Below are 87,157 nucleotides of genomic sequence, written 5' to 3'. Positions count from 1 at the left end.
CCCGCCGCTCGGGTGTTGGCCAATCACGACGGTTCTCACCGACCAGTGGCTGTCGTCGGACGCGACCCCCGCGTCTCCAGCGAGATGCTGGAAGCTGCCGTGGTCGCCGGTCTGACTTCGGCCGGCGCCGATGTGCGGCTGGTCGGAGTGCTGCCCACCCCGGCGGTGGCCTACCTGACGCAGCTGTATGCCGCTGACCTCGGAGTGGTGCTGTCAGCCAGCCACAACCCGATGCCCGACAACGGCGTCAAGCTGTTCGCCCGAGGCGGGCAGAAGCTTCCCGACGACCTCGAGGCCGAGATCGAGGCCGAGATCGAGGCCGGCTGGCGCAAGCCCCGCCCGACCGGATCGGCGATCGGCCGGGTCACGGCGTCCGAGCACGGGGCAGCGCAGTACGTCGCGCATCTGCTGGCCGCGGCGCCGGCCTCGCTGGCCGGCATCAAGGTGGTCGTGGACTGCGCCCACGGGGCGGCGTCCTCGGTGGCCGGCGACCTGTTACGCCGGGCCGGCGCCGAGGTGATCGTGGTGGCCGGCGAGCCGGACGGGGAGAACATCAACGACGGCGTCGGCTCCACCCACATCGACTCGCTGGCCGCGATCGTGCTGCAGCACCAGGCTGACCTCGGCATCGCCCTCGACGGTGACGCCGACCGCTGCCTGGCAGTCGACGCGGCCGGCGCCGTGGTCGACGGCGATCAGATCCTGGCGATCTGCGCTCGCTCGTTGAAGGACCAGCAGTTGCTGGCCCAGGACACCGTGGTGGCCACCGTGATGAGCAATCTCGGCTTTCACCACGCGATGCGCGAGGCCGGCATCAAGGTGCTGACCACCGCGGTGGGCGACCGCTACGTCCTGGAGAGCCTGCTGAGCAACGGCCTGAGCCTGGGCGGCGAGCAGTCCGGCCACGTGATCTTCACCGACGCCGCGACCACCGGCGACGGCCTGCTCACCGCGCTGCGGCTGATGTCGTGCATGGCCGCCAGCCGGCAGCCGCTGAGCGAGCTGGCCGCGATCGTGCAGCGGCTGCCGCAGGTGATGATCAACGTCCGGGTCGCCGACCGCGAGACGGTCGCGGCCTCACCCGATGTCCGGGCGGCGGTGTCGGCCGCCGAAGCCGAGCTCGGCGAGGACGGTCGGATCCTGCTGCGGCCCTCGGGCACCGAGCAGCTGGTCCGGGTCATGGTCGAAGCCGCCAGCCAGGAGCGCGCCGAGCAGATCGCGCGCCGGGTGTCCGAGGTCGTCGGCGCCGTCTAGCTGTTAGCCGCGCCACCTCCTCGGCGATCTGGAACCGAGCCCGCGGGCGCGGGCGTTGGACCCAGAGATGACTGACTCGACCACCAAGCCAGATAACCAGTCCAAACCAGACACCAAGCCCGAGCAGCTGTCGCTGTCGCTCACCCAGGTGCTGGCCAGCGTGCTCGCCGCGGTGAGCGCCTCGATGGCCGCCTCGGTGTTCGGGGTGGCCGGCACCGTGATCGGCGCGGCCCTGGGCAGCGCGATCACCGTGGTGGGCAGCGCTGTCTATGCCCGGTCCCTCAAGCGCTCTCGTGACGCCGTCCGGCTGACTCTCGGGGTGGCGGCGGCCAGGCGCCAGGGCGTCCGCGGGCCGGAGCCGGCGACTCCCCCAGGGGACCCCGACATTCAGCCGGACGAGCGAGACATCCGGCCGGACGAGCGAGACATCCGGCCGGACGAGCGGCGTCCGCCGGTCGGGCGCGGCCCGGGGCGCCGGCTGCGGGTGGCGCTCACCCCGCAACGGCTGGCCGCAGGCGTCGCCGCGTTGTTCGTGCTGACACTGGGCCTGATCACCGGCTTCGAGTTGCTGACCGGAAAGCCGGTGGCAGCCAGCATGGACGGCAAGCAGGGCTCCGGGTTGAGCGTCCTGGGCGGCGTCGAGGGCTCGGCCGAGGTCAGCACTCCGTCGCCGGTCAGCCCGTCGCCCACCAGCCCCACGTCGGGCGCCAGCTCACCGGGCACCGCGGCGCCGACTCCCACCGTGACGGTGACCTTCACCCCGCCCGCCGACTCATCCCCGGCGCCCCTGACCACCCCGCCGACCACCCCGTCCGCGACCCCGTCGCCCACCGCGTCCGCGACGCCCACCGCGCCGGCCGGCAGCGGTTCGGCCGTCCCGTCGCCGGCTGCCAGCGCGCCCGGGGCCGTCGGAACATCCGGCGGCGGTTGACCCGCTCGGCTTCACATCTCCCGTACGCTCTAGCGCATGTGCGGCATCGTTGGTTACGTCGGTCCCAGGTCTGCCCTCGAGGTGGTGATGCAGGGGCTGCGCAGGCTGGAGTACCGCGGTTACGACTCCGCCGGTGTGGCGGTGATCAGCGAGTCCGGTGAGCTGAGAACGGCCAAGAAAGCCGGCCGGATCGAGAACCTGGACGCCGAGTTGGCCTTGGCCGCCGGCCAGTCCGATGACGCCGACGGCCCGATGGCCGGGCACACCGGAGTCGGGCACACCCGCTGGGCGACCCATGGGGCGCCCAATGACCAGAACGCCCACCCGCACTCCGACGCCACCCACCGGATCGCCGTGGTGCACAACGGGATCATCGAGAACTTCAGCGAGCTGCGCTCAGGGCTGGAGTTCGCCGGGGTGGAGCTGGTCTCCGAGACCGACTCCGAGACCGTCGCGCACCTGGTGGCCGCCGAGCTGGACGCCGGCGCGCCAGGCCTGGCCGAGGCCGTCCGACGGGTCTGCTGCCGGTTGCAGGGCGCCTTCACGCTGGTGCTGCTGGACCGGGACCACCCCGAGACAGTGGTCGGCGCCCGGCGCAACTCCCCGCTGGTGCTCGGGCTCGGCGAAGGCGAGAACTTTCTAGGCTCGGACGTGGCGGCCTTCATCAGCTACACCAAGGAGGCCGTGGAGCTCGGCCAGGACCAGCTGGTGGAGATCTCCCGCGAGGGTTACCGGATCATCGACTTCGACGGCGTGGGAGTCGAGGGCAAGCCGTTCACCATCGACTGGGACCTCGCCGCCGCCGAGAAGGGCGGCTACGACTACTTCATGCTCAAGGAGATCCAGGAGCAGCCGACCGCCGTCGCCGACACCTTGCGCGCGCACTACCTGGACGGCCGGATCGCCCTGGACGAGCAGCGCCTGGACAGCTCGGTGCTGCGTGAGGTCGACAAGGTCTTCGTGGTCGCCTGCGGCTCGGCCTACCACGCCGGCCTGATCGCCAAGCACGCCATCGAGCACTGGACCCGGATCCCGGTCGAGGTCGAGATGGCCTCGGAGTTCCGCTATCGGGACCCGGTGCTGGACCAGCAGACCCTGGTGGTGGCGATCAGCCAGTCCGGCGAGACCGCCGACACCCTGGAGGCGGTCCGCCACGCCAAGGAGCAGCGTGCCACCGTGCTGGCCATCTGCAACACCAACGGCGCGCAGATCCCGCGCGAGGCCGACGCGGTGCTCTACACCCATGCCGGCCCCGAGATCGGGGTGGCGGCCACCAAGACCTTCAGCGCCCAGGTGACCGCGGTGCTGATCCTCGGGCTGGCGCTGGCCGAGGCCCGGGGCACCAAGTACGGCGACGAGATCGCGGCCGAGTACGAGGCGCTGCAGGCGATGCCGGCGCTCATCACTGAGACCCTGACGGTGATCGAGCCGGTCCGGGTGCTGGCCCGTGAGATCGCCGACTCCAAGGCGGTGCTGTTCCTGGGCCGTCACGTCGGCTACCCGGTGGCCCTGGAGGGCGCGCTGAAGCTCAAGGAACTGGCCTACATGCACGCCGAGGGCTTTCCGGCCGGCGAGTTGAAGCACGGCCCGATCGCCCTGATCGAACCAGGCCTGCCGGTGGTGGTGGTGATGCCGTCTCCGGTCGGCCGGCCGTTGCTGCACCAGAAGATGCTGTCCAACATCGCCGAGATCTCCGCCCGCGGCGCCCGCACCATCGTGCTCGCCGAGCAGGGCGACCTGATGGCTGCCAAGCACGCCGCGCACCTGATCGAGCTGCCCGTCGCGCCCACCCTGCTGTCGCCGTTGCTGACGACGATCCCGCTGCAGGTCCTGGCGGCTGAGATCGCCCAAAGTCGAGGATTTGACGTCGACAAGCCGCGTAACCTCGCGAAGTCGGTCACCGTCGAATAGGTTCGCAGTCGTGAGCCCAGCTGCGCAGACCTCAGTCGACGTCCTTATCGTCGGAGCGGGCCCCGTCGGCCTCTTCGGCGCCTACTACGCCGGAGTCCGGGGGCTGTCGACCGCCATCCTGGATTCGCTGCCCGAGCCGGGCGGCCAGATCACCGCGATGTACCCGGAGAAGGCGATCTTCGACGTCGCCGGCTTCCCGGCCATCCGGGGGCGGGAACTGGTGTCGAACCTGGTCGCCCAGGCCGCGCCGTTCAACCCTGAGTACCTGCTCGGTGAGCAGGCCATCGGCCTGGAGCGCGGTGAGGACTTCGTCGTCACCACCTCCTCCGGCCGACGGGTGCGCTCGCGCTCGATCATCGTCACCGGCGGGATCGGCACCTTCACCCCCCGGCCGCTGCCCACCGGCGAGGACATGCTGGGCCGCGGGGTGGTGCACTTCGTGCCCGACCCCGATGAGTACATCGGCCTGGACGTGGTGATCGTCGGCGGCGGCGACTCGGCGGTGGACTGGGCGCTGCTGCTGGAGCCGATCGCCAAGTCGGTGGCCCTGGTGCACCGGCGAGCCGCCTTCCGGGCGCATCCGCACTCGGTCGAGGTCATGCAGGCCACGTCCGTCCGGGTGATCACCGACGCCCAGGTCACCGCGGTGCTCGGAGACCCGGTGAGCGAGGTGCAGGTCAGCGTCGACGGCCAGCTCAGCTCGCTGCCCTGTGACCGGCTGGTCGCCGCGCTCGGGTTCATCGCCAACCTGGGGCCGCTGCTGGAGTGGGGCCTGGAGATCCAGCAGAAGCGGCACGTCGTGGTGGACACCACCATGGCGTCCTCGGTGCCCGGGGTGTACGCCGCCGGCGACATCTGCGAGTACCCGGGCAAGGTGCGCCTGATAGCGACAGGATTCGGCGAGGTGGCCACCGCGGTCAACAACGCCGTCCGCTACATGGATCCGACGGCCTCGGTCTTCCCGGGCCACCTGTCCGACTACGCTCCGCCCGGCACGCTGGGTGCGCCGGGCACCCCGACCACCGTGCCCGGGTGATCATCGGGGTCGGCATCGACGTGGTGCCGGTCGCGCGGTTCGACTCGGCCAGCGTGCGCACCAAGCGGCTGATCGAGCGGCTGTTCACCCCGGCCGAGCGGTTCACCGCGCACGGAGTGGCCCGGACCGCGGAATCGCTGGCCGCCCGCTTCGCCGCGAAGGAGGCGGTCGCCAAGGCGATGGGCTCACCCGGCGGCATGTCCTGGCACGACGCCGAGGTGGTGGTCGAGGACAACGGACGGCCTCGCCTGGTCATCGCAGGCACCGTCGCCCGCAAGGCCGAGGAGCTCGGAATCCGCAGCTGGCACCTGTCGCTGTCCCATGACGGTGGGATCGCCTCGGCCGTCGTCATCGCGGAGGGCTGATGCAGGGGGTGTGGCCGGTCGAGCAGATCCGGACCGCCGAGCGGCAGGTGCTGGCCGGCCTGCCGGACGGAGCGCTGATGGCCCGGGCGGCCAGGGCCCTCACCGTCGAGGCTGTCTCGATGCTCGGTTTCAGCTACGGCGCCCGGGTGGTGCTGCTGGTCGGCCCCGGCTACAACGGCGGCGACGCGCTGTACGCGGGCGCGGAGCTGAGCCGGCGCGGAGTGGCGGTGCAGGCGGTGCTGGCTGACCCGGGCAAGGCGCACCCCGGCGGGTTGGCAGCTCTGCGTGGCGCGGGCGGGCGTCAGGTGGCGCTGGCCGAGGTCGGGCCCGCCGACCTGATCGTGGACGGCCTGCTGGGCATCGGCGCCCGCGGCCCGGTGCGCGAGGCCTTCCTCCCGCTGGTGCGCTGGAGCCTGGACTCGGCAGCCCCCGTGCTGTCCGTCGACCTCCCTTCCGGAGTGGACCCCGACACCGGCGCCGTCGCCGGGCCGGCGGTTCGAGCGGCGACCACCGTCTGCATGGGCGCGCTGAAAGCCGGCCTGCTGGTCGGCCAGGGCCGGTCGCACACCGGCCGGCTTCGCCTGGTCGACCTCGGTTTGGGCGGGCAGCTGCCTGAGCCGCGACTGCGCCGTCTGGAACGCCAGGACCTCCTCCTGCCGGCCACGGGCCCGCTGGATGACAAGTACACCCGCGGAGTGGTCGGGGTGGCGGCCGGCTCGCGGGCCTATCCCGGCGCGGCCCAGCTGTGCGTCGGCGCGGCGCGCCTCGGCGGCGTGGGGGCGGTGCGCTACGCCGGCCACGCGGCCGCCGAGGTGGTCAGGCGCTGGCCCGAGGTGGTCGTCTCCGACAGCGTCTCCCACGCCGGCCGGGTGCAGGCCTGGGTGCTCGGACCGGGGCTGGGCGACACCGCCGAGGCCGTCGAGTCGCTGGAGCAGGTGCTGGCCAGCGACGTCGCGGCGGTGGTCGACGCCGACGGGCTGAACCTGCTGGTCCAGCGCCGGGACCTGCTTGCCCGACGCTCGGGTGCCACCGTGCTGACCCCGCACGACCGCGAGTTCGAGCGGCTGTTCGGCGAGATCGGCGAGGACCGGATCGAGGCCGCCCGGCGGGCTGCGCGCGAGGCCGGCGCGACGGTGCTGCTCAAGGGTTTCGCCACCATCGTGGCCGAGCCCTCCGGGCTCTGCTATCTGAACCCGGTCGGGGCTCCCGCGCTGGCCACCGCCGGCAGCGGCGACGTCCTGGCCGGACTGATCGGCTCGCTGCTGGCGGCCGGCCTGGCGCCCGGTCTGGCAGCGGCCACCGGCGCCTACCTGCACGCGGCCGCCGGTGCGCGCGCCGCGGCGGCCGGGCCGGTGGTGGCCGGAGACCTGATCGGCGCGCTGCGCCAAGAGATCGGCGCGCTGCGCCAGGAGATCGGCGCGTTGCGCGAGGAGATCGGCGAGCTGCGGGACAGGCCGGCGGACTCGGCCGCGACTGAGGGTCACAGCTGAGCGTCACAGCGTCCCGGCCGCGTCGGCATTTGACAGACTGAGGCCATGCTGCGCACCGAGGCCGTCGTCGACCTGGCCGCCATCGCCGCCAATGTGGCCACCCTGAAGTCCAACACCGCCGCCGAGGTGATGGCGGTGGTCAAGGCCGACGGGTACGGCCACGGCATGATCGCCTCGGCGCGGGCCGCGTTGGTCGGCGGCGCCAGCTGGCTGGGAGTGGCGATGCTGGACGAGGCATTGGCGCTGCGCGCGGCCGGCATCGCCGAACCGGTGCTTGCCTGGTTGTGGACCCCTCGTGAGACCCAGGCGCTGCGCGACGCGCTGGCCGCCGGAGTGGACATCTCGGTGTCCTCGCAGCAGGCCCTGGACCTGGTGGTGATGACCGCCGCCGAGCTGGGCAGCGCCGCCCGGGTGCACCTCAAGATCGACACCGGCCTGTCCCGTAACGGCGTCACCGCCGCGGACTGGCCACAGCTGCTGGACGCCACCGCCAAGGCCGCGGCCACCGGCGTGATCGAGACCATCGGCATCTGGAGCCACTTCGCCTACGCCGACTCGCCCGGCCACCCGACCATCGCCCGCCAGATCGAGCGGTTCGGCGCCGCGCTGGACACCGCTCGCGGCTACGGGGTGACGCCCCAGGTGCGCCATCTGGCCAACTCGGCCGGCACGGTGACGCTGCCGCAGTGCCACTTCGACCTGGTGCGGCCGGGGGTGGCGGTCTACGGGCTGTCACCGGTTCCGGAGAAGGGCGACTTCGGGTTGACGCCGGCGATGACACTGCGCACCTCAATCGCCAACGTCAAGCGGGTTCCAGCAGGCGAGGGGGTCAGCTACGGCCATCAGCACGTCACCGAGCGCGAGACGACGCTGGCGCTGATTCCGATGGGTTACGCCGACGGCGTGCCGCGGGCCGCCACCAACATCGGCCCGGTCGCGATCGGCGGCAACCGCCACACCGTCAGCGGCCGGGTCTGCATGGACCAGTTCGTGGTCGACCTCGGTGACGAGGAGGCCAACGCCGGCGACGAGGTGGTGCTGTTCGGCCCCGGCGACGACGGGGAGCCGACCGCGCAGGACTGGGCCGACGCGCTGGACACCATCCATTACGAGATCGTCACCCGGATCGGCGCACGGGTCCCGCGCAGCTACATCGGCGGGGCGCTCTGATGCGGGTGAGCAGGATTCCGGCGATCGTCGGTGGCGGCCTCGGCGTGCTCACCGCCGTCGCGGCGGCTGCCGTGGCCCAGCAACGCCGGACTGCGGCTCGCGAGCGCAGCCGGATCGAGGTCGGCTCAGCCGAGCTGCTCTGCGCTCCCGGAGTCCGGGACGAGGGCCTGGTGCTCACCGACGACGGGGTGGAGCTGCACTACGAAGAGGTCGGCGGCGGCGCGGGGGACGCCGGCCTGACGGTGCTGTTCGTGCACGGCTACACCCTCAACCTGGGCTCGTTCGTCTTTCAGCGGCGGGCGCTGACCGAGGCGTTCGGCGACAGCGTCCGGCAGGTGTTCTACGACCAGCGCTCACACGGCCGCTCGGCGCGTGCGCCGTCGCAGTCCTGCACCATCGAGCAGCTCGGGCATGACCTGCACAGCGTGATCGACCAGCTCATCCCGGCCGGCCCGATCGTCCTGGTCGGCCACTCGATGGGCGGCATGACGGTCATGGCGCTGGCCCACCAGCATCCCGAGCTCTTCAGGGCCACCGAGTCCGGGCCCGCCCGGGTCCAGGCGGTGGTGCTGGTCAACACCTCCTCCGGCGAGCTGAAGAACCTGACGCTGGGACTGCCCAGCGTGCTGGCCCGGCTCAACGCCCCGGTGCTGCCGATCGTGCTGCGCCGGGCCGCCAAGAACGCCGCGCTGGTCGAACAGGCCCGGACGATGGGCCGCGATCTGGCGTGGGCGATGACCAAGCGGCTGAGCTTCGCGGCCAAGGACGTCGACCCGGCCGTGGTGGCGTACTGCACCACGATGATCTCGGCGACCCCGGTCGACGTGGTCGCCGACTTCTACCCCACCTTGATGGCGCACGACGGCCGGCTTGGCCTGCGCAATCTCAAGGGCTCCCCGGTGCTGGTGATCGGCTCCGACTCCGACGCGATGACGCCGCTGGAGCATTCCCAGGCGATCGCCCGCGAGTTGCCCGAGGCGCGGCTGATCGTCACCGAGAACTCCGGTCACCTGCTGATGCTCGAGCATCCCGAGCTGGTCAACCAACCGCTGCTCGACATCGTGGAGACGGCGCTGGCCGGCGTGCCCGGCGTCGACCAGGCGGTCAGCGCCTGATGGTCTCGCTGCCGGCAGTGTCGTTGCCGAGCCCGGCGGACACCTTCGACTTCGGCCGCCGGCTGGCGCGACTGCTGCGCCCGGGCGACCTGCTGGTGCTGACCGGGCCGCTGGGCGCCGGCAAGACGGCGCTGGCGCAGGGCATCGGCGCCGGGCTGGAGGTGCCCGGCCGGGTGGTGTCACCGACCTTCGTGATCGCCCGGGTGCATCTGGGCGGCCGGATCCCGCTGGTGCACGTCGACGCCTACCGGCTCGGCTCGCTGGCCGAGGTGGACGATCTGGACCTCGACGTCGAGCTGGCCGACTCGGTGACGGTGGTCGAGTGGGGCGCCGGCCTGGTCGAGCAGCTCACCGAGGCCCGGCTGCGGATCGAGATCAGCCGGCAGCCGGACTCCGAAGCGCGGGAGGTGCGGTTGATTCCCGAAGGCGGGGACTGGGCCGCCCGGCTGGCCACGCTGCAGGCCAGCGGCGAGCCGACCGCGCACTAGGCCGGCCTGCTCGCGCACTAGGGTGGTGCGGGTGTTGGCCCTGGTTCTGGACACCTCGTCCGCGGCGGTGACCGCCGGCCTCGTGCGGTTCGGCGAGCCGGACGAGCTCGGCGCTGCCCCGGCGGTGCTGGCCCAGCGGGTGACGGTGGACGCCCGGGCGCACGCCGAGCTGCTCACTCCGGCGCTCAAGGACTGCCTGGCCGAAGCCGGCGTGCCGATCGGGGAGCTGGCAGCGGTCGTCGCCGGTCTGGGCCCTGGCCCGTTCACCGGCCTGCGGGTCGGCCTGATGACCGCCGCCGCCCTGGCCGACGCCACCGGCCTGCCCAGTTACGGCGTCTGCTCGCTGGACGCGATCGCCGCCGCCCATCCTGAGCAGCCGAGCCTGCTGGTGGCCGGGGACGCCCGCCGCAAGGAGGTCTACTGGGCGCGGTACCGGCACGGCGCCCGGATCGGTGAGCCGGCCGTCTGCAAGCCCGCCGAGCTGGCCGGCGAGCGGGAGGGCGGGCCTGCCGCGATGGCCGGGGCCGGCGCCCGCCTGTACGCCGATCTGCTGGGGTTGCCGCTACTGGACGCCGACTACCCGACCATCGGCGGGTTGGCGGCTTGCGCGGCCGATCGGGTGCTGAGCCGGGCGCCCAGCGAGGTGTTGACACCGCTGTACCTGCGCCGCCCCGACGCGGTGGCGCCGGCCGCCCGTAAGCCGGTGCGCACATGAGCGAGGATCGCAGCGAGCGCCAGCGAGCGAGGACCGCAGCGAATGGGTGCGATGAGCGCTCGCGCGAAGAGCAGGTGAGAGCATGAGCGAGCCGGTGACCGCGGGGCAGTCCTTGGCCGAGCGGCCGGACGTCCGGTTGCGGCCGATGCGCTCGGCCGACCTGGACGTCCTGATGCTGTTCGAGCAGCAGATGTTCGGCCCGGAGGCCTGGTCGCGGCAGAGCTATCTGGAGGAGCTGGCCGACACCGAGCTGCGTTACTACATCGTCGCCGAGAAGGTGGACGCCCAGACCGGCGAGGGTGAGCTGCTGGGCACCGGGGGGTTGATGACGATCGGTGAGACCGCGCAGATCCTCACCGTCGGGGTGCTGCCGAGCGCCCGGCGCAACGGGGTGGGCCGGCTGCTGGTCCGGGCGCTGCTCGCCGAGGCGCGCCGTCGCCGCGCCGAGGAGGTGCTGCTGGAGGTCCGTGAGGACAACCAGGCCGCGCGGCGGCTGTACGCAGGCGAGGGCTTCACCGTGCTCGGCCTCCGGCGCGGCTACTACGAGCAGGGCAGGGTCGACGCGGTCACCATGCGCCACCCGATTCAGCGTTCCCCGCTGCGCCAGCGCGATGAGGGGCCGGTGCGATGAGCGCCGACCAGCCGCTGGTGCTCGGCATAGAGACCTCCTGTGACGAGACCGGTGTCGGCATCGTCCGCGGAACCGAGCTGCTGGCTGACGCGGTCGCCTCCAGCGTCGCCGAGCACGCCCGCTTCGGCGGGGTGGTGCCCGAGGTCGCCAGCCGGGCACATCTGCAGGCGATGGTTCCCACCGTGCACCGGGCCTGCGCCGAGGCAGGGGTGGCGCTCAGCGACATCGACGCCATCGCCGTCACCGCCGGTCCAGGGTTGGCCGGCGCGCTGCTGGTCGGAGTGGCGGCGGCCAAGGCCTACGCGCTGGCCCTGGACAAGCCGCTGTACGCGGTGAACCACCTGTCGGCGCACGTCGCGGTGGACCTGTTGGACAACGGCCCGCTGGATCAGGCATGCATCGCGCTGCTGGTCTCCGGCGGGCACTCCTCGATCCTGCGGGTGCCCCGAGTCGGGGGGCAGGAGCTGACTGAGCTCGGCGCCACCCTCGATGACGCGGCCGGCGAGGCGTTCGACAAGGTCGCCCGGCTGCTCGGCCTGGGCTTTCCCGGCGGGCCGCTGATCGACCGGGCCGCCCGGGACGGTGACCGGGACGCCATCGCGTTCCCCCGGGGCATGACCGGGGCGCGCGATGACCCGATGGCATTCTCGTTCTCCGGCTTGAAGACCGCCGTGGCGCGTTGGGTCGAGGCACGAGAACGCGCCGGTGAGCCGGTGCCGGTGGCCGACGTGGCGGCAAGTTTTCAGGAGGCGGTGGTGGACGTGCTGAGCGCCAAGGCGGTGCGCGCGGCCACCGAGTCCGGCATCGAGCACCTGTTGCTAGGGGGCGGGGTGGCGGCCAATTCACGGTTGCGGGAGCTGACCGCCCAGCGCTGCGAGCGCGCCGGGCTGCGGTTGCGGGTGCCCCGGCCCGGGCTCTGCACCGACAACGGCGCGATGGTGGCGGCCCTGGGCGCGCAGCTGGTCGCTCACGGCGCCACCCCGAGCCGGCTCGACATTCCCGCCGACTCGTCCATGCCGATCACCGACGTGCTGTCCTGATGGCGCAGCACCCCCGCAAGGCTGCCCCCGAGCCCCGATGACTGTCACCATGTGGGAGGTCCGGGCCGCCGACGGGCAGGTGGAGCAGCTGCTGGCCTGGCTGCTGCCCCGGCTCGGCGGCAGCGCTCAGGTCTATCGCAGCGCCGGCGGTGAGCCGCGGGTGGTGGTGCTGGACCCGACCGGTGAGGTGGGCGACCGGCTGGCCGGCGTGCCGTCGAGCCTGATCGCCCGGCCGCCGCACGCGTGGCAGTTCGATGAGGTCGGCAACGGTTCAGGGGGGTCGGCGCATCTAGCAGGGTGAGGAGGTGGGCATGGATTCGGACGAGCGCTTCACCTCCTTCGTCCGGGAACACACCCAGGCGCTGCTCAAGACCGCCTACCTGCTGACTCGCAACCCGGGCGAGGCCGAGGAGCTGGTGCAGGACACCCTGGTCTGGCTCTACCCGCGCTGGCAGCAGGTGGAGGCCGCCGGCAACCAGCTGGCCTACGTCCGCAAGGCGGCGGTGAACCGGTTCCTGGCGGGCCGGCGCCGGCTGTCCTCGACCGAGGTGCTCTTCGACGCGGCCAGGGAGCGGGCCGCGGACCGGCCGGGGGTCCCAGACCGCACGGCAGAGGTGGACGAGCGGATCGCCCTGTGGTCGCAGTTGGGCGAGCTGTCTGAGCGCCAGCGGGCGGCGCTGGTGCTGCGGTTCTTCCACGACCTGCCCGATGACGAGGTCGCCGAGGTCCTGGACTGCCGGGTGGGCACGGTGCGCAGCCTGATCAGCCGGGCGCTGAGCGCCTTGCGCGCCTCCGGGGATTTCGCTGACGACGCGGTCAGCGCGCGGTATCTGAGGAACGTGACATGAACGCGACAAGCGTGGAGCAATGCCATGACTGACAAGACGTTGACAGACGAGCTGCGCTCGGTGCTGATGTTCCATGCGCTGGAGGCTCCTGAGCCGCACGCGACCCTCGACCGGATCCTGGCCGAGACGGTGGGCCCGGTGACGGCGCTCGGCTTGCCCGACGAGCCGCCGGTCGCGAGCACGGCGCCGAACCGGCGCCGTCGGCTGTCCATCCACCAGCTGGCGGTCGCCGCTGTCATCGCGGTGCTGCTGCTGTCCGTCGCCGGCGTCAACTCCCTCCGCAACCGCGACGCGACCTCGTCAGGCGCCCAGGCGAGTCGGGACCAGGTCGGTCAGGACCGCGCCAGCCAGGTCAGCGAGGGCCAAGCCGGCCAGGGCCAAGCCGGCCAGGGCCAAGCCGGCCAGGACCAAGCCGGCCAGCAGCCGCCCAGCGCCGCGGCCGGGTCGCTGGTCCCCTCGCTGCCCTCGGACACCGCGGCCGCCCAGTCCAGGCCGGCGCAGCCGCCGGCATACGCCGGCAAGGGATTGAACTGCTCCACGATCCCGGGCGGCAAGCTGATGATCGGGCAGTCGGACCACTTTCTGCTGTCGACCGACGTGGAGGGCTACCTCTACGAGTACCTGTGCGTCGGGCCCAACGGTCAGCGGTCGGGCAGCGAGGTGCAGATGTTCCAACTGAGCAGAGGCGCCTGGCGGTACGTGCGGACCCTGGCGCATCCCAGCGATGGCGAGCACTTGGACGCCATGAGCGCCGGAAGGTCGGCGTACATCCAGTTCTCGGTCCACCGGGGTGACGTGCCCGGCGAGATCCGCGCGACGGTGGAGGAGCTGTCGGACCCCCAGACCGGCCGGAGCCAGAGCCAGAGCCCGAGCTGGACCGTGGCCGAGCCGTGCCTGCGCGAGGACCTGGCCGTGACGGTGACCCCGGCGCCCCAGGCCGCCGCGCCGTCCTGGCTGCTGTCGGTGCGCAATCAGGGCCGGACTGATCCGGTCACCGGCAAGCGCACCGAGAGGGCGTGTGCGCTGGAGGGCTTCGCGCAGGTGCGCGCGCAGCGTGACGGCGCCACGCTGGCCACGGCGGCGCCCACTCTGAACGGGCCGGCCGGCGGGGTCCGCAAGCAGAGCACCCCGCCGATCATCGTTCTCAGCCCGGACGCCACCGCCTCGGCGGTCATCGAGCAGAGCACCCAGGCCTCCGGCGCCTGCCTGCGCTCGGACCGGCTGGCCGTGACGCTGCCCAATGGGGTGTCCCTGGGCCAGGTGCAGGCTCAGCTGCCCGGTTGCGCGCTGGTCGTCCATCCGCTGGTCGGCAATGCCACCGGCTCGGGCTGAGCGCCAGTCACCGCGGGACGGGCTCGGCCAGGATCGCCAGGTGCTGCTCGCCCACCCGTGCCAGCAGCACCGTGATCGAGTTCGGCCCGGACGGTTTGAGCTGGCGGCGCAGCGCCGCCGGGTCGATGTCGACGCCGCGTTTCTTGATCTCGACCACGCCGACGCCGCGCCGGGCCAGTTCGGCCCGCAACCGCTTGAGCGAGTACGGCAGAACCTCGAGCACCCGAAAGCCCCTGGCCAGCCCGGCCGCGGGGGTGCCGGCCACCGCGTCTGCCGACAGGTAGGCCAGCTGCTCCTCGATCCGGCGCCCGCCGGGCAGCAGCGCGGCCAGTTGCCGCACCAGCCCGGCCCTGATCACCGCGCCGTCAGGCTCGTAGAGGTAACTGCCCACCGGCCCGACCCGCGGCTCCGCGGGGTCGGCGTCGGTCAATTGCAGGCCGGCCGGCAGCACCGTGGCCCGGCGCCGGACGCCGGCGGCGGTGAAGCCCGCCGACCACAGCACCGCCTCCTTCACCCCGCCGCCGAAGGACACCCATTCAGCCTCCAGTTCCGGCGGGATCAGGCCATGCCCGATTCCCGGCCCGAGCTTGGCCGCCGCGTGCCGGGCGCCGCTGAGGACTTCGAGGACGAACGCGAAGCTGGGGGAGTACGCGGCGGGATCGAAGGTGCGCCCGCGTGCCCCGCGCCGGGCCGGGTCCAGGAACACCGACTCGGCGCGTGGCCAGTCGGACTGCTCGGCCGACCCGACGATGATCCGCACGGCCTGCCCGGCGGTGTTGGCGCCAGCCAGCGTGGCGGTGGGCCGGTCCCGCTCGACACCCTCGACCCGCAGCCCGGCCCGGGCGAAGGCCAGGGCGTCGGCGCCGATGCCACAGCACAGGTCCAGCACCGAACTCAGCCCCGCACCGGCGAACCGGGCGGCGCGGTGGTCGGCGACCTCGACCCGAGTGGCCTGCTCCAGGCCGTCGCCGGTGAACAGCATGGTCGTGGCGAGGTCGCCGAACTTCACCCGAGCGGCGGCTCGCAAACCGGCCTGGGTCAGCGCCGCGCTGGCCAGTTCCGGCGGCAGCAGCCGGCGCGCGGCGGCGGCCCGGCGCACCGGGTCGGTCTCGCGCACCGACTCGACCAGCGCGATCGCCCGCTCCAGCTCAGCCCTGCCGGCTGGGCCCAGAGACTCACCGGCCTGGCTGCTGGAGTCGGGAGGCACCCGGCAAGTGTGTCCTATCGCCGGCGGACGGCTGTGGGGTGAGGGATGACCCACCCGGTGTTGAGCGCTGGCACTCTCAGAGCTAGAGTGCTAGTCAAGGCACGGCTGACCCCCGCGACGGCAGCCCTGGCCGACATCTGAACACAGACATCTCCATTACCCGTAAGACCCCAGGAGGGGAGCTGAGCGTGACCGCCACCAAGGTCAACATCAAGCCGCTTGAGGACCGCATCGTCGTCCAGGCTCTGGAAGCCGAGACCACCACCGCTTCCGGCATCGTCATTCCCGACACCGCCAAGGAGAAGCCCCAGGAGGGCACCGTCCTCGCGGTCGGCCCCGGCCGCATCGATGACAAGGGCAACCGCATTCCGATCGACGTCTCCGAAGGCGATGTCGTGCTGTACTCCAAGTACGGCGGCACCGAGATCAAGTACGCCGGCCAGGAGTACCTGGTGCTCTCGGCGCGCGACGTTCTCGCTGTCATCGTCAAGTAACACCTGACACCTTCTGAGATGCCCCGGAGCGCGCTGCGCTCCGGGGCGTTCTCGGCTTAGCGATCCCGCGCAGCCCAGCCCGCGCTTGGCGGCGCCGGTGGGCCGCCCCAGGATCCACCTCGCTGCCTCACCGCACGCGAGACCCACAGCACAGAGAGGAACCATTCATGGCGAAGCTCCTCAGCTTCAACGAGGACGCCCGGCGTGCGCTAGAGCGCGGCGTCGACAAACTGGCCAACACCGTCAAGGTCACGCTCGGCCCCCGAGGCCGCAACGTGGTGCTGGACAAGTCCTACGGCGCGCCGCTGATCACCAACGACGGCGTCACCATCGCCCGTGAGATCGAGCTGACCGACCCGTTTGAGAACCTGGGCGCGCAGCTGGTCAAGTCAGTGGCCACCAAGACCAATGACGTCGCCGGCGACGGCACCACCACCGCCACCGTGCTGGCCCAGGCCCTGGTCAACTCAGGTCTGCGCAACATCGCCGCCGGCGCCAGCCCGGGTGGGCTCAAGCGCGGCATCGACGCGGCGGTCGAGGCGGTCTGCACGGCGCTGGACGCCGCTGCCATCCCGGTCGAGGGCGAGCAGGGCATCGCTCACGTCGGCACCATCTCCGCTCAGGACGCCCAGATCGGCGCCCTGATCGGCCAGGCCATGACCAAGGTCGGCAACGACGGTGTGATCACCGTCGAGGAGTCCAACACCCTGGCCACCGAGCTTGAGTTCACCGAGGGCATGCAGTTCGACAAGGGCTACATCTCGCCCTACTTCGTGACCGACCCCGAAGGTCTTCTCGCCTCCTTCGACGACCCGTACCTGCTCATCACCACCCAGAAGATCTCCTCGATCGCCGACCTGCTGCCGGTGCTGGAGAAGGTCATCCAGGCGAACAAGCCGCTGCTGATCCTGGCTGAGGACGTCGACGGCGAGGCGCTGTCCACCCTGGTGGTCAACGCGATCCGCAAGACCTTCTCGGTCGTCGCCGTCAAGGCGCCGTTCTTCGGTGACCGCCGCAAGGCCTTCCTGCAGGACCTGGCCATCGTCACCGGCGCCCAGGTCATCTCACCGGAGGTCGGGCTCAAGCTCGACCAGATCGGCCTGGAAGACCTCGGCTCAGCCGGCCGGGTGGTGGTCACCAAGGATCTGACCACGATCACCCACGGTGCAGGCAGCCAGGCCGACATCGACGCCCGGATCGCTCAGATCAAGGCCGAGATCGAGTCCACCGACTCCGACTGGGACCGCGAGAAGCTGCAGGAGCGGTTGGCCAAGCTGGCCGGCGGCGTCGGCGTCATCAAGGTCGGCGCCTCCACCGAGGTCGAGCTCAAGGAGAAGAAGCACCGCATCGAGGACGCGATCGCCGCGACCCGCGCCGCGGTGGAGCAGGGCATCATCGCCGGCGGCGGCGCCGCGCTGGTGCACGCGCTGCCGGCTCTGGACGCGCTGGACCTGACTGGCGACGAGGCCACCGGAGTCAACATCGTCCGGGACGCCCTGGTCGAACCGCTGCGCTGGATCGCCAACAACGCCGGCCTTGAGGGCTACGTGGTGGTCAGCAAGGTCCGTGAGCTGAAGGAGAACTTCGGCCTCAACGCCGCGACCGGCGACTACGAGAACCTGCTGGAAGCCGGCATCGTGGACCCCGTCAAGGTCACCAAGGCGGCGCTGGCCAACGCGGCCTCGGTCGCCGGGCTGGTGCTGTCGACCGAAGCCTCCATTGTGGAGAAGCCGTCCGAGCCGGAGCCAGAGGCCGGGCACTCCCACGGCGGTCACTCGCACAGCCACTAGTTCCACACGGCGCCAGTCCGGCGGCGCTCGGCTCTAGCCGGGCAGCCGGAGGTCGCGTCACCGAAGGTCACACCTTGACCGAGGCCACTCCCCGCTCGCATCGTCTGGATGCGAGCGGGGAGTCGGCTTTTCGGGGCCGACTCTCAGCTGGCGTAACTGGCCTGAAGCCGGATCAGCTGGGCGCGTTCCTCGGTGGACTTGCCGCCCCAGACGCCGTAGGGCTCCCGGGTTTGCAGAGCCCAGTTCAGGCACGCCTGGGCCACCGGGCACGCAGCGCACACCTGCTTGGCGGCCCGTTCCCGGCGGGCGCGGGATGGCCCGCGCTCGTTCTCGGGGTGGAAAAACGTCGAGGAGTCAAGGCCTCGGCAGGCGCCTTTCATCTGCCAGTCCCAATCATCCGCACGCGGCGCTGGTAAGCGGGACACATCCGCCATCGTTACCTCCCGAGCCGAATCTGCACTGGCATTAGGTGCCAAGTGCTCGATTAACGACCAGGTCGGGCAAAAGGTGACGCAGAGTAGGCAAGTGGTTGCAGAAAAGTTGAATTGGACGCTGTTATAGACGAAATCGCCCATCTCGGGCGCGTTCACCGAGCCGTAAGCGGGGCTAGGTGGCAGCTAGAAGCCCAGTTGCCTCAGGGTCAGCGGTGTGGGTGGCAGCCGGGAAGCCCAGTTGTCCAGGGTCAGCGGTGTGGGTGGCAGCCGGGAAGCCCAGTTGCCCAGGGGTCAGCCCCCAAGGAGCGACGACGGGCCGCCAGCCCGACGAGCGCTGGCTCAGCTGCGGTGGGCCAGCGCGTCGGTGAACCCGCGCGCGTAGTCCCAGCTGACGTAGGCGTCGGTCAACGGCCGGGCGGCCGGCTCGTGCACGCCGGTGCGGCCGTTGCCCAGCAGGCTGCGCAGGTTGGCCGCCATCAGCGCCCACGAGAAGTAGTGCTGCTCGCCGCAGTCCGCGCAGTCGACCACGATGCCGTGAATCTCATGGGGGCTCAGGGCCGCTTCGAACTCAGTCAGCTCAGCCAGATCGGCGGCGATCTCTTGCAGATCGGTGTCGGTCAGCGGTTCGACCGGGTCTAGATCGTCCAACAGGTTGGACGGATCGTTGGGGTCCCCCAGGAACGGATCTAACGGTCCGCTGTGCGGATCGGAGAACGAATCTCGAGAGGTCACCCGTCAACGGTAACGCTCGTTGGCCGCTCCGTTCCAATTCTGGCCAATTCTTCTTCCGGATTTTTCCCATCCGACCCGCTCAGGCCCGACCCGTCAGCCCTGTGCGGGGACGGGCCGGGCCTGAGCGCCCGGGCGCGACGTGGCGCCTACAGGTCGGCGATCGCGGCCAGCGGCGGTGTCCGCGCCGCCCGGGCGGCAGGCCACAGCGCGGCCAGGACGCCGACCACCGCGGCCAACGCCAGCATCAGCAACGCCTGGCCGACCGGCACCGAGATGTGGTTCAGGCCCTGTTCACGCAGGGTGTGGACGAACAGCGAGCCGAACGTCAGCCCCAGCGCCACCCCGACGATCGCCCCGAACACCGCGATCAGCATCGACTCCAGGTAGATGGTGCGCCGCAGTTGCGGGCGCAGCACGCCGACCGCCCGCAGCATGCCGATCTCGCGGCGGCGCTCCACCACCGACAGCGCCAGGGTGTTGATGATGCCCAGCACCGCGATCACGATGGCCAGCGCCAGCAGCCCGTACAGCACCGCCAGCAGCGCGTTGATCTGGCTGGCGCCCTCGCCCTTGAACTGCTCGCGGTCCTGCACCTGCACCACCACCAGCGGGTCGGTGGCCCGTTCCAGGCCGGCGCGCATCGCCGCGAGGTCGGCGCCCGGCGCCGCCTTGACCAGCACCACCTCGTCCATCACCATCCGGCTCGGGGTCAACTCGCGGTACAGCGCGCCGGAGGCGAGCCAGTTGCCCAGGAGCTGGCTGTCCTCGTAGATGCCGCCGATCCGGGCGGTGACGGTGTTCTGGTCGGCGGTCCGCATCGCCACGGCGCTTCCCACGCCCCAGCCGTTGTCCTCGGCCCACTTCTGAGACACCAGCAGGTCGCGCCCGCTCAGATCGGCGCTGCCCTTCAGCATCCGGACCCGCAGAACCCGCTCCAGCGGGCCGTCCACGCCGGTGCCGTACTCGGTGCGGCCGTCGATCTTCACCTGCGCGAAATGCAGTCGCACCGTGGCGGCCACCCCGCTGACCTTGGCCACCGCGGGGGCGGCTGCCACCGGCACGCCGATCGCGTCCGGCCCGGTGAGGATGTAGTCGGCGGTGACGTCGTTGTCGACCAGGCCGTTGATGCTCTTCTTGGCCGAGGCGCCGAACACCGCGATGGTGGTCACCAGCATCAGGCCCAGGGTCAGGGCGAAGGCGGTCGCCGCGGTCCGCCGGGGATTGCGCACCGCGTTGGTCCGGGCCAGCCGGCCGACCGTGCCGAAGACCGGCCCCAGGCCGGCGCCGATCACGGCGATCACCGGTCTGGACAGCGCCGGCGCCCCGAGCAGCACTCCGAGGATCAGGCCGAGCGCGCCCAGCCCGATCAGGCCCGCCGCCCTGCCGCCGGGCTCGGCGACGGCGCCGGCCACCAGGCCCAGCACTCCGAGCAGCCCGGCCCCCGCCCCGATCGCGGTGCGCCGGCGCAGCGAGGTCCCGGTCGAGGCGAACTCCTCGCGCATCGCCGCCACCGGAGCGATCTTGGCGGCGCGCCGCGCGGGGGAGTAGGCGCTGAACATCGTCACGCCGATGCCGATGGCCAGCGCGATGAGCACGGTGCGCGGCTGCAGCTGCAGCGGACCGCTGGGCAGCCCGACGTCGAAGCTGTTGAGCAGCGCCCGCAGGCCGTAGGCCAGGCCCACGCCGCCGGCGATGCCGAGCACGCTGCCGACCAGCCCGACCAGGCTGGCCTCCAGCAGCACCGAGCGGCTCACCTGGCGTCGGCTGGCGCCGATCGCCCGCAACAGCGCCAGCTCGCGCAGCCGCTGCGCCACCAGCATCGAGAACGTGTTGTAGATGATGAAGGTGCCGACCAGCAGCGCGATCGCGCCGAAGGCGAGCAGGAAGTAGTTGATGAACTGCAGGGCGTTGCTGATGTCGGCCTTGACGTCGCGGCGGACCTCGTCGCCGGTCTTGGCCTTGAGCTGCGGCAGCGCCTGGGCGACCCGGTCGCGCAGCTCCCCCTGCGAGACCCCGTCGCCTGCCACGTCGACGTAGCCGACGTGCTTGCCGTCGGTGAACAGCCGCAACGCCTGCGCTTGAGTGAACAGGGCGCCGATGTAGCCGCCGGTCTCGGTCTCGGTCTCATAGATGCCGGTCAGCGTCACGTCAAGGATGCCTTGGGAGGGAACCAGCACCTTGGTGCGCGAGCCGATGTCCAGCTTGCCCAGCCTGGCGGCGCCGGGGTTGAGGGCGATCTGGCCGGACCGGGCCGGCGGCGCTCCGGCCTTGAACCTGAACTGCTCGCCGATCTGCTGGTCCGGCGGCAGGTAGGACAGTCCCAGGCTCGGCGCGCCGCCGCCCTTGACGGCCTTGCCGTCCGAGCCGAGCAACACGATCTGACCGGTGATGCCGGGCTGGACGGCCTGAACGCCGGGCACCGCTCGCAGCCGGTCCAGATCGGCCAGCGGAACGCCGCTGCCATTGTCGTCCTGTCCCGAGACGCGGACGTCCACGCCGGTGGCGACGTCTTCGAAGATGCCGTCGAAGGTGCGCTGCAGGGTGTCGGTGAACACGAAGGAGCCGGCCACGAAGGCGGTGCCGAGCACCACCGAGAGCACGGTGAGGGCGAGCCGGACCTTGTGCGCGGCCAGGTTGCGCAGCGACACCTTGCGCATCGCCGAGCCGGGCTTGGCTGCTGGGACGGCGCGTGGGGCGCCGCTGGGGCCGGACGCGCCGGGCTTGGCCAGGGTGCTTGACGGGGTCGCCATCTCAGACCTGCTCGAGGTTCTTCATGCGGTCCAGCACCGAGTCGGCGGTGGGCGCGCGCATCTCGTCGACGATCTGGCCGTCGGCCAGAAAGACCACCCGGTCGGCGTAGCTGGCCGCCCGCGGGTCATGGGTGACGATCACGACGGTCTGGCCGAGCCGGCTGACCGAGCTGCGCAGGATGCCCATCACCTCGCCGGAGGACCGGGAGTCGAGGTTGCCGGTCGGCTCGTCGCCGAAGATGATCTCCGGACGGCCGGCCAGCGCCCGGGCGCAGGCCACCCGTTGCTGCTGGCCGCCGGACAGCTCCGAGGGCCGGTGGCCGAGCCGGTCGCCCAGGCCCAGGGTGTCGATGACCGAGGTCAGCCAGGCCTGGTCCTCGGCGTCGCGGCGCCTGCCGGCGATGTCCATCGGCAGCGTGATGTTCTCCAGCGCGGTCAACGTCGGCACCAGGTTGAAGGCCTGGAAGACGAAGCCGACCCGGTCCCGCCGGAGCTGGGTCATCTTCTTGTCCGACAGGCCGGTCAGCTCGGTGTCGCCGATCCGCACCGAGCCCGAGCTGGCCGTGTCCAATCCGGCCAGGCAGTGCATCAGGGTGGACTTGCCCGAGCCCGAGGGGCCCATGATCGCGGTGAACTCACCGCGGGCGAAATCCGCCGAGACGGCGTTCAGCGCGCGAACCTGGGTGTCGCCGCTGCCGTAGATCTTGCTGAGCTCGATTGCCTGGGCGGCGATGCCGCGCTGCTGGCCGCCGGCGTTCGGGACGCTGGCGGCTGGGGTGCTGACGGCTGGGGTGCTGACGGGCGAGTTCATGACAGGCCTTTCGATGATGTCCGGCCGCCGTGCTTGCGGGTCGGATGTTGCCGTGACGCAAGGTGCACACTTCCGGATGCGCCGGGGCTGAGGCAGTGGGGGAAACCCTGAATCAGCCCTGAGGTTTTGCTCACCTGCCGGCTGCTGAACCCGGGGTCGGAGCTCAACCGCCCCTAGGATGGGTTACCGGCATCGAGGAGTTCGCGTGAACACCAACCACTCGCCAGACCCTGAGACCAACGCACTCGCCGAGCACGGCGCTGTTCCCGAATACAGCCTGCCCGATCAGGCCGGGGGCGTGCCAGCGAAATTCGCCAACCTGGGCCTGACCTTCGATGACGTGCTGCTGTTGCCCGGCCCGACCGACGTGATCCCGAGCGAGGTCGACACCTCGGCGCGGCTGTCGCGCAACATCACGTTGCAGCTGCCGTTGGTGTCGGCTGCGATGGACACCGTCACCGAGTCTCGGCTGGCGATCGCGATGGCCCGCCAGGGCGGCATCGGCATCTTGCATCGCAACCTCTCGATCGAGGAGCAGGCCCAGCAGGCGGACCTGGTCAAGCGGTCCGAGGCCGGCATGGTCACCCACCCGGTGACCACCTCGCCGACGGCGACACTGGCCGAGGTCGACGCCCTGTGCGGGCGCTACCGCATCTCGGGCCTGCCGGTGGTCGACCGCGACGGCCTGCTGGTGGGCATCATCACCAACCGGGACCTGCGCTTTGAGACCGACTTCTCGCGCCAGGTCCGTGAGGTCATGACTCCGATGCCGCTGGTGACCGCCCAGGTCGGCGTGCACAAGGACGTGGCGCTGGGCCTGCTGGCCAAGCACAAGATCGAGAAGCTGCCGCTGATCGACGCCGCCGGCCGGCTGCAGGGCCTGATCACCGTCAAGGACTTCACCAAGAGCGAGCAATTTCCGCTGGCCACCAAGGACGCCTCCGGGCGGCTGCGGGTCGGTGCGGCGGTCGGGTTCTTCGACGACGCCTGGAAGCGGGCCATGGCCCTGGTCGAGGCGGGGGTGGACGTCCTGATCGTCGACACCGCCAATGGGCATGCCTCGGGCGTCACCGAGATGATCCGGCGGCTGAAGCAGGAGCCCTCGGCCGACCACGTCGACATCGTCGGTGGCAACGTCGCGACCCGGGCCGGCGCGCAGGCGCTGGTGGACGCCGGGGCCGACGGGGTCAAGGTCGGTGTCGGCCCCGGCTCTATCTGCACCACCCGGGTGGTCGCCGGAGTCGGCGTTCCGCAGGTGAGCGCGATCTACGAGGCGGCGCTGGCCTGTAAGCCCGCGGGGGTGCCGGTGATCGGCGACGGCGGGCTGCAGTACTCCGGTGACATCGCCAAGGCCCTGGCCGCCGGCGCCGACACGGTGATGCTCGGCTCGCTGCTGGCCGGCTGCGAGGAGTCGCCCGGCGAGCTGGTGTTCATCAACGGCAAGCAGTTCAAGTCCTACCGGGGAATGGGGTCCCTCGGCGCCATGCAGACCCGGGGGCGGGGCAAGTCCTACTCCAAGGACCGGTACTTCCAGGGCGACGTGACCGACAACGACAAGCTGATCCCCGAGGGCATCGAGGGCCAGGTGCCCTACCGCGGCCCGCTCGCGGCGGTGGCCTACCAGCTCGTCGGCGGGCTGCGGCAGTCGATGTTCTACGTGGGCGCGCACACGATCGAGGAGTTGCAGCGCAACGCGCAGTTCGTTCGCATCACCGCCGCCGGGCTGAAGGAATCGCACCCGCACGACATCCGGATGACGGTCGAGGCGCCGAACTACAGCTCGCGCTGACGGCCAGCGCCGGCTGGCCCGCGGGTTCGTGCCGGGCCGGCTCGACGCCGGGGGCCAAGCCGCTCAGCGGCGCCGCATGCCTGCCTGCCCGGCCACGTGAGGTCAGCTGACGCAGGAGGCGTTCCCACGGTCGGCCCGGTCGCTGCCGGGGCGTGAAGTGAGCAGAATTCGCTCACTGGGCGGGCTGCTCGCGCCGGTACATTCGGGCTATGACCGGCTGGCCCGCCGATTTCCGGTGGAGGGGACGAACGACCCGCCGAGGACTGGAGCTGTCGACGGCGGACGCCTTCAGGGAGAGGGAAGCTAGATGAGTGACCGTGGCGAAGCTGGCGGCGGCCGCATGGCCTCCACCGCGACCGGCGCGCCGGCCAGCGCGACGAAGGCAGGTTTCCCCCTTGTCTTCGCGGTGTTGGCGGCCGGCGTGGTCATGTCGAACCTCGACGTGTTCATCGTCAACGTGGCATTGCCAGATATCGGGGCGCACTTCGACGGGGCCTCACTGGCCTCGCTGTCCTGGATTCTCAATGGTTACGCGGTGGTGTTCGGCGCCGGGTTGGTGCCGGCCGGCCGGCTCGCCGACCGGACCAGCCCGCGCAACGCCTACCTGCTCGGCGTCACCGTGTTCACCCTCGCCTCCGTGCTGTGCGCTCTGGCGCCGTCGGTGTGGACGCTGATCGCGGCCCGGTTGCTGCAGGCGGTCGGCGCGGCGACTCTGCTGCCCGCCTCGCTCGGACTCCTGCTTGCCGCGGCGCCGCCGGAGCGCCGGGTGCCCGCAGTGCGGCTGTGGAGCGCGATCAGCGGCCTGGCCGCCGCTCTGGGCCCGGTCGTCGGTGGCCTGCTCACCCAGCTGGACTGGCGCTGGGTGTTCCTGATCAACGTCCCCATCGGGATCGGCGCGGTGCTGGTGGGGCTGCGCGCGCTGCCGAACGCCGCGCCCCGCCCTGCCGCTGACCGGCTGGACCTGACCGGCGCGGCGCTGCTCACCCTCGGCGTCGCGGTGCTGTCGGTCGGGGTGGTGCGGAGCTCGGACTGGGGCTGGACCTCGGGCCGCACGCTCGGGTCGCTGGCGGCGGCGCTCGTGCTGCTGGCGTGGTTGGCCTACCGTTCGGCCCGCCATCCCTCGCCGATCCTGCCGCTGCCGTTGTTGCGGATTCCGGCGGTCGGCAGTTCGACCTCGGCCAACTTCTTGTTCGCGGTGGCGTTCGCGGCGATGCTGTTGGCGGCGGTGTTGTGGTGCCAGCAGGTCTGGCATTGGACGCCGCTGCGGACCGGCCTGGCGATCGCTCCCGGCCCGCTGATGGTGCCGGTGCTCGCGGTCGCCCTTGGCCCGGTCGCCCGCCGCATCGGCGCCGGCCGGGTGGCCATGGGCGGCTGCGTGTTCTTTCTGGCGGGCCTGCTGTGGTGGACGGCCCGGTTGTCCGTCGAGCCGGCGTACCTGACCACGATGCTGCCCGGCATCCTGCTGACCGGCGTCGGGGTCGGGCTCACCCTGCCGACCTTGATCAGCGCAGCGGTCGCGCCGCTGCCGCCGCAGAGCTTCTCCACGGGGTCGGCGGTGGTGACCATGGCCCGGCAGTTGGGTTCGGTCCTCGGGGTGGCCATGCTGGTCGCAGTGCTGGGCGGCGCCCGCCAGCTCTCGGCAGCCGCCGACTTCGACCGCGCCTGGCTGATGATTGCCGCAGTGACCGTGCTGGCCGGCGGCAGTTGCCTGCTCATCCCTCACCGCGGGGACTGACGGGCGATCCCGGCGTGCCCGGCCGAGGCTTGGCTGATCGCCGACGCTTTGGCTGGTCGGCGGCTTTGCTGGTCGGCGGCTTTGGCTGGTCGGCGGCTTTGGCTGGTCGGCGACAATGCGGCGATGGACTTTTCGATGCCCGAGCTGGACTCCGCGACCGCGGCGCTGCTGCCGGCCGAGACGGCCGGACCGCCCTGGCGCTGCCGGTGCGACGCCGTCGTATGGCTGAGCCGGCGGCGACGCGCCGGGCTTGCCTGCCTCGGCGCGCTGATCGCCTACCGGGTGACGCCGGTCGGGCAGTAACGCGAGGTGCAGGCGCTGATCGCCCTGCCCCGTCTGCCGAAATCGATTCGTGAGCTGGTGCCGGCGCTGAGCGTCGCGTTCATCGCGGTCGACTCGCCGGCCAGCATCGCTGGCGGCGGCGGAACTGGGCGCTGCCGAAGGAGCCCGCGCGTTTCACCGGCGACCCTGGCCAGCACGCGATGAGGGCCACCGGTCCCGGTTGGTCGGTCACCGCCCAGGCGCGGCCGCTCGGGCCGCGGCTGCCGGCGCGGTTCACCGGCCGCCTGATCCAGCCCTGGCCGGATGGCGCGGCTCGCCAGGCTGCCTGCTTCGGCCGGGCGCGCCTGCGGCTGGCCGCCGTCCGGGTGGGCGTCGAGGGACGGCCGGCGCGCTGGCTGCGGCCGGGCAGCCACCTGGGGTTCCTTGTCACCGACGCCGACTTCACCCTGGCACCGCCGCGCCGCTGACTCGCTGACTCGCTGGGGAGGCCTCAGCGACTGGCTGTGAATGCGGCGTTGCCCGCGGTCCCACCGAGCGGGGGTGCGAAGCCGGGAACTCCCGCGACATAGCAGGTGCAAGGAGTCAACGAGCGCGCTCAGCCCTGCCCGGGTCATCCGGGTCATCCGGGTCAGTAGCCAGCGGGGCGGTGCATCCCGACCTGGCGCGCATCCTCAGCTGACCATTCAGCCTCGTCACGGCCGGATGCTGCGTTGCGGTCGTTGCTCCGGGTCGATCCAGGCCGGCGGGGTGAACCAGGGCAGGTAAGTCGCGCATGGTGATGCGCCAGCCGCCGGTGTCGACGCGGTCGTAGTGGTAGTTGCAGAGCAGGGTGAGGTTGTCCATTGATCGTTAAGCTGCCCCCTAGTGACGGCAGTGCGAGCAGCCGCGATCTACGCCCGGATCTCTAGCGACCAGGATGGTCGCGGGTTTGGCGTGCAGCGCCAGGTCGAGGACTGCCGCAAGCTTGCCAGCGAGCGCGGCTGGGTCGTGGCTGAGGAGTACGTGGACAACGATGTGTCTGCCTACTCGGGCAAAACTCGGCCCGCGTACCGGCGGCTGCTGGCTGATCTGGCTGCGGGTGAGCGGGACGCGGTGCTCGTCTACAACCTCGACCGGCTGCACCGACAGCCGGCCGAGCTTGAGGACTTCGTGACGCTGTGCGAGAAGGCCGGCGTCACGAACGTGGCGACAGTGACCGCCGACATCGACCTGGGCAATGACGACGGATTGTTCATGGCGCGGATGTTCGCGGCGTTCGCGGCGAAGGAGTCCGGCCGGCGCTCGGCTCGGGTGCGGCGCAAGATGCAGGCCAACGCCGCCGCCGGTCTGCCGCATGGCGGGTCGCTTCGCCCGTTCGGGTATGACGAAACCCGGATGGTTGTGATTGACAGCGAGGCCGCGATCGTCGGCCAGTTGGCTGACCGGTTCCTGGCCGGGGAGTCGCTACGGTCACTGGCTGCCTGGCTGGAGGAAAGCGAGGTGTCCACGGTGGCCGGCAAACCGTGGCGCACCACCACCCTGAAATCGGTGCTGTCCTCTGGCCGGATCGCCGGCCTACGTGAGCACCAAGGCGTCATCGTGGGGCCGGCGGCGTGGCCGGGCATCATCAGCGAGGAGCAGCACCGGCGCATCCGGGCGTTGATGCAGCAGAAGGCGGTGTCAGGCCGCCGGTCAGCTCGACGGTATGCCTTGTCGGGTTTGCTGCGGTGCGGTAAGTGCGGCAACCGCTCTATTCCGCCGCCCGGGGCGATCGCCGCCGTTACGTGTGCTTGTCCGGGCCGGATCACGGCGGCTGCGGCAGGTTGACGGTGGTCGCTGAGCCGGTCGAGGAGCTGATCGCCAAGGCGGTGCTGTTCCGGCTCGATACCCCCGAGCTTGCCAACGCGCTGGCCGGACGGACCGCGCAGGACGAGGCTCTGGCCGAGGTAGCTACCCAGCTCGGCCAGGACAGGGAGCAGCTGGACGAACTCGCAGACGCCTACGCCGCCCGGTCGATCACCATGCGGGAATGGCTGGCCGCCCGCAAGCCCATCGAGGACCGGATCACCCGCGCAGAACGACGGTTGGCCCGCGCGAACGATACCGACGCGTTGCCGTCGCTGATCGGCAACGGCCAGGCGCTAGGCCGAGCGTGGGACTCGCTCAACCTCGACCGTCAGACGGCGATCATCACCGCTCTGTTGGACCACGCCGTAATCGGCCCCGGCCAGCCCGGCGCCCGCACCTTGGACCCGACACGGGTGCGACCGGTTTGGAAGCTGTAAGCCGCCACCACGGTCAGCGGTCACGGCGGCGCGAGGCGCGCTCGCTCCGCTTGCAGCGCGCCTCCCATCCGCCGCCACCCGCACACCCGGGCCGACGCCCAGCAGCGCCCCAACGCGGCCGACCAGCACCGGATCAGCCACCTTCACCGGCACACCCTGTGCCAGGCAGGATGCCCGAGTCCATTCCTCCACCTCCTCCGCGGTGAAGGTCTGACCGTCGGGCATGTCAGGCCCACTGCGCCCAGATCGCCGGGCCGCCCTGCCAGTCCGGAACGTCGGCAGATGACCACCGGAGGATCGGATTCGACCCGACGCGCGTGGATGCCTCGTCGATCACCGCGTCCGGGCTGCGGCCGGTGATCCGCTGCACGCGAGGCTGGAAACCCTGCGCCAAGTCATAGCGGTGCAGCCCGTCGATCCGGGTCTCATCGGCGAAGGACTTCGCCACGTACTTGGACAGGTAGGCGGCTGCATTGCGGGCTTCACCCAGTGAGCCGGACCCGACCGGCAGGTCACCGATCACCTTGATATGGACGAAGCCGTGCGGCCACGCGGCTGCGATCAGCGACCGTGGGATGAACCGCCCGACCGCGAAATGCAGATGCAGCCCGTGGTCGGTCTTGTGCCACTCCGGCACCCACGCATACGCGACCGGCTTACTGTCCAGCTCGGCCCGCAACGTCCGGAAGAACGCACCGACATGGGCCCGGACCTCGCGCTGGTCATGACAGCCTGCGCCTCGGTAGGTCAGGGTGCCCAGCCGGTTGAGCCGGTTGGCCGCGCAATACCGTCGCAGCTTCCCCTTCGCGCGACGGGCAGCCTCTATCCGTGCCCGCTCAGGATTCCGCGCCTGCCCCTTGACCCCGCCACCACGCGGATATGGCCGGGACGGGACGAACGCGCCGCCGGCCTCCCGCGCGTCGGGGTAGAAGGACAGTGACCAATGCGCCGGGACTGGACGGTTCAGTAGGTCGGCGACGGGATCGCTGGAGGTGGTAGGTGACGGGGACACATCGGCTCCGGGGACACGCAGGGACAGAAGCTCGATGACTTCTGCCCCACCTCGACGCGGAGCCTTCTAGTTCGTCTGTGTTCAACCCCAGGCAGCTACCCGCTGCCCCGTTGTGGGCCGGGTCCGTCGAGCGACCCGTCATCTATTCGTAGTCACCGCGGCTCATCGAAAACCGGGCTCGCTGGAAAGAATGACACGGCTGTAAGTTCGCGTCAAGAAGCCGGTGTCATAGGCGTACGCAGCGTGGTTAGGAAGGTGGGCGGTGTCCGTGGCAGAGCTGGTCCATCAAGCTGCCCAGCGGCACGCCGAGCCCGTGGGCGACTCGGTGCCAAGTGTCCAGCGAACCTCGCGTCGTGCCGTGCTCCAGGTTGATCAGCACCGTGCGGGACAGCCCGGTCAGCTCCGCGAGCTTGTCGTAGGTGAGCCGCTTCTCAGCCCGCAGCCGGGACAGTTCGTGCCGCAGCGCCTCGTGGTTAGGCTCGGATCGGCGGGGCACTTATCCAGAGTGCAGTCAACGAGCCTTGACCGCAGTACAGGTTCGTTGACTGTTCTGAGGAGGACCGTAACGGCTCACCCGGAAGGCCGAGCGCCATGCCACGTCCCCACGCCACCTTCTGCGACCTACCGCCCGGCCTTGACCACGGACCGTTCTGCGTCTCCCGGCCAGTCGCCCGGAAGCCGTCGCTATCAACGAAGTCGGCAAGTCGATCGACCTCACTGTTGACCTCGCCGTTCGGCGCGCAGGCCGCGACAGCAACCGGCTCGTGCGGGTCATCGGCGAACCACCAACCGTCGCCGCGCGGTTCGTCGCACTCCTACCATCCGGCACCGCTCGCCAACTCGCCGCCGCCCTCATCGTCGCCGCAGACCAAGCCGACGAACTCGACCGGGACGTCTCAGCCCCACCAATGCCCTGACACGCGGGCTGTGAGCCTCAGACCGGTTGGATCACCTGCCCGAGTTATGTTGCTACATCAAGTGAAGTCATGACGCCGGCGTATCGCCGCTTCCGAGGAGTGAAACGTGGCCAACGATCAAAAGCGCTATCAGGTGTTCGTCAGCTCCACATACCTCGATCTCAAGCTTGAACGGAAGGCAGTGATAGCCGCACTTCTCGAATGCGATGCTTTTCCGGCAAGGATGGAACTCTTTCCAGCGGCTGACGACGACGCATGGACCCTCATCAAGCGCGTCATTGATGATTCAGACTATTACTTGCTCGTGATTGGCGGTAAGTATGGATCATTGGACCCAGTGGATGACGTGGGCTACACAGAGAAAGAATATGACTATGCCGTCAAGCAAGGGAAACCCGTTATGGCATTTCTTCATGCCAAGCCTGAGCAGATACCGATGGTGTTATCGGAATCGACTGAAGCTATGCAGGCAAAACTGTCTGCCTTTAGAGAGAAAGTACGTTCGAGTAAGCATGTAAAATTCTGGGACGGACCTGACTCACTCGCTGGCCAAGTTGCTCTTTCATTCAACCGGTTCATACGTTCTTACCCCGCAGTCGGCTGGGTCCGCGCGGATACTCTGACGAATGCGCAGTCCCTGCAGGCCCTTGCGGATGCGCACGCACGCATTGAGGACTTACAGCAGCAACTTGGCGCTGTGAGGACTGGACCCCCTCCAGGAACGGAAGGCTTAGCGCAAGGTAGCGAAGAATTCACACTTCCATTCCTAGTACGTGGTTCATATAAGAACGCAAACGGCGGCCAGACGTCAGCAGCCGAATGGGTTTTTCTCTCAGTCGAATGGAATGAGGTCTTCGCTGCCATCGGTCCCAGCCTCTTGCAGGAGTGCGAGGAATCAGCGTTACGGGACGCCCTTCAATCTCAGGTGGGTCTTTTAAAATACATGGAACTGCGTGACGGTTTTCAGCAATCCATTATGAACAAACACACAGCCGTATCAGCCAATACCATCAGAATTACTAGCCGCGAAGTCGATGATGAAGACTTCGGAACGGTGCTAGTACAGCTGATGGCACTCGGATTAATCGAAAAGAGTTCTCGAAAGCGGAGCGTAAATGATACGCGCTCATACTGGAGTCTGACGCCATTCGGGCAAACCCGAGTGATCCAGCTCCGCGCACTGAAGACATCTCAGACAAATCTTGGATCAGCTGCTGGGCTGGAGGAAGCCTCGGCTGACGTCAATGATCAACCTGTAGATGAGGGCTGAGGATCGCTTAAGGGGTAGCGAGGTTGCCAGATCGGTGACGCCGCCGTGCTGCCAGGCTGTGATGGGGTGTTCTCGGACGCATCAATGAAAGAGAGTCGTGGTCACCGGATCGATGTCCTCGCCAGGCAGCACGGACTCCACGACATCACCGACCCGTATCACACTCTCGTTAGCTGATATTGGCGATCCTTTTTTCGGGTCCATGCGGAACGTTTCGACCTGCATTTCATATTCTGCGGGCCGAGGAGGCTGCAATAGCTGGCGCCATGACATACCTAAGCCAAGGTTCTCATTCCCAGGCTCAGCATCTCGCACTTTTACTCGCTTTGAACGAAAGGTTCGGGCAATGCAGAACCTCTCACTCACTTCTTCCGCGCGCACGACCATTTTGATAGGGAGGACTTTTCCGAGCGGCTCCCCGGTATCCGGGTCCTCTACGGTCAGCGGCTCGCCGCGGATATAGAAGTGCGACCCTCGCTTTACTCCGTCGTTCTCTCCGCGATTGATGATCAGCTCATGGTCACTATTAATTTGTGCGACCTTGCCCCGGATTCGCTCAGCCACTTGACGGTCCTCCATGTCCAGGCAGACGGGAACTGCGGCTCAGATACTTGTTCCACTCCTCGGTTCGCACGTCCGCCGCGAGGTCACTCCAGTTTTCTATTGCGGTCGCCGTTGCTTCAATTTCGGCTCGGAGTTCGTTCCCGACGGAGGTAAACCAATCAGACGCACGATCACGCGAAATTTCTTCCTGCCGACAGGTGGCCCCATACTGCTCAACTCTGATCACCAAGCCCCTCAACCGCTGCACTTGATCGAATAAGTGCCGAGTCGCTGGTCGGGCTTGGACGCGGTAAACACTCTGCGAGAGGTCGAGCCGCACTACATTTCCAAGGAGAGCGCCGGCGACCGCTGAAATAACGGACAGGCCAACCGTCCATGCCGTGTTCGGCTTCTCGACGCCCAGAACAACCGCACACACAACGATGACCCCGACGAGGGCGACCGCTACGAGGTTGTGCGTCTTCGCGCTGTCGCGGAGGCTCCCCTGGCTCACGGGCGGATTCTTCCACAGACTCCTAGGAGGGTGGCGCTGACGTCCCACAGGGCCGGTGCGTGCCCGGCGGTGGCCGCACTAGGAATTTTCCGGCGTTGCTCGCACTGCACGACCTAGTCGGCAAGAGCGAGCAGCAGCAGCTCGGCCAATCGCGGGACTTGCTCAACCTCGACCACCAGGTCGCGATCATCCCGGCCATGCTCGACCACGCTGGAGCCCAGAACTAACCACTTCCCATTAATCAGCTCTCAGAGGTTGTATCAGCGACTTGTGAGGTTGTCGAGGTCGGTCGCGCCGCATAGTGAGTCGACGGCGTTCGAGTCCCCTTCATGGCCGGATGTTGCGCTGCGGTCGTTGCTCCGGGTCGATCCAGGCCGGCGGGGTGAACCAGGGCAAGCCGTCGCGCATGGTGATGCGCCAGCCGCCGGTGTCGATGCGGTCGTGGTGGTGGTCGCACAGCAGACAGAGGTTGTCCAGATCCGTCGCGCCGCCTGCCGCCCATGGCGTGATGTGGTGTTTCTCGGTCCACTCGGGTGGGTCGGCACACCCGGGGAAGGCGCAACCCTTATCCCGGGCGATCAGGGCGAGGGTCTGCTTGTCGGTCGCCACTCGTCGGGTGGTGCCGTAATTGAGAATACCGCCCTTGCTGTTGTGCACGATCCAGGAGATGGCTGCTTCGTCGGCGATCCGGAGCGCCTGATCGACGGTCAGTTTCTGCTGGTAGCTGGTGCTGGCGAGCCCGGTGCCGGTCTGAAACTGCTCAGCCGTCATGGTGATCAGCACAGTCGCCGGAACGCCGCCGGAGGTCGGCAGATCTCCGGCGCGCAGCGCCAGCTTCAGCACGGCACGAAAGGCGTCATGCATCCGCTGGCCCGCGGTTCGTTGGTCGCGCTCGCCTGCCTCGGAGGGCTTCGGCGAGGCCAGCGAGTGCAGCACCGTCATCGCCAGGGCCGCGGTCTCGGTGTCGAGGTCGGCGGTGAGTCGGTGCATTCCGTCGCCGTTGGGATGGCAGCTGAGAAACCGCCGTCGCTGCTGGGTCCGCTCCTCGGCAAGGCTGCCGTCCGGGTCGAGGGTGTCCAGCAACTGCCGGGCGATTCCGGTCAGGGTGCCCGCGTCGAAGCGGTGCGCTTGCTCGACGAGAAATGCTTCGGCATCCGCCTGCTGCTCGACGGGCAAACGTGCGTCGCGCAGCCTGGCCATTGCCGCGATGATCACGTCAACTTGCCGAGCAGTGATCGAGCCGTCGGCGCGGGCGGCGGCGGTGACAGGCAGCAGCGGCGCGAGTCGTTCGCCGGTCAGGCTAGTCCGCGGGCCGAGCTGGTGGGCCTGGCGCACCCGGGTTCCACTTTCGGCGGGCGACAGGTTCAGCAGGCCTGACAGCAGCTGCTTCGACCCGCGCAGCACGTACCGGCCAGGCAGGTTGCGTGCTTCGACCTCGGCGACCAGCAGGTGGTCGAGCGCCTCGAGCTGGCGGCGAGCCCGCTCCGCGAGCCGCAGCACCACAAGTAGGTCATCGTCAGCGAGGCCCGAGAATGAGCACCCGGCAAGCTGAGCTACCGCAGCAGGCAGCGCTGTGGCCAGCGCCGCCGCTTCGCTCGTGCTCACCGCTGCTGTCATACATCAGACACTAGGGTAAGGGTCTGACAATACTGAGCCGCCGAGGGCAGGAACAACCCTATCGGCTAAGGGGATTACTAGTCACACCAACCACTTGCGACCACCGAGCCACAGCGACACCGAGCCACAGCGACACCGAGCCACAGCGACACCGAGCCACAGCGACACCGAGCCACAGCGACACCGAGCCACAGCGACACCGAGCCACAGCGACACCGAGCCACAGCGACACCGAGCCGCAGCGACACCGAGCCACAGCAACACCGAGCCACAGCGACACCGAGCCACAGCGACACCGAGCCACAGCGACACCCGAGCAGCCGCCGGCAGCCGAAAGCCGCCGGCGGCGCCGCCCCGCTAGTCCGCCGGCCGCCAGAGCTCCAACTTGGGGATCCCGGGCGGCTCGAAACCCAGCACCTGTCCGTAGAAGGACAGCTCCGCCTCGTGCGCGTGGATCTGGGTCTCGGCCCGCCGGAAGCCGTGCGACTCACCGGGATAGGCCAGATAGGCGTGCGGGATTCCCTTGGCGACCAGAGCGTCGCGGAACATCTCCGACTGCGCCGGTGGCACCACCGGGTCATCCAGGCCCTGCAACAGCAGCACCGGGCAGGACAGCCCGTCCACGTTGGACAGCGGGGCGCGGGACTCATACAGCGGCAGCGTCTCGGGCAACGGGCCGATCAGCCCGTCGAGATAACGGGATTCGAAGTCATGAGTCGACTCGGCGAACTTCACCAGCTCCGCGACGCCGAAGTAGGACACCCCGCAAGCGAACACCTCGGTGCCGGTCAGCGCGGACAGCACCGTCCAGCCGCCTGCCGAGCCGCCCTCGATCGCCAGCCGATCGCCGTCAGCCATGCCGGCCTCGACCAGCCCGCGCACGGCGGCCACGGTGTCCTCGACGTCGACGATGCCCCACTGGCCGCGCAACCGGTCGCGGTAAGCCCTGCCATAACCGCTCGAGCCGCCGTAGTTGACGTCGACGACGCCCATCCCGCGGCTGGTCAGGTAGCAGATGACCGGGCTCACCGTGGGCGAGACGTGTGAGGTCGGGCCGCCGTGGACGAACGCGACGTAGGGCGGCAGCTCACCCTCGGGTCCGCTGAAATCGGGGTTGGTGGGCGGGTAGACGAAGGCGTGCACGTCGCGCCCGCCCGGCCCGGTGAAGGTCATCGGCATCGCTTGGGGCAGGTAGGCTGCCGGCGGCAGCTCGTCGCTGTTGAGCCGCAGGTCGGTCAGCTCGCCGGTGGCCATATCGAGTGATCGCAGGCCGGCGCCGGTCCGGGCGCCGGCACAGGTCAGCACCACCCGGCCGTCGGAGACGCCGTTGAGGACCAGGGTGCTCAGGTCGCCGAGGTCGAGGTCGGTCAGCTCACCGGTGCCCGGGTCCAGCAGCGCCAGCCGGTCCGTGCCCAGGGTGCGCACGGTCAGCAGCCGGCCGTCGCCCAGCGGTGCGTACCAGCGGCGGCCCAGCTGCCAGAGCGCGCCGCCGAAGTCCTCCGAACGCGGGCAGAGCGGTTGAGCGGAGGCGCCTTCGGCCAGCGAGATCCGATAGAGGTTCCACCAGCCGGATCGGTCGCTGATGACGAACAGGCTGTCATCGTCGGCCCATTCCGGCTGCAGCACCGACTCGGTGGTCGAGCCGGCCAGGGTCCGCCACGGCCCGCACACCCCGTCCGCGGTCAGCTCCGCCACTCGCAGCTCAGTGCCGTCCCAGGGCATCTGCGGATGCTCCCAGGCGATCCAGGCGAGCTTGGCGCCGTCCGGTGACAACCTGGCGTGGGTCAGAAAGTGGGAGCCGGACACCAACGACCGGATGCGTGAGGGGTCCTCGGCGGCGGAGCCGTCCAAGGGCACCGCGCAGATGTCACGGTTGATGGCGCCGTCGGGCTGGTGGCTCTCGCGGACGCACCAGACCTCGGCGCCGTCGGCTGACAGCTGGGGTTCGGCGTAACGCAGCGTGGCCGGCGCCCAGCCGGTCGGCGTCAGCGGCTCCGGCACGCTCGCGCCGGAGGCCAACCGGTACAGGCGCTGGTCGGAGAACTCCGTGAACAGCAGGCTGCCGTCAGGACCGGCCGCCCACGAGGCGCCGCCGTACTCGTGCACCCGGGTGCGGGCGTTCCACGGCGCGGGCAGGATGTCCACGGGCTCGCCCTTGTCATCGAACCTGCGCACGGACTGGCGGCCGGCTTCGGCCGACCGCGATTCGGTCCACCACAGCTCGCCGCCCACGTAACGGCCGCCGGAGGCGGGGTGCTCGGTGCGAACCAGGTCGGCGGCGCTGATCGGTGAGGTCCACGAGCCGTAAGGCGCTGTCTGCATAGCCAGATCATGCCTGGCTCGGGCGTGCTTGCCGAATTCTCCTGGACGAGACTCGGTGGAGCAGGCTCAGGCGCCGGCGAAGTCGTGCTGACGCCAGGCCTCGTACGCCGCGACCGCCGCGGCGTTGGACAGGTTCAGCGAGCGCCGTCCGGCCAGCATCGGAATGCGCACCTCGGCGCTGATCCGCCGGTCGGCCAGCACCGCAGGCGGCAGCCCGGACGGCTCGGTTCCGAACAGCAGGATGTCACCGGGCTGGTAGCTGACATCGGTGAAACGGGTGCCGGCCCGGGTGGTGAAGGCGTAGACCCGGCTGCCGGCGGAGGCGGCTGAGGCGGCTGAGCTGATAGAGCCGGCGGAGGCGGCTGAGGCGGCTGAGCTGATAGAGCCTGCTGAGGCGGCTGAGGCGGCTGAGGCGGTCGAGGCCGTCGGGTCGGCCCAAGCCTCCCAAGCCGCTTGCAGATCGCGGTGCACGATGACCGAGGCGAGGTCGTGGTAGTCCAGTCCGGCCCGGCGCAGCTTGGCGTCGGACAGGTCGAAACCCAGCGGCCCGATCAGGTGCAGCTCGCTGCCGGTCGCGGCCACCAGCCGAATGGCGTTGCCGGTGTTGGGTGGGATCTTCGGTTCCAGAAAGGCGATCCGGAACATCAGGACTCCGGTCCGGCTGCTGCCGCCGAGCCCGCCGAGTCCGCCGGACCCACCGGCGGCGCCCACGACGGTCGCGGAATGAGGCAGAACGGGTGCCCGGCCGGGTCTGCGTACACCCGCCAAGCCGAGTCCGGTGCGCTCAACCGGCGAGCGCCCAGGGCCAGCGTCAGCGGCTCGGCCTCGTCGAGGTCGTCCACCATGACATCGACATGCAGCTGCTGGGGACGCGCCGGATCGGGCCAGTCCGGCGGCCGGTAGTCGGCCACCGCCTGAAAGGCCAGGCCGGACGAGCGATCGCTGGCGGCGACCACCACCCAGTCCGGCTGCTGCCAGCTGATCGGCCAGCCCAGCAGCTCGGCGTAGAACCGCGCCAGGACACCGGGATCGGGACAGTCCAGAACGATGTGGTGCAGCCGTCCGATCATGATGAGCGCCCTCCCTGAGACCCCCGCCGCCGTGCCCGCACCGGCCAGCCAAGGGCATAGGGCAGACTTTGGCACATGCCTGAAACCGTTGAGATCGGACTGGGCCGTGACGCCCGCCGCGGGTACCACCTGGACGAGGTCGCGCTGGTGCCGACCCGGCGGACCCGGGGGTCCTCGGTGGTCTCGACCGCCTGGCAGATCGACGCGCACACCTTCGAGCTGCCGCTGGTGGCCGCGCCCTCGGACGCGGTGGTGTCACCGTCGACGGCGGCCGAGATCGAACGCCTCGGTGGCCTGGCCGTGCTCAACGGCGAGGGTTTGTGGGCGCGCTATGAGGACCCGGCGCAGGCGCTGGCCAGCATCGCCGACTCCTCCGGCTGCAGCACCAGCATGCTGCAGCAGCTCTACGCCCAGCCGGTCTCGCCTGAGTTGCTGGCTCGCCGCACCAGCGACCTGCAGGCCGCCGGCGTCCGGGTGGCGGTCCGGCTGTCGCCGCAGCACACGGTGGCGCTGTCACCGGCGGTGCTCAAGGCCGGGGTCGACCTGCTCGTCATCCAGGGCACCGTGATCTCGGCTGAGCACGTCGCCTCCGACGACGCCGCGGCCGACGCGCTGAACCTCAAGACCTTCATCGCCGACCTCGACATCCCGGTGCTGGTGGGCGGCGTGACGAATTATCAGACCGCGTTGCACCTGATGCGCACCGGCGCGGCCGGGGTGATCGTCGGCTACGGGGCCCACTCGGGCTCGACGACCCACTCCGCGCTGGGCATCGACGTCCCGATGGCCACCGCGATCGCCGACGCGGCCGCGGCTCGCCGGGCCTACCTGGACGAGACCGGCGGCCGCTACGTCCACCTGATCGCCTACGGCGACATCACCACCGGCGGAGACATCGCCAAGGCGCTGGTCTGCGGAGCCGACGCGGTGATGCTCGGCGAGGCGCTGGCAGGCGCGGCTGAAGCTCCGGGCGGCGGGCGCTACTGGGACCCCACCGCCTCCCATCCTCGGGTGCCGCGCTCGACCCTGGTGGATCTCGGCGTCGACCCGCAGGACCGTCCGTCGCTGGCTGAGCTGCTGCTCGGCCCGACCGCGGACCCCAGCGGTGAGCGCAACCTGTTCGGATCGCTGCGCCGGGTGATGGCCAAGTGCGGCTACTCCTCGGTGAAGGAGTTCCAGAAGGCCGAGCTGATCGTCACCGGCCTGCGCTGATCCTCACTGGATAACCTGCGTTGATCCTCAGTCGATAACAGGGCGGACAAGTCCCCGGCGTCTGACTTGATGGCCGCAGAGCGCGCGCGCACACTGGACTCGTGCTCTTGGCTGTGGTGCTGATCGGGTTGCTGGCTCTGCCGTACGTGCTGAGCGCGGTGATCGCTCTGGTGCGTCGGCAGTGCGAGCGGATCGCCGAGCAGCGCCAGCCGGCGGTCCCGCCGACGGCGCCGATCGAGAAGGTCACCGCCGACCTACGCCGGCTGCGCGCCCAGTTGGAGGCGCGGGAGAACGGGCCTGGCCTCACCGGCAAGGGCATGCGGATGGGCGCCGTTCGGACCGCCTACGTCCAGGTGCTCGGCGTGGCCTGCCAGCAGCTGGATGTGCCGCCGCCGCGTTCGGAGCCGCACTGGCACACCCCGCTGGCCGAGATCTACCGCGTCGAGGCGCAGCTGCGCGAGCGTGGCCTCGACGTCCGGCCGGTCAGCATGGCCGGGTCACACGCCGCCTGAGGCAGCCCTCCCTGTCTCGCCGATCGCCGTCCGGCGGTTCGGCGGTCCGGCGGTCCGGCGGTGGGTCGGCCCGGTGGTCTCGGCCTCCAGGCAACGTTTCGGTCCTGCCGCCGCATCTGTCCTTTGTGCCCCTTCGTTACATTCGGTGCCGGAAACCCCTGGCGGCGCCTACGGGTGCGGACCGGTCCAGGGCCGGAGAGGAGCCGTCGTGCGATTGCTTGCCGTGACGATCGCCGCCGCGCTGGCGCTGACCGCCTGCGCGCCCGACCCGTCCGGGGTGGCCCCCGGCGCCGGGTCCCAAGGCGTCATCGACCCGGCGCCGGCCGCGAGCGGCGCGGGCCCGAGCGCGGGCGCGGGCAGCGGCTGGATAAGTTGGGGCCCAGGCCCGGACAGCGGCCGGCCGGGACCGACCTCGGCGCCGTCACCGGTCGATTCACGCTGCCCGGCCGGGCTGAGTGAGAGCGGTCAGCACGACAACAGCCAGGCAAAGCCGGCGCCCAGTGGTATCGAGGTGGACTGGGTGCTGCGGTGCACGGTGGTGGGGATGGGCGGTGACCAGTCGCGGAGCCTGCTGATCGAGCGCTCGGACAGCGACCCGGCCGCGTTGCTGGCCGCGCTGCGGGCGCCGGACGAGCCTCGCAGCAGCGGCCCATGCCCGGCCATCGCGATGGTGGTTCCGTATTTCGCGCTGGTGCAACGCGACGGCAAGCCGCTCGTGGCCCGGATGCCGCTCACCGCGTGCGGACTGCCGCAGACCGCGGCGATGCAGGCGTTGGACAGGATGCGGTTCGAGCTGATCGCCAAGAAGGCGCTGCCGTGACCGGCAGTGCCGTGACCGGTGTCGCGAAGGCGGCGCACCGGATGGGAGCGCCGGGTGAGACCGGGCTCGTCCTGGCCGAGCACGATGGCCGGCTGCCGAGCGTGGTGTGGTGCGGCGTCCTCGGCCCGAGCGGCGCCGGGGACGGCTTCGCAGCCGAGATCGCGACGCTGAACCCGGTCGGGACCTCGCTGCTGCCGGAGAACTCCACCGGCTGGCACGGCCGTCCCGGCCTGTCCGGGCACCGCGGTGGGCGGGAGCCGGGGGCCTGGTCCACCGCCTTCCGGCCGGTGTCGGTCACGGTCGAGGCCGACGGCGCGCGGATCGAGGCGGTCGACGAGCCGGCGGGCCTGACACTGCGCACCGAGGTCGAGGCGGTGGCCGGCGGGCTGATCCGCGCCCGGCACACCGTGACCAACACGGGCCGGTCCGACTACGTCGTGGAGCACCTGGACGTGGTGCTTCCGGTGCCCGACCGCGCCGTCGACTCCCTGGACTTCACCGGACGGTGGGCCCGCGAGCGCACGCCGCAGCGCCGGCCGGTCACCGACGGGCTGTGGCTGCGGGAGAACCGTCGCGGCAAGACCGGTTTCGACGCCGCCACGGTGTCGATCGCCGGCACTCCCGGCTTCGGGTTCGGCCACGGCGAGGTGTGGGGCGTGCACGTGGCGTGGAGCGGCAACCACCTGCACCGGCTCGAGCGGGTGCCGCTGGGCAAGCTGTCGCCCACGGTGACCTCGATCGGCGGCGGCGAGCTGCTGCTGCCGGGAGAGGTGACGCTGGCGCCGGGGGAGAGCTACTCCAGCCCGTGGGTCTACGTCGGCGCGTCCGGACATGGCCTGGACGGGCTCGCGGCGCGCTTTCACGGCTACCTGCGCTCGACGCCGGCTCACCCGGCCACACCGCGGCCGGTGACCTTGAACGTGTGGGAGGCGGTGTACTTCGACCACGATCTGGCCAGGTTGCGGGAACTGGCCGACCGGGCGGCCCGGCTCGGCGTCGAACGCTACGTCCTGGACGACGGTTGGTTCGGCGGCCGCCGGCACGACCGCGCCGGCCTCGGCGACTGGACCGTCTCAGCCGACGTCTGGCCCGACGGCCTCGGCCCGATCGCCGAGCACGTGCACGGCCTGGGGATGCAGTTCGGGCTCTGGTTCGAGCCGGAGATGGTCAACCCGCACTCCGAGCTGTACCGCGAGCACCCGGACTGGATCCTGGCCACCGGCCAGCGCATCCCTCCGGAGGAACGGAGCCAGCAGATCCTCGACCTCACCCAGCCAGGCGCCTACGCGCATGTGCTGGAGCAGATGACGACGGTGCTGTCGGGGTGCGAGGTGGATTACGTCAAGTGGGATCACAACCGCGACGCCGTGGACGCCGGCTCCGCTGCCGTGGCAGGGCGCCCGGCGATCCACGCGCAGACGCTGGCCTTCTACCGGCTGCTCGATGAGCTGCGCGCCCGGTTCCCCCGCCTGGAATGGGAGTCCTGCGCCTCGGGCGGCGGCCGGATCGACCTCGAGGTCCTGCGGCGCGCCGAGCGGGTGTGGACCTCGGACCAGAACGACGCCCTGGCCCGGCAGGCCATCCAACGCTGGACGACGCAGCTGGTCGCGCCGGAGTACCTGGGCGCGCACGTCAGCGCGCCGCAATCGCACCAGACCCGCCGGCTGCTGCCGTTAGACTTTCGGGCCGGCACCGCGCTGTTCGGCCACTTCGGCGTCGAATGGGACATCACATCGGCGAGCGAGGCCGACCTCGCCACCCTCGCGAGGTGGATCGAGCTGTACAAATCCCAGCGCGAGCTGTTGCACGGTGGCCGGATGGTCCGGCTCGACTCGGCGGTGCGCGACGCCTGGGTCCACGGGGTGATCGCACCCGACAGGTCTGCTGCGGTGGTGGCGTACGCGCAGCTGGACGAGTTGACGCACGAGCCGCCGAGGTGGCGGGTGCCGGGACTGGACCCGGCGCGCCGGTACGCGGTGACTCGGATCGACCCGGCCGCCTGGCCGCGCTACGAGGCGCCCGCGACCGGCCCGCTGAGCGGGGCCGTGCTGTCGGAGCTGGGGCTGCCCGGGCCACCGCCGGCGCCGCTGTCGGTGATCGTGCTGCGCCTGCAAGCCGTCGACTGAAGTTCGGCCGTCGACTGAAGTTCGGCCGTCGACTGAAGCCCGGCCCGGCGAAGTGAGCTACAGCCAGCCGGCGCGTCTGAACGTCAGATAGAGCGCGCCGGCCAGCAGCGCGATGACGACCACGCTGGAGACGAAGCCGGAGTGGTCGCCGAAGCCGGGGTAGGGCACGTTCTGGCCGTAGAAGCCGGTGACCGCGGTGGGAATGGCGATCAGCGCGGTGTAGGACGTCAGCTTCTTCATGATCGTGTTGAGCCGGGCGTCCTGCAGGGAGAGGTTGGTCTCGAAGACCGAGCTGACCATGTCTCGCAGCGACTCGGTCCACTCGGCGGCCCGCAGCACGTGGTCGTAGAGGTCCTCCAGGTAGGGCCGCAGCTCCGGCGGGACGTCGGCGTCGCGCCGCGCCAGGGTGTTGACCACCTCGCGCATCGGCAGCACCGCCCGGCGGGTCCGGACGAGTGACTTGCGCAGCGCGAAGGTCCGCCGTTGCAGCTGGTGCTCGCCCTTGGGCTGCTCGAACAGCAGGTCCTCCAGGTCCTCGATCTCGTCGTCGAGGGCCTGCACGACCTCGAATTGGCCGTCCACCAGCACGTCGAGCATTCCCCAGGCCAGCGCCCTGACCCCGTGGCGCATCAGCTCGGCGTTCTCGTCCCAGCGTTGGACGACGGTGTCGACGTCGAACCACTGGCCGGTGTGCACGGTGACGAATGCCTGCTTGAGCACGAAGGCCGACACCGGCAGGTCACTGAGCTCACCGCTGTCGCGGTCGAGCTTGAGCGCGCGGGCGGTGAGAAAGGTGTGCGTGGAGTAGCGCGAGGCCTTCGGGCGCTCGTGGTGGGCCACCGCGTCCTCAATCGCCAGCTTGTCCAGCGACAGCTCCTCGCCGAGTTCGGCGAGCAGGGCCGCGTCCGGGGACTGCAGGTCGGCCCAGACCATGCAGTCGGGCTGGTCGAGGTAGTCGGAGAGCTCGGAGAAGGGAAAGTCCTCCTTCTCCAGGACTCCGTCGCGCCAGAGTCGGGTGCGGATGGCAGCTTCGGTCATGCCCTACACCTCCTGCGCCCGGGTCCTGGCCGTCCGGGCGACCGTATCGTTGCGAAGCATGTCATGGAATGCGTCGCAGCTGCCCTCGTTCGCCGGCCGGACGGCGCTGGTCACCGGCGCCAACTCCGGCATCGGCTGGCAGACCGCGCTGGAGCTGGCCAGGCACGGCGCCCGGGTCCGGTTGGCCAGCCGCGACGCCGGTCGTGGCGAGGCGGCGGCGCGCCGGATCAGGGAGCAGGCGCCGGGCGCCGACATCGAGCCGGTGCGGCTGGACCTGGCCTCACTCGCCTCGATCAAGGACGTGGCCGAGGGCTGGGAGGGTCCGTTGCACCTGCTGGTCAACAACGCCGGGGTGATGGCGCCGCCGAGCCTGCGGCAGACCTCCGACGGCTTCGAGCTGCAGTTTGGCACCAACCACCTGGGCCACTTCGCGCTGACCGGCCGGCTGCTGCCGGCGCTGCTGTCGGCCGGCGGTTCCGGCGGCGTCGCCCGGGTGGTGACGGTGTCCTCGCTGCTGCACCGGGGCGGCCAGCCCGGCCGGTTGCGCGGTGAGCCCGAGCCGGGCTACTCGCCGCAGCGGGCCTACGCCGACTCCAAGCTGGCCAACGTGCTGTTCGCGCTGGAACTGCAGCGCCGCGCCGAGGCGCACGCGGCCCCGCTGACTTCGACGGCTGCCCATCCCGGCGTGTCGAGGACCAATCTGATGCTCAATCCGGACGGGATGGGCGCCAAGCCGCTGGCGCGCGTGGTGCGCAACACCGTGGGCCAGCTGATGTTCCAGTCTGCGGCGGCCGGCGCCCAGCCGACGCTGTACGCCGCCAGCGTCGCCGCGCCCGGCTCCTACAGCGGCCCGCAGTGGCCCGGCGGCATGCGCGGACCGGCCGGGCCGGCGCAGCCGAGCAGGACGGCACAGGACCCTCAGCTGGCCGCTCAGCTGTGGGATCTGAGCGAGGAGCTGACTGGAGTCCGCTACCAGTGGGCGGCGAGTCGGCCCTGACCGTTCGCTGCGCTGCCCGGCCCTGACCCCGCTTAGCAGCCAGGTTGTCATCACCATGAGAACGAGCGCTGGCAGCAACCGGCGGGAGCGGCGCGCCCAGGAAGGCGGCCGAGTTGGGCTGGCCCTGGACCCTCTCGTCGCTGAGAGCGTGGCCTGACCCGGTGCATTCTTGTAAGCCGAGTATTTCGCAACCTTAACAAATAAGACGAAATGCCTATTCGCCCAAGATCATTTGGCACCATACTTAACCCCACATCGCGGCACCGCCGCCAGAACCCAGGGGAACACCATGCGTATGCCCAAGACCGCAGCCAGGCTCGCGCTAGTAGGGGTGGCCGTCACAGTCAGCGCCATGCTGTCACCGGCCACGGCCACGGCCGCAGCGATGCCTGCCGGTGACGGCTCGCTCGTCCTTGTTTACCGTTACTTCTCGGGCGGAGAGCTCGTCGGCCAACGGGGCTGCGACGACTGGGGAATTGTCACTTCGAGCCGCAGCAGCATGTACCTGAACTGCGACGGCACTGGCGGCTAGACCTGGCCGCCCAACCCAGGGTCCGCGTCCGCAACCGAGGAGATGGTGAAGCCGACCCCGCGTCCCCCGCCTGAGTCGGCCCTGACCGCCCGGCTGCGCCGCTCGGGGTTGGCGGGCCGCTCTGCGAGAATGACCGGGTGCAGACCGACACCGTGCTCGTCGTTGACTATGGCGCGCAGTACGCGCAGCTGATCGCTCGCCGGGTGCGTGAGGCGAACGTCTACTCCGAGATCGTCCCCTCCTCGATGCCGGTGGCCGACATGCTCGCCCGCGAGCCCAAGGCGATCATCCTCTCCGGCGGGCCGGCCTCGGTGTACGCGCCGAACGCGCCCGTCGTAGACCCCGGGTTGTTCGAGGGCGGCGTCCCGGTGTTCGGCATCTGCTACGGCTTTCAGGCGATGACCCAGGCGCTCGGCGGCGAGGTGGCCAACACCGGCGGCTCGGAGTTCGGCCGGACGCTGCTGTCGATCTCCGCGCCCGGGACGCTGTTCGGCAACGTCGATAGCGCGCGCGGCGATCTGCGGCAGGTCTGGATGTCGCACGGGGACGAGGTGACCCGGGCGCCTGAGGGGTTCACAGTGACCGCCTCGTCGGCGGGCGCTCCGGTGGCGGCCTTCGAGGACACCGGCCGCGGCCTGGCCGGCGTGCAGTTCCATCCTGAGGTGCTGCACACCGAGCACGGCCAGCAGCTGCTGAAGAACTTCCTCTACGACATCGCCGGGTTGAAGCCCACCTGGACCGACGCCAACATCATCGATGAGCAGGTCGAGCTGATCCGCAGGCAGGTCGGGGACTCCCGGGTGATCTGCGGGCTGTCCGGCGGGGTGGACTCGGCGGTGGCCGCGGCGCTGGTGCAGCGCGCGGTCGGCGACCAGCTGACCTGCGTGTTCGTCGACCACGGGCTGCTGCGGGCCGGCGAGGCCGAGCAGGTCGAGACCGATTTCGTCGCCGCCACCGGGGTGTCGCTGAAGATCGTCGACGCGCGCCAGCAGTTTCTGGACGCCCTCGCCGGGGTGGTCGACCCGGAAGCCAAGCGCAAGATCATCGGACGGGAGTTCATCCGGTCCTTCGAGCAGGCCGAGCGCGAGCTGATCGCTTCTACCGTTTCCGGCCCGCCGTTCGAGTTTCTGGTGCAGGGCACGTTGTATCCGGACGTGGTGGAGTCCGGCGGCGGCGCCGGGACCGCCAACATCAAGAGCCATCACAACGTCGGCGGCCTGCCCGATGACCTGCAGTTCTCCCTGGTGGAGCCGCTGCGGGCGCTGTTCAAGGACGAGGTGCGCCGGGTCGGCCTGGAGCTCGGGCTGCCCGAGGAGATCGTCTGGCGCCAGCCGTTCCCCGGGCCCGGTTTGGCGATCCGGATCGTCGGGGCGGTGGACGCTGAGCGGTTGGAGATCCTGCGCCGGGCGGACTCGATCGCCCGGGCCGAGCTGTCGGCGGCGGGGCTGGACCGTGAGATCTGGCAGTGCCCGGTGGTGCTGCTGGCTGACGTGCGCTCGGTCGGGGTGCAGGGTGACGGGCGTTCCTACGGGCATCCGATCGTGCTGCGGCCGGTGTCGTCGGAGGACGCGATGACCGCCGACTGGACCCGGGTTCCCTATGACGTGCTGGAGAAGATCTCGACCCGCATCACCAACGAGGTGCGCGAGGTGAACCGGGTGGTGCTGGACGTGACCAGCAAGCCGCCGGGCACCATCGAGTGGGAGTAGGGCCCGGTCAGGTCCCGGTGGTGCGAGCTAACATCGTGGTGGGCCTGAGCGGCTCACCACGCTCGCTGACGAACCTCCGAAACAGCCGGAGCATAAGAAGACAGATCTGGCAGGAGAAGTCATGGCACTGGGTGGTATCGGTGGTATCGCGAAGCTGGCGCAGAAGGCGCGTGGCTACGCGCAGGCCAATCCTGACAAGGTGAGGAAGGCCCTCGACCAGGCGGGAAGGCTGGCCAACAAGCGAACCGGCGGACGGCACGGCCGCCAGATCGACTCGATGGGCGACAAGGCGGCGGACTTCCTCGCGCCGGACAAGCGGCAGGACCCGCCGACCACACGGTAAGCAGGCCGACCTGACGGGCCCTTGCGGCTTTCGGTTGGCCAAGAGTCAACCCGTGCGGCGGAAGTCTGTGACGTCGGGGAGCCTCTGGAAGCCTGCTGAGGCGTAGGTCGCCACAGCGCCGGCGTTGGCGCTCGGCGTGCACACCATCGCGCTTGAGGAACCCATCTCCCGCAGTGCGGCTGCCGCCGCGATCGAGATGGCGGTTCCGTAGCCGTGCCCCCGGTGATCTCGGTGGACGCCCATCGGCTCCAGCAAGCCGGGCCGTCCCTGACCGGCCGACCACACGGTGACAGCGGCGACCGCCTCGTCATGCGCGTCATAGGCGACCAGGCACCGGGCCCGGCGGTAGGGCGGCGCCGAGATCATCGTCAACCAGCGCTCAAGTGTGAACGTCGAGTTGGCAAACGCCGCCCGCTGCACTGCTACTCGATCGCGCGCATCGCGCGGTTTCACGATCGCGACCCGTAATGCGCAGTCCTCCACCTGTCCCGTGAGGTCACGACACAGCGGCGTCCACGGCTCATCGGGAACCCAGCCGCTGTCGTGCAGAAGTTCTCGCAACGCTGTACCGAAGCGGGCCTCGACGAGCGCGGTCCCAGCGGGCAGGACTGCGCCCGCCGGGTCGGAGATATCGGCCATCAGCCGCGCTGCGAGCAGGTCGTCCTTCTCAGCACTCGGTGCGATGGCCATGCGGATCAGCCGGGAATCATCTACGACGCCGACAGCCGCAATCCGTCCGTCACGGCGCCACACCCTGACGTTCTGGGCAAGTTCCTCGGCGCCAAGGCGCCAGTGCCAGCCAAGGTCACCAGGGTGAAGCTGTACCGGCACGCCGTCCTGCTGCCAGAGGGCCACCGCGTCGACGACCTCGTCCAGGAAGGCCTGCGTCGCCGTCTGCACCGTGATCGACATGAGCCGATCAAACTCCGCAACCGTCGCAGCGGCAACACCGTTCCGCACGCCCCATCAAGCGCACAGCGGTCGCACAAGCTCCGCACACCCTTTTCCAGGGTGACCCGGGCAACGTGGTTGTCACCGACGACCACGCGCCTAGACCGGAGCCTTTCATGCCGCCCCAGCACGCAGCTGACCCCCATCACGAGATCGACGACCACGACCGCGGGTTGGAGTTCGACCTGCAGACCCTGAGCCGGCGCGGCGCGCTGACGATGATGGGAGCTGGCCTGCTGGCACTCGCCGGGTGCTCAACAGCCGCCAAGGTGACCTCGGCCGGGTCATCGACAGCATCGACGGCGACCTCGGCTGGGTCTTCTCCGACAACGGCTTCGACTGCGGCATCCTCTGCGGCCGGCGGCAGGTCGGCCGCCCCCCAGTCCTACAGCGAGATCCCTGACGAGACAGCCGGACCGTTTCCCGGAGACGGCTCCAACGGCCCGAACGCGCTGGCCATGAGCGGGATCGTGCGCAGTGACATCCGGTCGAGCTTCGGCAGCTCCACGACCACCGCCAAGGGCGTCCCCCTGACGGTCAAGCTGACGCTGCGTGATTCGGCCAACGGATACAAAGTTCTCAAGGGCGCCGCGGTGTACCTGTGGCACTGCGACATCGACGGTCAGTACTCGATGTACTCCCAGAACATCAGCGGTGAGAACTACCTGCGCGGCGTGCAGGCATCTGACGCTGACGGCCAGGTCACGTTCACAACGATTTTTCCGGGCGCCTATGACGGCAGGTGGCCGCACATGCACTTCGAGGTGTACTCCAGCCTGGCCAACGCCACCGCGGCCGGAAAGATCGTCGCGACCTCCCAGCTCGCCCTGCCCGAGGAGGCGTGCGCGAAGGTGTACGCGACCTCGGGCTACGAGCAGAGCGTGGCAAACCTGACGCGGACCTCGTTGACCTCGGACAACGTGTTCGGTGAGGACGGCGGCATCCACCAACTGGCGACGATGAGCGGTTCAGTGTCGAGTGGGTACACCGCCTCGTTGACGATCGGCGTCTGACCAGGCCGCGGGTTCGGCACGAGGCGCGCGCGCCGTGCCGGTGGGCGGCCTCTGCGATGATCGAGGACATGACGACGAGCTGGACCGAGAGCTTGTGGTCCGACATCGAACCGACGTACACCGCCATCCTTGAGCACCCGTTCCTGCAAGGCCTCACCGCTGCGACGCTGCCGCCGGACCGGTTCGCCTACTACGTGGCCCAGGACGCGCACTACCTGCGCGACTACGCCCGCGCGCTCGCGGTGGTGGCGGCGAAGGCGCCGGATCACACGACGGCGGGCATGTTCGCCCGACATGCGGCGGGCGCCGTCGACGTCGAGCTGGCGCTGCACGCCACGTTGCTGCCGCAGCTGGGACTGGACCCCGCCGAGCTGGACCAGGTACCGGTGTCGCCGACGACGCTGAGCTACACCAGCTACCTGCTGGCGACGGTGTACGGCGGCAGCTTCGCCGAGGGAGTGGCCGCGGTGCTGCCGTGTTACTGGATCTATGCCCGGGTCGGCGCCGCGCTGCTGGAACAGGGTTCTCCGGATGCCCGGTATCAGCGCTGGATCGACACCTACGCCGGCGCGGACTTCGAGGCGACGGTGGCCGAGGTCCTGGCGCTGGCGGAGAAGATCGGCCCGGATCTCAACCCTGTCGAGGACAGCCGCGCCCGTAAGCATTTCGCTGTCACGGCTCGCTATGAGTGGATGTTCTGGGACGCGGCCTGGCGCGCCGAGCAGTGGCCGGTCATGACGCCGCCGCATTCTGGGCCGGCTGGCTGAGTTGGATCTTGGAGCTGGGCTGAGCCATCCCGAACCGTCTGCGGCAATGCCGCGTAGCTGGCGCTGATGTCCTCGTTTGGCCCGATTCGGCATGTGAACCTTGAAGATTCGGCAAAGCCAGGTGCTATGAAACCGCCGGATTTCGGCGATGATTTGATGATGAGCGCCTTCGGTAGCACTGACGGCCCTGCCCAGGGCGAGCTGTCGCGGCTGGCTGCCCTGCACGCTCTTGACGTGCTGGACCAGCCCCGCACTCCTCAGCTGGACGGCCTGGCCCGGCTGGCCGCGTTCGTGTGCGGAACGCCGACCGCGGTGGTGAACCTGATCGATGCGACCAGGCAATTCTCCGCCGCCGCCTACGGCTGCGAGCCGGCTGACGTGCCTCGGGCCGACGCCATGTGCAGCACGAGCATCCAGTCCCTGGATGTCAGTTACACCCCGGACGCTCCCGCCGACCCCCGGTGGGCTGACAACCCGTACGTGAACTGCGCGATCGACCCGATCCGCCTCTACGCTTCAGCCCCGCTGATCCTGCCTGGCGGTGAGGTCATCGGCTCGGTCTGCGCGTTCAGCGGGCGGCGCCAGGAGCTGAGCCGCGTGCAACTGGAGCGGCTGCGCGACATCGCCGAGCAGGTGGTGCTGGTGCTTCAGCTCGGTCAGGACGCCGACCGGCTAGGACATGCCGCGACCCGGGACTACCTCACCGGCCTGCCCAATCGCGCCCTGTTCTCCCAGGCGCTGGCCCTGGCGATGGCCAGACACCAGCGCGGCGCCACGACCCCCACAGTGACCTTTCTCGATCTCGACCGGTTCAAGGCGGTGAACGACACCTACGGCCACGCTGTAGGTGACGAGTTGCTCCGAGCCGTGGCCCAGCGGTTGCTGGAGACCGTTCGAGCCACCGACCTGCTGGCTCGGCTCTCCGGCGACGAGCTGGTCGTCCTGTCCGAGGTGGCCGGCGGTGAGGCCGATGGGACCCCGGTGCTGCAATGGCGGCTGCGTGACGCCTTCGCCGAGCCCTTTCAGCTGTCCTGCGGTGAGCTGCGCATCGGCGCGTCCATAGGCTCGGCGACGGCCGCTGACGGTGACACCCCCGCCAGCCTGTTGGCTCGCGCCGACGCGGCGATGTATGAGCTCAAGCACCGGCGGCCCGCGCGGCTGCGCTGAGAAGTCTTCAGCGGCGACACAACCGCTGGTCGCGGCCGTCTGCCGGTGCAACCATTGCCCCGACCAGACGTCTCTGCAGGTAGCACCACGAATGGGTGGTGCGCCGAGCCGGGGGCGGTGGCCATGAGGACGACGATGGTGCGGAACAAGGATGTGCCGGTGCAGCTCTCACCGGTGGAGGACGCCGACTCCGCGGTGGCCGCGCTCTTTGAGTCCCATCGGCTGGCGATGGTGCGGTTGGCGCTGCTGCTTGTCGATGACCGCGAGACCAGCGAGGACGTGGTGCAGGACGCCTTCGCGTCCCTGCACCGGCGCTGGCCGGCGCTGGCTGACCGCGAGGCGGCGGTCAGCTACCTGCGTAGCTGCGTGCTCAACGGCTCCCGCTCGGTGCTGCGCCGACGCCGCACGGTCCGCCGTAACCCCCAGCCGTCAGCCGGTGACTTGACGGCCGAGGCCGCCGACGGCCGCCTGCTGCTGGCCGAAGAGCATCGCCAGGTGATGGCCGCCATGCGGAGGCTGCCACGCCGGCAACGGGAGGTGATCGTGCTGCGCTACTGGTCAGAACTCACCGAAGCGCAAGTCGCGGCCACGCTCGGCATCTCGCTGGGCGCGGTCAAATCCAACGCATTCCACGGTCGCCAAGCCATCGCGGCAGCACTCGGAGGTGCCGAATGAACACCATCGACGACCGGATCGCGGCTGCCCTGAACGCTCAGGCGCACTCGCTGACCGAAGACGACCTGTCACCGGCCTCGCCCCCGGTCAGCCGCTGGAGGCAACCTGAGCGGTCTCGCTGGGCGGCTCCGTTGCTGGCGGCGGCAGTCGTGGGCATTGTGGCGGCGGGCACCGTCACGGCGGTGCAGATGAGCCGTTCTGACTCCGCCGGCCCGGTGACCCCGCCGGCTGTCTCCGTTCAGCCCCTGCCCAGCGAGGCCCCGTCGGAGTCGGCGAGCCAACCTGCCCCCTCGCAGTCGGCCAGCCAGGCCGCGCCTTCGCAGTCGGCGAGCCAGCCCGCCCCCTCGCAGTCGGCCAGCCAGCCCGCCCCCTCGCAGTCGGCCAGCCAACCCGCCCCCTCGCAGTCGGCCAGCCAACCCGCGCCGTCGGCGACTGCCACTGCGTCAGGACCAGCGACGGGCGCGCAGCCCCCGCCAGGGGTGTATGAGCGCTACCAGCCGTTGTGGCCGTTCGGCAGCTACGAGGCGGCCGAGGAATGGCGGACGAAGGGCGGTGGATCTCAGCCATGGCACCTCGACCCCGAGGAGACCGCGCTGAACTTCACCCGCTCCTACCTGGGGTTCACCGAGCTCGACCAAGTGACCGGGACGTTCCTCGACGACTTGGGCGCCCACGTGGGGATCGGCTACCGCGACCCCAACGGCACGCTGCGCACCGCGGCCACGCTGCACCTGGTCCAGTACGGCACAGCCGATGACTCACCGTGGGAGGTGGTCGGCAGCGACGACACGACGCTGTCGCTGGAGAAGCCGGCCTACGGATCGCACGTGAGCTCGCCGATGACCATCGGCGGCCACATCAGCGGAGTCGATGAGAACATCGAGGTGGCAGTGCTGCGGCTGACCGCCGACGGGGCCGACCGGGCCACGCTGGCGCAGGTGCCGGCCGGTGGCGAGCACGCTCCGTGGACGACCGGGCCGGTCTCGTTCGCACAGCGTGGGGTGTTGACCATCGTGGCGAGCACCGGTGGGCACCTGCAGAAGGTAGAGCGGTTCGCCATCCACGGTGTGCACACCTGATAGCGAGCCTGGTGAGTTCAGCGCTGGGTCAGCCGTGCCGAGCCGGCATCGGATGACCCAGCGCTGGACCTTGTGCGCTGAACCGGCTTGAGGGGCTGCTCAGCGCGGCGCGCGGTGAGTGGCCAGCACCGCCTCGAGATCGCTGAGCTCGGCGCGCAGCTCCTCGGCGCGCTGCTGGGCCTGCAGCCGCGCGGTCTCGTTAATCTCGGCCACCGCCTCGGACAACCCGGCCTGGTCGAGTAGTTCGGCGATCGCGGTCACCACCCCGGGCGACACCGCGACGTTCTTGATCACCGTCCGAGCGCCACGGCTGGCGCTCACCGACCAGGACGCGCCGGTCGAGCTGATCGTCAGGCTGACCATCGGAGCCGCCGGGGTCTTGCGTCGGCGGTTGGCCGGCACTGCCGCAGCGCTGGTCGGCGGCGCTGAGCTCGAAGCCGCTGAGCCTGCCGTTGCGGGTGACGTCGCTGCGGGGGACGCTGCCGCGGCAGCCGGTGGCGCCGCTGCCCGCGACGCGGCTGCGGCGACTGAGGCCTCGCCTGGCTCAGCGGCGGGAGCGGCCGGGCTGGGCGCGGCCGACTTGCCCGCTGACCGTGGCTGGGCGGCTGCCCGCTGCTGAGCGGCTGGGCCGGGCGCGGCCGACTTGCCCGCTGTCCGCGGTGTGGCGGCTGCCCGCGGCTGAACAGCGCGAGCGGCCGGGCGCGCGGCGGCCCTGCCGAGGCTCAGCTCGGCCGGCGCGAAGGCCAGCTCGTCGGCGACGCCGTTGACCTTGACCCGGACGGTCAGAAAGTCGACCCCGTCGACGGCCGGGTCACCGATCCGCACGACCGCGCCGGACGCGCCCGCCTCGAACTGCGGCCCGGACAGCGAGACCCGCGGCCGCCGGCCCTCCTCGAGCTGGCTGCGCAACCGGGCCACGTCCTCCTCGGTCAAGCCGCTGGGCTTCTTGCGCCGTGGTGGCATTGCCTGTCCTCCTGCCTTCGCCCCGCAGGAAACTGCGGTCAGCGCGGCTCAGCGCTGAAAGCGTCGTGTGACGTCCGCAGTCTGTCATTGCGCGGCACTGGCCCGCCGTGGCCCCTCAGCTGTTCTCGGTGACCGGAAGCGCCGGCAGGCTGTACAGGTCCAACCGGCGGACCAGCTGGTCGATCAGCTCCGGATCGGCGCCCCGCTCGGACCGGGCGGCGAGCAGCTCTTCCCGCGCGGCGCCGAGCATCTGTTGCAACCCGAGCAGGAAGTCACCGCGATCGGTCGCCTTGCCAGCGGCCGAGCTGTGCTGGGAGTCGCTGAGCTGGGCGTTGAGCCGCACCAGCAGGTCGGTCGGAAAGGCGTTGAGCCGGTCCCACACCTCGACTCCGAAGTCCACCTCGTCCTGCAGGCGGTTCAGCGCCTCCGCGGCCGCGTGCGCGGCTCGCTCGACCAGTGCCGCCTCGGCCTCGTCGGCGTCGCGCGAGCTGGGCTTGACGCCGAGCAGCCGCACCAGGGTGGGCAGCGTCAGGCCCTGCAGGACCAGGGTCACCAGCACCACCGAGAAGGCGATGAACAGGATCCGGTCCCGAGCAGGGAAAGGATCGCCGGCGTCGGTGACGGTGGGAATGGCCAGGGCGAGCGCGACGGTGGCCACCCCGCGCATGCCGGCCCACCACACCACCACCGTCTCTCGCCACCCGATCGGGACGTCGGTGTCGCGCTGGCGCTGCAGCCGGCGGCTCGCGCTCCGGCCGCTGAGCGCGTCGTCGAGGGCGCCGGCTTGCAATCGTCGGTAGAACCGTCTGGCCAGCAGAACCGAGGGCAGCAGGTAGATCAGCCGCACCGCCACCACCACCGCGACGACGGCTGTCGTCTCGGCCACCAGGGACGTCCAGCGCGCTCCGATCGCCTGGAACGCGGTCTGGAACTCCAAGCCGACCAGGCCGAAGGCGATCCCGGTCACCAGGGTCTCGGTCATCGACCAGAACACGTCGGTGGTCAACCGGCCTTGCGCGTCAGCGGCGTCGACCGGCCGCGACACCGAGTACAGCGTGTACACCAGCACAGCCAGCACCCCGGAGCCGTGCAGCTCCTCGGCCATGACGTAGGTCGCGGTCGGCGCCAGCACCGACAGCAGCACCTGCGGCCGCGGGTCACCCGATCCCAGCAGCGCGATCAGCCGGGTGAATCCCCAGCCGAAGGCAAAGCCGACCACCAGGGCCAGCACCGCGGCCAGCAGCAGCTTGGTCGCCGCCTCGCCCGGGGAGAAGGAACCGCCGACCACGGCTGCGATCGCCACCTGGTAGAGCACCAGCGCGGCCACGTCGTTGAACAGGCCCTCGCCTTCGAGCATCGACACCAGCCGGCGGGGCAGGTGCAGCTTGCTGGCGATCGCGGTGGCGGCGACCGGGTCCGGTGGTGACACCAGCGCGCCCAGCGCCACGGCGCCGGCCAGTGAGATCCCGGGCACCACCGCCGAGGCCACTGAGGCGACGGCGGCAGTGGTGACCATGACCAGGGCGACGGCGAGCAGCAGGATCGGCCGGGCGTTGGCGGCCCAGAACCGCCAGGACGTCTTGCGGGCCGCGGCGTAGAGCAGCGGCGGCAGCACCAGCGGCAATATCAGGTCAGGCTCGACAACCACCTGCGGGACCTGGGGGATCGCGGCCAGCACGATTCCGAAGAGCGTGACCAGCACCGGCCAGGGCAGGTTGATCTTCGACGAGACCGGGATCAGGACCGCGGTCGCGAACAGGACGGCGGCCACCAAAGCGAGCTGTTCCACTGCCTCACCTCCGTCCGGATCACCAACTTACCGACCAGGGTGAAATCGCTCAGCCTTCGAGCAGGCCGTCCACGTCCGGTGCTCACCCCGGGCGGAGCACCGTCCGCAGGTTGTCCAGGACGGCACTGTCCTCGATGGTGGACGGGACCACCGGGTCGACACCGTCAGCGAGCTGGCGCATCGTCGCGCGCAGGATTTTCCCCGACCGGGTCTTGGGCAGGCCGGCGACGACGTCGACCCGCGACAGTGATGCTATCGGACCGACCACGTCGCGCACCCGGGCGCTGAGCTCGGCGCCCAGCTGCTCCGGCGAGCCTGACCAGCCGCTCTTGGTGACCACGAGCGCGCGCGGCACCTGCCCCTTCAGCGCGTCCCCGACGCCGATCACCGCGCACTCGGCGACGGCGGGATGATCGGCCAGCGCCGCCTCGAGCTGGCCGGAGGAGAGCCGGTGGCCGGCCACGTTCATCACGTCATCGGTGCGCCCGAGCACGAAGAGGTAGCCGTCGGAGTCGATATAACCGCCGTCGCCGGTCAGGTAGTAGCCCTCGAACGCCGACAGGTAGGACTCGACGTAGCGCTGGTCATCGCCCCAGACCTGCTGGCTGACGCCCGGTGGCAGCGGCAGCTTCAGGCAGATCGCGCCCTCCTCGCCGACGCCCAGCTGCTGGCCGTCGGGGCCGAGGATCCGCACGTCGTAGCCCGGCGCCGGCGCCGTCGGCGAGCCCGGCTTGATGGGCATCGGCTCGAGCCCGCGCAGGTTGGCCGCGATAGGCCAGCCGGTCTCGGTCTGCCACCAGTGATCCACCACCGGGATGCCCAGCCGGGCACTGGCCCACTCATAGGTCGCCGGGTCCAGCCGCTCACCGGCCACGAACAGCGCCTGCAACGAGCTGAGGTCGTGCCGGGCGACCAGCTCGCCGTCCGGGTCCTCGCGCTTGACCGCACGCAGCGCGGTCGGCGAGGTGAACAGCGCCTTGACCCGGTAGTCGGCGACCAGGCGCCAGAACGCCGCGGCGTCCGGGGTGCCCACCGGCTTGCCCTCGTAGAGCACGGTCGTCGCGCCGGTGAGCAGCGGCGCGTACACGATGTAGGAGTGCCCGACGACCCAGCCGACGTCGCTGGCGGTCAGCATCACCTCGCCGGGGCCGACGTCGTAGATGTTGGCCATCGACCACCGCAGCGCCACGGCGTGCCCGCCGTTGTCACGGACGATGCCCTTGGGCCGGCCGGTCGTTCCGGAGGTGTAGAGGATGTACAGCGGGTCGGTGGCCTTGAGCTCGACGCATTCAGCCGGGGCGATCAACCCGGCCCGCATCATCTCTCGCCAGTCGAGGTCGCGCTCGCCCATGCTCGCCTGCAGCTGCGGCCGTTGCACGATGAGGCAGCTGTCGGGTTGGTGGCTGGACAGCTCCAGCGCCCGGTCGAGCAGCGGCTTGTACTCGATCAGCCGGCTCGGCTCGATGCCGCAGGACGCCGAGACGATGACCTTGGGCCGGGCGTCGTCGATGCGGGCGGCCAGCTCGTTGGCGGCGAACCCGCCGAACACCACCGAGTGAACCGCGCCGATCCGCGCGCAGCCGAGCATCGCGATCACGGCCTCGGGGATCATCGGCAGGTAGATCAGCACCCGGTCGCCCTGGTCGACGCCGAGCGCGCGCAGCACTCCGGCGAACTTGGCGGTCAGCTCGGTGAGCTGGGTGTAGGTGTACTCGCGCCGGGTGTCGGTGACCGGCGAGTCATAGATCAGGGCCGCCTGCTCGCCCCGGCCGGCCACCACGTGCCGGTCCAGGGCGTTGTAGCAGGTGTTGAGGGCGCCGTCGGGAAACCAGCGGCTCAACGGGGCCTGGGTGGAGTCGAGCACCACCGAGGGCTTGTGGATCCAGGTGATCGCGGTGGCCGCCTGCGCCCAGAACCGGTCGGGGTCACTCAGGCTCAGCCGGTAATCCTGCGCATAGCTCATGGTGCGGATAGTGCCGTACCCACTGCGTGATCGCCACGTCCGCGGATGGTGAAGATCGAGAGGGCGGCCAGCACGCACAGCATGCCGGCGGTCAGCCAGGCGATCCGGTAGTCACCGGTGTGCTGGCGGATGACGCCGGCGAAGGCCGCGGCCAGGCCGGCGCCGACCATGTGCGAGGCGAACACCCAGCCGAACACCAGGCCGGCCCTCTGCGGACCGAAATGCTCCCGGCACAGCGCCACGGTGGGCGGCACCGTGGCCACCCAGTCCAGGCCGTAGAAGACGATGAACAGGAACAGCGGCGGGCTCACCGTCGGGCCGAGCACCGACGGCATGATCAGCAGCGACAGTCCGCGCAAGCCGTAGTAGGCCAGCAGCAGGTTGCGCGGGTCGACCCGGTCGGTGAGCCAGCCCGAGCCGATGACGCCGATGATGTCGAAGACGCCGATCAGGGCCAGCAGGTTGGCCGCCGTGGTGGGCGGGATGCCGTGATCGTGGGCGGCCGGGATGAAGTGCGAGCCGACCAGGCCGTTGGTGGACCAGCCGCAGATGAAGAAGGTCCCCATCAGCACCCAGAACGGCCAGCTGCGCGAGGACTCGGTCAGCGCGGCGATCGCGGCCCGGCCGGGATTGCGTCGAGGGATCACCGGCGGCGTCCAGCCCGGCTCGGCGCCGTAGGGGACCTGGCCGACGCTGGCGGGTGAGTCGGCCAGCAGCCACAGCACGAACGGGATCAGCAGCAGCGAGAACGCCGCGACCACGAACACCGCGGTGCGCCAGCCGTGGCTGTTGATCAGGTAGGCCAGAGGCGGCAGGAAGACCAGCTGGCCGGTGGAGGACGCCGCCGAGAAGATGCCGGTGACCAGGCCCCGGTTGGTGACGAACCACCGCTCGGCGAGGATCGCGCCGAACACCAGGGCCATCGAGCCGGTGCCGATCCCGATGGCGAACCCCCAGGCCAGCACCAGCTGCCAGGACGAGGCCATCACGGTGGTGGCCAGGCAGCCGAGGGCGACCAGTGCGAGCGCCATGGCTACCATCCGGCGGATTCCGAAGCGCTCCATCAGGGCGGCGGCGAACGGGGCGGTCAGGCCGTAGACCACCAGGTTGACGGTGATCGCCAGGGAGGTGGTCGAGCGTGACCAGCCGAACTGCAGCTCGATCGGCTCGATCAGCGCTCCGGTGCTGGACCGGAACGCGGCGGTGGCGATCAGCGCGAAGAACGTGATCCCCGCGACCGCCCAGGCGCGGTGAAACCGTGGAGTCCTGGCGCCGGGCGGTCCGACCTGGATGGGCTGGACATGCTCGGCTGACTGCTCAGCGGTGGTCATGTGGTCGCACGAGACTCGACATCGGCCGTGCTCCTTCCCACGATGTGCTGCAGCGTGCGGTGGCTCTGAATCTGTCAAGAGTCTGCTGATGGGCTCCATTCCCTCCCACCGCCGCGATTCAGCCCGCCTGGTCTGGCGGGTCACTGCCGGTTGACCCGCTGGTTGCGTCTGGGGGTGCGGGTCGGATCGATCCAGGCAGGCGGGATCCAGCGGGGTTGGCCGTCGGCCATCCGGCATTCCCAACCGCCACGGGTGAACTCTCGGTGATGGTAGCCGCAGACCAGCGTGAGGTTGTCCAGATCAGTCGTGCCGCCGTCGGCCCAGGCGGTGATGTGGTGGCGTTGGCACCACTCGGGCGGTTTGTCGCACCCGGGGAAGGTGCAGCCGCCGTCTCGGGCGATGAGGGCCAGGGTTTGGGTGCGGGTGGCGATCCGTTTGGCTCGCCCGTGAGCCAGCACCGCGCCGGTGGCGTCGCGCAGCAGCAGGCTGATCGCCGCCTCGTCGGCCAACGCGAGCGCCTCGCTCACGCTCAGCTGTTGCCCGAAGCTGGTCTGGGCCAGGCCTTGCCGGGTGGCGAGCTGGTCGGCCGTCATCGTGATGATCACCTGCGCCGGCGCCCCGGAATCGGGTAGCTCATCGCGCCGGACGACGACACCGGCCAGGTCCTGCAGGGCGTCGTGCAGCCGTTGGGGATGGCTGCGCGGGTCAGGGCCGGCCTCATCGGTGGCCTGCGGCGCCGAGCGCGGCGTGAGGGTGGCAAGCAGCAGCGCGCCGCAGGTCGCGGTCAGTCGTCCGCGGACGGTGTAGCTGCCGTCGGTCTCGGCTAGCAGTGTGAGACCACGGCGGCGGTGCTGCTCCGCCTCGCAGGCCAGGGCGCCGTCGGGGTGCAGGTGGGCCAGGATCCGCCGGCCGACCGCGGCTACTTCACGCGGCCGCAGGATGGCTGCCGCCTCGACGAGATGCTTCTCAGCCAGCGCCTGATCTTCGACGCTGACCTCGGTCGGCAGGTTGTTCAGGGTGGTGAGGATGACCTCGGTGTGCTCGGTGGAGACCGAGCCGTCGGCCTGGGCGGCGGCCAGCGCCGGCCGTAGCGCAGGCAACGGCTGGCCGGTCAGGGTGTGGCGTGGGCCGCAGGCGCGGGCGGCTACGACGCGGCGTTTGGCTTCGTGCGGTGACAGCCGCAGCAGTCCCTGCAACACAGCCGAGGTGGTGGGCATCGTCAATCGGCCGGCGATCGCCCTGCGGTCGAGCTCTGCGATGAGGGTATGGTCGACGGCCGCCAGCCGACGCCGCAGCACCTCCAGCTCGCGCAGCTCAGCCAGCACATCGGCATCAGACACTCGGCTCAGCACGTCAGCGATCGAGTGAAGATATACCCGCACAGCATTGAGTGAACTGGCCAACTCGGCCGACACCGCGCCGCTGTGCAACTGTTCCATACATCAGACACTAGCCCGAGGGTCTGACAGAACAGACTCGACAATGGTGCTTATCAACAGGCAACCCAGAACCGGCGAGTGAACGCGACAAGGCGCAGGGGTGAGGTAGGACTTCTGCCTCATCCGGCGCCGACAGCGGCGAAGGCCGGTGGGTAGACGAGCCGGCCGCGTGCCCGCCCGTCATAGGCGGGCAGGGCACACGCCATTCCGGCATCGGGCGGCGCCCAGTCGGGAAGGGAGATCTCGATGCCGAGCGCGCGGCAGTCGCGAAAGCCGAACCTCGGGTAGTACCGCGGGCTGCCCTCCAGAAGCACCAGCTGCTCGCCCAGCCGCTCGGCCGCCTCGAGTCCCGCCGGCACCAGCGCAGAACCGATGCCACGGCCCTGCATCGCTGGCGCCACCGCCAAAGGAGACAGGGTGAGAACACGGCGCCGCTCGCCGGAATCGCAGACCAGCTCGGCATGGCTGAGCATCACGAAGCCGGCGACCTCTTCGGCCACCCGGGCGACCAGTGCCAGTTCGGGCACGTACTGCGGCGACGCTCGGATCAGCTCCACCAGGTCGGCGACGCTCGGCTCCCGCGAAAAGGCGGCAAGGACCAGCGCCCGGACGGCTCCGTGATCGGCCGGGCGCTCAGGCTCGATGACCGTGCTCATCGGCAGACGAACAGTCAATCAGGCGCCTGCTTCGTCTCCAGGGTCCTGGGCATCGGGATTCTCCTGCTGTTGCAGCAGATACTGCTCGAACTCCGCGCCCAGCTCGTCCGCGGTCGGCAATCGGGCGCCGTCGGCCACCAGGCCATGGGTGCGCCCGGCGACGATCTCGTCGTACTGGGACTCCAAGGCGTGCACGACGGCCGAGACCTGCTCCGAGGCCGCGACCTTGGCGTCCAGGTCGATCCGGCTTTCCCGGGCCGCCTCCTGCAGGATTTCGGTGGGCAGCACCAGCCCGCTCGCCTTGGCGACGCACTCGATGAGGGTCAGCGCCGCGGCCGGGTAGTCCAGGTGCGCAAGGTAGTGCGGCACATTCACCGCGAAGCCCATCGTGTCCAGGCCCGACACCCCCAGCCGGAATTCGATCAGGTGCGCGGCGCTGCCCGGAACCTGAACCGTGCCCAGCCAGTTGCTGTACTCGATGACCAGGTCAGGGCGGCTGGCGTGCGCGATCACGGTCGAGGGACGGGTGTGCGGCACCCCCATCGGAATCGCGTTCAGCGCGATCAGCAACCGGACGCCGAGCCGCTCGACGATCAGCTGCACCGCCGCGGTGAAACGCTCCCACTGCATGTCGGGCTCCGCGCCGGCCAGCAACAGGAACTGGGTGCCGGCCGCATCGCGCACGGCGTGAACCTTCAGCTCCGGCGCGGCGAAACGCTCCCAGTGATCGGTGACGAACAGCATCTCCGGACGCCGGCCGCGGTAGTCGAAGACCTGGTCGATGTCGAAGGTGGCGATCACCTGGGACTCCAGCGTGCTGAGCAGGTGAGACCGCGTCAGCTGGGAGGCGTTGCCGGCGTCGACGAAGCCGTCCAGCGCCAGCACCAGCACCGGTCGGTCCAGTTCGGGCAACTCTTCGATCAGCTCGAACAGCTTGGCTGGATCCAGCATGGCAGGCGCCTCAGTCCGCCAGCGCGACGATGAGCTCGGGTTCGGTGGCCGCGCGCACCTCGTCCACGGTCACGCCGGGCGCCAGCTCCCGCAGCACCAGGCCCTCGGGGCGGACGTCGATCACCGCCAGGTCGGTGATGATGTGGTGCACGCAGGCCGCGCCGGTGAGCGGCAGCGAGCACTGCTTGACCACCTTCGGAGCGCCGTCGCGGGCGACGTGCTCCATCATCACGATCACCTTCTTCGCCCCGTGCACCAGATCCATCGCGCCGCCCATGCCCTTGATCATCTTTCCGGGAATGGTCCAGTTCGCCAGGTCGCCGTTCACCGCGACCTGCATCGCGCCGAGCACCGCCACGTCGATGTGGCCACCCCGGATCATCCCGAAGGACAGCGCCGAGTCGAAGAAGGACGCCCCGGGCAGCACGGTGACGGTCTCCTTGCCGGCGTTGATCAGGTCGCCGTCCAGCTCGCTCTCCAGCGGGTACGGGCCCACGCCGAGAATGCCGTTCTCGCTCTGCAGCACCAAGGTGATCGCCGGGTCGACGAAGTTCGGGACGAGGGTCGGCAGCCCGATGCCGAGGTTGACGTACTGGCCGTCGTGCAGCTCGCGAGCCACCCGGGCGGCGAGTTCGTTGCGGTTGAGCGCCATCTCTTCCTCAGCCTGCGCTTTCCTGTTGTCCACCCTGCTCCGAGCCCTGCCCCGCGCCGGCCACCCCGGGGTCGGACTGCTCGCGCACGGTGCGCTTCTCGATCAGCTTGCCGGCCTCGCCCACCTCGACGACCCGTTGCACGAACACCCCGGGAGTGTGCACCTGCTCGGGGTCCAGCTCACCGGGCTCGACGAGCTGCTCGACCTCGGCGATGGTGATCCGGCCCGCCATCGCGCACAGCGGGTTGAAGTTGCGGGCCGAGGCGTCGTAGCTGAGGTTGCCGTGCCGGTCACCCCGGGCCGCCCGCACCAGCGCGAAGTCGGTGACGATGCCCTCTTCGAGCACGTACAGCTGGCCGTTGAACTCGCGGGTCTCCTTCGGCGGCGAGGCCACCGCGATCGAGCCGTCGGAGTTGTAGCGCCACGGCAGGCCGCCCTCGGCGATCATGGTGCCGACCCCGGCTGGGGTGTAGAACGCGGGGATCCCGGAGCCGCCGGCCCGCAACCGCTCGGCCAGGGTGCCCTGCGGCGTCAGCTCGAGCTCCAGCTCACCGCCCAGGTACTGCCGCGCGAACTCGCGGTTCTCACCGACGTAGGAGCCGATGGCGCGCCGGATGCGTCGGGCGCCCAGCAGCATGCCCAGACCCGCCTCGTCCACCCCGCAGTTGTTCGACACGGACTCCAGCTCACCGCTGCCGAGTTCGAGCAGCGCCTGGATGAGCACGTGCGGAATGCCGCACAGCCCGAACCCGCCGACCGCCAGCGAAGCGCCGTGGCCGATGTCGGCCACCGCTTCGGCGGCTGTTGCCACCACTTTGTCCACGCTGTGCCTCTCAGCTCTTGGATCGGACGCCCGGCGCGGGCCTGGGCGACCAGCAGATCGCCCCGACAACCGGACGAGTCGGTCACCGAACTCTAGCCAGCCGGCTCGGCCCGGGCATCAGTGGCTCACCAGCCAACCTCACCAGCCAACCTCGCCTGCCTGACCCGCCTGTCTGACCCGCCTGCCCGACCCGCCCGCCTCAGACGCTGGCGGTGGACCGCTCGGCCGCGGCCCGGGCGGCGGCCTTGGCCGGGTCGGGATTGCGCACCAGCACCACCGAGCCGCCGACGGCCAGCGGCGCGAGCAGCGACGCTGTCCAGTCCTGTGGCCCGGCCCAGGGCGCGGTCCACATCAGCCTGCCGCCAGGCTCCAGCCCCAGCTCATGGGCGGCCTGGCTCGCGGCCTGGCCCAGCTCGGCCCGCGAGCGCCCGTCCAGGGCCGGCTGGTCCGGCTCGGCCTGGGCTCGGACCTCAGCCCAGTTGTCGGGCATCGGGCGCACCGAACTGGCGTAGTCAGCCATGTCCGGCGGCGGGGTCGAAGGCCTGGCCATGCTCAGCAGCGACACCGCGAACGCGCCGTCCAGGCGGCGCAGCTGCGAGCTGGGCAGCGCCTGGAGCAGCGAGTCGGCGTCGCCGAAGGCCACGGTGGCATCAGCCGGCTCACTCACCACCTCAAGGCCGGCGTACCAGCAGCCCAGCAGGATCGGCGCCGCCAGCCAGTGCACCGGCAGCCGGATGAAGGCCCGGTCACCGACCGCTGCCCCCAGCTCGTCCACCAGCAGGAAGTGCGTCTTGGCGATCCAGTTGGCCAGCGACTTGGCAGACAGCTCGGCGCGCTCACCGCTGGCGTCGTCGTAGAAGGTGACCAGCGGACCGCCTGGATCGGCGGCCAGCCGGGCGGCGAAAAGCTGCTCAGGACCGGCGTGGGACAGCGAAGGCGAGGAAGGCATCAGCGGGCGGTCAGTTGATGCAGCCGGCGTCGGCCGCGGTGGTCACGGGCGGCGTGGCGGCGACTCCGGGCTTGACTGAGCCGCTCGCCGAGGCGCTGGGCTTCGGCGCGGGCGGCATCAGGCTCTTGACCTGGACCTTGTTCTCGCCGAGCACCAGGGTCACCGAGCTGACCTCGGGCGAGCGCTCCAGCACCGCGCCGGGCACCTGGGCCTGCAGGGCCTTGGCCGCGGCCTCCTGACCCGGGGCGTAGCGGATCAGGGTCTTGGCCACCACGTCCGTGCTCGCCGGCGGGATCTCGGTCTTGAAGCCGGCCGCCTGCAGGGCCTCGGCGTTGGCCATCTCCAGGCCGTTGGTGTTGGTGTCGTTGATGACCCGGACGGTGACCGAGGACGGCGCCGCCGGCTTGGCCTTCGTCCACGCCGAGTTGGAGTCGGCGCCGACCAGCTTGTCGATGAAGGCCGGCATCGCGGCCGCGTCGACCGCCACGGTGTTCTGGATCGTTCCGTTGATGTCCTCGTCCACGAACCCCTGAGTGGGGATGGTGGTGAAGGAGAAGTTGCCGGCCTGCAGGTTCTGCATCTGCTGGGCGAGCTTGAGCGGCACCAGGCCGGGGTCCATCTGCAGCGAGGAGGACACCGCCTTGAGCAGGCTCTGCAGCTTCAACGGGTTCAGCAGGGTGCCGGCCGAGGACACCTTGCGGAACACCGCGGACAGGAAGTACTGCTGGCGCTTGATCCGGTCCAGGTCGCCCTGGGGGAAGCCGTAGCGCTGGCGGACGAACGCAAGCGCCTGGGTGCCCTTGATCGTCTGGTGACCTGCCTTGAGGTCGATGCCCGAGTTCGGTTCCTTCACCGCGCGGTTGAGGCAGACGTCGACGCCGCCGATGGCGTTGGAGATCCGGTAGAAGCCGAGCAGGTCGATCTGGACGAAGTGATCGACGCTCAGCCCGGTCAGGTTCTCGATGGTCTTCACCAGCAGCCGCGCGCCCGCGGCCTTGTCGCCCTTGGCGGCCTGGATGCCGATCGGGTAGGCGGCGTTCAACTTGTTCTTGCCGTGCCCGGGGATGTTGACGTAGGAGTCACGCGGTAGCGAGATCAGGGTGGCCTTGCTGCCGTCGGCGGGAAGATGCAGCAACATCATCGTGTCGGTGTTGTAGCTGCCGCCGTCGCGAGTGGTGCCCAGCTGCGCCAGCTCGTTGTCACTGGCGGTGTCGCGGTCGTCGTTGCCGACGATCAGCAGGTTCTGGTCCTTGCCGTCGATGCCGCCGTCGGCCGCCCTGCCACTGGGTGAGATGGCGTTGACGCGGGTGATGTCGGCGTTGAAGTTGCGGTAGGACGCCCACGCCCAGCCACTGCCGATCAGGACCAGCAGCGAGCACAACGCCAGGACGATCCGCAGGCCCAGCGCCGCTCCGTGCAGCATGTCGGACTTCGGACGGCCGGGGGGCCGGCCAGCCGGTCCCGCTGGCGGCCTGCCCGCCGGTGGCCGGCCAGGCGGCGGCTGAGACGAGCCGGCCGAGGACCGATGGCCGGGCTTGCGGCCGCGGGGGTCGAGCTCGGGCGGCAGTGCCGCACCGGCGCTCTCCGGCCGGGCGTTGCCCTGGGCGCCCTGCCGTGGGCGGTCGCCGGCCGGCCGGGGACGCCCCCGGCGGGGGTCGAGCTCGGGCGGCAGATCGCCGTCGGCCGGATACGGCCGGCCAGTAGGCGGCCGGTCGTTGTTGGAGGGCACGTCGGCGAGTCTATCGGGGCTCAGCTGTGCGCGGCTTCAGAAGGCGCCGACCTTCGCAGGCCAGGTGGCGCGTCCCAAAGCCGCCCGAACGCTATGTGCGAGCATGGGCGGTATGCATGCCCCCACGGACAGCTCGTGAGCGGCGGGCAGCGATCCCGCTGGCTGGTCACCGGCGCTCATGGCCAGCTCGGCAGCGATCTGCGCCGGGTGCTGGCCGCCGCCGGCGTCGAGTCCGAGCAGCTGCTGGCACTGGGCTCCGACGAACTCGACATCACCAGCTCGGCGGCGGTGCAGGCGGTGTTCAGGGACTTCCAACCGCAGCTGGTGGTCAACGCCGCCGCGTACACGGCCGTCGACCAGGCCGAGAGCGAGGAGGACCGAGCCTTCGCCGTCAACGCCGGCGGCCCGGCGCTGCTGGCCGCCGCCGCCGCCCGCGCTGGGGCCCGGCTGCTGCAGGTCTCCACCGACTACGTCTTCGCAGGCGAGGCCGACCAGCCCTACGGCGTGGACGCCGAGCCCGCTCCGCGATCGGCGTACGGGCGCACCAAGCTGGCCGGCGAGCTGGCCGTCCGCGAGCTGGCTCCCGAGCACGGCTACGTCGTGCGCACCGCCTGGGTGTACGGCGCCACCGGCTCGAACTTCGTCAAGACGATGGCCCGCCTGGAGCAGACCCGCGACACCGTCGAGGTCGTCGATGACCAGCGTGGCTCACCCACCTGGTCGGCCGATCTGGCCCGGGGGCTCGTCGAGCTGGCCGGCAGCGCGGCCCGTCCGGGCGTCTATCACTGCACGGGATCGGGTGAGACCAGCTGGTACGGCCTGGCCCGGGCGGTCTTCGAGGAGCTGGGCGCCGATCCGGACCGGGTGCTGCCCACCACCACCGACAAGTTCCCGCGGCCGGCGCCGCGGCCGGCGTACTCGGTGCTGTCAGACCACGCGTGGCGCGACGCGGGCCTGAGCACGATGCCGCACTGGCGGGCGGCGCTGCGGCGCGCTTTCGCCGAGGACCGCCCCGCCTACCTGCCGGCGAGCTGAGGACCCAGCCGAGGACGTCGCCGGGCGCCCGAGACGCACGAGCGTCGAAGGTTGCACGAGCCCGCAAAGCGTGAGGGTTTCGAGGCTGAAAAGCGGCCGAATAGCCGCTGTTCTGGTGGTGCGCCGAGTGGCACGCCCGGGTTACAGTCCTGGCGGATCACTCAGATCGTCTCCGTAGCGGCCAATAGGTAGCCGTAGGGGAAAAACTTTCCGGCGGTTTCTACCGCCCTTATCCGGACCTATCGGCCCATCTCGCACCGGGCCGGGCCGCCCGAGGTGACGTCAAGATGTTCAGGACCCGACCGCACAGCCGGACCGCCGGCGCCTCCCACTCCCGGACGGCTGGCGCTCCCGGCGTCGTGGCGCGCCGTTCGCGGGCCGCCGCCGCCGTCCTCGGCGCCGCGCTGGCCTGCACCACGCTGGCGGTCGTCTCGCCCGCGCCGGTGGCCGCGGCCTCCTGGCCGAACGGCAACGTCGACATCACCGGCCACGGCCACGGCCATGGCCGGGGGATGGGGCAGTGGGGCGCCTTCGGCTACGCGACCAACTACAGCTGGACGCACACCCAGATCCTGTCGCACTTCTACCGCGGCGCCACGCTGGCCACCCGCAGCCTGGGCGCCCTCACCGTCGATCTGAGCGCCTTCACCGGCCAGAGCCAGGTCGTCGTCACCTCCGGCAGCGCCTTCACCGCCGGCGGCGTGGCCATCCCGGCCGGCGGCGCGGCGCTGCTGCGCTACGTCTCGACGAACTCCTATCAGCTGGCCACCAGCCCCGGCTGCGGCAAGCCGTGGTCGGCGGTGCGTCCGGTGACCTCAGGCGCCATCCGGTCCTCGGTGGCGCCCAGCTCGCTGTCCTCGTTGCTCAGCATCTGCTCCGGCGGCTCGACCCGCACCTACCGTGGCTCGCTGTCGCTGACCTACGGCGGCGGCGCCACCCGGCTGGTCAACCTGGTCGCCATGGACGACTACCTGCGCGGCGTGGTGCCGCGCGAGTCGCCGGCGTACTGGGGCGACGTCAACGGCGGCAAGGGCATGGCGGCGCTGCAGGCGCAGGCGGTCGCGGCCCGGTCCTACTCGGCGGCGCAGAACCGTTACAGCTGGGCCCGGACCTGTGACACCGAGAGCTGCCAGGTCTACGGCGGCGCGGCGCTCAACGGCGTCCTCATCGAGGACCCCCGCACCAACACCGCGATCTCCAGCACGGCCGGCAAGGTGCTCACCAACTCCAGCGGGGCGATCATGTCCGCCGAGTTCAGCGCCTCCACCGGCGGCTGGACCGCCGGCGGGACCTTTCCAGCCGTTCAGGACCTCGGCGACACGGCATCGCCTAATCACAACTGGTCGACCACCATCGCGGCCAGCACGATCTCCCAGGCCTTCGGCGTGGGCGCCCTGGAGTCGATCAGCACGACCGGCAACGGCCTCGGCGCCGACGGCGGCCGGGTGCTCTCGGCAGTGATCAAGGGCAGCTCGCGCTCGGTCACGGTCACCGGCAACCAGTTCCGCAGCACCCTCGGGCTCAAGTCCGACTGGTTCAAGGTCGCCAAGCCCCAGGGCGTTCCGACCATGTACCTGACGAACTCGCTCAGCACCCCGAACACCGACGTCGCGCGCGCCTTCGGCGTCCCCGGTGACCTGCCGTTCTCGTGCGACTTCAACGCTGACGGCGTCGACACCGCCGGGGTGTACCGCTCGGCCACCGCGACGTTCTACTACCGGGACTCCTTCGCCGCCGACGCGCCGCTGCGCCAGGTGCGGCTCGGCGCGCCGGGTGACCGGCCGGTCTGCGGTGACTGGGACGGCAACGGCAGCGACACGGTGGGCGTCTACCGCGGCTCCAACTCGATGTTCTACCTGCTCAACACCAACAACCGGGTGTCGAGCAGCCCGCTGACCCAGGTGCTGCTCGGCAGCTCCAGCGCGGTTCCGGTCGCCGGTGACTGGAACGGCGACAAAGCCGCCACCCCCGGCGTCTACGAGCCCAGGACCGCGACCTTCTATCTGGTCAACACGCTGCAACCGGGCTCGCCCCGGCTGCGCTACCCGTTCGGCTCGGTCGGCGACATCCCGGTGGCCGGCGACTGGGACGGCAACGGCTCGGACAGCTACGGCGTGTACCAGAGCAACGTGTTCGCGCTGGTCAACACCCTGGGCGGCCCGGTGGCTGCCCGCACCCGGTTCGGCCTGCCCGGTGACCGGCCGTTCGCCGGTGACTGGAACCGCGACGGCAAGGACACGGTGGGAGTCGGGCGCAACTACTAGCACTGCCTTTCAACTAGCACTGCCTTTCACTAGCACTGCCTTTCATCGGGCGCGAGAAGTTCGGCCTCAGCAGTCGCCGGGCAGCTGCCGGGTACATTGGCCCACGCGCTTCGCGGCTGCGGGGTGCTGCCGGTTTGCCCGCCCACTGAGGATGTGAAAGGTCGCACATGCCCCGCGCGCTGATAACCGGAATCACCGGCCAAGACGGGCTGTACCTGGCCGAGATGCTGCTGGCCAAGGGCTATGAGGTGTTCGGGCTGATCCGCGGCCAGAACAACCCCAAGCGGGCTCTGGTCGAGCAGGAGGTGCCCGGCGTCCAGTTGCTGACCGGGGACCTCACCGACCTGTCCAGCCTGATCCGCGCCTACTCCCAGGCCCGGCCCGACGAGGTCTACAACCTCGGCGCGATCTCGTTCGTGGCCTACTCGTGGGAGAACGCCCGGCTGACCTCCGACGTCACCGGCATGGGCGTGCTGAACATGCTGGAGGCGACCCGGCTCTACGCCGGTGACGACATCTCCAAGGTGCGCTTCTACCAGGCCTCGAGCTCGGAGATGTTCGGCAAGGTCCAGGAGGTCCCGCAGCGGGAGTCGACCCTGCTCTGGCCGCGCTCGCCGTACGGGGTGGCCAAGGTGTTCGGCCACTACATGACCATCAACTACCGCGAGTCCTACGGCATGCACGCCTCCTCCGGCATCCTGTTCAACCACGAGTCACCGCGGCGCGGCCCGGAGTTCGTGACCCGCAAGATCAGCTTGGCGGTGGCCCGGATCGCCCTGGGCCTGGACAAGGACCTCTCGCTGGGCAACATCGACGCCAAGCGGGACTGGGGCTTCGCCGGCGACTACGTCGAGGCGATGTGGCGGATGCTGCAGCAGGACGCCGCCGATGACTACGTGGTGGCCACCGGTGAGACCCACTCGATCCGGGAGTTCCTCAGCATCGCCTTCCGGCGGGCCGGGATCACCGACTGGGAGGGCTACGTCCACCAGGACCCGAGGTTCTTCCGGCCGGCCGAGGTCGACCTGCTGATCGGCGACCCGAGCAAGGCGCACGAGCGCCTGGGCTGGCAGCCCACGGTCAGCTTCCAGCAACTGGTGGAGATGATGGTCGACTCCGACCTGGCTGAGCAGCGAGCGCTGGCAGGCAAGTGAGGCCCGCAGGCGCACCGACGGCGTTCGTCACCGGGATCACCGGTCAGGACGGCGGGTACCTCACCGAGCGGCTGCTGGCTGAGGGCGTGTCGGTGCACGGCCTGGTGCATGGCCATGACGAGCAGGCCAGCGCCCTGACCCGGCGGTGCCCTGCCGCCGTGCTGCACGAAGGCGACCTGACCGACGGCGACCGGATCCGGGCCCTGATCGCCGAGCTGGAACCCGACGAGGTCTACAACCTCGGCGGCATCAGCTCGGTGGCCTTCTCCTGGGAGCAGCCGGTGCTGACCGGTCAGGTGTCCGGCCTCGGCGCGGTGGCGGTGCTGGATGCCTGCTGGCAGCTGCAGCAGCGGACCGGCCGTCCGGTGCGGGTGTTGCAGGCATCGAGCGCGGAGATCTTCGGCAACCCCGAGCAGGCGCCGCAGAACGAGCTGACCCCGCTGCGGCCGGGCACCCCCTACGGCGCGGCCAAGGCCTATGCCCACCAGATGGCCGCGATCTTTCGCAGCCGGGGACTGGCCGCCAGCGCGGTGATCCTCTACAACCACGAGTCACCGCGCCGGCCCGAGACGTTCGTGACCCGCAAGATCACCGCCGCCGCCGCCCGGATCGCGGCCGGCCGGCAGGACAGCCTGTCGCTGGGCAGCCTGGATGTGCGGCGGGACTGGGGATGGGCCCCGGACTACGTCGAGGCGATGGTCCGCGCGGTGCGCCACTCCCAGGCCGACGACTACGTGATCGCCACCGGCGAGTCGCACACGGTGGCCGACTTCGTGGCGGCGGCCTTCGACGCGGCCGGCGTGGCCGACTGGCAGTCCAGGGTGCGGGTGGACCCGTCGTTCGTCCGGCCGGCGGACGCCACGGAGCAGCGCGGCGACGCCACCAAGGCCCGGACCGTGCTCGGCTGGGCGCCGACGCGGGACTTCGCCGCCGTCGTGGCCGCCATGGTCGAGGCCGACCTGTCCCTGCTGTGACCGGCCGGTCCCTGCTGTGAGCGGTGGTGAGCTGTGGCGGCGGTCAACCGCGCTGCGGCTCCAGCCTGATCTCGGTGGGGCACCCTCGGTCGGGAAAGGTCACCACGAACCGGACCGCGGCCGCGACGTCGGCGGGTTGCAGCAACTGCCCCGGGTCAGCCTGCCCCTGCGGTGACCGCAGGCCGGCGCCGGCCGCGACCAGGCCGGGGGCGATCAGGCTCACCTTGACGCCGCGGTCGCGCACGTCGAGCCAGACCGCGCCGGACAGCCCCGCCAGGCCGTGCTTGCTGGCCACGTAGGCGGCGTTGTGCGCGAACGACTGCCGGGACGCGACCGAGCCGAGGTAGATCAGCGAGCTGGGGGCGCTGGCCAGCAACGCCGGCAGCAGCAGCCGGGTCGCCGCCGCGGCCGCGACGAGGTTGACCTCGAAGAGCTGGTCCCAGGCCGCTGGCTCGACCTGGTCGGCGTCGGCCCAGTCGAAGAGTCCGGCGGCCCACACCACCGCTGACAGCGGGGGACCGGCCAGCACCTGCTCGGCGGCCTCGCGCAACGCCGCGCGGTCGCTGACGTCCACCACGCGGTGGCCGGCCCGCCCGCCCGCGGCCCGGATCTGATCGGCGGCCAGTCCGAGCCTGGCCGCGTCCCGGCCCCACAGCGTGACGTTGTGGCCGAGCCCGGCCAGCGTGTGCCCGATCGCGGCGCCGATACGGCTTGAGCCGCCGATCACCAGGGCCTCAGTCATCCCTCGATCATCTCTCAAGCGATCCGCGCAGTGGTCCCAGCGCACGATCGGCAGCGGGTGGCGCCGGTTCAGTAGGGTGAGGTTTGTGCCTCCTGGCCTGATTTCCTGATAGGCCTGGCCGGGTGGCCGGGGCCTTGAAACCACAGGGACCCCCGTACTCGAAAGGGGCCAATGTGCCTAGCGTGACGAAGTCGATAGATGTCTCGGTGCCGGTGCGGACTGCCTACAACCAGTGGACGCAGTTCGAGACCTTCCCGCACTTCATGGGCGGGGTGGAGTCCATCACCCAGATCGATGACACCCATTCGCACTGGGTGACCAAGATCGGCGGCGTGAGTCGTGAGTTCGACACCGAGATCACCGAGCAGCACCCCGACGAGCGGGTGGCCTGGAAGAGCACCGACGGCACCACCCACGCCGGAGTGGTCACCTTCCACCGGCTGAGCGAGGGTGAGAGCCGGGTCACTGTCCAGCTCGACTGGGAGGCTGACAGCGTCGTGGAGAAGGCCGGAGCGCTGGTCGGCGTCGATGACCACCAGGTGAAGGCCGACCTGGAGCGGTTCAAGGACTACATCGAGGGCCAGGGCCGTGAAGACGGCGCGTGGCGGGGCAACGTCGACAGCCCGACCACCTGAGCCACCCGATAGCAATCCGCCTCACCTCAGGCGCGCTGGGACCGGCCATCGGCGGATGGTCGGTAACATGTGCTGTTGGCAGCCAGCCCGACGGGCTCTGCGACAGGCTGTGGAAACAGCTCCGCGACGATGAGAATGAGGACCATGACCGCAGCCGGACCGATGGCGCCGGAGCGGTTGACCGCGGGGCCCGGGGCTCCCGGTCAACCGCTTCAGCGGGTCAACGCCCCGGGCACCTTCTTCCGCGGCTTCGGCGCCACTGCCGGTGAGATCTGGCAGTACCGCGAGCTGCTGGGCAACCTGATCCGCAAAGAGCTCAAGGTCAAGTACAAGGACTCGGTCCTGGGTTTCGTCTGGAGCCTGCTGTTGCCGTTGGTGCAGCTGGGCGTCTACTGGCTGGTGATCGGCAAGTTCCTCGGCGCCGGCGCGATCCCGGCCTACGGCGTCTACATCTTCTGCGGGCTGGCGATCTTCACGCTGTTCTCCGAGATCCTGAGCACCGCCACCACCTCGATCGTCTTCAACTCCGGCCTGGTGAAGAAGGTCTACTTTCCACGCGAGCTGTTCCCGCTGGCCGCGACCGGCGCCGCGCTGGTGAACTTCCTGTTCCAGCTGGTGATCCTGCTCAGCGCCGTGGTGATAGCCGGCCTCAACTCGGGCAAGTGGCCCGATCTGAGCGAGCTGCCGCTGCCGCTGCTGGGGCTGGTCGTGCTGGTGGTCTTCGCCACCGCGCTGGGCCTGCTGCTGGCGGCGGCCAATGTCTACCTGCGCGACGTGCAGCACCTGATCACCGTGGTGCTGATGCTGTGGTTCTGGGTCACGCCGATCATCTACAACGTCCGCCGGGTCAGCGGCGAGCTGCCCTCGGCGCTCTACACGCTGTACCTGATGAACCCGATGACACCAGTGGTGTTCAGCTTCCAGGCGTTCTTCTGGCCGCAGGGTGACGGCACCGAGTTCGAGTTCGACGGCAACGTCTACGGCCGGCTGGGCGTCATGCTGGTCGTCGGCCTGGCTCTGCTGTGGTTGGCCCAGCGGATCTTCGCGAAGGCTCAGGGCAACTTCGCGCAGGAGCTCTGAGCCGCCCCATGGCCGGAAATCCCGTCATCCGGGTCAACGACGTCTCGAAGAAGTTCGTGATCCGCAAAGACAAATCGCTCAAGGAGCGGTTGGTCAACGCCCGCCGCTCGCGCGCGAACATCGAGGAGTTCTGGGCATTGCGCCACGTCGACCTCGAGGTCGACCCCGGTCACACGCTCGGCCTGATCGGCGGCAACGGATCGGGCAAGAGCACGCTGCTCAAAATCATCGGCGGCATCCTGACACCATCGGACGGCTTCGTCGAACGGCGTGGCCGGCTGGCGGCGCTGCTCGAGCTCGGCGCCGGTTTCCACGGCGACCTGACCGGCCGTGAGAACGTCTACCTCAACGCCTCGATCCTGGGCCTGAGCCGGACGCAGACCGACCAGTACTTCGGCTCCATCGTCGACTTCTCCGGCATCGAGCCGTTCATCGACACCCAGGTGAAGTTCTACTCCTCCGGCATGTACGTCCGGCTGGCCTTCGCGGTGGCGATCCACGTCGACCCCGAGATCCTGCTGGTCGACGAGGTGCTCGCGGTGGGCGACGAGCCTTTCCAGCGCAAGTGCCTGGACCGCATCAAGCAGTTCCAGCAGGACGGCCGCACCATCATCCTGGTGACCCACAGCCTGGAGCAGGTCCGCCAGATGTGTGACCGGGTGGTGCTGCTCAACGCCGGCTCCGTGGTGGTCGACGGCTCGCCGGGCGAAGCGGTCCGGCACTTCCGCGAGGCCAACTCCGAGCAGGACCACGTCGAGCAGGCCGCCCGCAACCACCTGCTGACGATCTCGGACCCGCGCACCGTCGACGCCGCCGGCAAGCGCCTGAGCACCTACCCGGTCGGGGCCAGCGTCGCGGTGGAGTTCGACGTCCGCGCCGAGGCCGGCGCGTCGGTGAGCGACTGGGCTGCCGGGGTGGCGCTGACCGACGCCTCGGGGCTGCTGATCTACGGCACCAACACGGTGCTGCAGAACGTCGCGGTCGCCCCGATCAGCGGCGTGCGCACCGTCCGGTTCCGCTTCGACCAGCTGCCCGTCGCCGAGGGCCAGTACTTCGTGACGCTGGCCGTGCACCCCAAGACCGGGCCGGACTACCACCGTATCGACCGGGCGATGTCCTTCCAGGTGGAGAACAGCGCCAACGACCCGGGCGTGCTGGCCCTGAGCCCGAAGATCGAGATCGAATGACCGCCGACAGAAGGAACCTCCAGCGATGAGCCTGTTCCAAGCACGCACCCCGGCCGAGGCGGCGAGCCTGCTTCCCGTCAACGACCAGCCGGTGGTGATCGTCCCGGTTTTCAACTCCTACGACGACGTGGTGCGCTGCTACGAGGCCTATTTCCGCAACACCCCGGCGGACGTGCCGTTGCTGGTGGTGGACGACCGCGGCTGGGACCGGCGCCCGTTTCAGGTGCTGAAGGAGGTTTTCGACGCCGCCGCGCCGGCGCACGACGTGGTGGTGCTGGAGCAGATCTCGAACAAGGGCTTCCTGCTCACCATGAACGACGCGTTCGTCGCGGCCGGCCGCAGCGACATCGTCATCCTCAACAGCGACGTGATCGTCGGTCCCGAGTGGCTGACGCGGATGCGCGAGGCCGCCTACTCCTCCTCGACGGTGGCCACCGTGACGGCGCTGACCAACCACGGCACGATCGTCTCGGTGCCCAAGCGCAACGTCGCGACCGACGACGTGCCAGGCGGGCTGTCGGTGGACGAGGCGGCCCGCCGGGTGGCGGCCGGCTCGCCCAGGCTGCGGCCGCGGATCCCGACCGCGATCGGGCACTGCACCTACGTCAAGCGCAGCGTGCTGGACGTGGTCGGCCCGTTCGACCCGGCGTTCAATCCCGGCTACGGCGAAGAGGTGGACTTCAGCCAGCGCGCGCTGGCGGCCGGCTTCGAGCACGTGGTTGCCGACGACGTCTTCGTGTTCCACAAGGGCGGTTCGAGCTTCGGCCGCTCGCCCGAGATCGAGAAGCGCAAGTACGAGCACGAGCAGATCATCCAGCGCCGCTACCCCTATTACGGCCCGTGGGTGCGCCGGTCCTCGATGGATGACTACTCGCCGCTGGCGGCCTCGCTGCTGGCTGCCCGGCGCTCGCTGCAGGGGCTGGTGGTCGCGGTCGACGGGATGTGCCTGGGCCCGCTGCCGGCCGGCACCCAGGTCGTCGTGGTCGAGACGGTGCGGGCGCTGGCCCAGCGTCCGGACGTGCACCAGGTGCTGGTCTACACGCCGCTGCAGGTGCCCGACTACGTCCGCGACGCCTTCACCGGCCACGCCAAGATCGAGATCCGGCAGACCACGGACCTCACGCCGCAGGTCACTGAGAAGGCGCACGTGGTCTACCGGCCCTACCAGGTGCGCGACGCCGACGAGCTGGAGTGGCTGCGCAGCATCGGCGAGCGGGTGGTGGTCAACCAGCTCGACCTGATCGCCTACCACGACGCCGCCTACTTCAGCCGCGACCAGGCCTGGCGGGACTACCGCGACCTGGCCAAGCTGTCGGCCTACGTGGTCGACGGCCTGACCTACCTGAGCGAGCATTCCCGCGACGCGGCCCGGTCCGAGGGTTTGCTGCCCGATGACAAGCCCAACCGGGTGATCTACTGCGGCACCGAGCACACCGCGCTGACGCCGCAGACCTCGATCCGCCCGCCCGGAACCGAGTCGGCCGAGACCGGCTTCATCCTGTGCCTCGGGGTCTCCTACCTGCACAAGAACCGGTTGTTCGCCCTGTCGGTGCTGGCCGAACTCCACAAGCAGGGCTGGCGCGGCTCGCTGGTGCTGGCCGGGGCTCAGCCGCCCGATGGCTCGTCGCTGCCCGCCGAGGCCAGGTTCATGCTGGAGCATCCCGAGCTCGCCCAGTTCGTGGTGAACCTCGGCATGATCAGCGAGGCCGAGAAGGTCTGGCTGTACTCCAACGCCGGCCTGGTGCTGTACCCGACGATCTCGGAGGGCTTCGGGCTGGTTCCGTTCGAGGCCGCTCACTACGGCGTGCCGTGCCTGTCGACCCGGCAGGGCTCGCTGGTCGAGGTGCTGCCTGAGGACATCCCGGTGATCGACGAGTTCGAGCCGGTGCGGGCGGCCGAGACCGCCAGGGCGCTGCTGGATGACCCGGCGGCCGGGCAGAAGGTGGTCGACCAGATCCTGAGCAAGGGCGCGGAGTTCAGCTGGGCCCGGGTGGCCTCGGACGTGCTGGAGGTGCTGCACGAGGTGACCAGCCGCCCGGCCTGCCGGGTGGTGGCGATCCGCGGCGAGCAGGACTACGCCTACCTCGCCGGCGCCGGTTTCGGCAACGGCGGATCGGGCTCGCCGGTCAAGAAGGGCATCGACTTCGCGGTCGACTGGTTCCTGGCGCGGCCCGACATCCGGGTGAAGCTGGTGCCGCCGGGCTCCAAGCGCCAAGCCCTGGTGCGCCAGGGGATCGACATAGCCCACCGCCGGCTCTAGGCCGATCGGCATTCGAGCAGCTCACCGCTAGCTCTAACTTGGGCTTGGCTTCAACTTGGGACGAAGCAGTGAAGGCGCTGGCAGAAATATCTGCCAGCGCCTTCACTGTCGCCCTCGGTCGATCAGAAGTGGACGAGTCGGCTAACGGTCCCTTGCCAGCCGCACATTAACCGCTTATTCGTATCCGTTCATTAGTAGACGATCACGAGATGTCGTCCGCTTAACGCGGCTCGATCGACGCCATCGCCGAGCGGTGGTGACTTTTCAGCACCTGCCGCGTGTCAAGCATGAGCCTTAGTCCGTCCACTGCTCCAGATCGCTCCACGACGCCTTGGCGTTCGTGCCGCCCTCGAAGCTGGATAGGCCTAATTGAATGCCGCCGATAAGGTCGTCGTCGTCATCCATCTTGACGTTGAGCGATGCGCCGCCGTAGGAAAGGGTGAAGTCCCAGCTACTGCCGTCGTCTTCCCACCAGTAGAAATAGACAGAGCACGAGGTGTCGCCCAGGTAGCGCGGGCCGTACCACCAATCCTCGTCATCGTTCAGACTGGACCAGTCGATGTCGGTGTAGCTGAGGCCGCATCCTTGAGCACGCAGCGATATCTCCGCACTGCCCTTGGCCCACGGCTCGTTGTCGTTGATGATGTGCACTTTCGCCATGCGCACTTGATAGATAGTCGCTGCCAAGGTCGTGGTCGTCTGACCGTCCGCTGTCGCCGTCTGGCGGCTGGCCGACACCAACTCCGGGTGCAGCAGCTTGCCCGAGTCATCGGTTCTCTCGTTGACTCCCAGGACGATCACGGGCCGAGTGGGCGCCACCTGCGCGTCCAGCGCGTAAGCCTTTCCTTTGGCGTCGTAGGCAGTGACGGTCTTGAGCGTCGTGTCCTCGACACCGGTGGGCACATAGGCGACCAGAGGCGTGTAGCTAGCGGCATTCCAAGAGTCGAAGTTGGCCGGCACGGCGACCTGGAAGCGTGGGATGTCGGCGGCCAGGCGATCGACGGCGCTGAGAGCGTCGCTGGATTGAGCGCTTCCCCCATGGCTGTATGCAGTCGCCAGGCCTCGGCGGACATCTGACGTAGTCGAGAGTGTCTGGTAGAGAACCTCGGTGTCGCCATCGAACCGCTTTGCCACAGCGGCGTGAACGCTCTGACGGAGGTTCTGCTGGGCCATCGCGCGAGCGAACAGCTTCGCCAGTGAGTCCAGGGACTTGTTGACGCGAGCGTCGGACTGATTGGTCGCGCCCTGTGCCGGCGCTGGGGCTGCGACCGCTGAACCGGTGATGCCAACCGTGGTGCCGGAGGCGACTGCGAACGCAGTCAAGCCCGCGACAACGAGCCGAGAGGGCCTTCGAGGTTTGCGGGTTCCTGCTCGCTGTGAGGCGAGTGTCCTCGGACTAACTGACATATCACTCCTTCTAGTCGGATGTGACGGTCATCACACAGCGGGCAGATTAGCAGGATGCGGAGATTTCTGTGCGTGAGTTCATCCCAATGCGTTAAGTCTTGTAGTCATGCTCGGCTATGACATGTCGACTGCCGCGGCCAACGCTTGTCCTCCCTCTTGGGCAGGCGTCCGAGCCTGTTCTGGTGTCGAGATGCCGGTCGCGGCACCCAAGCGCCGCGCGTGCGTCATCCCGGCGAGCTGCGCTGTTAGAAATCCCTATGTAAATCATTGACAACTTTATTCGCACCCTCTTATGGTGCCCTTATGACCTAATTATCGATCTCATCCGAATGCCCCCCAAAGTGACGTAGAAGAACCGGCACGTTCGAGGGCACACGCGCGGATGGGAAATGGTCTACTGCCACGGGCCGCCGGCCCAGGCAGGCGTCGAGCGCGTCCCAGCACGGTAGGGCGCACTTGGAGGTCTCCCCGGCTCACACCCATCCAGCTGAAAGCCAGCGCTCTCACCTATACGAGGCCGCCCGAAGGCGGCTGCCGCTGATCAACTTTCGCCTGTCCTGAAAGGTCTACTCATGGCCCTAATCCCTCGTCGCCGTAGCGCGGCAGTGGCCGCCTTGCTCGGCATGTCGGCCCTGGCCGTCACCGGTATCGCGGTCACCGGCTCGGCCACCGCCGCGCCCAGCCCGAAGGCGTCACCGTCCGCTCTGGCCGCGCAGTCGGCCGCCGCCCTGGTCGCGTCCAAAGCAGCCGCCCTGCACATCAGCAGCCACGACGCCTTCATCGCCCACTCGGTGATCTCGACGCCGGACGGCCTGCAGTACGTGCCCTATGACCGCACCTACAAGGGCCTGCCGGTAGTCGGCGGCGACTTCGTCGTCGTCACCAACGCCGCCGGCCAGGTGCTGTCCACGTCGGCGGCCCAGGAGCAGGCGATCAACCTGGCCACCACCGCGACGCGCACCCCGTCCCAGGCCGCGGCCGCCGCTCGCACCCACGCCAAGGGCAAGGTCATCGACTCGGTCACCGGCACCCGCCAGGTCGTGCTGGCCTACGGCACGCCGCGCCTGGCCTATGAGACGGTGGTCGCCAGTCACACCGACGCCAAGCCCAGCAAGCTGCACGTGTTCACCGACGCCAAGACCGGCGCCCTGTTGCACTCCTCCGACGAGGTCCGCGAGGGCTCCGGCACCGGCAAGTGGAACGGCCCGAGCCCGCTGGCCATCGACACCAGCCACCCGACTTCCACCACCTGGACGATGACCGACCCGACCCGCTCCAACGTCTCCTGCCGCGACTACACCACCAGAGCGGTGCTGTCTGGCACTGATGACGTGTGGGGCAACGGCGTGGGCAGCAGCATCGAGACCGGCTGCGTGGACGCCCTGTTCGACCTCAAGAACCAGTGGAGCATGCTCTCCAGCTGGCTCGGCCGTAACGGCATCAACGGCTCCGGCGGCGGCTTCCCGATCTACATGGGCCTCAATGACCTCAACGCCTACTGGAACGGCTCCTCGGTCACGATCGGCCACAACCAGGCCGGCGACTGGATCTCCTCCCTCGACGTGGTGGGCCACGAGTTCGGCCACGGCCTCGACGCCAACACCCCCGGCGGCATCGGCTCCAGCGCGGTCGCTGAGTTCACCGGTGATGTCCTGGGCGCGCTGACCGAGCGCTTCGCCAACGAGTCGGTCACCTACGACGAGCCGGACTACCTGGTCGGCGAGGAGATCAACCTGGTCGGCAGCGGCCCGATCCGCAACATGTACAACCCCGCGGCCGCTGGTGACCCCAACTGCTACTCCAAGTCGGTCAACACCATGGAGACGCACTCCGCGGCTGGTCCCGGCAACCACTGGTTCTACCTGGCGTCGGAGGGCAGCAACCCCACCAACGGCCAGCCGGCCAGCCCGACCTGCAACGGCTCCACCGTCACCGGCATCGGCATCCAGACCGTCGGCAAGATCTTCTACAACGCCATGCTGCAGAAGACCTCCCGCATGAGCTACGCCAAGTACCGCATCGCCACCCTGAACGCCGCCAAGAACCTCACCCCCGGCAACTGCGCCAACTTCAACGTCATCAAGGCTGCCTGGAACGCTGTCAGCCTCCCGGCGCAGACTGGTGAGCCGATCTGCTGAACCCTCGGTTCAACGAACGGCGGTCACCCGCTAACCAGACCGGGTCACCGACCCTTCGACGCATGACCTGAGTCGCGACCGGGCGGCGAGCCAGTGACGGCTTGCCGCCCGGTTGCTATTGACGTGTGATACGCCAACCACTCGTGTTCGACGCCAGAGGCACGTCCACATCTCGGCCCGCCTACCTTGCGCGGTAAGCCTCGCTCTGACGAGCGATTCGCAGCACGACGACTTCGCGTAGGTCGTCGCTGATGCGGTATAGCCCGCGGTAGGTTCCGCGCCGTGCGGACCCGATGCCCGCTAGATCGTCCCGGAGTTGGTTTCCGACCCGATGCGGATTATCGACCAGCGCCGTCGTCAGGAAATCGATCACAGCGACAGCCACGGCTTCAGGCGACTTGCTCGTGATGGCTCGCTGCGCGGGTGGCGTGAGAACCAACTCGTACGGTTGCTGGCTCACCCGCGCAATCGGCGAACCGCATCCACGCCACGCACCACGTTGTCACGCGCGTAGGCGGCGTCCGCCTCACGGATGTCGGCCAGCGCATCGGAGTCACTCAGCACATCAATCGCCTCTACTAGCTGCGCCAGATCATCTGGACTGATCAACACCGCAGCCAGCCTGTCGCTGCTGAACCATCGGACCAGGAACTCGTCGGCTCGCTCGTCCAGCTGCGCAGATCGGTGAGGCGCCGCTGGGCCAGCCTTACCACGGGGGCACTGACGAGGAATATGTGAACGTTTATTGAAATTGTCGGTAAACCTCGCTAACGTCCGCTACGGGCAGTAATTCTCGCGCGAGGGCCCTCATCCGTCAGCAGAGTCGGGGCGCGCGCCTGTCAATGCTGTGGACACCTATAGCCGTGCCCGTCCATCCCCCTCACTCCATGTTTCACCGACCCCTGAAGGAACCCACCCATGGTTCTTCCCCAGCGACCTCGTCGCTCCACAGCGATCGTCACCCTGACGAGCTTGGCGGCCCTGGCCGTCACCGGAATCGCGGTCACCGGCCCGGCGGCCACCGCCGCGCCCAGTCCCAAGGCCTCACCCAGCGCCCTGGCCGCGCAATCGGCCGCCGCCCTGGTCGCGTCGAAGGCCGCTGCCCTGCACGTCAGCAGTCACGACGCCTTCATCGCTCACAAGGTGATCTCGACGCCCGAGGGCCTGCAGTACGTGCCCTATGACCGCACCTACAAGGGCCTGCCGGTGATCGGCGGCGACTTCGTCGTCGTCACCAACGCCACCGGCCAGGTCCTGTCCACCGCGGTGCAGCAAGACAGCGCCATCAACCTGGCCACCGTCGCCACGCGCACCCCGTCCCAGGCCGCGGCCGCCGCTCGGACCCACGCCAAGGGCAAGGTCATCGACTCGGTCACCGGCACCCGCCAGGTCGTGCTCGCCCTGGGCACGCCCCGGCTGGCGTATGAGACCGTGGTCTCCAGTCACGTCGGCGCGACCCCCAGCACGCTGCACGTCTTCACCGACGCCAAGACCGGCGCGGTGGCCCACTCCTACGACGAGGTGCACAAGGGAACTGGCACCGGCAAGTGGAACGGCCCGAGCCCGCTGGCCATCAGCACCAGCCACCCGACTTCCACCACCTGGACGATGACCGACCCGACCCGGTCGAACGTCTCCTGCCGCGACTACACCACCAGAGCGGTGCTCTCGGGCACTGATGACGTGTGGGGCAACGGCGTCGGCAGCAACCGAGAAACCGGTTGCGTGGACGCCCTGTTCGACCTCAAGACCCAGTGGAGCATGCTCTCCAGCTGGCTGGGACGCAACGGCATCAACGGCTCCGGCGGCGGCTTCCCGATCTACATGGGCCTCAATGACCTCAACGCCTACTGGAACGGCTCCTCGGTCACGATCGGCCACAACCAGGCCAACGAGTGGATCTCCTCCCTCGACGTGGTCGGCCACGAGTTCGGCCACGCGATCGACGCCAACACCCCCGGCGGCATCGGCTCCAGTGCGGTCGCTGAGTTCACCGGTGATGTCCTGGGCGCGCTGACCGAGCGCTTCGCCAACGAGTCCGCCGCCTACGACCCGCCGGACTACCTTGTCGGCGAGGAGATCAACCTGGTCGGGCAGGGCCCGATCCGCAACATGTACAACCCCTCGGCCGCTGGTGACCCGAACTGCTACTCCAGCTCGATTCCGACCATGGAGACCCACTCCGCGGCCGGTCCCGGCAACCACTGGTTCTACCTGCTCGCCGAAGGCACCAACCCCACCAACGGCCAGCCCACCAGCACCACCTGCAACGGCTCTACCAACCTGGTCGGCATCGGCGCCCAGACCGCCGGCAAGATCTTCTACAACGCCATGCTGGCCAAGACCACCAGCATGACGTACTTCAAGTACCGCATCGCCACCCTGAACGCCGCCAAGAACCTGACCCCGGGCGTCTGCACCAACTTCAACAAGGTCAAGGCCGCCTGGAACGCCGTCAGCGTCCCGGCGCAGGTTGGTGAGCCGACCTGCTGAGCCTTCGACGCATGACCTGAGTCGCGACCGGGCGGCAAGCCAGTGATGGCTTGCCGCCCGGTTCGTCGTTGGCGCCTGACACGCCAACCACTCGTGTGCTGGTGGGCGGCGAGGGTTCGGCGCGGACTACAACTAGGCGTCGGTGAGCCAGGGCATGAAGGGCACGAGCGGCGTGACGTCGGCGTAGAGCTTTTCGGCGAGCATCTTCTCGCCGTCGAACGTGAAGACGCCGACGGAGCGGACCTTGATGACCTGACCGGTCTGATTGCCGTCGAAACCATGGGGAAAGACGGTCAGCACTTCCACGGCCGTCGCGCTCGGTGAGTGGTAGAAGGCCTCACCGATGTGCTCGTTCGGGCCCATCGAGTCGAAGAACAGCTGCAAGAACTTGCGCACCTCGTCGCGGCCGTCGATGACCTTGTCCACGCTCATGAGCTCATACCGGGGCACGCCGCTGAAGGTGGCCAGGACCGCGTCGACATCCTTGCGGCTCTCGCCTTCCAGATGCGCGGCGAGGGTCTTCTCGCGGACGGCGATGATCTCGGGACTCACCATGGCAGATGTCCTCTCAGGCGGTGGCTGGAACGCCTCGGTCGCTGCCGCGTCATCGCCCCTCGATGACGGCGGCCTCGACCTCGCGGGCCGGCGTGACCCAACACTATGGGCGCGACCGCGCCGATGGCCACTGTCTGCCCTGCCCGCAGCGACCCGAAAAGCTCACCCACACAGCCTCTCGAAGACGGTCGAACAGGGTCCTTTCCACTGTCCGACGTGACCTACGCACCCGCAAGGTCAAGGCCAGGACTGCTCCGGCCGCCACCCCCACCGCCGTGGTCCGGGCACGCGGCGGGCTGCGCCGCAGTCGCTCCAAGACGGCTTTGGCCAGCAGCGGGCGCAGCATGGCCATCCCACCGGGACGGACGTGCACGCTGCCGGTGGCCAGCCTTGCCCACCGCCAGTGCTGGCCGCTGCCGAGGGTAAGCAGGGTGCCGGACGGCCCGGTCACCTTGAGTTCTACGCCGGCGGTGTCCAGCGAGTCCGCGAACGCACCCAGCGCCTGAGGTCCGCGCAGGTTCCGGTGCTTTTCCGGCCGTTGGCCCGCAAGCGCCGCCGCCACCAGGTCGGCCGGGCTCTCAGCGTGAACGACCAGGTGGTTGTCGGCGCCGCTGAGGGTCGCGGACTGGCCGTCGAGGTCGATCCGCAGATCGCCCTCGACGTCCAGCTTCGGCAATGGCTGCGACATCAGTTGGACGCGCGCTCCCGTGTCGTGATGCGCAGCGTCCCGTTGAGCTTCCACATGGCACGGGGCGCGTCGGGACCGGTTTCCCGCGGCACCTCAACGATCATGTCGACGAATTCGTAGTTGATCGCGGCGCCGCGGCCGGTCAGGTATGCCCACATTTCCTTGCCGAGATCAGCGAAGCTGGTCGCGACGTGGTTCTGCTCGATCGTGTGCTCTGACATCTGCCTACTCCTGATGATGATGTTCGTGGTGACCGAGCCCGAACGGCTCGGCGGGCACTGCGCTAGTGACTGGGGTTTCTCCTTTCCGTGATGCGGCAAACGGTGCGGCGCGTCACCGACTGCCACCAGGCTGGTCGAGCGTGCGAACCGCCACAACGTGCTTGAAGGCGCCGGTCAGCAGGATCGACGCCTCGACGGCCGAAGGCGGCGCGATCACGGGCCGGACAGAGCGCAGCTATGCCGGCGAGGGCGGCCAGTGGTGGCGCGGGAAGGGACTGTGGACTGTGCCGAACCGGTTCGCGGTGAGAGAGAAGACGCTGATGACGGACTGAGCGCACACCATGACGACTCCAGACGTGGCCGGCCGCGACGATCGGCAGCAGCGTGCGCGTGTCCTGGTTGAGCGCCCTTTTCTTTATACGCCCGCGCTCAGCGGTCTTGTTGAAATTTGTGCAAGTATTTTTCAGGAGAGTGACGGATTTTCGGACAAGCCCTTTCGAACCTTGCGGCGCCACGACTGGTCGAGAAGGTCAGCGGCCTGTTCCAGGCTTGTGCACACAGTGCCGCTGCCGATCGAGGACTGTCGCCAGCCGGCGCCCCCGAGCACCACCGTGAGTCCGCGATGATTCTCACTCAACTCACGAATCTCCTGTTCCGACGCATTGGCCGGCTTGGTCGCCCAGATGAAGACCGCAGCCGCTCGGATGCGGGTCGCAGTGCTGGTCAGCGCCTGCGTCGGGGTGCGCGCACCGAGCGTTCGGACCGGCACGCCGCGTTCTGCGAGGGCGCCGCGGACCGCGAGCAGGGTCAGCACGTGGTCTTCCCGAGGACCGCCGGCCAGTACCACCGGCCGATCTTGTGCAGGTTCAGGGAGTTGGCTGACATAGGTGGCGAAAGCCGCGGTGATGGCCTGGGTCAGCAGATGCTCGATCTCGATGCCCGTTCCGGTGTGCTGCCAGTGCACTCCTGTGGCGACCAGCACCGGCCGCAACACCTGGTTCCAGGTCCGCGTCGTCTTGAGCTCATGCAGTGCCTGCAGGGTCATTTCCCTGGCGCCTATCTCATCCAGGCGGGAGGCTGCCCGTCCGATGCCCTGGGCAGTGCGCCCGGCGCCGGGAAGCGCGAGCACGAAACCGCCGCCGTAGCGTGAAGTCCCTGCCGTCACCGGCCAATCCGTAGCGTCATCGTGGCGCTGCTTGCCGGCGAGCACCAGAGCCGCTGCGGCCGCCGGGGTCTCGCCGGAGATCACCGCCGCGTGCATGTGGTGCAGCCGTTCCACATCCGCGCTGGTGTAGCGCCGATGGCCGCCCTCAGACCGGGCTGAAGCGACAAGGCCATAGCGTCGTCCCCACATCCGGACCGTCGATGGGGAAACCCCGAGCTGGGCTGCCACATCTCCGACTGAGAGCAACTCCACCGCGCCATGATGCACCCGAACCGGCGATTGCGGCAGCAGATCGTGGGACCCCCCAGCCTGACACCCAAGTTGTGCAAGTTTTGGTTGCGACCCCGCATTCGGCGGCCATACCTTGAGAGACAGCGGAAGCGAGACCAGAGACGCTCCCCACCCTGATCTAACCGAGAGCGCAGCGCAGCCCGTCGGACCAGTAGCTCCTCGACACGAAAGCAGGCGAGCATGATGTTCGATCCCCAGGACCCCGCGATCCCTCAGCCCTATCGCACCGTTAACCCGGTGCACGCATTCTTCATCGCGCTGTTAGGGCCGGCTGATTCACCGGCCCACCCGCTGATCGGGACCAAATACGACCCGTACTACCAGCAGTTGCGGCAGAGTGAGAGCCTTGAGCGGCGGCGCGCCCGCGCGGAGCAGCGAAGGCAGCGCGGGGTCACCGTCAACGACCAGCCGTTCGGCGCTTCGTCACCGCTAGCTGAGCCTCAGCAGAGCTTGAGAGCTGATGGCGGATGGCCGCGGACGGACTTCGTCTGATTCCTACTTGTGCAAGACACCGTGACGGACGGCGCCTGAGAGCGTCGAGGCTTTCGACGCTCTCGGGCGAGGTAGGCGGTCTCACGGCGTGAGGCGATAGACCGTTCCGTCGTAGGAGCTCGCGAGGAACGTGTTGGCTGCCGGGTCGTAGGCGAGCGTGGAGATTCCACTCGTCGTGGGCCGCAGCGTCGGGTACCAGCGGTCGTTGACAGCGTCATAGAGGGCGACCGCGCCACCGTAACTACCGGTCGCGATGATGCTGCCGTCGGCGTTGGCCGACACGCACTTGACCGAGTTCTTGTGCGGCGTGG

Annotated in this window: 83 protein-coding genes (1 of these 83 cut by a window edge); 49 read left to right on the top strand and 34 right to left on the bottom strand. The window is 69.7% G+C overall.

All coding sequences use genetic code 11. From position 1 onward, the window contains the following. The 15 genes from glmM to VGB75_12800 all read left to right on the top strand — a co-directional run. Positions 1 to 1,254 (top strand): phosphoglucosamine mutase (glmM, locus tag VGB75_12870; protein ID HEY0167926.1); only part of this gene is annotated, 1,254 nt, incomplete at its 5' end. 67 nt (positions 1,255 to 1,321) lie between these two features. Beyond that, the gene (locus tag VGB75_12865; GenBank protein ID HEY0167925.1) at positions 1,322 to 2,185 is read left to right on the top strand and encodes a hypothetical protein; all 864 of its coding nucleotides are present in this window, start codon (positions 1,322 to 1,324) and stop codon (positions 2,183 to 2,185) included. Positions 2,186 to 2,221: 36 nt separating this feature from the next. Then, positions 2,222 to 4,096, top strand: coding sequence for a glutamine--fructose-6-phosphate transaminase (isomerizing) (gene glmS / locus VGB75_12860; GenBank protein HEY0167924.1), 1,875 nt, complete (start codon positions 2,222 to 2,224; stop codon positions 4,094 to 4,096). A 10-nt stretch (positions 4,097 to 4,106) separates the two neighbouring features. Then, a complete protein-coding gene (locus VGB75_12855; GenBank protein HEY0167923.1) occupies positions 4,107 to 5,132 on the top strand; it encodes an NAD(P)/FAD-dependent oxidoreductase in 1,026 nt (341 codons plus the stop codon). Next, a complete protein-coding gene (locus VGB75_12850; protein HEY0167922.1) occupies positions 5,129 to 5,497 on the top strand; it encodes a holo-ACP synthase in 369 nt (122 codons plus the stop codon). The genes VGB75_12855 and VGB75_12850 overlap by 4 nt, the downstream gene beginning before the upstream one ends. Continuing rightward, entirely contained in the window at positions 5,497 to 6,987 is a 1,491-nt protein-coding gene (locus VGB75_12845; GenBank protein HEY0167921.1) for an NAD(P)H-hydrate dehydratase, read from the top strand. Before VGB75_12850 ends, VGB75_12845 begins: the two co-directional genes overlap by 1 nt. Before the next feature lie 45 nt (positions 6,988 to 7,032). After that, positions 7,033 to 8,157: an alanine racemase gene (gene alr / locus VGB75_12840; protein HEY0167920.1), complete on the top strand. Its 1,125-nt coding sequence runs from the start codon at positions 7,033 to 7,035 to the stop codon at positions 8,155 to 8,157. After that, the gene (locus VGB75_12835; GenBank protein ID HEY0167919.1) at positions 8,157 to 9,272 is read left to right on the top strand and encodes an alpha/beta hydrolase; all 1,116 of its coding nucleotides are present in this window, start codon (positions 8,157 to 8,159) and stop codon (positions 9,270 to 9,272) included. The genes alr and VGB75_12835 overlap by 1 nt, the downstream gene beginning before the upstream one ends. Continuing rightward, on the top strand, positions 9,272 to 9,760 hold the full coding sequence (tsaE, locus tag VGB75_12830) for a tRNA (adenosine(37)-N6)-threonylcarbamoyltransferase complex ATPase subunit type 1 TsaE (protein HEY0167918.1): 489 nt from the start codon (positions 9,272 to 9,274) through the stop codon (positions 9,758 to 9,760). The genes VGB75_12835 and tsaE overlap by 1 nt, the downstream gene beginning before the upstream one ends. Positions 9,761 to 9,791: 31 nt before the next feature. Further along, the gene (gene tsaB, locus VGB75_12825) at positions 9,792 to 10,475 is read left to right on the top strand and encodes a tRNA (adenosine(37)-N6)-threonylcarbamoyltransferase complex dimerization subunit type 1 TsaB (GenBank protein ID HEY0167917.1); all 684 of its coding nucleotides are present in this window, start codon (positions 9,792 to 9,794) and stop codon (positions 10,473 to 10,475) included. A gap of 82 nt (positions 10,476 to 10,557) precedes the next feature. Further along, the gene (gene rimI / locus VGB75_12820; GenBank protein ID HEY0167916.1) at positions 10,558 to 11,106 is read left to right on the top strand and encodes a ribosomal protein S18-alanine N-acetyltransferase; all 549 of its coding nucleotides are present in this window, start codon (positions 10,558 to 10,560) and stop codon (positions 11,104 to 11,106) included. Then, positions 11,103 to 12,146: a tRNA (adenosine(37)-N6)-threonylcarbamoyltransferase complex transferase subunit TsaD gene (gene tsaD, locus VGB75_12815; GenBank protein HEY0167915.1), complete on the top strand. Its 1,044-nt coding sequence runs from the start codon at positions 11,103 to 11,105 to the stop codon at positions 12,144 to 12,146. Before rimI ends, tsaD begins: the two co-directional genes overlap by 4 nt. A gap of 37 nt (positions 12,147 to 12,183) precedes the next feature. Further along, the gene (locus VGB75_12810) at positions 12,184 to 12,447 is read left to right on the top strand and encodes a hypothetical protein (protein HEY0167914.1); all 264 of its coding nucleotides are present in this window, start codon (positions 12,184 to 12,186) and stop codon (positions 12,445 to 12,447) included. A 10-nt stretch (positions 12,448 to 12,457) separates the two neighbouring features. After that, a complete protein-coding gene (locus VGB75_12805) occupies positions 12,458 to 12,994 on the top strand; it encodes a SigE family RNA polymerase sigma factor (protein ID HEY0167913.1) in 537 nt (178 codons plus the stop codon). A gap of 24 nt (positions 12,995 to 13,018) precedes the next feature. After that, positions 13,019 to 14,326, top strand: a complete 1,308-nt coding sequence (locus tag VGB75_12800) for a hypothetical protein (protein HEY0167912.1) — start codon at positions 13,019 to 13,021, stop codon at positions 14,324 to 14,326. A gap of 7 nt (positions 14,327 to 14,333) precedes the next feature. Here the strand turns inward: VGB75_12800 and VGB75_12795 are convergent, their stop codons facing one another. Beyond that, positions 14,334 to 15,533, bottom strand: a complete 1,200-nt coding sequence (locus VGB75_12795) for a hypothetical protein (GenBank protein ID HEY0167911.1) — start codon at positions 15,531 to 15,533, stop codon at positions 14,334 to 14,336. Between the two features lie 182 nt (positions 15,534 to 15,715). Here VGB75_12795 and groES point away from each other — a divergent pair, with 182 nt between their 5' ends. Together groES and groL are read left to right on the top strand one after the other, a co-directional pair. Beyond that, positions 15,716 to 16,027 (top strand): co-chaperone GroES, encoded by a 312-nt coding sequence (groES, locus tag VGB75_12790; protein HEY0167910.1) that lies wholly within the window; start codon positions 15,716 to 15,718, stop codon positions 16,025 to 16,027. A 167-nt stretch (positions 16,028 to 16,194) separates the two neighbouring features. Further along, positions 16,195 to 17,817, top strand: a complete 1,623-nt coding sequence (gene groL, locus VGB75_12785) for a chaperonin GroEL (GenBank protein ID HEY0167909.1) — start codon at positions 16,195 to 16,197, stop codon at positions 17,815 to 17,817. Between the two features lie 143 nt (positions 17,818 to 17,960). Here the strand turns inward: groL and VGB75_12780 are convergent, their stop codons facing one another. The 4 genes from VGB75_12780 to VGB75_12765 all read right to left on the bottom strand — a co-directional run bounded on the left by VGB75_12780 (position 17,961) and on the right by VGB75_12765 (position 22,544). Next, the gene (locus tag VGB75_12780) at positions 17,961 to 18,197 is read right to left on the bottom strand and encodes a WhiB family transcriptional regulator (GenBank protein HEY0167908.1); all 237 of its coding nucleotides are present in this window, start codon (positions 18,195 to 18,197) and stop codon (positions 17,961 to 17,963) included. Positions 18,198 to 18,590: 393 nt separating this feature from the next. Then, the gene (locus VGB75_12775; GenBank protein HEY0167907.1) at positions 18,591 to 18,983 is read right to left on the bottom strand and encodes a DUF5319 domain-containing protein; all 393 of its coding nucleotides are present in this window, start codon (positions 18,981 to 18,983) and stop codon (positions 18,591 to 18,593) included. Between the two features lie 146 nt (positions 18,984 to 19,129). After that, the gene (locus VGB75_12770; GenBank protein HEY0167906.1) at positions 19,130 to 21,733 is read right to left on the bottom strand and encodes an FtsX-like permease family protein; all 2,604 of its coding nucleotides are present in this window, start codon (positions 21,731 to 21,733) and stop codon (positions 19,130 to 19,132) included. Between the two features lies 1 nt (position 21,734). Then, positions 21,735 to 22,544 carry an ABC transporter ATP-binding protein gene (locus VGB75_12765; GenBank protein HEY0167905.1) on the bottom strand — a complete coding sequence of 270 codons (810 nt, stop codon included), beginning with the start codon at positions 22,542 to 22,544 and terminating at the stop codon, positions 21,735 to 21,737. Between the two features lie 298 nt (positions 22,545 to 22,842). On the opposite strand from VGB75_12765, the gene guaB reads away from it, so the two are divergent. The 4 genes from guaB (at position 22,843) to VGB75_12745 (ending at position 26,817) form a co-directional block, all read left to right on the top strand. Beyond that, complete coding sequence (guaB, locus tag VGB75_12760; GenBank protein HEY0167904.1) at positions 22,843 to 24,333, top strand: IMP dehydrogenase; 1,491 nt, start codon at positions 22,843 to 22,845, stop codon at positions 24,331 to 24,333. 307 nt (positions 24,334 to 24,640) lie between these two features. Beyond that, positions 24,641 to 26,068 carry an MFS transporter gene (locus VGB75_12755; GenBank protein HEY0167903.1) on the top strand — a complete coding sequence of 476 codons (1,428 nt, stop codon included), beginning with the start codon at positions 24,641 to 24,643 and terminating at the stop codon, positions 26,066 to 26,068. Positions 26,069 to 26,191: 123 nt separating this feature from the next. After that, positions 26,192 to 26,371: a hypothetical protein gene (locus VGB75_12750; protein ID HEY0167902.1), complete on the top strand. Its 180-nt coding sequence runs from the start codon at positions 26,192 to 26,194 to the stop codon at positions 26,369 to 26,371. Between the two features lie 179 nt (positions 26,372 to 26,550). Continuing rightward, positions 26,551 to 26,817, top strand: coding sequence for a hypothetical protein (locus VGB75_12745; protein HEY0167901.1), 267 nt, complete (start codon positions 26,551 to 26,553; stop codon positions 26,815 to 26,817). A 115-nt stretch (positions 26,818 to 26,932) separates the two neighbouring features. Here the strand turns inward: VGB75_12745 and VGB75_12740 are convergent, their stop codons facing one another. Beyond that, positions 26,933 to 27,193, bottom strand: coding sequence for a hypothetical protein (locus VGB75_12740; GenBank protein HEY0167900.1), 261 nt, complete (start codon positions 27,191 to 27,193; stop codon positions 26,933 to 26,935). Between the two features lie 21 nt (positions 27,194 to 27,214). On the opposite strand from VGB75_12740, the gene VGB75_12735 reads away from it, so the two are divergent. Then, positions 27,215 to 28,156 (top strand): recombinase family protein, encoded by a 942-nt coding sequence (locus VGB75_12735; GenBank protein HEY0167899.1) that lies wholly within the window; start codon positions 27,215 to 27,217, stop codon positions 28,154 to 28,156. A 2-nt stretch (positions 28,157 to 28,158) separates the two neighbouring features. Next, complete coding sequence (locus VGB75_12730; GenBank protein HEY0167898.1) at positions 28,159 to 28,614, top strand: hypothetical protein; 456 nt, start codon at positions 28,159 to 28,161, stop codon at positions 28,612 to 28,614. A gap of 226 nt (positions 28,615 to 28,840) precedes the next feature. On the opposite strand, the gene VGB75_12725 is transcribed toward VGB75_12730, so the two are convergent. Both VGB75_12725 and VGB75_12720 read right to left on the bottom strand, forming a co-directional pair. Further along, a complete protein-coding gene (locus tag VGB75_12725) occupies positions 28,841 to 29,626 on the bottom strand; it encodes a hypothetical protein (protein ID HEY0167897.1) in 786 nt (261 codons plus the stop codon). 247 nt (positions 29,627 to 29,873) lie between these two features. Beyond that, complete coding sequence (locus tag VGB75_12720) at positions 29,874 to 30,122, bottom strand: helix-turn-helix transcriptional regulator (GenBank protein HEY0167896.1); 249 nt, start codon at positions 30,120 to 30,122, stop codon at positions 29,874 to 29,876. 527 nt (positions 30,123 to 30,649) lie between these two features. Between VGB75_12720 and VGB75_12715 the strand changes: the two genes are divergently transcribed. After that, positions 30,650 to 31,813, top strand: a complete 1,164-nt coding sequence (locus VGB75_12715) for a DUF4062 domain-containing protein (GenBank protein HEY0167895.1) — start codon at positions 30,650 to 30,652, stop codon at positions 31,811 to 31,813. Positions 31,814 to 31,894: 81 nt separating this feature from the next. Here the strand turns inward: VGB75_12715 and VGB75_12710 are convergent, their stop codons facing one another. Further along, positions 31,895 to 32,377, bottom strand: coding sequence for a hypothetical protein (locus VGB75_12710; protein HEY0167894.1), 483 nt, complete (start codon positions 32,375 to 32,377; stop codon positions 31,895 to 31,897). A 588-nt stretch (positions 32,378 to 32,965) separates the two neighbouring features. Here VGB75_12710 and VGB75_12705 point away from each other — a divergent pair. Then, the gene (locus tag VGB75_12705; protein ID HEY0167893.1) at positions 32,966 to 33,097 is read left to right on the top strand and encodes a hypothetical protein; all 132 of its coding nucleotides are present in this window, start codon (positions 32,966 to 32,968) and stop codon (positions 33,095 to 33,097) included. Positions 33,098 to 33,197: 100 nt separating this feature from the next. On the opposite strand, the gene VGB75_12700 is transcribed toward VGB75_12705, so the two are convergent. The 4 genes from VGB75_12700 to VGB75_12685 form a co-directional block, all read right to left on the bottom strand. Further along, entirely contained in the window at positions 33,198 to 34,475 is a 1,278-nt protein-coding gene (locus tag VGB75_12700; protein HEY0167892.1) for a DUF222 domain-containing protein, read from the bottom strand. Between the two features lie 369 nt (positions 34,476 to 34,844). Further along, on the bottom strand, positions 34,845 to 36,809 hold the full coding sequence (locus VGB75_12695; GenBank protein HEY0167891.1) for a prolyl oligopeptidase family serine peptidase: 1,965 nt from the start codon (positions 36,807 to 36,809) through the stop codon (positions 34,845 to 34,847). 66 nt (positions 36,810 to 36,875) lie between these two features. Beyond that, positions 36,876 to 37,454: a tRNA (cytidine(34)-2'-O)-methyltransferase gene (locus VGB75_12690; protein ID HEY0167890.1), complete on the bottom strand. Its 579-nt coding sequence runs from the start codon at positions 37,452 to 37,454 to the stop codon at positions 36,876 to 36,878. Beyond that, positions 37,454 to 37,879, bottom strand: a complete 426-nt coding sequence (locus tag VGB75_12685; GenBank protein HEY0167889.1) for a VOC family protein — start codon at positions 37,877 to 37,879, stop codon at positions 37,454 to 37,456. The genes VGB75_12690 and VGB75_12685 overlap by 1 nt, the downstream gene beginning before the upstream one ends. Before the next feature lie 75 nt (positions 37,880 to 37,954). Between VGB75_12685 and VGB75_12680 the strand changes: the two genes are divergently transcribed. From VGB75_12680 to VGB75_12665, 4 genes are all read left to right on the top strand, one after another. Further along, positions 37,955 to 39,091: a GuaB3 family IMP dehydrogenase-related protein gene (locus tag VGB75_12680; protein HEY0167888.1), complete on the top strand. Its 1,137-nt coding sequence runs from the start codon at positions 37,955 to 37,957 to the stop codon at positions 39,089 to 39,091. Between the two features lie 101 nt (positions 39,092 to 39,192). Beyond that, on the top strand, positions 39,193 to 39,603 hold the full coding sequence (locus VGB75_12675; protein ID HEY0167887.1) for a hypothetical protein: 411 nt from the start codon (positions 39,193 to 39,195) through the stop codon (positions 39,601 to 39,603). A gap of 208 nt (positions 39,604 to 39,811) precedes the next feature. After that, positions 39,812 to 40,423, top strand: coding sequence for a hypothetical protein (locus VGB75_12670; GenBank protein HEY0167886.1), 612 nt, complete (start codon positions 39,812 to 39,814; stop codon positions 40,421 to 40,423). Next, positions 40,420 to 42,549: an alpha-galactosidase gene (locus VGB75_12665; protein HEY0167885.1), complete on the top strand. Its 2,130-nt coding sequence runs from the start codon at positions 40,420 to 40,422 to the stop codon at positions 42,547 to 42,549. Before VGB75_12670 ends, VGB75_12665 begins: the two co-directional genes overlap by 4 nt. 57 nt (positions 42,550 to 42,606) lie before the next feature. Here VGB75_12665 and VGB75_12660 read toward each other — a convergent pair whose 3' ends face one another. Further along, entirely contained in the window at positions 42,607 to 43,587 is a 981-nt protein-coding gene (locus VGB75_12660; GenBank protein HEY0167884.1) for a magnesium transporter CorA family protein, read from the bottom strand. On the opposite strand from VGB75_12660, the gene VGB75_12655 reads away from it, so the two are divergent. The 4 genes from VGB75_12655 to VGB75_12640 all read left to right on the top strand — a co-directional run bounded on the left by VGB75_12655 (position 43,571) and on the right by VGB75_12640 (position 47,168). Continuing rightward, positions 43,571 to 44,584: an oxidoreductase gene (locus tag VGB75_12655; GenBank protein HEY0167883.1), complete on the top strand. Its 1,014-nt coding sequence runs from the start codon at positions 43,571 to 43,573 to the stop codon at positions 44,582 to 44,584. The genes VGB75_12660 and VGB75_12655 overlap by 17 nt on opposite strands. 289 nt (positions 44,585 to 44,873) lie before the next feature. Further along, positions 44,874 to 45,116, top strand: a complete 243-nt coding sequence (locus VGB75_12650; protein HEY0167882.1) for a hypothetical protein — start codon at positions 44,874 to 44,876, stop codon at positions 45,114 to 45,116. Positions 45,117 to 45,253: 137 nt separating this feature from the next. After that, entirely contained in the window at positions 45,254 to 46,825 is a 1,572-nt protein-coding gene (guaA, locus tag VGB75_12645; GenBank protein HEY0167881.1) for a glutamine-hydrolyzing GMP synthase, read from the top strand. Between the two features lie 121 nt (positions 46,826 to 46,946). Beyond that, positions 46,947 to 47,168 (top strand): antitoxin, encoded by a 222-nt coding sequence (locus VGB75_12640; GenBank protein HEY0167880.1) that lies wholly within the window; start codon positions 46,947 to 46,949, stop codon positions 47,166 to 47,168. A 45-nt stretch (positions 47,169 to 47,213) separates the two neighbouring features. Here the strand turns inward: VGB75_12640 and VGB75_12635 are convergent, their stop codons facing one another. Beyond that, on the bottom strand, positions 47,214 to 48,080 hold the full coding sequence (locus VGB75_12635; GenBank protein ID HEY0167879.1) for a GNAT family N-acetyltransferase: 867 nt from the start codon (positions 48,078 to 48,080) through the stop codon (positions 47,214 to 47,216). A 155-nt stretch (positions 48,081 to 48,235) separates the two neighbouring features. Between VGB75_12635 and VGB75_12630 the strand changes: the two genes are divergently transcribed. The 5 genes from VGB75_12630 to VGB75_12610 all read left to right on the top strand — a co-directional run bounded on the left by VGB75_12630 (position 48,236) and on the right by VGB75_12610 (position 52,820). Next, positions 48,236 to 49,132, top strand: coding sequence for an intradiol ring-cleavage dioxygenase (locus VGB75_12630; GenBank protein HEY0167878.1), 897 nt, complete (start codon positions 48,236 to 48,238; stop codon positions 49,130 to 49,132). Positions 49,133 to 49,200: 68 nt separating this feature from the next. After that, the gene (gene tenA / locus VGB75_12625) at positions 49,201 to 49,899 is read left to right on the top strand and encodes a thiaminase II (protein ID HEY0167877.1); all 699 of its coding nucleotides are present in this window, start codon (positions 49,201 to 49,203) and stop codon (positions 49,897 to 49,899) included. Between the two features lie 159 nt (positions 49,900 to 50,058). Further along, positions 50,059 to 51,066: a sensor domain-containing diguanylate cyclase gene (locus VGB75_12620; protein ID HEY0167876.1), complete on the top strand. Its 1,008-nt coding sequence runs from the start codon at positions 50,059 to 50,061 to the stop codon at positions 51,064 to 51,066. A gap of 159 nt (positions 51,067 to 51,225) precedes the next feature. Beyond that, positions 51,226 to 51,741, top strand: coding sequence for a sigma-70 family RNA polymerase sigma factor (locus VGB75_12615; protein ID HEY0167875.1), 516 nt, complete (start codon positions 51,226 to 51,228; stop codon positions 51,739 to 51,741). Next, complete coding sequence (locus VGB75_12610) at positions 51,738 to 52,820, top strand: hypothetical protein (GenBank protein HEY0167874.1); 1,083 nt, start codon at positions 51,738 to 51,740, stop codon at positions 52,818 to 52,820. The genes VGB75_12615 and VGB75_12610 overlap by 4 nt, the downstream gene beginning before the upstream one ends. A 99-nt stretch (positions 52,821 to 52,919) precedes the next feature. On the opposite strand, the gene VGB75_12605 is transcribed toward VGB75_12610, so the two are convergent. The 11 genes from VGB75_12605 to VGB75_12555 form a co-directional block, all read right to left on the bottom strand. After that, a complete protein-coding gene (locus VGB75_12605) occupies positions 52,920 to 53,783 on the bottom strand; it encodes a hypothetical protein (GenBank protein ID HEY0167873.1) in 864 nt (287 codons plus the stop codon). A gap of 115 nt (positions 53,784 to 53,898) precedes the next feature. Continuing rightward, on the bottom strand, positions 53,899 to 55,572 hold the full coding sequence (locus VGB75_12600) for a Na+/H+ antiporter (protein HEY0167872.1): 1,674 nt from the start codon (positions 55,570 to 55,572) through the stop codon (positions 53,899 to 53,901). Positions 55,573 to 55,654: 82 nt separating this feature from the next. Next, positions 55,655 to 57,535 (bottom strand): AMP-binding protein, encoded by a 1,881-nt coding sequence (locus tag VGB75_12595; protein ID HEY0167871.1) that lies wholly within the window; start codon positions 57,533 to 57,535, stop codon positions 55,655 to 55,657. Continuing rightward, entirely contained in the window at positions 57,532 to 58,866 is a 1,335-nt protein-coding gene (locus VGB75_12590; GenBank protein ID HEY0167870.1) for an MFS transporter, read from the bottom strand. Before VGB75_12590 ends, VGB75_12595 begins: the two co-directional genes overlap by 4 nt. Positions 58,867 to 59,006: 140 nt before the next feature. After that, on the bottom strand, positions 59,007 to 60,305 hold the full coding sequence (locus tag VGB75_12585; GenBank protein ID HEY0167869.1) for a DUF222 domain-containing protein: 1,299 nt from the start codon (positions 60,303 to 60,305) through the stop codon (positions 59,007 to 59,009). 119 nt (positions 60,306 to 60,424) lie between these two features. Next, positions 60,425 to 60,979 (bottom strand): N-acetyltransferase, encoded by a 555-nt coding sequence (locus VGB75_12580; GenBank protein ID HEY0167868.1) that lies wholly within the window; start codon positions 60,977 to 60,979, stop codon positions 60,425 to 60,427. Beyond that, the gene (locus VGB75_12575; protein HEY0167867.1) at positions 60,980 to 61,912 is read right to left on the bottom strand and encodes a PAC2 family protein; all 933 of its coding nucleotides are present in this window, start codon (positions 61,910 to 61,912) and stop codon (positions 60,980 to 60,982) included. A gap of 10 nt (positions 61,913 to 61,922) precedes the next feature. Next, positions 61,923 to 62,597 (bottom strand): CoA transferase subunit B, encoded by a 675-nt coding sequence (locus VGB75_12570; GenBank protein HEY0167866.1) that lies wholly within the window; start codon positions 62,595 to 62,597, stop codon positions 61,923 to 61,925. Further along, on the bottom strand, positions 62,572 to 63,378 hold the full coding sequence (locus VGB75_12565) for a CoA transferase subunit A (protein ID HEY0167865.1): 807 nt from the start codon (positions 63,376 to 63,378) through the stop codon (positions 62,572 to 62,574). The genes VGB75_12570 and VGB75_12565 overlap by 26 nt, the downstream gene beginning before the upstream one ends. A 208-nt stretch (positions 63,379 to 63,586) precedes the next feature. Further along, a complete protein-coding gene (locus tag VGB75_12560) occupies positions 63,587 to 64,336 on the bottom strand; it encodes a TIGR03089 family protein (protein ID HEY0167864.1) in 750 nt (249 codons plus the stop codon). Positions 64,337 to 64,346: 10 nt separating this feature from the next. Beyond that, positions 64,347 to 66,065, bottom strand: a complete 1,719-nt coding sequence (locus VGB75_12555) for an LCP family protein (GenBank protein HEY0167863.1) — start codon at positions 66,063 to 66,065, stop codon at positions 64,347 to 64,349. A gap of 135 nt (positions 66,066 to 66,200) precedes the next feature. Between VGB75_12555 and rfbD the strand changes: the two genes are divergently transcribed. From rfbD to VGB75_12535, 4 genes are all read left to right on the top strand, one after another. After that, complete coding sequence (gene rfbD / locus VGB75_12550; protein ID HEY0167862.1) at positions 66,201 to 67,100, top strand: dTDP-4-dehydrorhamnose reductase; 900 nt, start codon at positions 66,201 to 66,203, stop codon at positions 67,098 to 67,100. Between the two features lie 287 nt (positions 67,101 to 67,387). After that, a complete protein-coding gene (locus tag VGB75_12545; protein ID HEY0167861.1) occupies positions 67,388 to 69,364 on the top strand; it encodes a SpoIID/LytB domain-containing protein in 1,977 nt (658 codons plus the stop codon). 167 nt (positions 69,365 to 69,531) lie between these two features. Beyond that, a complete protein-coding gene (locus tag VGB75_12540) occupies positions 69,532 to 70,518 on the top strand; it encodes a GDP-mannose 4,6-dehydratase (protein ID HEY0167860.1) in 987 nt (328 codons plus the stop codon). Further along, positions 70,515 to 71,492, top strand: coding sequence for a GDP-mannose 4,6-dehydratase (locus tag VGB75_12535; GenBank protein ID HEY0167859.1), 978 nt, complete (start codon positions 70,515 to 70,517; stop codon positions 71,490 to 71,492). The genes VGB75_12540 and VGB75_12535 overlap by 4 nt, the downstream gene beginning before the upstream one ends. Positions 71,493 to 71,535: 43 nt before the next feature. Here VGB75_12535 and VGB75_12530 read toward each other — a convergent pair whose 3' ends face one another. Further along, complete coding sequence (locus tag VGB75_12530; GenBank protein HEY0167858.1) at positions 71,536 to 72,234, bottom strand: SDR family NAD(P)-dependent oxidoreductase; 699 nt, start codon at positions 72,232 to 72,234, stop codon at positions 71,536 to 71,538. Between the two features lie 182 nt (positions 72,235 to 72,416). On the opposite strand from VGB75_12530, the gene VGB75_12525 reads away from it, so the two are divergent. From VGB75_12525 to VGB75_12510, 4 genes are all read left to right on the top strand, one after another. Beyond that, complete coding sequence (locus VGB75_12525) at positions 72,417 to 72,869, top strand: SRPBCC family protein (protein HEY0167857.1); 453 nt, start codon at positions 72,417 to 72,419, stop codon at positions 72,867 to 72,869. Positions 72,870 to 73,013: 144 nt separating this feature from the next. Continuing rightward, positions 73,014 to 73,949 carry an ABC transporter permease gene (locus tag VGB75_12520; GenBank protein ID HEY0167856.1) on the top strand — a complete coding sequence of 312 codons (936 nt, stop codon included), beginning with the start codon at positions 73,014 to 73,016 and terminating at the stop codon, positions 73,947 to 73,949. Positions 73,950 to 73,957: 8 nt separating this feature from the next. Then, entirely contained in the window at positions 73,958 to 75,136 is a 1,179-nt protein-coding gene (locus VGB75_12515) for an ABC transporter ATP-binding protein (GenBank protein ID HEY0167855.1), read from the top strand. Between the two features lie 25 nt (positions 75,137 to 75,161). Continuing rightward, positions 75,162 to 77,396: a glycosyltransferase gene (locus VGB75_12510; protein ID HEY0167854.1), complete on the top strand. Its 2,235-nt coding sequence runs from the start codon at positions 75,162 to 75,164 to the stop codon at positions 77,394 to 77,396. 294 nt (positions 77,397 to 77,690) lie between these two features. Here the strand turns inward: VGB75_12510 and VGB75_12505 are convergent, their stop codons facing one another. Further along, entirely contained in the window at positions 77,691 to 78,719 is a 1,029-nt protein-coding gene (locus VGB75_12505) for a DUF3103 family protein (GenBank protein ID HEY0167853.1), read from the bottom strand. A 656-nt stretch (positions 78,720 to 79,375) separates the two neighbouring features. On the opposite strand from VGB75_12505, the gene VGB75_12500 reads away from it, so the two are divergent. Continuing rightward, positions 79,376 to 80,941, top strand: coding sequence for a M4 family metallopeptidase (locus VGB75_12500; GenBank protein ID HEY0167852.1), 1,566 nt, complete (start codon positions 79,376 to 79,378; stop codon positions 80,939 to 80,941). Between the two features lie 456 nt (positions 80,942 to 81,397). Here VGB75_12500 and VGB75_12495 read toward each other — a convergent pair whose 3' ends face one another. Further along, on the bottom strand, positions 81,398 to 81,553 hold the full coding sequence (locus tag VGB75_12495; protein HEY0167851.1) for a hypothetical protein: 156 nt from the start codon (positions 81,551 to 81,553) through the stop codon (positions 81,398 to 81,400). Positions 81,554 to 81,859: 306 nt separating this feature from the next. On the opposite strand from VGB75_12495, the gene VGB75_12490 reads away from it, so the two are divergent. Then, on the top strand, positions 81,860 to 83,434 hold the full coding sequence (locus VGB75_12490) for a M4 family metallopeptidase (GenBank protein ID HEY0167850.1): 1,575 nt from the start codon (positions 81,860 to 81,862) through the stop codon (positions 83,432 to 83,434). 132 nt (positions 83,435 to 83,566) lie between these two features. On the opposite strand, the gene VGB75_12485 is transcribed toward VGB75_12490, so the two are convergent. From VGB75_12485 to VGB75_12470, 4 genes are all read right to left on the bottom strand, one after another. Further along, positions 83,567 to 83,989 (bottom strand): nuclear transport factor 2 family protein, encoded by a 423-nt coding sequence (locus VGB75_12485; GenBank protein HEY0167849.1) that lies wholly within the window; start codon positions 83,987 to 83,989, stop codon positions 83,567 to 83,569. 103 nt (positions 83,990 to 84,092) lie between these two features. After that, a complete protein-coding gene (locus tag VGB75_12480) occupies positions 84,093 to 84,677 on the bottom strand; it encodes a hypothetical protein (protein ID HEY0167848.1) in 585 nt (194 codons plus the stop codon). After that, the gene (locus VGB75_12475; protein ID HEY0167847.1) at positions 84,677 to 84,898 is read right to left on the bottom strand and encodes a hypothetical protein; all 222 of its coding nucleotides are present in this window, start codon (positions 84,896 to 84,898) and stop codon (positions 84,677 to 84,679) included. The genes VGB75_12480 and VGB75_12475 overlap by 1 nt, the downstream gene beginning before the upstream one ends. A 463-nt stretch (positions 84,899 to 85,361) precedes the next feature. Then, positions 85,362 to 86,315, bottom strand: coding sequence for a MerR family transcriptional regulator (locus tag VGB75_12470; protein ID HEY0167846.1), 954 nt, complete (start codon positions 86,313 to 86,315; stop codon positions 85,362 to 85,364). A 219-nt stretch (positions 86,316 to 86,534) separates the two neighbouring features. Here VGB75_12470 and VGB75_12465 point away from each other — a divergent pair, with 219 nt between their 5' ends. Then, positions 86,535 to 86,846, top strand: coding sequence for a hypothetical protein (locus VGB75_12465; protein ID HEY0167845.1), 312 nt, complete (start codon positions 86,535 to 86,537; stop codon positions 86,844 to 86,846). An 81-nt stretch (positions 86,847 to 86,927) separates the two neighbouring features. Here VGB75_12465 and VGB75_12460 read toward each other — a convergent pair whose 3' ends face one another. Continuing rightward, a protein-coding gene (locus VGB75_12460) for a WD40 repeat domain-containing protein (protein HEY0167844.1) crosses the window boundary here: on the bottom strand, positions 86,928 to 87,157 show its final stretch. 1,489 nt of this gene lie beyond the right edge of the window; only the last 230 of its 1,719 coding nucleotides appear in the window; its start codon lies off the right edge, out of view; the stop codon is at positions 86,928 to 86,930.

The organism is Jatrophihabitans sp., assembly GCA_036399055.1.
In the GTDB taxonomy this organism is placed as follows: Bacteria; Actinomycetota; Actinomycetes; order Mycobacteriales; family Jatrophihabitantaceae; genus Jatrophihabitans_A.
Note: the sequence above shows the minus strand (reverse complement) of the source record. Positions and strands in the feature narration are given on the sequence as shown.

Bases quoted from the DNA above. Each gene is read 5' to 3' on its own strand.
- VGB75_12865 (HEY0167925.1), top strand. From the start codon at position 1,322: ATGACTGACTCGACCACCAAGCCAGATAACCAGTCCAAACCAGACACC.
- glmS (HEY0167924.1), top strand. From the start codon at position 2,222: ATGTGCGGCATCGTTGGTTACGTCGGTCCCAGGTCTGCCCTCGAGGTG.
- VGB75_12845 (HEY0167921.1), top strand. From the start codon at position 5,497: ATGCAGGGGGTGTGGCCGGTCGAGCAGATCCGGACCGCCGAGCGGCAG.
- alr (HEY0167920.1), top strand. From the start codon at position 7,033: ATGCTGCGCACCGAGGCCGTCGTCGACCTGGCCGCCATCGCCGCCAAT.
- VGB75_12835 (HEY0167919.1), top strand. From the start codon at position 8,157: ATGCGGGTGAGCAGGATTCCGGCGATCGTCGGTGGCGGCCTCGGCGTG.
- tsaE (HEY0167918.1), top strand. From the start codon at position 9,272: ATGGTCTCGCTGCCGGCAGTGTCGTTGCCGAGCCCGGCGGACACCTTC.
- rimI (HEY0167916.1), top strand. From the start codon at position 10,558: ATGAGCGAGCCGGTGACCGCGGGGCAGTCCTTGGCCGAGCGGCCGGAC.
- tsaD (HEY0167915.1), top strand. From the start codon at position 11,103: ATGAGCGCCGACCAGCCGCTGGTGCTCGGCATAGAGACCTCCTGTGAC.
- VGB75_12810 (HEY0167914.1), top strand. From the start codon at position 12,184: ATGACTGTCACCATGTGGGAGGTCCGGGCCGCCGACGGGCAGGTGGAG.
- VGB75_12805 (HEY0167913.1), top strand. From the start codon at position 12,458: ATGGATTCGGACGAGCGCTTCACCTCCTTCGTCCGGGAACACACCCAG.
- VGB75_12800 (HEY0167912.1), top strand. From the start codon at position 13,019: ATGACTGACAAGACGTTGACAGACGAGCTGCGCTCGGTGCTGATGTTC.
- groL (HEY0167909.1), top strand. From the start codon at position 16,195: ATGGCGAAGCTCCTCAGCTTCAACGAGGACGCCCGGCGTGCGCTAGAG.
- VGB75_12780 (HEY0167908.1), bottom strand. From the start codon at position 18,197: ATGAAAGGCGCCTGCCGAGGCCTTGACTCCTCGACGTTTTTCCACCCC.
- VGB75_12770 (HEY0167906.1), bottom strand. From the start codon at position 21,733: ATGGCGACCCCGTCAAGCACCCTGGCCAAGCCCGGCGCGTCCGGCCCC.
- VGB75_12765 (HEY0167905.1), bottom strand. From the start codon at position 22,544: ATGAACTCGCCCGTCAGCACCCCAGCCGTCAGCACCCCAGCCGCCAGC.
- VGB75_12755 (HEY0167903.1), top strand. From the start codon at position 24,641: ATGAGTGACCGTGGCGAAGCTGGCGGCGGCCGCATGGCCTCCACCGCG.
- VGB75_12750 (HEY0167902.1), top strand. From the start codon at position 26,192: ATGGACTTTTCGATGCCCGAGCTGGACTCCGCGACCGCGGCGCTGCTG.
- VGB75_12745 (HEY0167901.1), top strand. From the start codon at position 26,551: ATGAGGGCCACCGGTCCCGGTTGGTCGGTCACCGCCCAGGCGCGGCCG.
- VGB75_12740 (HEY0167900.1), bottom strand. From the start codon at position 27,193: ATGGACAACCTCACCCTGCTCTGCAACTACCACTACGACCGCGTCGAC.
- VGB75_12695 (HEY0167891.1), bottom strand. From the start codon at position 36,809: ATGCAGACAGCGCCTTACGGCTCGTGGACCTCACCGATCAGCGCCGCC.
- VGB75_12690 (HEY0167890.1), bottom strand. From the start codon at position 37,454: ATGTTCCGGATCGCCTTTCTGGAACCGAAGATCCCACCCAACACCGGC.
- VGB75_12685 (HEY0167889.1), bottom strand. From the start codon at position 37,879: ATGATCGGACGGCTGCACCACATCGTTCTGGACTGTCCCGATCCCGGT.
- VGB75_12680 (HEY0167888.1), top strand. From the start codon at position 37,955: ATGCCTGAAACCGTTGAGATCGGACTGGGCCGTGACGCCCGCCGCGGG.
- VGB75_12655 (HEY0167883.1), top strand. From the start codon at position 43,571: ATGGCAGCTTCGGTCATGCCCTACACCTCCTGCGCCCGGGTCCTGGCC.
- VGB75_12660 (HEY0167884.1), bottom strand. From the start codon at position 43,587: ATGACCGAAGCTGCCATCCGCACCCGACTCTGGCGCGACGGAGTCCTG.
- VGB75_12650 (HEY0167882.1), top strand. From the start codon at position 44,874: ATGCGTATGCCCAAGACCGCAGCCAGGCTCGCGCTAGTAGGGGTGGCC.
- VGB75_12640 (HEY0167880.1), top strand. From the start codon at position 46,947: ATGGCACTGGGTGGTATCGGTGGTATCGCGAAGCTGGCGCAGAAGGCG.
- VGB75_12635 (HEY0167879.1), bottom strand. From the start codon at position 48,080: ATGTCGATCACGGTGCAGACGGCGACGCAGGCCTTCCTGGACGAGGTC.
- VGB75_12630 (HEY0167878.1), top strand. From the start codon at position 48,236: ATGCCGCCCCAGCACGCAGCTGACCCCCATCACGAGATCGACGACCAC.
- tenA (HEY0167877.1), top strand. From the start codon at position 49,201: ATGACGACGAGCTGGACCGAGAGCTTGTGGTCCGACATCGAACCGACG.
- VGB75_12620 (HEY0167876.1), top strand. From the start codon at position 50,059: ATGAGCGCCTTCGGTAGCACTGACGGCCCTGCCCAGGGCGAGCTGTCG.
- VGB75_12610 (HEY0167874.1), top strand. From the start codon at position 51,738: ATGAACACCATCGACGACCGGATCGCGGCTGCCCTGAACGCTCAGGCG.
- VGB75_12605 (HEY0167873.1), bottom strand. From the start codon at position 53,783: ATGCCACCACGGCGCAAGAAGCCCAGCGGCTTGACCGAGGAGGACGTG.
- VGB75_12595 (HEY0167871.1), bottom strand. From the start codon at position 57,535: ATGAGCTATGCGCAGGATTACCGGCTGAGCCTGAGTGACCCCGACCGG.
- VGB75_12590 (HEY0167870.1), bottom strand. From the start codon at position 58,866: ATGACCACCGCTGAGCAGTCAGCCGAGCATGTCCAGCCCATCCAGGTC.
- VGB75_12585 (HEY0167869.1), bottom strand. From the start codon at position 60,305: ATGGAACAGTTGCACAGCGGCGCGGTGTCGGCCGAGTTGGCCAGTTCA.
- VGB75_12575 (HEY0167867.1), bottom strand. From the start codon at position 61,912: ATGCTGGATCCAGCCAAGCTGTTCGAGCTGATCGAAGAGTTGCCCGAA.
- VGB75_12560 (HEY0167864.1), bottom strand. From the start codon at position 64,336: ATGCCTTCCTCGCCTTCGCTGTCCCACGCCGGTCCTGAGCAGCTTTTC.
- VGB75_12545 (HEY0167861.1), top strand. From the start codon at position 67,388: ATGTTCAGGACCCGACCGCACAGCCGGACCGCCGGCGCCTCCCACTCC.
- VGB75_12540 (HEY0167860.1), top strand. From the start codon at position 69,532: ATGCCCCGCGCGCTGATAACCGGAATCACCGGCCAAGACGGGCTGTAC.
- VGB75_12530 (HEY0167858.1), bottom strand. From the start codon at position 72,234: ATGACTGAGGCCCTGGTGATCGGCGGCTCAAGCCGTATCGGCGCCGCG.
- VGB75_12520 (HEY0167856.1), top strand. From the start codon at position 73,014: ATGACCGCAGCCGGACCGATGGCGCCGGAGCGGTTGACCGCGGGGCCC.
- VGB75_12515 (HEY0167855.1), top strand. From the start codon at position 73,958: ATGGCCGGAAATCCCGTCATCCGGGTCAACGACGTCTCGAAGAAGTTC.
- VGB75_12510 (HEY0167854.1), top strand. From the start codon at position 75,162: ATGAGCCTGTTCCAAGCACGCACCCCGGCCGAGGCGGCGAGCCTGCTT.
- VGB75_12500 (HEY0167852.1), top strand. From the start codon at position 79,376: ATGGCCCTAATCCCTCGTCGCCGTAGCGCGGCAGTGGCCGCCTTGCTC.
- VGB75_12490 (HEY0167850.1), top strand. From the start codon at position 81,860: ATGGTTCTTCCCCAGCGACCTCGTCGCTCCACAGCGATCGTCACCCTG.
- VGB75_12485 (HEY0167849.1), bottom strand. From the start codon at position 83,989: ATGGTGAGTCCCGAGATCATCGCCGTCCGCGAGAAGACCCTCGCCGCG.
- VGB75_12480 (HEY0167848.1), bottom strand. From the start codon at position 84,677: ATGTCGCAGCCATTGCCGAAGCTGGACGTCGAGGGCGATCTGCGGATC.
- VGB75_12475 (HEY0167847.1), bottom strand. From the start codon at position 84,898: ATGTCAGAGCACACGATCGAGCAGAACCACGTCGCGACCAGCTTCGCT.
- VGB75_12465 (HEY0167845.1), top strand. From the start codon at position 86,535: ATGATGTTCGATCCCCAGGACCCCGCGATCCCTCAGCCCTATCGCACC.